This is a genomic window from Flagellimonas iocasae, assembly GCF_042682725.1.
Classification (GTDB): domain Bacteria; phylum Bacteroidota; class Bacteroidia; order Flavobacteriales; family Flavobacteriaceae; genus Flagellimonas; species Flagellimonas iocasae.
On record NZ_JBHUHU010000003.1, the window covers coordinates 519,044 to 634,386 of the forward strand.

A 115,343-nucleotide genomic window follows, 5' to 3' on the forward strand; every position below is an offset into this window, starting at 1 on the left:
CAAAACCACATTGAGTCCGTTGGATAATTGGGTACGCTGCAACTCCGGAAACTTTGAACTTTTCTGTGGCCCCAATTCGGGTAGCGTGCTTCTATCAACGGTTGACTCTTCAACGCTGTATTCTGGAAATGGATTACACACCAAAACGTGTTTTCCTTTGGAAAGCCATTTGGCGGCGGTTTTACGCAAATCCTCAGCAGTGGCCTCTTCCACATATTTCAAGGTTGTTTTGTAGTGTGATGCATCTCCGTGATAGGTTTGATTGGAAGCTAAAATATCTGAAACGCCTCCAAAGCCACCTATCCGTTCAAGACCCATAATAAAATTGGCAAAATAACTGGCTTTAACTCTTTTAAGTTCGTCTTCTGTGGGACCTTCTTTAATAAATCTCTCGATTTCCGCCTCGAGCTCCTTTTCCAATTTCGCAGGGTCTTCACCTGGTTTAACATTCAAATAGGTTATAAATCGACTTGCAATTTCGCTTGATGCCTGAAAAGAGACCGCCGCACTGGCAGATTGATCTTGATATATGAATTTTTGATACAGTCGCGAATTTTTTCCACTGGTCAATATAGCGGAAATCAAATCAAAGTGAACGTCTTCCCTTTCTCCATAAGGAGGTGTGTTCCAAGCAAAAAGAACCCTGGTCTCAGGAACACGATCTTGATATTCTTGACGAGAGTCATACATTTTATTGGGAATGTTGACCTCTTGGCGTTCCACGGTTGGTCCCGAAGGAATATCCCCAAAATATTTAATGACTTTCTGATGGACTTCTTCCGCATCAATATCACCGGCAACCGCAACAACAGCATTAGCTGCACCATAATACGACTTGAACCACTCTTGAACATCTTCCAACGAAGCGGCGTTCAAGTCTTCCATCTCCCCAATTACCGTCCACGAGTAGGGATGCCCCTTTGGGTACATGGCTTTGGTTAAATAGTCCCATTGCATACCATAAGGTTGGTTTTCGCCTTGTCGTTTTTCATTTTGTACTACTCCGCGTTGTTCGTCCAATCTTTCCTGGTCAATTGCACCTAACAGATGTCCCATTCGGTCAGATTCCAAAAAAAGCACCTGATCCAAGGCTGAAACCGGGACATTTTGGAAGTAGTTGGTCCTATCCGTATTGGTGGTGCCATTAAGGTCTGTTGCTCCAATGCTTTCCAATGCCTGGAAATAATCGGTGTTGTAGTTTTCACTACCATTGAACATCAAATGCTCAAAGAGATGGGCAAAACCACTTTTCCCTGGTTTCTCATTTTTAGATCCCACGTGGTACCACACATTCACCGCAGCAATCGGTGCTTTATGGTCTTCATGGACCAAAAGGGTAAGACCATTTTTTAGCGTGAATTTTTTGTAAGCGATGTTAATATCATCTGCTTTAAACTGAAAGCCCTGTCCGTAGATCAAAGGGTTGCACAAAAGCCCTAGAACAAGGGCAACGAGTAATTTTCTCATTTGATTGTATTTTTTGATTGATAAAATTGATTCCCACAATATAGGAAATTGTTTGCAATCTAAACTGTTTTAAACAGTTAGGGTTGGAATGATACACATACAATTTTGAATACATATGGCAAATTGGTTCTTGTCAGAATAGGTTTACAGTTAGTCAAATTTTGATTATTGGGCTGTCTCATATAGTGCCAGTACCACAATTTCTTGCTTAATTTGTATACATGCAGCGTCCTGAATTGCACCTACATATCATAACCACTGCCGGCAATCTATTCTACACGCACGGATATAATTCCACGGGTATCAACGAGATTATTGAAAAGTGTAACATTGCCAAGGCTACGCTCTACAGTCATTTTAAATCCAAAGAGGATATTTGTGTCGCCTATCTGGAACAGCGCCATGCTGCGTTTATGGACTCCCTTAAAGGCTACGTAAACCGACGAAAGGGTGGGAAAAATCAATTGCTGGCCATATTTGACCTTCTTCAGGACATGTATCGTGAGGAAAATTTTCAAGGATGTTGGGGGCAAAAAACTCTCGGGGAAATTTCTCCAAAGCAGAAAATGATTCTCGAGGTGATTCAAAAACAAAAGAAAGACCTGTTGTTGTATTTGGGTGAGGTTGTGGGAGAAAACATCCCCAATATTTCCAGAGCTGAGACAGAGAAAATCTCTGGTGGACTTTATCTCTTGTATGAAAGTGCCATTACGGAAAGTCATCTCTTCAAAAACGATTGGCCCATCTATATGGCCAAAAACATAGCGCCTTCTCTTTTTGGTGATGCGGAATTATTATAAAAAAGCCCCTCCAAAATTGAAGGGGCCTTACTTATAATCTAGTTTGGTTTAGGCTTCCACCGCTTCCAAAGGCTGTGCCACAGGAAAATCAATAGGAATCTCAGTTGCGTTGTTTATATAGTTTGAAATGGTTTTATCTCCAACCAAAACAATGGTGTCGATTAAATTTTCCTTGGTCCATCCGGCCGCAAAGAAATTATTCAACACTTGTGCATCTGTTGCGCCTCTATTGTCAGTAATGTTTTTGGCCAAACGCGCCAAAGCATCCAATTTTGGGTCAAAAGAGGCTTTACCTGCCCTTAGTTCCAAAATTTGCTCATCATTAAAACCGTTCATTTTACCAATGGCAGTGTGCGCTGATAAACAATACAAACAGTTATTGGCTTGGCTTACTGCCAAATTCACTACCTCTTTTTCCTTGGCTTTCAAGGAGGTTTTGGCATTGGCAAAGTTTAAATAGTTGCCCAGGGCATTTTCTGAGTGTGCAAAGGTGGCGTAAAGATTGGGGACAAAGCCCAACGCTTTTTCCAAGTTGTTAAAAATAGCCTGATTGGCTGAACTAACTTCTTCTTTTTTGGGTACATTGATTGTGCTCATGATTCTAAAATTTAATATGATTTATATGGATTAATAATTCTGTACGTAAGGTTTCTCTGCATCACAATAAAAATCGTGATGGTACTCTTGCTCACAGTGCTCTGGTACAACTACCGTTTGGACCGTGGCCTTTTGTGGTGTTCTAAAAATCTCAATGAGATTGAAAATGGATTTTTCCGTGGATTTCATCTTGTTGCTGTTTTAAATTACAGGGCAAAGATGCTGCGGAAAAGAGGGCAGGTGTTAGGAAGGATTTCCCGATGGCTTGATGAATTTTCCCCTAGGCCATTACCAAAAGGTTTTCTCGGTATTCGGATGGGGTCATCTGTGTCATTTTCTTGAAGAATCTGCTAAAATGGGCGGGGTCGTTAAAGCCCAATTCATACGCAATTTCCTGATTTTGTTTATCCGTATAATTGATAAGCCGCTTTGCTTCCAACGCAATTCGTTCCAGAATGATTTGCTGTGGGGATTTTTGGTTGTAAATAGAAAAGAGATTGGAAAGTGTTTTAGGTGATTTGTACAACATTTCGGCATAATCACTCACTTTTCTTTTGGTCTTGTAATGTAGGTCCACCAAAAAATTAAACCTTCGGATGGTATCAATCTGGTCATTCCCAAGGGTTTTCACAATAAGTTGTTCCTTGGCCAACCGCGTACTCATGATGATTAATCGTTTCAGGAGCATCTGTAGCATATCGCCCTGAATATTGTCTGGGGTTGAAAACTCTTCAATGAACATATCATGCAACAAATCGAACTTGTTCAATTGATTTTCTGGGATGGTAATAATGGGGATGTCCTGAGTCCCAAAAAATAAAATACCATTGCAGGAAACCTCACTGTCATGGTCGAAAACGCAGTAGAATTCACGATTAAAAAGAATGGCAGATAATGGTAATTCTGTCTGGGAATAGGAAACGTGCTGCAGAAATGTAACGGTTACAATCTGGTCCGGTGCAAGTTCCAAATCCATACCATCAATCTGAATGGTGAGGGGGCAACTATTCCGGTTCCATAAAAATTTAATGGTCTTTGCCGTAATGGAAAATCGTTCCTGATCTTTTTTGATGTCTTCGGTAAAGCCTAAAATAGCCCCTAATCTGGAGTCTTTGTATTCGTATTTCATGGGTTGATTGTTCCGTTACAGAACCTTTAGTCCCACTTTTTTGTTCATACTTACAGCCCTTAAACCACTCATTACCAGATAAAATATTAAACAAGAGTGTTAATGTCTTGTCCACTTTTCGCTGATTTTATAGTATTGGGTATGAAAGCACGTTTTTACGAAGAAGCCGTAAGGCAGTTTTACGGCAATATGAAGTTGGGAAGCTCACCTATTTCCTCGATGGACTTTTACGCCTCTTTCTTTGATAGCATCTGCCGAAATATGCAGGATGTCCAAAATTTAAGCTCACTTTCCAAAGAAGGGAAATGGAAAACTGTTTTCCCTTTTCAGCAGGAAATCATAGATAAAAACCATACTGTGGTGGTAACCGATGCGGATGTAAACATCGTTTATGCCTCACAGAACATGTACTTCATGAATGGGTACAAACCGGATGAAATCATTGGTAAAAAGCCCAAAATATTTCAAGGTAAAGATACCTGCCATGAAACCACAAAGGTCATTTCAAAGGCCATCAGAAACAGAACACCTTTTGAAGTTGTACTGGTGAACTACAAAAAAAATGGAGCCCCTTATCAATGTGAAATCAAAGGAGCCCCTATTTGGGATAAAGACGGAAAGTTGGTGAACTTTATCGCCTTTGAAAAAGAAGTTGCCTAATTCCTTTTCCTAAAAGTTACAGGATTCTATCTCGGTCACCCGAAGGGTGTTTACCATACCTTTATCTTTTATGGGCATGGCCGCAAGACTGATGAGCATATCACCAACGCCCAAGTAGCCTTTCTTGCAAGCTATCTGGTTTACATCTTCAATGGTTTGGTCCGTAGACACGAACTTATCATAGTAAAAAGCTTTTACGCCCCAAAGAAGGTTCAGTTGGGTAAGAATTCTTTTGTTTGATGTAAACACCAAAATGTGTGCACTGGGCCTCCAGGCAGATATCTGAAATGCCGTATATCCACTATTCGTCAACGTAGAAATAGCCTTTGCCTGAATATCATTCGCCATGGATGCGGCATGGTAACAAATGGATTTGGTAATGTATCGTTTGGTCCGGATATGCGGTGGTGTCTGTGGAACCTTGATCAAACTGGAGCCTTCAACACTGGTTAAAATGCTCGTCATTTTTTCAATAACCTGGACAGGATAATTCCCCACGGAAGTCTCCCCAGAAAGCATCACCGCATCAGCGCCGTCCATAACGGAGTTGGCCACGTCATTCACCTCGGCACGTGTGGGCGTAAGGCTGGTGATCATGGTTTCCATCATCTGGGTGGCGATGATTACAGGAATCCTAGCCTTTTTGGCACGAAGTACCAATTTCTTCTGAATCAAAGGTACTTCATGGGCAGGGACCTCAACACCCAAATCTCCACGGGCCACCATCAATCCATCACAGTAGGCCACAATTTTATCGATATTATCGACCGCCTCCGGTTTCTCAATTTTGGCCACGATCGGAATTTTATGGTCGGTATGCTTCGCAATCAATTCCTGAAGATCAATCAAATCCTGGCTGTGACGCACAAACGAAAGGGCAATCCAGTCCACCTTGTGTTCAATGGCGTAGATGGCATCCTTAATGTCCTTTTTGGTCAATGCCGGCAATGAAATAGCAGTGTTGGGCAGGTTTACCCCTTTTTTCGATTTTAATGGTCCACCTTGAATTACAGTTGCCGTTACCTCATCTTTTCCATTGGTGGATTTCACCTCAAAGATGAGTTTTCCATCATCTAACAAAATGCGTTCCCCTGGTTTAACATCGATAGGGAAATTTTTGTAGTTCATGTAAACCCTTTGGGCGGTGCCTTCGAAAGGTTCGCCGGTGGCAAAAGTGATTTCATCCCCAGGGGACACAACGGCTTCCCCTCCCATTACACCCACTCTAAGTTTGGGTCCTTGCAAATCCGCAAGTATTGATGTATTTACCTCCAATTCTTCATTTAACTCCCGTATCATGTTGATACGTTCTGTAACATCATCATAAGAGGCATGTGAAAAGTTTATCCGAAAAACATCCACTCCTGCCTCGATCATGTCTCTGAGTACTTCCTTCTTACTGGTGGCAGGGCCCAACGTTGCTACAATTTTGGTCTTCTTTCTTGTTGGCATTGTTAAAAGATTAAATTTCTTTTTGATTTTAAGGTTTCTGTGTTAATGGAATATGCGGTTATGACCTTGGATATCCTATTAATGGATTTCAGCTTTTGTGCGAATGTTGATTCTTCAGCGGCATCGACTTTTAAAAAATAGTCCACTTCTTTCCGTTCCTTGATCAAATGATTGGTTCGTACGGAAACATTGTTCTCAAATAATCCACCCGAAGGTATAACTTCCTCAACAACACATTTGTTGGATACCAATGTCCAGTAGATGTCGTTCATCTCATCGTCCCAATCAAACACAGAAAATGATAGATTTTCATCAAGGTGAAGGTCTTTTGCCATCCTCTTCAAATGCAATCCGCATTGGGAGTTTATGGCATAGGTCATGGCATAATCCTCCAAATCACTGTGTATGGCGATGAGCTTAAAACTGTCATCATAAAAGTCTGCCGATATCTTATGTGTCGTCAACATGCCCTTAACACGAACTGTAAATATACTCTTAATCCTATTGATTGCCTAGTTGAAACAAGACAATACACTTATAAACTCAACGAAAACGTTTGAGTTTACTTTTTTTTAAAGTTACTGGTTTTCAATTTTGTTCTGGAGCGCAAAATAGGCTCTTTTGGATGCCTTCTCTTCTGCCTTCTTTTTGGAAGTGGCCCTAGCTTTTGCCATGATCCGATCACCAATGGTGAGCTTAACGGCGAAGTGTTTTAGCTCGTCATTTCCAGTGTCCTCATACACATGGTAATTGAACGACTTCTTTTGCTTTTGGCACCATTCAATCACTAAACTCTTGTAACTGATTACCTTACCCTCCAACTGTTCTATGTCAACATAGGGCTCAATGACTCGATCATTGATGAACTTTTCGCAATATTGATAGCCTCTATCCAAATAAATAGCACCGACCAAAGCCTCAAAAACGTTTCCGTGGATATTTTCACCAAAGTGGGTTTTGGGAATCCTACTTTCTACAAAACGCAAAAGCCCTAAGTCCTTTCCCAGTTCATTAAGGTGTTTTCGGCTCACTACTTTTGAGCGCATTTTGGTAAGATAGCCCTCATCTCCTTCGGGAACTTCGTTGTACAAATGCTTTGAAATAATGGTTCCCAGCATAGAATCTCCCAAGAATTCCAAACGCTCGTAATTCATGGGGTTTCCTTCGGAATCCTTCTTGTTCACGGAACGATGCAGAAAGGCTCTTTTATAAATCTCGATGTCCTTGGGTTTAAAACCAAGGATATTCTTAATCCCTAAAAAAAAATCCCCATCCGTTTTCGGATGGGAATTGAATATTTTAGAGGTGAGCTTCATGTCTACAAAACTACTCTATTTTTTTGAACAAAACACAGGCATTGTGTCCGCCAAATCCAAAGGTATTGCTCATGGCAACCTTGACATCTCTTTCCTGGGCCTTGTTTAAGGTCAAGTTGAGTGATGGGTCAATTTGCTCATCCACAACACTGTGATTTATGGTTGGAGGCACTATATTGTGTTCCATGGCCAATATGGAGGCAATGGCCTCAATGGCTCCAGCAGCTCCCAACAAATGTCCGGTCATGGACTTTGTGGAATTGATGTTGATATTGGGCGCATGGTCACCAAACACTTTGGAAATGGCCTTTAACTCGGCTACATCTCCCAATGGAGTGGAAGTTCCATGTGTATTGATGGCGTCCACATCTTCTGGTTTTAACCCGGCGTTTTGCAAACAGTTCTCCATCACTTTAACCACACCAATCCCTTCGGGATGTGGAGCTGTCATGTGGTAGGCATCACTGGACAATCCGCCACCCAATACTTCTGCGTAGATTTTTGCACCTCTTGCCTTGGCATGCTCATATTCTTCCAAAATGAGGGCGCCACCACCCTCTCCAAGTACAAACCCATCTCGAGTTGCATCGAAGGGTCTTGAAGCGGTTTCTGGACTCTCGTTTCGAGTGGAAAGTGCGTGCATGGCATTGAATCCGCCCATACCAGCAATGGTAACTGCGGCCTCACTTCCTCCGGTAACAATTACATCACAATGACCCAATCTTATATAGTTGAGTGCATCGATCATGGCATTGGCCGAGGAGGCACAAGCAGAAACCGTGGTATAGTTGGGACCCATAAATCCATGTTTGATGGAAATGTTCCCTGGTGCGATATCCGCAATCATTTTTGGTATGAAGAAAGGATTGAAACGTGGTGTTCCATCACCCTCGGCATATCCGATTACTTCATTCTGAAAAGTTTCCAGACCACCGATACCGGCACCCCATACCACACCTACGCGAAATTTGTCCACAACGTTCAGGTCAATCCCTGAATCAGCAATGGCTTCATCTGACGATACAAGTGCATATTGGGCGAACCTATCGAGTTTTCTGGCCTCTTTTCTGTCGAAGAAATCCTCTGGATTATACCCTTTAAGTTCACAGGCAAATTTTGTCTTGAACTTCTCCGTATCAAAATATGTTATGGGCGCAGAACCGCTCTTTCCGGTCCGTAGTCCTTCCCAATAAGCTTCCAAATTGTTACCTATGGGGGTCAATGCTCCCATTCCGGTAACCACTACTCGCTTTAACTGCATTGAACTATTTTTTACCCTTTTGAACCTAAATTATAAAAAAAATTATCCATGTGCCGATCATCACATGGATAATTTATAATCTTTAGTAATATATCATATAATTACTTCGCTTCTTCGATGTAGCTAATGGCCTGGCCAACAGTTGCAATGTTTTCTGCCTGATCATCAGGGATTTGGATGTCAAATTCTTTCTCAAACTCCATGATAAGCTCAACAGTGTCCAAGGAATCCGCCCCTAAGTCGTTGGTAAAGCTAGCCTCAGCTACAACTTCATTCTCATCTACACCTAGTTTATCAACGATGATAGCCTTTACTCTTGATGCAATGTCTGACATAATTATAGTGGTTTTAAAAATTTAATTGTTGGCAAAAATAAAAAACTTTGGATTAAATACACTATTTGTCGATAAAATGTACTCCAAATTAAACATCTTAAGATTCAGTATCTTACTTTAGCCGCCTGAAGTTAGTCCAAAATCATATCAATTCCTAACAGATGAAACAAATTGTCATCTTGGCATCGGGAAGCGGGTCAAATGCCGAAAATATTATCACATATTTTAGACAAAACCCACTGGTAAAGGTCTCCGCCGTGTTTACCAATAAAATTTCCGCCAAGGTTTTGGAACGCTGCGATCGCTTGGAGGTCCCTTCATTTTACTTTAATAAAGTTTCCTTTACCAATTCTGATGCGGTTGTTGATGTATTGAAAGGTCTTCAACCCGATTTAATTGTACTGGCTGGTTTTCTATGGAAAATTCCTTCCAATATTATAGAGGCATTCCCAAATAAAATTATCAATATCCATCCTGCACTCCTTCCCAAATATGGAGGAAAGGGGATGTACGGGGCAAAAGTGCATCAGGCTGTAAAGGAAAATGAGGAGACTGAAACCGGTATCACCATACATTACGTCAATGAGCATTATGATGAAGGCGCCATTATTTTTCAGGCCAAAACACCGGTGGAACCCTCAGATGATGCAGATGCGATTGCTGAAAAAGTGCATCAATTGGAATATGAGCATTTCCCTAAAGTGATAGAGAAACTCCTTTTATAATGGCGAAAAAGCAGAAGTTTTATGTGGTCTGGAAAGGTAAGCATCCCGGTATTTTTGAGACGTGGGACGACTGCAAGGCTCAAATAGAAGGATTCAAAGGAGCACAATACAAGTCGTTTGTCACTTTTGATGAAGCCAAAAAAGCATACAACAGCAACTATCTGGAATATAAGGGCAAATCCAAAGGAAAATCTGAATTATCCCCTGAAGAACTTTTAAAAATTGGCGACCCCAACTACAATTCCATTGCAGTGGATGCAGCTTCAAGCGGCAACCCCGGAAAAATGGAGTACCGCGGTGTGGACACCAAAACCAAAAAAGTGCTGTTCCATCAAGGGCCATTTCAACAGGGAACGAGCAATGTTGGTGAATTTTTGGCGTTGGTACACGGTTTGGCCTTTTTAAAAAAACAAAACAGTGACCGCATCCTGTATTCTGACTCTCGAATTGCCATTGGTTGGGTGCGCAAAGGAAAATGTGGCACCAAGCTGAATAAAGGCGCCAAAAACGCTGTGCTTTTTGAACTCATAGAACGCGCGGAAGACTGGTTGAAAAAAAACCGCTACACCACCCCCATCGTAAAATGGGAGACCAAGGCATGGGGTGAAATCCCCGCTGATTTTGGACGAAAATAGGTGTCACCAGTTTCAATTTTCCCAATTTTTCATAATTGAACCATGCATTGTGTAGAATGGAATTGCTAAACCGTATATTTGCACCAAAATTCATTGAATGGGCAAATTGCTAATCGTCGGAAGTGTGGCTTTTGATGCCATTGAAACTCCGTTTGGCAAGACTGATAAAATTTTGGGAGGTGCCGCACCTTTCATAGGATTGGCTGCATCGCAATTCAGAACAAAATCTGCCATAGTCTCTGTTGTGGGGGACGATTTTCCGCAAGCGTATTTGGATTTGTTGACCGACCGAAACATAGATATTTCCGGAATTGAAGTCGTAAAAGGCGGAAAAACCTTCTTTTGGCAAGGCAAATACCACAACGACCTCAACTCGCGAGATACATTGGTTACCGAACTGAATACCCTTGGCGATTTTACCCCTGTTGTTCCCTCTGATTTTAAAAATGCCGATGTGGTGATGTTGGGAAATCTACATCCCAATACCCAGATGAGTGTAATTAATCAGATGGAAGAACGACCAAAGCTTATCGTTCTGGACACCATGAATTTTTGGATGAACAACACTTGGGATGAGTTGATGGATGTCATCAAAAAAATAGATGTCATCACCATAAATGATGAAGAGGCTCGGCAAATGACCGAAGAATATTCTTTGGTAAAAGCTGCTGCCAAGATTCAAGAAATGGGCCCTAAATATGTGGTCATCAAAAAAGGGGAGCACGGCGCCCTGTTGTTCCATAAGGAGAACATTTTCTTTGCACCTGCCCTTCCTTTGGAAGAAGTTTTTGACCCTACAGGTGCAGGCGATACTTTTGCCGGTGGATTTTCGGGCTATTTGGCAGAAACCGGAAATATTTCCTTTGAGAACATGAAGAATGCCATAATACATGGATCTAATTTGGCCTCGTTCTGTGTGGAACGATTTGGCACTGAACGCATGCAAACCCTTAAAAAACATGAGGTGGAAGCCCGCCTGATGCAGTTTAGGGATTTAACGCAGTTCAATATTGAGTTAACATAAATACGTGCCCTGAATTTTCGGGGCTTTTTTTATTATTGGTTTGTTATGAGTGATGCGATTAAGCACGAATGCGGAATATCACTGATCCGTTTGCTTAAACCTCTGGAGTATTACAAAGAAAAGTACGGTACAGCTTTTTACGGAGTAAATAAAATGTACCTAATGATGGAGAAGCAGCACAACCGAGGACAAGATGGAGCCGGTTTTGCTAGCATTAAACTGGACATGCATCCTGGTGAGCGCTACATGAGCCGGGTACGATCCGCACAGCAACAGCCCATCCAGGATATTTTTGCACAGATCAATGCCCGAATCAATTCGGCAATGTCTGAACATCCAGAATATGAGCAGGATGTGGAGATGCAAAAAAAACATATTCCCTACATCGGAGAATTATTGATGGGACATGTGCGCTACGGTACTTTTGGTAAAAACAGTATTGAAAGTGTACACCCTTTCCTTAGACAGAACAACTGGATGCACCGAAACCTTATAGTTGCCGGAAACTTCAACATGACCAATGTTGATGAGCTTTTTGGAAATTTGGTGGAATTGGGGCAGCACCCTAAGGAATTGGCAGATACCGTGACCGTGATGGAAAAAATTGGTCACTTTTTGGATGATGCCGTAGCCAAACTTTACAAGCAGATCAAAAAAGAAGGGTATAACAAAAGAGCGGCCTCTCCCTTGATCGCAGAACGATTGAATGTGGCCAAAATCCTTAAGAAAGCTTCCAAAAACTGGGATGGAGGCTATACTATAGGTGGTCTTTTGGGGCATGGTGATGCTTTTGTGATTCGAGATCCCGCAGGTATACGACCCGCCTATTACTATCATGATGATGAAATTGCCGTAGTTGCTTCGGAACGGCCTGCCATTCAGACCGTGTTCAATGTACAGTATGAGGATGTTAAAGAATTAGATCCGGGACATGCCGTAATCATTAAGAAGAATGGAAGCTTTTCAGTAAAACAGATTCAGGAACCCACCGAGCGAAAAGCGTGTTCTTTTGAGCGCATCTATTTCTCCAGGGGGAGCGATAAAGAAATTTATCAAGAGCGAAAGATGTTAGGGAAGTTGGTATTTCCTGATATCTTGAAGTCCATCAATAATGATATGGAAAATACGGTGTTCTCCTATATTCCCAATACGGCGGAAACGTCCTTCTTTGGGATGGTAAAAGAAGCGCAGAACTACCTCAACAAACGAAAAGGAGAACAAATTTTAGAATTGGGTCCTAGTATCACTCAGGAACAACTGCAAAAAATCTTGGGAGTACGACCCAGAATTGAAAAGGTGGCCATCAAAGATGCGAAGCTTAGAACCTTCATCACACAAGATAGCAGTCGGGATGATTTGGTTACCCACGTCTATGACATCTCTTATGGTTCTGTGAAGCCAAATGATAATTTGGTCATCATAGATGACAGTATCGTTCGCGGTACCACCCTTAAAAGAAGTATCCTTAAGATTTTGGACCGGTTGTCTCCAAAGAAAATCGTGGTGGTTTCATCAGCCCCTCAAATCCGTTATCCGGATTGCTATGGAATTGATATGGCCAAACTGGAGGACTTCGTGGCCTTTAAAGCCGCAAAAGCATTACACGAAGATGCTGGGACCACAGACAAGATAAAGGAGATTTACGAAAAGTGTCTTACGCAGCTAAATTCCAAGGATAAGGATGTCATCAACTACGTAAAGGAATTTTATGCTCCCTTTACGGCACAACAGATATCCAAAAAGATTGCTGAGATATTAAGTCCGGAAGGGATAAAAGCCGAAGTTGACATCATTTATCAGAGTATTGAGAGTTTGCACGAGGCGTGTCCCAAAAATTTGGGCGATTGGTATTTCACAGGAAACTATCCCACACCTGGAGGAAACCGCGTTGTGAACAGAGCGTTCATCAACTTTTACGAGGGCAAAAACGAACGGGCATACTAAGCCACTATTTGCATATGATGAAATGTGTGCATTTCATCGATGAAACGAGTAGATTAACGGCTTTTTATGCGATGGGCAAATGTCAATCCTACTTTAGTATTGCCATAGCATAAGTAGGTTAAGTTCATGGTAAGATTTGGGGCAAAAAAGGTGGAAGCTATTCCACCTTTTTTATTTTCTACACCTCCCAAAATTAAATAATATTCCCGCTACTTTCTTGACATTTATCAATAAACATGCCCTTTTGAACACTTTAACCAAATAAAGCGAGTTTCATCTAAAAGCTTGTTGGGCAAATGACCCCTTGCCGTACATTTGGAGGACCATAGCATAAGTAGGTTAAGTTCATGGTAAGATTTGGGGAAAGAAGGCGGAGAATACTCCGCCTTCTTTATATTTGACTACCAACGATTTATCCATTTTATCGACGAACTGCACGTTTTCTTTTTCATTGAAAAATCAAAAATTTATCTAAAAGCCTTTGTTATTTCTCACAATACCAGTATTTTAGTCTCGCCATAGCATAAGTAGGTTAAGTTTATGGTAAGATTTGGGACGAAAAGGGCGGGGGCTTCCTCGCCCTTTTCTATTGTAAAAAATCCAGCGCACAAAAAAAGCCGAACACTAAGTGTCCGGCCTTCATATCTTTAGAATCTTATTCCTTATTTGTTGGCTTCGTACGCCTCGGCAACTTTCGCCCAATTAATTACATTAAAGAAGGCAGATATATACTCAGGTCTTTTGTTCTGATAATTTAAATAGTATGCATGTTCCCAAACATCCAAACCTAAAATAGGATATCCTTCACATCCTACACCGGGCATAATGGGATTATCTTGGTTTGGTGTGGAGCAGATTTCCAATTTGCCTCCTTTGTGAACGCACAACCAAGCCCATCCTGATCCAAATCTTGAACCTGCAGCTGCGGAAAACTTTTCTTTAAATCCTTCAAAAGAACCAAAAGACGACTCAATGGCTGCTGCTAAAATGCCAGTTGGGGCACCTCCTCCATTGGGAGACATTACTTCCCAGAACAAGCAGTGGTTATAGAAACCACCTCCATTGTTTCGGACAGCCATATTGGACATATCCAAATTGGAAAGAATGTCCTCAATTTCTTTGCCCTCCAAATCGGTTCCTGCGATAGCATCGTTCAATTTAGTAGTGTAGCCATTGTGGTGCTTGGTATGGTGGATTTCCATGGTCCTTGCATCTATATGTGGTTCCAATGCATCGTATGCATACGGTAATTTTGGTAATTCAAATGCCATAATTTTGTGTTTTTATGTTATTACTTGATTCATGTAAAAATACGGGTTTTAACAAACAAATTCACCTAAAACCATGTTAAGTTCAGATCGATAATTCTTATTTTGCAATAAACATTTTCTTGGGAGACTCTAGTTTCAAAATATATGGTGCATCGGCTGGTTCGGGCAAAACGTATGCTCTGGCCAAGGAATACCTAAAATTATTATTGTCCAATGATTCCCCGGTGTCTTTCCGGCAAATTTTGGCCATTACCTTTACCAATAAGGCGGTGGATGAGATGAAGACGCGAATCTTGGAGAATCTTTATGCCTTCGGAAAATCTCCCATAGCTCCAAAGCAACTTCCATTGTTCCAAGAGCTTTGCCAAGAGCTCTCTTTGACCGAAGATCAGTTGCGACAGAAGTCCAAGTTGGTCCTCAAACGGATATTGCACAATTACTCGTTTTTTGAAGTTTCCACCATAGATAAGTTCAACCATAAGCTCATAAAGACCTTCGCGCGCGACCTGCGTCTTTCCCAAAATTTTGAGGTGGAACTGGACACCGACCTACTTCTGGAAGAATCCGTGGGGAGACTCTTGGAACGCGCTGGAACGGATGAAGAACTAACGGAAGTGCTCATCGACTTCTCCCTTGAAAAAATTGATGATGACAAAAGCTGGAACATTGCTACGGATCTTTTAAATATTGGAAAATTAATTTTTCAAGAAAATCACGCTATCCATTTAGATTCACTGCGAGAAAAGTCGATGCGTGATTTTCAAGAAATCAAAAAACAGTTAATTACAAAGAGAAAGACGATTGAAGAAAAAGTAAAACAATTGGCTCAAAATGTTCTTCAAGAAATACAGCAACAAGGATTTGAGTTAACTGATTTTCCAAGTGGAACTCTTCCAAACCATTTCATAAAAATATCGGAAGGTTTTTTTGACGCTAAAAAATTGTACAATAATAAGCTTGAGGAAAATCTAAGGGAGAATAAAAAGATTCTTTACGCTAAGGATAAAAGAGACTCATCCATTTTATCTTCTAGCATTTTAGAACAATACTTGAGAATAAAGCAGAACCTTTGGCAATTGGCCTATCTTGGTAACATCTACGGCAACATCGTTCCGTTGACGGTGCTGAACGAAATCGCCAAAGAAATCCGAAATATTGAGCAGGATAAGGACATTGTTCCCATTTCGGCATTGAACGCCATCCTCTCCAAAGAAATCAAAAATCAGCCCGTACCTTTTATTTATGAGCGCATGGGTGAAAAATACCGTCATTATTTTATTGATGAGTTCCAGGACACCTCGCAAATGCAGTGGGAAAATCTGGTGCCGCTCATTGGCAATGCCCTTGAAAGTGAGGATGAACGCCATCAAAAAGGGTCCCTTTTTTTGGTGGGGGATGTAAAACAGGCCATTTATCGCTGGCGAGGGGGGCGAGCTGAGCAGTTTTTGAACCTCATCAATGGAAAATCGCATCCATTTGTGGTGGAGCCTGCGGTACATTCGCTGGATACCAACTGGAGGAGTTCTGACCATATTGTGGAGTTCAACAATTCATTTTTTACGGCCACGGCACCCGTTCTTCAAAATGAAGCCTATCGCAATCTCTTTTTGCACGATTCGCACCAAAAAACCAATAACAAACCCGGAGGGTACATCCAACTTTCATTTTTAGACAATAAAGTTGAGGACAAAAACGAAGTATATTGTCGGCAGGTTTTGGAAACCATCTATGAAATCAGTTTAAAAAAACATCCCTATTCAGACATTTGCATTCTGGTGCGGGACAATAAAAATGGAATGCTTTTGGCGGATTTTCTGGCGCAACACAAGATCCCAATTATTTCTTCGGATGCGTTGCTGCTGGACAATAATGACAAAATCACATTTCTAATTGCACTGTTGAAGCTGTTTGAAAATGCCAACGACCGAGAGGCCGCGTATCAAATTTTACTGTTTTTGGCCAAGGAAGAAACGGACAAGCATAGCTTTATTGCCAAAAATATTCATGCAATTGAAGCCTTTCTTACCCAAGAATATGGATTCCAGATGCATCACTTAAAAGGGCAATCGGTCTTTACAATTTTGGAAAATGCCATTGTGCAGTTTGAGCTGGCTACTGATTCCACAGCATATCTCACTTTTTTAATGGACGAGGTTTTGCTGGTTGAGAAAAGACAAGGTTCCAGCATATTTTCTTTTTTGAATTATTGGGAGCAGAAAAAATCATCTCTTTCCATTGCCGCTCCGGATAATGTGAACGCCGTTCGAATCATGACCATTCACAAAGCAAAAGGATTGGAGTTCCCATTTGTGATTTTTCCATTTGCCAATGCGCTATTGGATGATAAGCGGAAGAAAAAGAAATCGTGGGTGCCCGCTACCGATGCTGAAAAAGAGCTGGGCTTGGATGAGTTTCTCATCAACACCAATAAAGACATGTTGGAATACAATGATGAAACGGCCCAAATTTATTTGGATGAAGAGCAAAAGTCCGTCTTGGATGCCATGAATGTGCTCTACGTGGCCCTGACGCGACCCATTCAAGGGCTTTTTGTGATTACCGAAACCGGAAAAGAGGCAATCTCCATGGAAGGTGCTACTTCGTATTCTGATTTATTTCAAGCCTATCTACAACAACAGAACATTCCCAAAAACGGACGAGAGGTGTATACATTTGGCTCTTTTCCAGAAGCTCAAGATGATCCCGAAAAAATGGCTGAAAAGGATGCCCATATCGACTATATCACCCGGCCCAAAAATGATGTTGGATTCACCATTGCCACCACCTCTGGACGCTTGTGGGATGATGAGCGAAAAGAAGCCATTGAACTCGGAAATCTGATTCATTTTGCCCTCAGTAAAATCAACTACACTGATGAAGTTGAACAAGTAGTGGAAAATCTTCAATTGGAGGGACATTTTGAAAAGGATGCTTCAGAAGAAGTCAAACTAAAATTGATGGACGTAGTTACTCATTCCGATTTAAAACCTTATTTTTCAAAAGAGTACAAAGTCATCAACGAGCGGGAAATCTTAACAACAAATGGGGTTTCCCTTCGTCCAGACCGTATTGCCATCAAAGGTAATGAAGCCATAATAATCGACTATAAAACCGGAAAACCCTCACCATCGCACAAGGAGCAAATCACCCAATATGCAGATGTGCTAAAAGCGATGGGTTTTACCATCAAAAATGTCATTATTGTCTATATTGACCACATTATAAAACCCGTTTTCGTCTAAACAAAAAACTATGTACGGAAAAATAAAAGAACACTTGGCCCAAGAACTGGAGGAAATCAAGGAAGCAGGCCTTTTTAAGAAAGAACGCATCATTACCTCTCCGCAGGGAGCGGTCATAAAAATAGATACAGGTGAGGAGGTCATCAACTTCTGTGCGAACAACTATTTAGGCCTTTCCTCCCACCCAGATGTGATCCAGGCCGCAAAAGATGCCATGGACACCCATGGCTTTGGAATGTCTTCGGTACGCTTCATTTGTGGAACACAGGATATTCATAAAGAATTGGAACGGAAAATCGCCCATTTTTATGGCACCGAGGACACCATATTATATGCAGCTGCTTTTGATGCCAACGGCGGGGTCTTTGAACCACTGCTCACCGCAGAGGATGCCATCATCTCCGATTCCCTCAATCACGCCTCCATTATTGATGGGGTCCGTCTCTGCAAAGCAAAGCGATATCGCTATGAAAATAGCAATATGGCCGACTTGGAAGAGCAGTTGAAACAGAGCATAAAGGACGGTGCCCGATTCAAAATTATTGTTACCGACGGGGTGTTTTCAATGGATGGTCTTGTGGCACCTTTGGATAAAATTTGCGATTTGGCAGATCAATATGATGCCATGGTGATGATTGATGAATGTCATGCCGCAGGCTTTATTGGAGAAACAGGTCGCGGCACCTTGGAAGAAAAAGGGGTCATGGACCGTATCGATATCATTACCGGAACCTTGGGTAAAGCCCTAGGTGGTGCCATGGGAGGTTACACTACTGGAAAAAAGGAAATTATTGAAATCCTCAGACAGCGGTCTCGTCCATATCTTTTTTCAAATTCCTTGGCGCCGGCCATTGTTGGGGCATCCATAAAGGTTTTTGAGATGCTGGATAAGGACACATCCCTACGGGATAAACTTCAAAACAACACCGAATACTTCAAAAAAGGGATGAAAGCAGCTGGATTCGACATTATTGATGGAGATTCCGCCATTGTTCCCGTGATGTTGTATGACGCCAAACTCTCGCAAAAAATGGCCGATATGTTGCTCGAGGAAGGAATTTACGTCATCGGATTCTTCTATCCTGTCGTCCCGAAAGGGAAAGCGCGGATTCGTGTCCAACTATCTGCTGCTCACGAGAAAGAACATCTAGATCATGCAATAAATGCATTTATTAAGGTAGGAAAGTCGTTGAAAATCGTCTAAAATCGTTGAAATGCAGCAATTCTTAAGGCAAATGAGTCAAAAAAAAAGAATGTTTGATTTTGTTAATAAGTCTTAACAACTTACATTTGCTGCTGATAAACACTTAAACTTAAAATTTTGAGCATGAAACATCTTAGCAAATTATTGGTTGTTGCCCTTGTATTTGTAGGGATCAACAGCATACAAGCGCAAGACGAGAATAATCCATGGCAGATTAGTTTTGGGGTGAATGCAATTGATGCATATCCAACCAATGACGAGAATAATCCATTTTCAAGTACTACTCTTTTCGATGAGTACTTTAATGTATCTGACCACTGGAATATTTTGCCTTCCGTTTCTTATGTGGGCGTTTCCAAATATATTGGTGACGGATTCTCTATCGGTGCACGTGGTTCCTTGAACAGAATTGAGAAAATTGGTGATATGTCTGTAGACGACCTTTCTCACTATGCTGTTGACGGTACCATTAAGTACAACTTCCTAAAAAACACAACAATCGACCCATTTGCTGAGATTGGTGGTGGTTATACTTGGGTTGATGAAATTGGAGCCGGTACAGTTAACGGAGGTATTGGTATCAATATCTGGTTCTCTGAGAACATCGGTCTTACATTGCAAACTCAGTACAAGCACGCTTTCGAGGACTACTTGGTTAAGCATTTCCAACACCTAGCTGGTCTTAGCATCAAATTTGGTGGTACTGACACTGACGGTGATGGTATCTATGACAAAGACGATGCTTGTCCAGAAGTTGCTGGTTTGGAAGCTTTCAACGGTTGTCCTGATTCCGACGGTGACGGTATCGAAGATTCTAAAGATGCTTGTCCTAACGAAGCTGGTCCAAAAGAAATGAACGGATGTCCTGATTCTGACGGTGACGGTGTTGCCGATAAAGATGACGCTTGTCCTAGCACTCCTGGTCTTCCTGCTCTAGCTGGTTGTCCTGATGCTGACGGTGACGGTGTTGCTGACAAAGATGATGATTGTCCTAACGAAGCTGGTCCTGCTGCCAACAACGGATGCCCATGGCCTGATACTGACGGTGACGGTGTTCTTGACAAAGATGATCAATGTCCAGATGTTGCCGGTACTGTTGCTAACAACGGTTGTCCTGAAGTAACTGAAGAAGTTCAAAAACAATTGAACGACTACGCTAGAACTATCTTGTTCGATACTGGTAAATCTTCTATCAAAGCTGAGTCTACTTCAGTAATGGTTGATATCATCCAAATCTTGAACGAGTATCCTAACGCTAAGTTTACTGTTGAAGGTCACACTGACAGCGTAGGTAGCGAGTCATTGAACCAAAAACTATCTGAGGAAAGAGCTAACTCTGTTAGAAACTTCCTAGTAGACAAAGGTATCGCTGCTGATAGATTGACAGCTATTGGTTATGGTGAGGCTAAGCCAATCGCCACTAACAACACAAGAGCTGGTAGAGCACAAAACAGACGAGTTGAAATCAACTTGGTAAAATAATAGAAAACATAAAGTTTTCCTTAAAAAGGCTCCGCAACTGCGGGGCCTTTTTTATTTTTAGTGCATGCATCAAAACTTTCTGGAACATGTACTGAGTGACCTTCAAAATAAAGGCACGGATTTCTCCGAGTGTACCTTTGTTCTGCCCAGTAAGCGTTCCGGAACTTTTCTGAAAAAACATCTGGCAAACAAGCTTACAAAGAATATCTTCAGTCCAGAAGTACAATCCATTCAAGACTTTATTGCAGATATCTCTGGAATGGAACAAGATTCCAATCTTGATTTACTGTTGATCCTGTATGAAGTCTATAAAAAAGCTAGTATAGAGGAGCCCGATGATTTTCCTTCTTTTTTGAAATGGGGACAAACACTATTGCAGGATTTCAATGAAATGGATGGTTATTTGATTCCGGCACATGACCTGCTTAATTACCTCTCCGCCATCAAAGAAATCAACCACTGGTCCGTTAACAAGGAGAAAACCGAAATGGTCCAGAATTATCTTCAGCTTTGGAATAAACTGGAGACAATCTATAATGCATTCAGTTCCATTTTAAGGGAGCAAAAGAGAGGGTACCAGGGGCTAATGTCCAAGGTTGCTGTTTCAAATTTGGAGGAATACACAAAGAAAAGTTCAGAGAAGCCCATCATTTTTGTTGGGTTCAACGCGTTAACAACCGCCGAATCAAAAATCATTCAACATTTTTTGGAGCAGGGCTTCGGACAGGCGTATTGGGATATTGATTCGTACTTTCTGGATGATCCTATCCACGATGCAGGGCTTTTTATCAGAAACTATCAGCGGAACTGGCCCTACTATAGGAACAACAAATCCTTGGATCCTCAGAATAACTTTTTAACCCCAAAGAAGATATCCATCACCGGCATTCCCAAAAGCATATCCCAAACCAAATATGTTGGACAACTTTTAAAGGAATTGAATTCAAATTCAACCATTGATTTTTCCAAGACAGCAGTGGTAATGGCAGATGAATCATTGCTAACCCCAATGCTTCAAGCGGTGCCTCCGTCCATTAATGCGGTGAACATCACCATGGGACTACCCTTGGACAAAACGGTTCTATACTCCTTTTTTATGTCGCTCTTGGAGCTCAACTCCAACTTTTCGGAACGAGGTTGGTTTTACAAATATGTACTGGAATTGATATCAAATCCGTACACACTTACGCTTTCAAGCTCAAGTACTATTGATTTTGTCCCGATTTTATCAAAGGACATCAAAGAGCAAAATTTAATTTATGTAACCAATACTAGCTTGGAGCAATATTCTGAATCAACTGGTGCCCTTCAACTTATTTTTCCGGAAGACCGCATTTCAGTTTCGAATTGGATTGGCAACTGCCTCCAACTCATTGAACGTTTCAAAATCATCTATCAACAAGAGAAAAATGCTTTGGAACTGGAACAGGTATATCGCTTTTACACCTTGTTCAACCAATTCAAACAATATTTGGCCAATGTGGATTTCATCAGTGAACTGAAGTCCATCAAAAATCTATTCAGGCAATTGGCCAGTATGGAAAGTTTGGATTTTATAGGGGAACCGCTCACAGGACTTCAAATTATGGGAATGTTGGAAAGCAGGAACTTGGATTTTGAAACGGTCATCATTACATCGGTCAATGAAGGCATTCTACCCTCTGGAAAATTGAACAATTCCTTTATCCCTTTTGATGTGAAACGAGACTATGGCCTACCCACTTATAAAGAAAAGGATGCCATTTACATCTATCATTTTTATAGACTGATACAACGCGCCAAAAATGTGTACATCATCTATAACACGGAACCGGATGTTTTGGAGGGTGGTGAAAAAAGTAGGCTAATCTCCCAATTACTCACGGATGAAAATATTGCCGGTTACATAAGCCATACGATTGCCGCTCCGCAGGCCAATATTAGTCCTTCCCCTCTTTTGGAAATAAGTAAGGGGCCCACTTTGATGGATGATATTATTGCCTTCGCCAACAATGGTTTCTCGCCTACCTCACTCACCAACTACGTTAGAAACCCCATTGACTTCTATACCAGAAATATCCTTAAAATCAATGATTTGGATGAGGTTGAGGAAAATATAGCCGCGAACACCTTCGGTACCATTGTTCATGATAGCTTGGAGGAACTTTATACACCGCTTCTTGGAACTGTACTTTCCAAAGAAAGTGTTTTGGGCCTAAAATCAAAAATAGCAGCAATCGTACGGGGACATTTTCAAAAGAATCTGTCGGGAGTTGACATTTCCAAAGGGAAGTTTCTTTTGGTTTATAATGTTATTGTGAAGTATTTGAAGAATTTTCTGGACATTGAAATCAAAGAACTCCAAAATCATACGGTAAAATTGTTGGCGTTGGAAGAGAAATATGAAGTGCAGTTGAACATCCCTGAGCTGGATTTCCCAGTGAAGCTCAAAGGAACCCTGGATCGTGTGGATGAAGTTGATGGCATTACACGAATCATAGATTACAAAACAGGAAAGGTGGAGCCCAAAAATGTAAAGCTCACCGATTGGGAAGCACTCATCACAGATTATGACAAAAGCAAGGCATTCCAACTATTGTGCTATGCCCTGCTATATTCCAAAAAGTACAACACCAACCCATTGACGGCTGGAATTTATTCCTTTAAAAATTTAGGGCAGGGATTATTTTCATTCTCCCAAGATAAGAACAACACCCTAATTGATGATGAAGTACTATCCACCTTTGAGGACTACCTAAAGCAACTCATCTTGGAAATCTGCAACCCTGCTTTGCCCCTTATTGAAAAACCAGTCTGATTATTTCAAATCAGGTCGCGTAGGCCGAACCTCTATCTTGCTGGGCAATGTTCTTGGGTGCATCATTAATAAATCCACCACCATTTGACCAATGTCTTCGGGCTGAATTTTCCATGCGTCTTTTTCCGAAGGTTCGTGGTCATTAAAATGGCTCGCCACAGAACCTGGCATAATAGTCGTTGTCTTTATATTGTACTTCCTCAAATCCAGCATAGCGGCCTGCGTGAATCCAACCACCCCGAATTTGGTAGCGTTGTATGCCGCACCTCCTGCAAAAAAATTGGTGCCGGCCAAACTGGCCAAGGTCATATAGTAACCCTCAGATTTTTTCAAGGCTTCCACTGAGGCCTTTAAAGTGTGGAACACTCCATTTAAATTGGTGTCTATCATTTGGTGCCAGGTTTCTTCGCTCATTTCATCAACGGGCACAAAATTTCCAACTCCGGCATTGGCCATGACCACATCAAGCTGTCCCCATTTATTTAGAATTGCTTCTACTGCATGCTCTTCATCCTTTAATTTGGCCACATCGGAAACCAATCCCAGCACATTTTCATTATCCTTCAAACCCTTTACTGCTTCATCCACACTGTTTTGACTTCTGCCGCTTATGGCTACTTTCATGCCTTTGCTCAAAAGACTCTCGGCAATGCCATATCCAATTCCTTTTGTTCCTCCCGTGATGTATGCTACTTTTCCTTCTAAGTTCATGTTGATTTGTTTTATCCCCTAAAGTTCAAAAAGGAAATGACCAAAAACAAAAAAACCATCCTAAAAGGATGGTAAATTTTTGGAGGAGAAGATGGAAAAGTGATACCACCGTTGTGTCCTATAAAAATTGCTACATTTATGACAGCCCAACTGGGATATTCGGGGAATTTCCATAACTCGTTGTGCTTCGTTACGACCAATCACTGACCAATGCTAAAATTCTTCCGACAATTACGACAACGTCTACTCCGAGAAAATAAATTCACCAAATACATTATGTATGCCATAGGCGAAATAATTCTTGTAGTGATTGGTATTTTAATCGCCCTACAAGTAAACAATTGGAATGAGAGCCGTAAACTGGACAAACTGGAGCATAGTTATTACGAAAGTCTTTATCAAGACCTTGTCCAAGACTCCCTTGAAATCAATTTTAAAAAGAAAAATGCCCACAGAAATATCAAGCAGCTCAACAATGTCCTTCGCTTTATCAACAGTGACTACGACATTTCAAAAACAGCAATAGACTCGGTGGAGTGGCCCGTAAATCACTACTACAAGGATTCGTTGGCCTTGGTTCATTCAGTTTCCCAAGCCGGTTTCATGCAATTTGTGGATATTCTAAAAAACACCATAGAAGACCTGCGTTCCACTGGAAGCATTAAAATATTGAAAAACAAAAAGTTAAAAGAACGCTTGATGCAATACTATAATAGGGACAAGACGAGGGAAAGTTGGAACCTGTCTCTGCTTGACACCCGTGTGGAAATGGAAAAAAGCGTGAACAAAGTTTTGACCGCAGAGCAACGAACCTTATATGCCAATGATGAATTTCAAGTCCTGGAATTGCATGACGGTGATTTTCAGAAATTTACCGATAACCTGAAAGCTGTCCCGGAGTTTAAGGAAAATCTCATTGGCATGTTGTACTTGCAGCACCGGATACTACATCAATCCAATAATCTTATGAAATATGTTAACGACCTTCTTGCACAGCTGCGGGAAGAAATTAATGAATAGGAAGACAAAAAAAGCACCTCAGTGAGGTGCTTTGGTCTTTGTGGAGAATACCGGATTCGAACCGGTGGCCTCTTGCCTGCCAGCAAGAGGATTACCATATCAATCCAATACAAATAAATACATAATAAATTGTTTTTCAGTATTTTAAATAATTTCGTATTCATTTAATTTCAAATAAAATCACCCATTTGCGTGCAAATTGCGTGCAAATTTTTTTTACCTTTGATTAGGATGAATACCAATATAAAACTTTCTTTAGATACGCGTAGGAAGAAAAAAGATGACTCCTATCCTATTATTTTACGGTTAACCCATTTTCGAAAAACAACTTCCATAAGCTTAGGGCAATCAATAAAAAAGGAATTTTGGGATAATAAAAACGAGAAAGTTAAAAGAGCATTCAAAGGAACTTCATCAGTTAGTAAACTCAATAATCAACTCTTAAAAGAAAAGACCAGAGCGGTCGACATAATTAATGACCTGAACGAAAAGGACGAGCTTAACTTTTTATCCATTTTGCAGCTGAAGAAGAAGATTGTAAAAACCGCATCATTGGATTCATTTTTTAAGTTTAGCGAGGATATTGTCGATGAGTTAAAAGCAGCTGAACGTTATGGTAATGCAAACACATACTACGCGGTAATTAAGGTATTGGAGAAATTCGCTGATGGAAATGATATCAAATTCAACGAAATCAATTATGATTTTCTCAAAAGATTTGAGAACTGGCACTTTTCCAAAGGTAATTCTGTTAACAGTCTATCGACGTATATGAGAACAATCAAAGCGGTCTTTAACAAGGCCATTAAGTCTGATGTTGTTTCTAGAGATGCTTATCCTTTTACACATTATAAGATTAAAACTACTCCTACAGAAAAAAGAGCGCTTGACATTAAAAGCATCAAATCAATTATGCTTTTAAAACTGGAAGAAACGGATAGTCTGTTTCACTATAGAAATTACTTCCTTGCCTCTTACATGCTTTATGGTATTTCCTTTATGGACTTGGCTTTTTTAAGGGTTCAAAATATCATTGACAACCGAATTAAATTCCAAAGAAAAAAAACGTCAAAGCCTTATGATATTAACATCACGCCTCAGTTAAAGGAAATCCTCTCGTTTTATCTTAAGGATAAAGAGAGGTCTGAATTTATATTTCCAATCATTAAAAGAGCCACATTTGAACTTCAATATAAAGACGTCTTATGGGCACGGAAGAGATATAATAAAGGGCTTAAAGAAATTGCAAAAAAATGCAAGATAGAGCAGCGGTTGACCTCATATGTATCTCGTCATAGTTTTGCAACCCAAGCTATGCTGCAGGACGTTCCCTTACAAGCTATTTCTTCCATGCTTGGCCATAATCGACTATCAACTACTCAAATATATCTGAAGTCCCTGCCGAATAATATACTAGACAATTATAATCAGAAATTGGTTAAACTGTAACCTTAACCCTTCCTAGTCCCAAATCCTTACTCACAACTTCAGCGCATGGATCCTGGCCTATTTTTGCAGTGTTTGGGAAGATAAGCGTAAAGCAAAAATAGGATAGGGCGCTGTCCTACTTTTGGCCATTATCCTCCAGCCATTTTTGATATAGTTCCTTTGCCTCTGGGCTTTCTTCAAAGAATGTCCTGTAGTGTTCAATTGCATCATCTTGACCTTCTACATATGCAACCTGTTCTTTCTTGGATATCCTTGACACCTTGTAGATTGAAAAACCAAGGACCAAAAGGACCGTGACCAACAACCCCCAAGTAAGTTTTATGGCCCAACTGGGCAAGAGAACGGACCGCTCTACTTTATGAAGAATCCTTTCCATCAGTCTTTGTTGTTCCTTAATGTCGTTTTTTTGTTTGTTGCCATACTCTTTTAGAAGAGCATTTAATTCGCTGGTATCTGGCCTTAATGGAAGGTTTTTGAAATCCTCATGAACCTTTTCCAATCGGCCGATACTCTTTTCAAATCCGTTGATCTCCTCAGTCAACAGTTCCGCTATCTCGTCCAGTTTTGCCATATTGTTTTGTTTAGATTCCTATTCCAGTGTCCCTGACCACTTTGATGGCCAGTTTGATGGTCTTTTTTATGATGGTCTGGGTCAAACTTTTTGGGACATTCACTGTCCTCCCCAAAAGCTGCATGCTCTTGTCCTTGGCAATCCGCTGTGCCATGTTCCTTTCAAAGTTCATTTGACGGGCGATCCTGCCCATGGACATGGACCGGTGCACCTCGCTTCCCTTTAGGTTCGTTCCCTTATGCTCAAAACGGAAGCCCTGCAACTGGTTCTGCCTGTTGATGCTCGGGATGACTTTTACATTGTTCTGCTCCATCGATTTGATATACTGGTCAAAATCCCTTGGCCGTTCCTTGGCCATGACCTTTTCATGGATCTTCTGTATTTCCGATCGGACATATTGCATCCGGTACAGTTTTTCCTGCTGAACTTCCCTTACCGTGGTCAGGTCCATTTGTTTGGCCACCCTTTCCGCCACTTGTTGGCTCCGCTTGCCGATGAAGCTGTCGTTATAGGCCTTCCCCTGAAAGTTTATCCGGTTGGCATACAGGTGGACGTGCACGTGCTCTTTGTCCCTATGGACAAAGGCAATGGCCTGGTGCTGCTTGAGGTTCATTTCCTTGAGGAACCGTTCGGTCATTTCCTTGAGTCGTTCGCTTTCCAGTTTCCTGCCGTCCTCGATGGTGGGGCTCAGCACAAAGCTGAGCGTGTTCTTCCGGCAGAGTTCATTCTGTTCTTGGATGACCTTGAACTCCTCGGTGATCTCCCTCGGGGTCTCCCCGGCCAGATATTGGCTGTGGATAATCTCCGATCCCTTCTCCTGGTTCATCCCGTAGCTCATGGAGGCCGATGTGTGCGATATGGATTTGCCCATGCCTATCATTTCTTGAAATTTAAAAAGTGTTGTCGTATCTCTTTGGCCAACTGGGCCGTTTCCTCGGCCAATCTAGGGTTACGCTTGCGGAACATGTTGGTGATCAGCTTGAAGTTCCGTTGGTATTTGACCAATAGCTTATAGGCCTCTATCTGTTCGTCCGTCATCCTTTCAACTATCCTATCATCGAATGCGGCACGGCGGCAGTACTCACTGATGGAAAGACCGCTCTTCCGGGCCTTGATCCTCAGCAGTTTCTTCTCGTAGACCGAGCACCGGAACTGTACGAACTCTTTCTTCATTTTCACATCATCTTTTGCGACCTACGGGAGCAAAAGCAAGATTTGTCATGACAATGACACATCTTGAATTCGTTTCCGAACTTCATCCTTCGCGCTTTTTACCTTCCATTCGTTTATATCTTTAAAACCTTCATAGAGGAAGGATATATCCCTACTGTTCGGGCACTTTTCCAGTAACAGTTCCGTCATCCCCAATCCCGTTTTGTCCCTATCAAGAAACAGTTTTACATTTTCATAATCCTCTATTTCTTTTATCATCCGTTTTACAAAGGCAGTTGTGTTCAATACCAGAAGGTCATGGCTGTTTACGATATCCGCCATCAGCTCAATTAGGGTGAGCATATCGAACATGCCTTCTGTAATCGCCAATTTCTTTGATTTGTTCCCCATCATCGAAACATCCTTTGGCGAGGTGGAGCCTTTCCAATAGCTGTTCCGCAGTTCCCAGCCTCCAGACCTGTTTTGGAGTCCGATGCCAAAGTATGTCCGTCCTCCTATTCGATAATGGATTTCCTTGCAAAGTATTCTTGCGGTTTTGATCGAGATACTTCTGGAGCTTAGATAGTTTTGCAGGGCCCTGTGCTCGATTTCCTTTTCCTCGATGATTTCAATCGGGTTGACTCTATGTTCCGCTTTGGTTGGATTCGGCCGCCGGTGAAAAGAAAAATGGTCCATGTTCCCGGACAATCGTTCCAATGCCTCCTTTACGGAACAGTTCTCCATTTTCATGACCAGGTCTATGGTACTTCCCCCCTCAAAGGTTCCGAAGTCTATCCAATAGTTCTGTTTCAATGATACCTTGAAAGAGGCTTGGGTCTCGATCCGGAACGGGCTGAGGAACCAAGCTTCTTTTTCCGTTTTCTGGACTGGAAAGTGCCCCAACTTGGCCAGCGTGGAAACGATGTCAATGTTGCGGGCTTTTTCGCAGTCCATTCTTTTTTCTTTCATGGTTCTGTTTTTAATCGATTTTTGATGATTTGATGACAAACCTCTGGGAGGCCCTTTAAATACTGGTAGTTTCCCCGTCATCATTTTGTCATCGTTTCATCGTTTTTGTTTTTTTTCTTCATAGTACCTGTCATCATTTTTTATTTTGATGACAGAATGATGACAAAGTGATGACAGCCTAAACCCTTATAAATACTGGGCTTATATCAATCTGTCATCAAATCATCAAAATTTTGGACCAAAAAATTCTTTTTTATGGTAAAGTACCTCCCTTTTGCGTCCTCGGTGTTGATCTCACCGTTGTTCCAGATGGTGATCTTTTGGTACTTGTTGGAATTGGGCTGGTTGTCCAGTTTCCAATCATTTTTCAGCAACCGCCTCAATTGGGTCAGGTCGGTCTTGACCCTTGTGCGGTTGAGCATGTGCAGGGCATCGATGGGACAAAGGTCCACGGAGTCCATCTCGAACTTTTCCATGGCACTGAGCAGTAGACTGGCCAGTTCCTTCTCCACCCTGTTCCGGTTATTGTTTACCAGTTTCTTCAGCGCTGGTGTATGCACCTGTTTTGGAGTGAACCACATTCGTGTTCTTTGCTTGGTACTGTATTCCCTTTTTGAAAGGAAATCCAAAAAAGCGGGCACCTCCCGGGCCAGTTGGTCCAAGAAATCGGTGTCCTCCCTTTTAAGGGATGGGATCTTCCTCACCCAGAACCGTGTCTCATGGGCATCGATCTTGATAAAACTGTCCTCGTTGTTGCTGCAGAGAATAAATTTTCCGAAGAATTCCACTTCCCGTTTGTCCTTGCCCTTGGCCTCAAGCTTGTTCCGGTTGGTGGTGCTCAGGTACTTGATTCGCTCGGTGAGTTCCTCCTTGTTGAACAGTACCTCGTCGACGCATATCAGCAACTTGTTGGCCCAGTCCGCATTGAACTGGCTTGCAAAGCTGTCGTTGGTCAGATAGGTCAGGTTGTTGCCAAAGATTTCCTTGAGCCATTTGAGAAAGGTGCTTTTCCCGGTGTTTCTTTCGGTGGATACCAGACAGAGGATGGGGAGCACCTGCACCGGTCTTTGGTACAGGAGTTTCAGATAGTCCAGTCCCAGCTCCAGTTGATTTCCGAAGATATGCTTCAAAAAGCCCCGTGTCCTTATTATACATCCCTCTTTCGGTTCATGCGTCAAAGGGGAATAGGTATTGTAGAAACCATGGTGTTCCTTTTTAAAATTCACATGGCAAGGAATACAGGCGAACCCGTCATATTTGGGCACCTTGCCCAGATAGTCCTTGCCATGGTCCTGCTTGATGATATGCTCGTTCCACGGAACCAGCTGCTCGTTGAAATGTCCCGAAATGGTAGGATACTTTACAATTTTATAGAAAGACGTGCCCACCCTTATATAAGGTACTATTTTCATATTTTGAAATTTTTGAAATCTTAGGGTTTCTATGAAATTATCGTGAGTCCACAAATAATTTAAAGAGGAATTCGACTAGGGAATCGAATCCCCGATCGTTTTGCTTTCCGGTAAAGGCTTCTGTTGGTTCTGCAGCAGCCAACGCACTATCTTTTTCCTTTCGAAGAAAATCAGTTTTCCATTGGGCTTGGAGTGCGGGATATGCCCCGCAGCGGTAAGCTTGTACAGATAGCTTCTTGATATGCCGGTATAGTCACAGGTCTCATCGAAGGTCAGCACTTCTTTATTGGCGATCAATAGCCTTTCCAAACGGTCGAGCCGTTCCAGTATTAAAAAATTGTCCATTTTATTTCTTTTTAAAGATTAGAAATGAACAAAAGCGCTTTTGTTTTCTTTTGAAGAATTCTTTGGATAAAGATAAAAATAAGGAGGAGGGAAAGTAAGATTGACCGATTGATTTTATTCACAAATAATTGATATACAGTTTTTTATGTTAAAATAGTTCAAATATAATGGTATTGATAAACCCTTAGTTTTATTTGGTTTCATTTGATACCAAATGGAACTGTTCTTATTTTGGGCAAATAGGTGGTTTAATGGAAGAAAGCAGAGTTATCAACAATTAAGACTAGGGGAGTTAGAAAATAGGCACTTTAAAAAAGCATGTTTTAATCTTTGGATTGTCTTAATGAAGTCTGATACTTTGATACTACTTTAAGAAAGTCTAGCGCTTTTTTGAAAAATACTGTCTTGAAAATCGTTCCTTTTAAAAAACTACGCTCAAAGCCATTCTTTGCAACCCAATTGCACTATAATTCTTTTACCTTTGCAAGGTGAAATTTTTTGCGATTATATTATCCATCTACTTTCTGGCACTCAATTTCGTGCCTTGTAGCGATGCCAGCAGTGTTGATGAAGGCACACAGGTCGTTTCTGTAATGGATTTCGATGGCGAACACGGACAAGACTGTGAACTGTGTTCCCCATTCTGCCAGTGCCAATGCTGTCATTCACATACCATCGATTTCCGTTTGGCTATTTTTGAACCCATCGAGCCTATCGTTTCGCTAGAAAATTTTATCCACTTCGATAGTTTGGGCAAGGATATTTCACTTTCCCTTTTACAGCCACCTCGGGCATAATCCAGTTTTCATAGGATAGCTATATCCTGTTTTGACGTGTCCATCTATTGGATTCGTCAACATTGTGCATTGCTTTTTATTCAATGTGCTCAACAAGAATTTCAACTGAATTAACATCCTTATCTATGATTAACAAAATCATTGATTTTTCAATCAATAACAAATTTATAATCGGTCTGTTTACATTGACTCTTATAGGTGTCGGTATCTGGTCAATGGCAACGGTAAATCTTGGGTCTGTGCCAGATATTACCAATAATCAAGTGCAAGTCATCACACAATCGCCCAATTTGGGAACGGAAGATATTGAACAGTTCGTAACCTATCCCGTAGAACTATCTATGGGTAATTTACCAGGCGTTACAGAAATAAGATCTATCTCACGCTTTGGCCTTTCCGTAGTTACTATCGTTTTTGAAGACGATATGGGAACCTATCTTCCTCGACAGCTGGTACAGGAAAAACTAAACGAACTGGGCGAATCTATCCCTGAAAAATTTGGAAGTCCATCTATGGGTCCCATCTCTACTGGTTTAGGTCAGATCTATGAATACACTATAAAGCCAGAGGAGGGTTTTGAAAACAAGTATTCGCCTATGGAACTGCGCACCGTGCAAGATTGGGTTATCAAACGACAACTCACATTACTGGAAGGCGTGGTAGAGGTCAACTCTTATGGAGGCAGTATTAAACAGTATGAGGTCGCTGTCAACCCAGATAAGTTGAATAGTTTGGGTATTAGTATTTCACAAGTGTATGAGGCTCTCGCTCGGAACAATGTGAATACAGGCGGTGCTTACATAGAAAAAAATAAAATGTCAAATTTCATAAGAGGTGAAGGTCTTATTCGCTCTTTGGAAGACATTAAAGATATTTCGATTATTAACGAGGGCAACATTCCCGTAACTATTGGAGATGTTGCAACACGCGTCCATTTTGGGAATCAGGTACGTTATGGTGCTTTTACGCAAGACGGTAAGGAAGCCGTGGGAGGAATAATAATGATGCTAAAAGGTTCAAACCCTAATGCGGTTATTCAAAATGTTAAGAATCGTATGGCAGAAATTGAAAAATCCCTGCCAGAAGGTCTCACTATCGCCCCTATCATTGATCGTAGTGAGCTAATTGCCAGAACGACCGATACCGTTAAAACCAATTTACTGGAAGGTGCCCTAATCGTGATATTTGCCCTTGTTTTATTGTTGGGTAGTTTAAGAGGTGGCATCATAACGGCCACGACCATACCGTTGTCCTTGCTTTTTGCCTTTATCTTAATGAAGCAATTTAATGTATGGGCAAACTTAATGAGCTTGGGAGCTATAGACTTTGGGATTATTATAGATGGTGCCGTGATTATTATAGAAGGAACGGTGTATGAGATCCAAAAACGGATTAGGTCTGGAAAGCTAAAATTCAATCAAGGCGTAATGGATAAAGTAGCCTATGATGCCGGAACCACGATGATGGGTTCTGCTTTTTTCGGGCAGATCATTATACTTATAGTTTTTACACCTATACTTTTCCTTACAGGTGTAGAGGGTAAAATGTTCAAACCGATGGCATACACCTTTGGTTTTGCTATGATAGGTGCAATTATTCTGTGTCTTACGTATGTCCCAATGATGTCTGCGCTTTTTATGAAACCAGTTCAAAACACCAAAAGCTGGTTTGGCAAATTTGAGCGTTGGCTTGAAAAGATAAGTGATAAAATTATTGGTGCTATACATAATGCTTATAAGCCATTATTAAAAGGCGCACTACGGCTTAAGCTTATCGTGTTATCATCTGCTGCTGTTCTGCTTATTATTGCTGGATTTATATTTTCTAATATGGGTGGAGAATTTGTGCCGCAGCTCGATGAAGGAGATATAGCAATGCAGGCGTTTATAAGACCAGGAAGCTCGCTCACAGAATCCATTGAAGTTTCAAAGAAAATAGAAACTATCCTATTAGAAAATTTTCCTGAAATTAAAACGGTAACAGCACGTATGGGTGTGGCAGATATACCTACAGATCCTATGCCTATGGATATTGCAGATATGTATATCATCCTTAATAAGGATATGGACGAGTGGACAACTGCTTCTACTAAAGAAGGTTTGATTGAAGCCATAAGGGATAAACTGGATGATGAACTCGTCGGGGTTAATTTATCATTTACCCAACCGGTCGAATTAAGATTTAATGAGCTTTTAGAAGGCGTAAGAGAGGATATTGCAGTAAAGCTATATGGCGAAGATTTAGAGGTGTTATCAGACAAGGTTCAGGAAATGGCAGCTATTATAAAGACCGTTCCTGGCGCGGGCGATGTGAGTGCAGAACGTACAGCTGGACTACCACAAATGACCGTAAAGTTCAGACGAGATAAAATGGCGCAATATGGACTGGATATTCAAAAAGTAAATGATTACATAAGTACTGCTTTTGCAGGTGGTACCGCTGGCGTCATTTTTGAAGGCGAGAAACGATTTGATCTGGTGGTACGATTTGATGAAAGCCATAGAAAAAGTATTGATGACCTGCGCACGATGTACATCGATCTTAAGGATGGAAGCCAGGTACCCATTATTGAAATAGCAGAGATTGAATACGTGCCTGGACCTATGCAAATCTCACGTGACAATACGTATAGAAGAACCTATGTAGGTGTAAATGCACGAGGCAGAGATGTGGAGTCTGTTGTAAAAGATATACAACAAAAGTTAGATGAAGAACTGGACTTGCCATCAGGATATTATATTACCTATGGTGGAGAGTTTGAAAACCTACAAAGCGCTAAGGATCGTTTAACAATTGTTGTGCCCATCGCCCTGTTCTTGATATTTGTACTGTTATACTTTGCCTTAAAATCCTTTTCACAATCGCTAATGATTTACATCGCGATTCCCTTGGCGGCCATTGGTGGTGTGTTTGCTTTATGGCTTCGAGATATGCCATTTAGTATTTCGGCAGGTGTAGGATTTATTGTGCTATTTGGTGTCGCAGTTCTTAACGGGCTGGTACTTATTAACCGATTTAATTCTTTAAAGGAAGAAGGTGTTACAAGCATAAAGGATAGAATATTTCAAGGGACTAAAGAACGTATTCGCCCCATTATGCTCACGGCTACCACAGATATTTTTGGGTTTTTACCTATGGCATTTTCCACATCAGCCGGTGCAGAGGTGCAACAACCGCTCGCTACGGTAGTTATTGGTGGGATGCTTACGGCCACCCTACTCACGTTGATAGTACTTCCTGTACTCTATATCTTTATAGAAAAGCGACGTGAGCGCAAAGACCAGAACAAGATTGGTTCGTTTAATCCGCAAGCATTGACCACGATTTTAATACTTGGTTTTATGTTAGGTGGTACCGCTTTGGCGAAAGCGCAACAAACACAAGCACCTGTGCCAGACCTCATTGTTCAGGATAGCATTACACCCATTACCTTATCTCGGGCTGTAGAAATTGCCAAAGAGAATTATCCAGCACTCAAGACGAGCCAACTCGAAATAGAAAGACAGAGCGCACTCACGGGCAATGCCTATGACTTCGGTAATACTAAAGTATTTACAGGTGGCGAAGAAGTGGCAGATGGTCAGGGCATTTATACCTTGATAGGTATCGGGCAACAAAATATTGATCTATTGGGAATAGGTGCCAAAAAACGCTTGCAACAACAACGCATCCAGTTAGCCGAAACAGCTTTTGACCTATCTGAAATCCAGATAGAACTGGAAGTCAAAAAAGCCTGGTCAGAAGCTTTTCAGGCAAAGAAGAAATTTGTTCTTTATCGAGAACTGGACAGCATTTATGGTCAATTTGCACAATCTGTAGAACTCAATTTTGAAGTCGAAGCCATTTCGAGACTGGAATATGCTGCTGCGCGCAATCAAGCGTTACAGATAACCAACAGGTTTCAGCAGGCAGAAACAGATTATTTAATCGCATTACAAAAACTCAATCTTTGGTTGACACCAGATACGATGTACACCGTAGCTGATGAATTTGAAGCTACCGAAATTTCGGTGTTAGAGACTGATGATACATTGGATGAACATCCCGAGTTATCGCTTTCGCGAAAGCGTATAGACGAAGCACAAGCAAGCTATGATGCAGCAAGGGCAAGCTTACTGCCCCAGTTTAATCTGCAAGGTGGCCTGCAACGTGTAAATGGCGATAGTGGTTTCTACACCTATCAGGCAGGGATTTCCATACCGCTGTTTTCTGGCCCAGACCGCAGCCGCGCAAAAGCTGCTAAACTGGATGCACAGATTGCAGAAACCAATGCCGCATTCAAACAACGCGAGCTGCAATCCCAATATACACAAGCACAGCAAAATTATACACGATGGCGAGATACTTGGTTTTTCTATAAAACCGAAGCTCTGCCACTTGCCATAGACCAGCGCAAAGGCGCATTGCTCGCCTACAAAGAAGGTGCGCTTGATTATGCAGCATTCACGCAAATTATACGTGATGCCATACAGACCGAAATGGATGCGCTGGACGCACTCGATAATTATTTAGAAGCCTTGTTTAAACTACAATATTTCCAAAACTAAAAAAAGATGAAAAAATTAAAATATATACCGATTACCACAATGCTTATGGCATTGACATTATTCAGCTGTGGCGAGTCAAAAACTGAAGATGGCCACGATGAAGCCACCCATTCTGAAACAGAAGAAAATCACTCTGAAGGGGAAGATGAAGAAGATAATATGGAAGGCGAAACTAAGGAAGTAATGCTCACGGCACAGCAGTTTGAAGCCTTACAGATGGAAATTGACACGCTCTCACAACGTTATATGAGCGGTTATGTAGAAGCAAATGGCACGCTGGAAGTACCACCCCAAAACGAAGCATCCATTACCGCCATAACAGGAGCAAATGTGGCATCCATAGAAGTAATAGAAGGTGATGAAGTGAAAAAAAATCAAGCGGTTGCCTATCTCTCACATCCCAGCATCATACAGATACAGAGCGATTACTTAAATGCACACAGCAACAGTCGGTTTTTAAAACAAGAATACGAACGTCAAAAAAGGCTTTATGAAGCTGGTGTGGCATCTGGTATGAATTTCCAAAAGGCAACGGCAGACTATCAGTCATCTACCGCAATGGTAAACGGGCTGGAAGCACAATTGCGACAGTACAACATCAATGTGAATGGCGTGCGCAATGGCACTATCTACCAGCGTGTTGCATTGCGCAGTCCCATTGCAGGGGTTGTAGAAAAAGTTTTTATAAAAACTGGACAATATGTGGAGCCACAGACCAACCTAATGGAAATAGTAGATACAGACCACGTACACGCAGATTTAATGGTTTTCGAAAAAGATGTTGATAGGGTAAAGAAAGGTCAACAAGTACGATTTAGCGTTCAATCAAGACCAGGAACGGAACTCGTTGCCGAAATTTATTCAGTAGGAAAAACCTTCGAGCAAGATCCTAAAGCGGTGCACGTACACGCAGAAATTGAGAACAAAGGTGGTGGTCTTATCTCAGGAATGTACATTAAAGGTAGGATTGAAGTTGATAACGATGAAACCGCTGAAACCGCATTACCAGAAAGTGCCATTATTACAGAAGGTGGTAGGGATTATGTGTTTAAAGCGCAAAGGGAAGGCAACACTTGGAGTTTTATACCAGTAGAAGTCACTACGGGCGAGAAGGATGGTGACTGGATAGCCATACGTTTTTTTGAAACCCCAGACCCAAATACTCATTTTGCCTTTAATAATGCCTATTACCTTATGGGAGAGATGAAAAAAGGGGAACTTGGTGACGATGATTAAAATGGAATGAAAGAAAAAAGAAAGAAAAACTTAAAAGTAGCAAGAACCTTACAGATTTGGAACGTCATCTACGATGTTATTGAAGTTGCGGTCTCGCTTATTGCTGGATTTACAGCAAATAGTTCGGCTCTGATAGGTTGGGGATTGGACAGCACGATTGAAGTGGTTAGTGCGGGAACATTAGGCTGGCGACTACACGGCGAGATTAAAGGTATCGATGAAGAAAAAGTAAAACGAAGACAAAAAATCACGTTAAACGTAATTGCAGTTTCCTTTACGCTCATCTGTATTTTCATTTCCTACGATTCCATTACAAAGCTTATAAATAAAGAAACCGCAAACTGGAGCACGATGGGACTGATTATATTATTGGTTTCCCTGGTTGTAAATCCTATCCTGATCTATTTCAAAAGAAAGTATGGAAAGAAATTAGACAGTCCAGCCTTGCTGGCTGATGCTAAAGACACCTTTATTTGCTTATACCAAACCGTGGTCGTACTTATAGGATTGCTATTGGTCAACTGGTTAGGCTGGTGGTGGGCAGATCCTGTGGCGGCATTACTTATCGTTCCGTACGCTGCAAAAGAAGGCTATGAAGCCTACAATAAAGCTAAAAATATCAATTATAACACCGCACAAAATGACTGAAATTGAAAAAACATTAAATGACCATAACGTGCGTCCCACCGCAATGCGCATCTTGATTTATAAGTATATGGCCGATAGGGATGCCGCCATCGCCCTGACTGATATTGAGAATGCTTTCGCAAAAGCGGATAGAACCACATTGTACCGAACCCTAAAAACGTTTGAAGAAAAAAACGTGGTGCATCACATAGATGACGGAACTGGAATCTCTAAATACGCACTTTGTGAAGAAGGCTGTAATTGTGAAATAGAACAGGATTTGCATTTACATTTTCATTGCACTAACTGTGACGAAACAGTTTGTTTAACGGAACTAAAAATCCCGCATATCAATTTGCCAGATGGATATTTGGCAGAGGATGTTAATCTCGTGGTTACGGGAATATGCGAAAAATGCAGCAGTAATTTACTTTAATAAACAAACGAACAAATTAGATTGATTTTGAAAAAAAGCACTTTTATAATAACTAAAATGGACTGCCCTTCAGAAGAGCAGATGATTCGGATGAAGTTAGAGTCTTATGCTCAAGTAAAACACTTGGATTTTGATATTCCAAACAGAAAATTGGAAGTATATCACGTGGACGACGTCAAGGCGATAAAAACGTCTATAGCCAGCTTAAAACTTGGGGATTCCTTAGAAGGAACCACAGAAGCCGAACCACCCGTAATGGAAGACCAATCCAAACAAAAAAGAATCCTATGGTGGGTCTTGGGCATCAACTTTGGCTTTTTCGTTATCGAAATGACCACCGGTTGGATTTCTTCTTCGATGGGTCTTGTGGCAGACTCATTAGATATGCTGGCAGATTCCATCGTATATGCATTAAGCCTATTTGCGGTAGGCGGTGCCATTTCAAGAAAAAAGAAGGTTGCGAAATACAGCGGATACTTTCAGATGGCATTGGCAACACTTGGGTTTGCAGAGGTCTTGAGAAGGTTTTTTAGCAATACCGAAACACCCTTGTTTCAATGGATGATTATCGTTTCAATTTTCGCATTGGCAGGTAATTTGATATCGCTCTGGCTCATCAACAAGGCAAAGAGTCAAGAGGCTCATATGCAGGCAAGTGCCATTTTTACATCCAATGATATTATTGTTAATGGTGGTGTTATAGTAGCTGGGGTGCTGGTTTATTTTCTGAATAGTAAATGGCCCGATTTAGTGATTGGCGGCATCGTTTTCACTTTTGTAATGCGCGGTGCATTGAGAATATTGAAATTATCGAAGTAGTTTTTAAAATGATATCAAACTTGATTAGAACATATGAAAAAGAAAAAAATAAACTTACGTGACTTAGAACCAAAAAAACAACAAGGCGAGCACAGTCACGACGATGGCCATAACCATAGCAGCCCTGAAGAAATTTCAAATTTCAGAACCTATCTACCGGCTATTTTCAGCTTCGTAATGTTGATAGCCGGAATTGCTATTGATTACTTTGATGCGTTTCCTTTCTTCAAAGGATGGATTCGCGTAGTATGGTACACGGTAGCCTATATCCCTGTGGGATTCCCTGTAATAAAGGAAGGCTGGGAAAGTATTAAAAAGGGGGATTTCTTTACTGAATTCTTCTTAATGTCCATTGCAACCCTCGGTGCTTTTGCCATAGGCGAATACCCTGAAGGTGTAGCCGTTATGCTATTTTATGCCGTGGGCGAACTCTTCCAAAATGCGGCCGTTAACCGTGCTAAGGGAAATATAAAAGCCTTACTCGATGTAAGACCCAATGAGGCTTTGGTTTATCGTGATGATGATTTTGTTTCAGTAAATCCCGAGACTGTTGAGATTGGCGAAAAGATACAGGTGCGTGTAGGCGAAAAAGTTCCGCTTGATGGCATTCTGCTTTCTGAAAAGGGTTCTTTTAATACTGCTGCCTTGACAGGCGAAAGCAAACCTGATACTATTGCTAAAGGTGATACTGTTTTTGCAGGAAGCATAAATCTTGATGGCGTAATCGAGATTGAAACCACAAAAGAATTTAAAGACAGTTCCATTGCACGAATTTTGGATATGGTGCAGAATGCAACCGCCAGAAAATCAAAGACCGAATTGTTCATTAGAAAATTTGCACGGATTTATACACCAATCGTGGTATTCCTCGCTATCGGACTTACTTTTCTGCCTTACTTTTTTATAGATGATTATGTATTTAGGGATTGGCTCTATCGAGCATTGATATTCCTCGTAATTTCCTGCCCTTGTGCGCTGGTCATTTCCATTCCTCTGGGCTATTTTGGCGGATTGGGTGCGGCATCGCGAAACGGTATTCTATTCAAGGGTGCATCCTTTTTGGATGCAATGACCCAAGTAAACACGGTCGTAATGGACAAAACAGGAACCGTTACCAAAGGCGTTTTTAAAATCAAGGAAATCAATTCCATCACATTTGAGGAAGCCGAATTTATGAAATACCTGATGGCGATGGAAGAACAATCTACTCATCCCATCGCAAAAGCAATTCTCGAATACAAAGCGGACGGGTCAGATTATGAAGCGACAGATGTATCGGAAGTTGCCGGAAAGGGATTGAAAGGAAAGGTCAACGGGAAAACGGTATTGGTAGGTAACAAAGCCTTGATGACCTCAAACAGCATAGAAGTCCCTTCGGAAACAGATGGTATTGTAGAATCAATCGTTATGGTGTCCATAGATGGAACATTTGCAGGTTATGTTACCATTGCAGATGAATTAAAGGATGATGCGCACCAAGCCATTAAACAAATTAGGGATGCAGGAATTTCCAAAATTATAATGCTATCGGGTGACAAAGACTCAATTACACAACAGGTTGCAAAAGAGTTGAAAATCGATTGGGCAAAAGGCGGACTGTTGCCTGAAGATAAACTCAATGAGGTTGAAGAGCTCAAAAAGCAACCCGAAACCAAAGTAGCATTTATTGGCGATGGTATTAACGATGCACCCGTTTTGGCAGCAAGTGGTGTAGGTATTGCAATGGGTGGTTTGGGTAGCGACGTTGCTATAGAAACAGCCGATGTTATCATACAGACCGACCAACCCAGTAAGATTGCAAGAGCGATTAAAATTGGTCGTTCAACGCGACGAATTGTCTGGCAAAATATTGCGCTTGCATTTGGTGTCAAGGTCATAGTCCTCATTCTCGGTGCAGGTGGATTAGCGACAATGTGGGAAGCTGTTTTTGCTGATGTGGGTGTGGCGTTTTTGGCTATATTGAATGCGATACGATTGCAGAAGATGGAATGGAATTAGTACATTCATGAAAATTCATTATTTCATGTATGGCTAAAAACGAACCCATCAAGCAACAATACATACCACGGTCTTACCTGAAAAATTTTGGTGTTGAAGGTAATAACGGCAACTATTTTGTTGATGCTTACAGATTGGAAGATGATTTGCTTCTTGAACAGATTAGTACAAAAAGTATTTGCTTTCAGAAAAATCTTTATACGATTCCGAATGCCGAGATTGATAGGAAATACGATTTGGAATATCATTATGCCGAACACGTCGATTCTGAATTCCCTAAGATTTATAAACTACTTGTCGATGAAAATGTGAAGATATTGACCTCTGAGCAAAAAAGGCAAGTACTATACGTCTGCCTATCCCTTTATTTTAGAACCCCGAGGTTTCTTAATCATCAGAACGCATTTACCGACCAAATTTTAGATAGAATGTTATTGTACGCCGACGAAAACGGCGATGTGAAATTTACATTTGAAGAAGAAAAGCACGAATTCAATATTAAGGATATTGGTAAAGTTAGACACGAATTTAAAGAGCGTAACAGGATTAAATTCTTGGTTCAACATTTGGAAAAATGGAAAGAATTTGTGGATTTCAAATATGATTGTACTATAAATGTCCACCGAATCAATGATGAGGATGCACCATTAATTACTTGCGATAATCCGGTATCAATACGCGGCGTAAAATCAACTCGATTTGAAGGCCTTTTTAATCCTGACTCAGTAATAACTTTGCCTTTAGATACCAAATACTACTTAGAAATCTTTCCAAACAGTATTGCTGATGGTCAAACCAGAATTAATAGGATGGTTCACGATAGGGACTATGTTTTTACTACAAATGGAATCGTTCAGATTAATGCTGAGAAATTGATAATTGGAAAACCGGGTACGATAGAACGACATTTTGAAATTCAATCGAGTTACGAGGATTCTGAAAATGGGGAACAATTTGTTGAAAAGGCAAAGTACAAGTTAGAGCAACTTCAGAAATTTACCGAACTTTTTGAAAAAAAGGGATTAACTTCAAAAGAAACCGTTGGTCAACTGAGAAAAATGCTAAGTCATGAATATTTCAAAGATGAAGACCAACTTATTCAAATGAAAAGGCTACTTATTGCTGCCGGACATTGGAATCAGAATCCGAAATAGAAATATCATAGTCCCCTATTTTTTTCACTGGTGCTACAAAAACTCGGTAGGCATTCGTCTATAAAAACTAAAACAAAGAACCAATCCAACTTCCTAAATAATATGTCTACAGTTTTAGTATATAAGTATTTGCTTAAATAATGATATATTTGTAGACGCGTTAAGTTAAAATTGATGAGCTTGGAAATAACCTGTACCCGGAATGAAGCCGACCATAAACAAATATCACGGTGCAAGAGGACAATAGAAAATTCTTCCGATAGTTTTAAGGCCATGAGCAAAATTTTGGCCCTTGCCGGAAGTGAGGTACGACTGAAAATCCTATTTCTTTTGAACATAGAAAATGAATTGTGTCCTTGCGATATTGCTGACATTCTTGAAATGAGTGTCCCCGCGGTATCCCAACATATCCGTAAAATGAAGGATGCAGGAATTATCACATCGAGACGTGAAGGTCAAACATTATATTATTCGTTGGTAAAGAGTGAGGATAATGTTTTAAATGGAATTTTCAGTTCAATTTCGATAAGAAAGAAAACAGCTTAGAAAGTTTAAATTATGGCATCGAATAATACTTCAAACACCGCGGCCTATACCAGTATTTTTACCGCAGTTGCAGCATCAATATGCTGTATTACCCCTGTCTTGGCACTGATTGCTGGAACAAGCGGCATTGCATCTACCTTTTCCTGGGTCGAGCCGTTTAGACCCTATTTTATCGGCTTGACCATTATTGTTTTGGTATTTGCATGGTATCAGAAATTACGGCCAAAAACAAAGGAAGAAATAGATTGTGCCTGTGACGATGATGCGAAACCTACATTTTGGCAATCCAAACAATTTTTGTTCATCGTAACCGTATTTTCGGGATTGATGCTGGCCTTCCCGTACTATTCCAACTTATTTTATGCACAGCCCACAAAGGACATCGTCTATGTCTCTCAATCCAATATCGAAAAGCACACGTTTTATGTTGAGGGAATGACTTGTGTGGGTTGTGAGGCACACGTAGAAAGTGAAGTCAATAAGTTGGATGGAATTATTTCGGTAAAAACCAGCTACGAAAATGCCAACACCATAGTGGAATTTGACAAGACCAAAACCGATTTGCCCGCAATCAAAAAAGCCATAAACAGTACAGCTTATAAAGTAGTCAAATAATGAGACCTCAGTTAATATCAACAATTACTTGCCCAAATTGCGGGCTTGAAAAAGAAGAGGAAATGCCAACAACGGCCTGTCAATTCTTTTATGAATGTGACAATTGCAAAAAAGTCCTTAAGCCAAAAGAAGGGGATTGTTGTGTCTTTTGTTCCTACGGTACTGTCGCTTGTCCACCTATTCAGAATAACGAAGATTGTTGCTGATTGATTGCCTACACAGTTCTCTAGTAAAAGAAAACTTTTTCGGTGCATTTAAAAACAGTTCATTTTAACGGCCCTTTTTTTGAACTTCTTTTCTATTTCAAAAATTCTGTTGTCATTCGGTCACATTTGTGGTCTCTTTTATTTGTTTCGTTAATTGACCTTTTATGGGACTTAGATTCATAAATCTAATACTGAAGCTAACGCATGTAATAAATGTGATACTTTTTCAAAAAATTATGCTATAAAGGATTAAAAAGCATAGAAATAGCCCAATTTGAATCAAATAATACCGAGCTTAATTTAAAACCAGTTTTGCGTGCAAATTGCGTGCAAATGAAAAAAGCTCCAAAAGTTAAAAACTCTTGAAGCCTTACTGTTACTGTGGAGAATACCGGATTCGAACCGGTGACCTCTTGCCTGCCAGGCAAGCGCTCTAGCCAACTGAGCTAATCCCCCGTAAGAGAGCGCAAAGGAACTACTTTTTTCTGAAACTATCAAAAATTGGGCCCTGCTTAATCTTTTTTAACGCTCAACACCAGCAACGGTATGGGCACAAAAAACTCTGATTTTAGAATTGTGTTTTTCTCCCATAATTTCTTGAAGAACCCTCGCTTTCTTCTAAAAACACACAACATATCCGGATGCTCTTTTTGGAAATGCTCAATTACTCCCAAGTATGTCGTTGCATTTTCGGTAATGGTCAATTGCTTGCTTAAATCCATGAGAGCTGTGTTCACTTTAAGATCGTCTTCAGAATATCCCGGTCTTTTCACCAAAAGCAAACTGACCTCCGACCTAAACTTGTTCTTAATGGTCACTAATGGACTTAGAATACTGTTTCTCTTTAAAATTCCCGAGCCAAAAGCGGTCAATATCTTTTTTACAGGCTTAAACTCAGTTCCCTTGGGAACAATCAAAGTTGGGATGTTGGTTTGCTTTATGATTCGCCCCGAAGTATTTCCCAAATAAAGCTCTTCCTGAATATCGTTACTTCTTGGAGCAATAATGATCAGGTCTATTCCCAACTCTTTGTTGATGTCCTTTAATCCATCCACAATATCGCCATTGTACGTAGCCATCTTAATATCGATACCCTTCGTGTCCACCTGTTCAATCACTTCTTTTAAATGCTCCTTACTGCTTTTCGCAACTTTCTGTTCCACATTGGCCAAACTCCCAACAGCCGTAGTGACCGAGAACACATCCATCACAAAAATTTTGGCGCCAAAATTTGTTGCAAAATCGATGGCGTATTGCAATGTGCTTGAAGAATTTGGTGAAGTTCCAATGGGTACAAGTATATTATTCATGTATTTGGTGATTGAGATTAAAACCTAAATTTACAACTTAATTGAAATGAATCCATGATCCGGCACGCAAAGATATCCGAAATAAAGGATATCCTGAACATCACCAAGGCCTGTGCAACAAAAATGCAGGAAAACGGTATTTTTCAGTGGAATGACCACTACCCCTCCGAAGCTGCCTTTATGCGTGATGTGGAACGGGGTGAACTTTACGTCATCGAAGAAAAGGGAACTATTATAGGTACCGTCGTCATTTCAACCAATATGGATGAAGAATATGTGCCTATCGAATGGTTGACACCGAATGGCAACAGCACGTATATCCATCGCCTTTCTGTGCACCCCGATTACCAAGGCAAAGGATTGGCCCAGCAATTGATGGATTTTGCGGAAAACTATTCCAAGAAACATGGATTTGTATCGGTTCGGCTGGATACCTTTTCCCAAAACCACAGAAATCAACGATTTTACGAACAGCGAGGCTATCAAAAATTGGGTGACATTTTCTTCCCCAAACAAAGTGAACATCCCTTTCATTGTTATGAATTAGTGCTGTAACTTGCGGCCGATTTGAGCACACACGTCAACTTTAAAAGCATCAACCAACTGGCCATTCCCGCTACCATTTCGGGGATTGCGGAGCCGTTGCTTTCCATTACTGACACGGCCATTGTAGGTAATATTCCAGTAGATGGATTGGAGTCTTTGGCTGCTGTCGGAATTGTAGGGTCTTTTTTGTCCATGCTCATTTGGGTGTTGGGGCAGACCCGAAGTGCCATCTCCGCCATTATTTCACAATATTTGGGTGCTGGAAAGTTGGATGAAGTCAAAAACCTGCCTGCTCAGGCTATTTTTCTCAATATTCTTTTGAGCATCATTATCTTGGTCTCCACCGTATTTATTGTAGATGATATTTTTCGACTCTTTCGGGCCTCCGGAAAAATATTGGACTATTGCGTTTCCTATTATTCCATTCGGGTTTGGGGCTTTCCGTTAACGCTGTTCACGTTTGCCATTTTTGGCATTTTCCGGGGTTTACAGAATACGTTTTATCCCATGGTCATTGCCATGTTGGGCGCTGGATTGAACATCCTACTCGATTTTATCTTTGTTTATGGGATTGATGGGTATCTCCCTGCCATGTATCTGGAAGGAGCTGCATGGGCCAGCCTAATCTCGCAAGGCATTATGGCGATTTTGGCTCTGATACTACTGTTGAAAAAGACCGAAATCAGCATGAAACTCAGCCTTCCGTTCAATACCGAAATCAAACGGTTGGTGTTCATGAGCCTGAATTTGTTTGTGAGAACCGCAGCTCTAAATGCAGCCTTAATGCTGGCCGTTCGGGAAGCCACTATCTTGGGCGACCGTTTTATTGGTGCACACACCATTGCGGTGAACTTATGGCTCTTCGCCGCCTTTTTTATTGATGGCTATGCAGCAGCTGGCAACAGTATGGGAGGTAAACTTTTGGGAGCCTCCGACTATAATGGCCTTTGGAAACTGGCCAAGACCATTTTTAAATATGGAATGGTAGTTAGTTTGTTCCTGATGCTCTCAGGATTCGTCTTCTATAGACCCATCGGGCGGCTATTTTCGAATGAAGAAATCGTGCTACAGACCTTTTACAGTATTTTCTATATTGTAATCATCGGGCTTCCCATGAACACCATTGCCTTTATTTTTGATGGACTTTTTAAAGGTCTGGGTGAAATGAAATATTTACGGAATGTGCTGCTTTCTGCCACATTTTTGGGCTTTATTCCCGTTCTCTACTTTGGAAAATTCATGGGCTGGGGCTTCTATGCCATTTGGATAGCTTTTGTGGTTTGGATGATGATTCGTGGATTTGCCCTGATTTGGAAATTTAGACAAAAGTTCAGGCCCTTGGTACAAAACACTTAATTTAGCATTGAAAAACAACAAGTTCAAGTTCAAGTTCAAGAACCAAGAACTCATAACTCATAACTCATAACTCATAACTGAAATTAATGCCCACGGATAGACCCAACGGAAGTTTATATACCAAAATCGACAACGGAGTTGCCACGGTGGAATTCGGTCATCCGGCTAGTAATTCCTTTGTGTCAGAATTGTTGACGCGATTGGCCAACGAATTTGCCAAACTTTCGGATAATGATTCGGTTTCCTTGATTGTTTTAAAATCCGAAGGCGACCGAGCCTTCTGCGCCGGAGCTTCGTTTGATGAATTGGTGGCTATTTCAAATTTGGAAGAAGGCAAGGCCTTTTTCAGCGGATTCGCTAACGTTATCAATGCCATGCGTAAATGCAAGAAGCCAATTATCGGTCGCGTTCAAGGGAAAACTGTAGGCGGTGGGGTCGGATTGGCTGCTGCTTGCGATTATGTCTACGCCACGGTGGATGCCGCGATAAAATTATCCGAGATTTCCATCGGAATAGGCCCTTTTGTCATTGCGCCTGCTGTGGAACGAAAAATAGGAAAAGCCGCCTTGGCAGAACTCTCCTTAGCCCCAACCGAGTGGAAAAATGCCTATTGGGCCCAAGAAAAAGGATTGTTTGCAAAGGTGTATGATTCCATAGCAGAAATGGATAAGGAATTGGAGTTCCATGTACAGCGTTTGGCTTCATACAATCCCAATGCTTTATCTGAAATGAAACGTGTGCTTTGGGAAGGAACGGAGCATTGGGACCAATTGTTGGCCGAGCGCGCAGAAGCTTCTGGCAAGTTGGCCCTTTCCCCAGAAACCAAAGCTGCCTTGGAAAAATTTAAAAAATAAAGTTGATATCATGAGAAATATTGTGTTCCCCGCATTAGTTGTTATTCTGGTGGTGGTTTATGTCTTCAACAGAGTCCGCAACAACAGGAAGTTCAAGAGGTAATATTTTATATATAATATATACAATATAATATTGCATATATTTGTTAATATAGAATTTGCAAATCATACCTCTAATGGAACATGTAAAAAAGCTCATTGAAGTTGATAAGTCGCTTGTAGTGAAACTTAAAGTGCTTTCTGCATTTGAAAACCTGAGCGTTAAGGCCTTGATGGAAAAAGCTATTGTCGAATACGTCAAAAAGAAAGAACTGGAACGCTTCGAAAGCCTTTCAGAGGAAGAAAAAGAAGACCTTGGGCTTCTACTTTTGATGCAACAAGCAGATACCAAAGAATTTGCCAACGAGGATGATATTTTTAAAATCCTTGATCAATGAAGATCAAATATCATAAATCACTTGAAAAAGATTTAAGAAAGATTAATGATAAAAAGATAAAGCAAAAGTTAAAGCTCATCATTCTAGAAATGAAAGAGGCCAAGGTTTTGGATGAACTTACTTCCGTCAAGAAATTAGCAGGACATCCCAATGCATTCAGGATGCGAATAGGTTCTTACCGCCTAGGCTTTTATTATGAAAACAATACCTTGATATTGTCACGTTTTGTAAAGCGAAATGATATCTATAAACTTTTCCCATAGGCCCATTGGACAATATCTCACTTCCCAAAGACAAAAAGGTTTACTTCGCCAGTGATAATCACTTAGGGGCTCCTTCCCGAAAGGACAGTCTGCCCCGAGAAAAAAAGTTTGTGGCTTGGCTGGACAGCATCAAATACGATGCTCATGCCATTTTTCTCATGGGCGACCTTTTTGATTTTTGGTTTGAATACAAAACTGTCGTCCCCAAAGGTTTTACCCGAACCTTGGGCAAATTGGCCGAGCTTTCGGACATGGGCATACAAATCACGTATTTTGTGGGCAATCACGACCTTTGGATGAACGGGTATTTTGAAGAAGAGCTGAATATCCCCGTATACCATAAGCCGCAGCAGTTTTTAATTAACGATACATCCTTTTTTATTGGACATGGTGATGGATTGGGCCCACACGACAAGGGCTTTAAACGCATGAAAAAAGTGTTTACAAATCCTGTTGCACAATGGTTCTTTAAATGGTTACATCCAGATTGGGGAGTGCGATTGGGACAGCATCTTTCCGTGAACAATCGAATTATTTCCGGTGAGGCCGATGCAACATTTTTAGGTGAGGACAAGGAGTGGCTCATTCTCTATGCCAAGCGAAAATTGGAACAGCAGTATTACGACCATTTCATTTTTGGTCATCGACATCTTCCGATGGAAATCAAACTGAATGAAAAATCAACCTACACCAACCTAGGAGATTGGATTTCATATTTTACCTATGCGGTTTTTGATGGTGAAAAATTGACATTGAAAAAGCTGGAGGATTAATCCTTTTCGTGTTCGTCAATATCTTTCTGAAGGTCTAATTTTCGAAACGTGGGTGAAGCAATGGCCGTTGCCCCCGCAGTGAGCAAGGTCATGCATCCACCGAACACCACAGCGGTTACCGTTCCCATAAGTTTTGCGGTCAAGCCACTTTCAAACGCGCCCAACTCATTGGAAGAACCTACGAACATCGAATTTACGGAAGCCACCCGTCCTCTCATGTTGTCTGGTGTCTTTAACTGCAGAATCGTTTGGCGAATAATCATGGAAACACCATCCACTGCTCCGCTTAAGAACAAGGCTATCACGGACAGCCAGAACAGTTCAGAAAGTCCAAACACGATGATGCATGCCCCGAAGGCAAAGACCGCTATCAACAATTTCTTACCTGCATTTTTATGCAAAGGAAACTTGGTGGAACCCAACATGGTAATGGATGCACCTACGGCTGGTGCTGCCCGTAAAATTCCAAATCCTTCTGACCCCACATGCAAAATATCTTGTGCGTACACTGGTAAAAGTGCTACTGCACCCCCAAAAAGTACCGCAATCATATCCAAGGTTAGGGCTCCAAAAATGGCTTTATTTCCAAAAACAAATCTAAGGCCATCCCGCAAGCTCTGAAAAACCGGTTCCCCAATTTTTGGATTCAAAATGGGTTTTTTAGGGATTTGCAACAGAAAAAGAAGGGCCATCAAAGAAAAACCAAAAATGACACACATACTCCAATGAACGCCAATCCAACTGATGGAAAATCCGGCCAAAGCCGGACCCAAAACCGAGGCCAATTGCCATGTGGAACTGCTCCATGTGGCCGCATTGGGATAAATTTTCTTGGGAACGATCAACGCTATCAATGAAAAAATGGTAGGCCCCAAAAATGAGCGTACCAATCCTCCCATAAAAACCAAGGCGTAAATGGAATACAATATAGTCCTAAAGTTCCATGTGTCTTGAAGGCCCGGCCAGCTCAATAAAAACAGCCCCAGACTAATCACCGAAAACCCAGCGATACAGGTGACCAATAGGTTTCTTTTCTCACGTTGATCCACAATGTGGCCCGCAAACAAAGCCATTCCAACCGCAGGAATCACTTCCATTAATCCAATAATTCCCAAAGACAATGGATCTTTGGTCAAGGAATACACCTGCCATTCAATGACGATGAATTGCATGGACCATGCAAACACCATGGCAAAACGTACCAGCAAAAAAATGTTGAACTCCCTATAACGGAGTGCAGCGTATGGATCCATAAATGTCTAGCGAATGTCTCTAAGTTTCAGTTGAAGGCTCACCGTTCCGTTCCATTCATTTTCATCAAGCGAAAATACGGCATCAAACGGTTTTTTATTCGCAACCAGACCCAATTTATTTCCCAAATTAAAACCTATGGCCCCAATGGGTGTGGAGCCCTTTTGTGAGATGGATGCCTTCAAATGTTTTTCCTCTTCACCCACCCCTCTGGCATAGCCGGTGTCCTGGATTCCTTCGGCCATAAAAACAGGGGTCATATTGCCTGGTCCAAAAGGCGCAAATTGTTTCAGGATTCGCATTAATTTTGGGGTGATTTGATTCAGTTCCAATGGGGCATCAATGGAAATTTCGGGTTGCAACAAATGTGGGTCGATGGTTTCCGAGACCACTTTTTCAAATTGTTGTTTGAAGGTTTCGTACTGTTCCTCCAAAAGGGTAAGCCCAGCTGCGTACATGTGCCCGCCAAACTGCTCAATACAATCGGAGCAACCTTCCAAGGCGTTGTAAATATCGAACCCCTTCACAGATCGCGCAGAAGCGGATAATTTATCCCCACTTTTGGTAAAGACCAACGTAGGCCGGTAATAGGTTTCGGTAAGACGCGAGGCGACAATCCCAATAACTCCTTTGTGCCAATTTTCATTGTACACCACCGAAGTGAATCGATTTTCTTCATCGTTTTCTTGAATCTGTAACAACGCAGCTTCAGTAGTTTCTTGATCCAAGTTTCTTCGCTCCGCATTGAACGACTCTATTTCTTGGGCAAACTGCTGCGCCATATTAAAATCAGTTTCCGTCAATAAGGCCACCGCATGCTGCCCGTGTTTCATCCGACCTGCAGCATTGATTCGGGGTGCGATGATAAAAACCACATCAGTGATGGTGAGTGTTCTCTTTTTGACTTGATCAATCAAAGCTTGAATCCCAATTCTTGGGCTGGTATTGATCACCTGAAGTCCAAAATGAGCCAGCACTCGATTTTCCCCCGTGATGGGTACAATGTCCGCCGCAATGGCCGTCGCCACCAAATCTAAATACAGAATAAGGTCTTCCGCTGTTTTACCTTTTCGGGAGGCCAGTGCTTGAATCAATTTGAACCCCACCCCACAACCACAGAGTTCTTTGTAAGGATATGTGCAATCCTCTTGTTTTGGATCCAGAATAGCCACTGCATCGGGAAGATTCTCCCCAGGTCTGTGGTGGTCACAAATGATAAAGTCGATCCCCTTTTCTGTCGCGTATACCACTTTTTCAATGGCTTTGATTCCACAGTCCAAGGCAATAATCAACGAGATGTCGTTATCCGCGGCATAATCTATACCTTGAAAAGAGACACCGTACCCTTCTTCATATCTATCGGGAATATAGGTGGCCACATTGGGATAGCTTTCTTGTAAATAGGAAGCCATAAGGGCCACCGATGTTGTTCCATCCACATCATAATCCCCGTACACCAAAATATTTTCCTGATTTTCAATGGCGGATTCTATTCGTTCCACTGCTTTTTGCATATCCTTCATTGAAAAAGGGTCGTGCAAGTGCTCCAATTCTGGCCGGAAAAAAAGTTTGGCCTCGTCATAATTATGAATGCCTCGTTGCAAAAGTAAATGAGCCACCAATGCATCAACATTCAATTCCCTTGATAGTCGATTGATGTCTTCTTGTGTAGGTTTGGGTTTTAGGGTCCAACGCATAATTTGTAAAGTTCAAGTACAAAATTCAAGCTCAAGATAAAATTTGGAATTACTTCTTGTTTTTGACTATTGTGGCTGTGATTTTAATCAATTGTTCAACTTCATCCAATAAACCAATGCGCTTTTCTCTATTGCCATAGTCTATTCTGTTCAAAATCTTGAGGTTTACTCTTGACTCTTTCAGTTCCCTTAATGATATGGTAGCCCTGTGCACATAATCTTTATCCGTATTTGTGCCTTGAGCCTCACCAAAATTCAAGGCTGCTCCACCTGCAGAGCGAAGCAATTGATTTCCGTAATATTGACCCGTAAAATCGTTGGATAAATCTTGGCAAAAAGAAGCAATGCTGGCTGCCAAATCAACAAACCTTTCCTCTAAATCAAACTTTTTCTGTGTCATAAACCATTTTGATATGATTTTGAGGTTGACCCAATAAATATAAATGATTTACCTGACTTTGAGTTTGAATTTTGTACTTGACCTTTTTCCTTTGGGCAAACCTGTACTTGCGCTTGAACTTGAGTTTTGCGCTTTACCCCTATTTATGATGATACAGAATCTTGATCTCCAACTTAGCAAACTGCCTGAACATTTCCATAACACCACAATATTTTTCTACGGATAAATCCACCGCTTTTTGCAATTTATCTTCCTTAAGATTGGAGCCGGTAAAGTGGTATTCCACGGTTACCGAATCATAATATTTGGGGTGTTCCTCGGTAAGATTGGCAATGGTTTCTATTTTGAAATCATCTACCTCCAATTTCATTTTCTGTATCAATGAAGCAACATCCAGCCCGGAGCAGCCCGCCAATGCGGAAAGCATCAAGGCTTTAGGTCGCAATCCTGCTCCGGAGCCACCGCTTTCGGGCCCTGCATCAATTCTTACGGTATGTCCTGATGGATTGGTGCTTTCAAAGGCCATTTCGCCCAACCATTTGGTGGTAATGTGATTTGTCATACAATCAAATTTTTGTTTCTTGTAGAACATCAAAAATACGATTTAAAATCGCACTTATGGCCTTAGTAACTCCTCTTGACCCCAATCACGATCCCGAAACCAAACAATTGGCCGAGTTTTTCAATGAGACCCTAGGGTTTTGCCCAAATTCTGTATTGACCATGCAACATCGACCTGCTATTTCCAAGGCATTTATCAACCTTAACAAAGCGGTCATGGCCAATGAAGGAAGGGTGACCTCGGCCTTAAAACGGATGATTGCCTGGGTAAGTAGCAATGCAACAGGATGTCGCTATTGCCAAGCCCATGCCATTAGGGCCGCGGAACGTTACGGTGCGGAGCAGGAACAATTGGACAATATTTGGGAATACCGAACCCATCCTGCTTTTTCCGAAGCGGAGCGCGCTGCACTCGATTTTTCTCTGGCTGCTTCACAGGTGCCCAATGCGGTGAATGCCGAAATCAAGGAGCGACTGTATCAACATTGGAATGAAGGTGAAATTGTGGAAATGCTGGGGGTGATTTCCCTGTTCGGTTACCTCAACCGATGGAATGATTCCATGGGTACCTCCATTGAAACCGGTGCTGTGGAAAGTGCCGAACAGTATTTGGGAAAACACGGCTGGGAAAAAGGAAAGCATGATGGGTCTAGATACTAGACTTTGGACTCAAGACAAACCGAAACCTTTTTTTGCAATTCTGGCAACACCTCTTCTTCAAACCAAGGATTTTGACTCAGCCAAAACCGGTTTCTGGGTGAGGGGTGCGGCAACACCATATAATTTGGCAAGTAGTTTTTGAAGTTCTTCACGGTTTCGGTGAGATTCTTTTTCATGGCATCCCCCAAATAATAACGCTGTGCATATTGACCGATAAGAATGGTCAATTTTAGGTTTGGTATATTTTGAAAAAGCGGCTTATGCCATAAGGGTGCGCATTCCGGTCTGGGGGGTAAATCACCTGATTTTCCTTTTCCCGGATAACAAAATCCCATGGGAATCAAGGCAAATAAACGTTCGTCGTAAAATTGTTCTTCTGAAACACCCAACCATTTCCGTAGTTGTTTTCCGCTGGGGTCATCCCAAGGAATTCCCGTTTGATGCACTTTGGTCCCCGGAGCTTGCCCAATAATGGCAATTTTGGATTCGGGATGAGCGGCCACAATGGGTCTTGGTCCCAAGGGGAGATGCTCTGTACAATGCGAACAGTTTCTTATTTGGTTGAGCAGCTGGTCCATACAAGAAATGGGTCGGGAAATTGTTGGGTAGCTAACGGCTATTTCTTACCGCCCACCACAATCACAAATTCTCCCTTTGGTGGATGGTTGGTAAAATGTTCCAGTACTTCGGATAGTGTTCCCCGTACCGTTTCCTCGTAGAGTTTGGTGAGTTCACGAGATACGGAAACCGGTCTGTCCGCTCCAAAGTATTCCACAAATTGGGTCAAGGTCTTCAAAAGCTTATGGGGAGATTCATAAAAAACCAAGGTTCTGGGTTCTTCAGCCAATTGTTCCAATCGGGTTTGACGACCTTTTTTTATGGGTAGGAATCCTTCAAACACAAAACGGTCATTTGGTAGGCCACTGTTCACCAAAGCGGGAACAAAAGCGGTGGCTCCGGGAAGACATTCCACTTCAATTCCGTTTTCAACGCAAGCGCGTGTCAATAAAAACCCAGGGTCTGAAATGGCAGGGGTTCCCGCATCCGAAATAAGGGCGATGGTACTTTCACCCTTCAACTTATTTACCAATCCATCCACTTGTTTGTGCTCATTGTGCATGTGATGGCTCTGAAGTGGTGTATTGATTTCAAAATGTTTGAGCAATTTTCCACTGGTACGAGTGTCTTCGGCCAAAACCAAATCCACTTCCTTCAAGATTTTTATGGCCCGAAGCGTGATATCCTCAAGGTTTCCAATTGGGGTCGGAACCAAATATAGTTTTCCCATGGACCTAAGTTACGCCTTCCTTCTAAAAAGTGATTGGAATGTTGTTGAATTAAGCGAACCGACGCTCAATTAATGCCATCAAACGAGTTTCATATTCCTCTTTGCCTTCCCAATTGTCGTACTCCGGTTTCACCATATTGGTGATAAAGGCAATGGAGCGCTCCTCGGTTTCAATAGTGTTCAATTGCGATAACACGCGGGTGTAATCCTCCATGCTGCCATCGAAAAGATGCTTTACAAAGGCAAGTTTGTCATTGAGCCCAATTTGAAGGTCTTTGACAAACGTATCGTTCAAGGACTTTGGTTTGACTTTCTGTTCCGGTTTCTCAATTGTTTCAGCTACACCAATATTTTCCTTATCATTCTTCATAAGGTCGGGCTTGGCCACAAACTCAGCAAAAACCTGTTCCAGAGCCATTTCAGCGGGCATTTCGGAGACCATGTCCTTTATGGTTTCCATGCCGGGAGTCATAATATCTTCTTCGTGCGGATTGCTTTCGGGAACAGAAATATTTCCGCTCAAAACAGCATTGGCCACTTTTTCAAAACGAGAAGCGATTACGTTTTTGGAAACATCCACCTCAACATCGGTCAATTTCTCATCAATGAACTTGAGAACCGCCAACTTTTCATAAATTTTTCGCGCCTTATCGTACAACTCCGCCAAATCTTGATCTTCACGAGTTGTGATGATCTCGGTGGAGAGTTTTATCAGTTCTTCCCTTAGTTTCCGTATCATAGCTAATCTTCTTTACTATAAAAATATAATCATTTTGTGCTTACCCTTGCGAACAAAAGGTTAAATTTTGGCTCAAATGCCGTAGGTGCATTTTTTTAGTAGCTTTGTGTTTCGTTTTCTAAACAACGAAAACCCACTCAATTTCTTTCAAAAATACGGTATGTTTCTCGAAAACACGGTCAACCCTAAAGAGCAGTTTGGATGGATAGAGGTCATCTGCGGCTCCATGTTTTCCGGAAAGACCGAAGAGCTTATCCGAAGGCTGAAACGGGCCCAATTTGCCAAGCAAAAGGTAGAGATATTCAAACCTATTGTAGATACCCGGTACCACGAAGACATGGTGGTCTCACACGATGCCAATGAAATTCGTTCCACACCTGTACCTGCCGCGGCAAACATTCGTCTTTTAGCGGATGATTGTGATGTGGTTGGAATTGATGAGGCCCAATTCTTTGATGATGAAATAGTTACGGTTTGCAATGATTTGGCCAACCGGGGCGTTCGTGTGGTGGTCGCCGGACTGGATATGGATTTTAAGGGCAACCCTTTCGGTCCCATGCCCGCCCTTATGGCTACCGCGGAATACGTAACCAAGGTCCACGCCGTTTGCACCCGAACCGGAAATTTAGCCAATTATAGTTTTAGAAAATCCAGTAACGACAAGCTTGTCCTTTTAGGTGAAACCGAAGAATACGAACCTTTGAGCAGAGCCGCTTTTTATAAGGCCATGCTGCGGGAAAAGGTGAGACAAATGGATGTGGATGCCGAAGAAGTGAATGCTAAAAAGAAAAAAGCCAATGAGTAAGATTGGGGAAACCACGCTGCAATTGGACCTGACCGCACTTGAACACAATTTCAGGTACTTACGAGCCAAAATAGCCCCGACCACCAAATTTTTGGCCGTGGTAAAGGCTTTTGCCTACGGCAGCGATATGGTGGCCATTGCCCAAAAGATGGAACAGTTGGGCGCAGACTACTTGGCGGTCGCTTATGCCAAAGAGGGGTCCCTTTTGCGGGATGCAGGGATTAAAACCCCTATTTTGGTATTGCACCCATTACCTGCCAATTTTGATGAAATTATAGACCGTTGTTTGGAACCCAGCCTATACTCCAAGAAGATTCTAACTGAGTTTTTAGATGTTGCCAAAGCTAAAAATCAGAAGGGGTATCCCGTTCACATTAAGTTTAACACAGGACTGAACCGTTTGGGTTTTAATGAGACTGATATTGATTTTGTAGCTGAGCAATTAACGGACAAAAAGGAAATAAAAGTGACTTCACTATTTTCCCATTTGGCTGCTTCCGAAGATATGGACGAGAAACCCTTCAGCCTAAACCAAATCAATACCTTCAAAAAAATCAGTCAAAAGCTCATCCAAAAATTGGGCTATGCCCCCATGCGGCACATGCTGAATACATCGGGAATCATCAACTATCCCGAAGCACAGTTTGAAATGGTACGCAGTGGCATCGGACTGTATGGTTATGGAAATGATGCCGGAGTTGATTCACAACTAAAACCCATAGCCTCGTTAAAAACCATCATTTCGCAAATCCATCATATTGAAGCCCATGAAACGGTGGGGTATAACAGAGCGTTCACATCAGAAAGTTCAAGGAAAACAGCAACTCTGCCCTTGGGTCATGCGGATGGCATTGGCCGACAATATGGCAATGGAAAGGCCAGTGTACTCATCCATGGTAAACAAGCACCCATCATTGGGAATGTGTGTATGGATATGATCATGGTGGATGTCACGGGTATTGATTGCAAAGAAGGGGACGAAGCCATTGTGTTCGGTCAAAATAAATCCGCAGAAGATTTTGCCGCTGGGGCCAAAACCATCTCCTATGAAATCCTAACGGCCATCTCGCAGCGGGTGAAAAGAGAGATCATAGCGAGTTGAATTTTTCTATTTTTCTTCCAGCGAATCGGTTTTTTACTTATTTTGTTACGTATTAACCAAAACCTTAACTATACATGGGATTTGTAAAAGAATTTAAGGACTTTGCCATGAAAGGAAACCTGGTGGATATCGCCGTAGGTTTCGTCATGGGTGCCGCTTTCAACAAAGTGGTTTCCTCATTTACCGGAGGAATTGTCTCTCCGTTGATTGGACTGTTGTTCAAATCGGATTTCAACGATTTGAAATATGTCATAACTGAAGGAACCGTGAACGATGCCGGAGAAACTGTTGGGGAAATAGCCGTGCTCTACGGGGCATTCCTGACCAACGTCATCGACTTCCTCATTGTGGCCTTTGTAATGTTCATGATCGTGAAAGGTGTGAACAAAATGAAGAAAAAAGAAGAACCTGCTCCAGAACCACCAAAAGGTCCTACTCAGGAAGAGCTTTTGGCCGAAATTCGGGATTTGTTGAAGAAATAAAATCGTAGGTGCTGACTGAATTTCAGCATCCCGCTACACCACAATAACCCTTTAAAAACCATCAATGTGTTTCGCTAACATATTGATGGTTGTTTTATTTATAACATTTTGTTATTTTTTGATGATTGATTGCGTAAATGCTTGTTTAAGTCGCAGACTGGCGTACCTTTGTCCCAAGAAATTTTAAAACGATGAAAGTAGCAGTTGTTGGTGCCACCGGAATGGTAGGCGAGGTCATGTTGAATGTATTGGAAGAACGCAACTTCCCCATTACCGAATTGTTGTTGGTTGCCTCGGAGCGTTCTGTGGGCAAAAAACTTACCTATAAAAACGTAGCATATACCGTAATTGGTTTGGAAGATGCCGTTACGGCACAGCCTGATATTGCCATCTTCTCCGCAGGAGGTGACACTTCTTTGGAGTGGGCTCCGAAATTTGCTGAAGTAGGAACTACTGTCATCGACAACTCCTCCGCTTGGCGTATGGACCCGACCAAAAAATTGGTGGTTCCCGAAATCAATGCCAGTGAATTGACTGTTGAGGACAAAATCATAGCCAACCCCAACTGCTCCACCATTCAATTGGTGATGGCGTTGAATCCATTGCACAAAAAATATAAAATGAGACGGGTAATCGTTTCTACTTATCAATCTGTTTCTGGAACTGGAGTAAAAGCGGTTCAACAAATGGAGAACGAGGCTGCCGGAGTGGAAGGTGAAATGGCTTATCCGTATCCCATCAACCGAAATGCATTGCCGCATTGCGATGTGTTTTTGGAAAATGGCTACACCAAAGAAGAAATGAAACTGGCTCGCGAGCCCCAAAAAATACTGGATGACCGCACATTTTCAGTGACAGCCACAGCAGTGCGTATCCCAACTGCTGGCGGACACTCAGAATCCGTAAATGTGGAATTCCATAACGATTTTGATTTGGCAGAGGTTCGAAAACTGCTCAGCGAGACGCCAGGTGTGGTGGTTCAGGACAATCCCGAGACCAACAGCTACCCTATGCCCATTTATGCCAATGGCAAGGATGAGGTATTTGTGGGTCGTATCCGAAGGGATGAGACCAACCCCAACACCTTAAATATGTGGATTGTGGCCGACAACCTTCGGAAAGGGGCTGCGACTAACGCTGTACAGATTGCGGAGTATTTGGTGGAGCATAACTTAGTGAAAAACTATTCCATCAGCCAATAGTTGAATCTTTTTTAATAGCAAGGCCCATCACAAGGAATGGCATTGTTATAATTTTCTTCTGTTATGGTATAGGTATATTGGTTCGTATTTATTTCATAATCTCCTTCGTCCATTATAGAATTGTCGAAAGGCTCCAAAAATGTATGTCCTTCAACCCTTTCGTTATTAAAAATAACAGCAACTGAATCCGCCTTGAATACATCGTTTGGAGTATTAGAGCCAAAAGCATCCGTTTCAATACTTCGTTTTAAAATTAACCCTGTGCCTTGAATGCTAACGGAAAACACATATTCTCTCTGTTCACCGAACACCCATTGAAAGAAGCGAAGCTCTACGTCATATTTTGTTTCATTTACAATACTATATGAAGTGTGATAAGTTCCCATATCTGGACATCCGAAAAGAAAAAGGGCAAGAAAAACAAACCATATATTTTTCATAAATCTTCAATTACATGACCCATCACAAGGCGTGGCATTGGTATAATTTTCTTCCGTTATGGTATAGGTAAACTGGACGCCATTTCTTTCATAATCTCCCAAATTCATTATGGAACCTGATATAGGTTCAATGAAAATATGTCCCTCAACCCTTTCCCCGTTGAAAACAACGGCTACAGAATCTGCTTCATAGACATCCGTTGGCCCATTAGTGTCAGGGGGATAAGTTTTAAGGGTTCGCTCCAAAACCAAACCTTCTCCTTCAATGACTACTTTAAAGACAAAACTTCTTTCTGAAGTTGCTGTGCTTGCTTTGTAAAAACGGAGTTCAACAGTGTGGTCGGTATCGTTTAATATCCTATAATTTCTAGTTGTTGTGCTTGAGTCGGTACAGCTTATCATAATAATAAATTGTACAGTAATAAAACCTACTTTCAAAAACCTTGACATAATTCTAATATTAAGACACTAATTCCAATTTGTAAAAAGCTCCTCTACCTTGTTCTGTTGTCGCCCAAGGTGCTGTATGTTGTTGCTAAACTCACCCCAAGATTTAGCTCCTTTCATCTTACTTTCTAACTGGGACATTGTAAAGCCATATACCTCATCGTTAGGTAAATTGTTATCGTTTTTGCCAAAATCTATTCTTTGATTGAAATTATCCACCATATCCCAAACTGCCGAGGTATAAAATCTTTCATCACCTCCTGCATTGATTGGTTCGGTTTGGTAGTTCCCTGAATTCTTGTCCTTTGGATTAGTCAATCTATATTCATAATCAGATGGCCCCAATCTTCTATAACGCATTCTTGTTAAATAGACTTCTACCCCTGTAGCCCATGTTTCCAGCGTCCTTCGGGCATCTCTATTCTGGGTACTGGGATTATTAAAATTACCTCCTAAAAAAGGTTCTACCCACGCATCTGCAACTAAGGCATCATAACTGTTCCTGTCAAACCGCCAATGGGCGGCATGGGCCAATTCATGTATGGTTTTTCCATAAACCACCTCGGAAGATCTTCCGTACGCTGAAATCCGTATGGTGGACGTCAACGCTCTTCCTAAAGCAGCACCAATGGGACCACCTTTGAAAAACCCAAGCACCGCTCCCGCAGTTCCCTGTTCTGGAGAGTGAAAACTTGTTCCGCTTTTTTCCTTGGCGGTAATCTTCATTTGTTTTTTCCAAAACCCATTCGTCGGTGGGCGGGTCAACCCACCAATATTATGGTAATAAAAATGCATGGCCGCTTGGAAGATTTGGCCCCTGTACTTCATTCTACCCCCTGTAATCTTAAGGTTCCACGGTTGGTTATACAATTGTGGGCCCCTATCCTCGGCTTGGGTAAGCCCAGAATTGTCCCGTATGCTAAACTCAAAACGGTCCCACTTGATCACATAGCGCACTTTGGCCCTCACTTCCTTATGTTTAAAATTACCTTGGGCATCGGCAATGGCACGATCCAAGGTCCAGGTGTCCCGTATGAGAATATTGGCGCCGTCAATGGGCACATAACTCCCCTGCCGGCTCTTGGTCACATTTTTGCAGTTTCGCCTTTCAATTCTTCTGGGGCAGTTGCTATAATCTCCGTTATAGCAGGGGCTATAGTCATACGTATAGGAGGTGGTGCATTCCGTAACTGTGTAGGTTGATGTACCCATATTGTCATCATAAATTTGCACCTTGCCACTGGGCCTCCATTTTCTTCTGAGGTTAATGCCCAGAAAACAAGTTTCACAGCCATTCTTTTCTTTGTTTAAGGGTGGTTCTGGTAGTAAATCTTCATTGTCCGTATCGGTATACGCCTGTTCAATCACGTGGTTCATGAAATCTACCTTGTCATCAACAAAGCCGCGTAAGGTCTCTTTATTGGGGGCCGTGACATTGTTGTAGGCTTCATCCTCCTCAGGAATGTACATTTCTTGAAGTACGGTATGCGGTATATGCTTCGGAAATTTCTCATCAATGGGAATACTCGCATAAAATGCTAACCGCTCCCCTTCCTTCATAGGGTTTTGTTGATGGAAATGTTCCCCGTTTTCATATTCAAAAGGATAATCCACAAAAACAATTTTTGGATGCTGTTGTAATATATGCTCCTGTTCATCGGTTTCTGGGCTAAACTTGATGTACAGGTAGTTCGGTTTGATATCTTCTGCATTGCGATTGACGCTTTTATCCTGTTCATATGCCTTTCCCGTCTTAAAGGTTCCCGTACGTACACTGTCCAAAATCCGCTGATAGGCATTTCGGAACGTTTGTATTTCATACGGATTCTGCAATTTTTTTAGACTGATTTTAGTTTTCTTCCTCTCTATAGATTCAACAGGAAGGTCTGTTTCTACAAACTCTGCCTCACAGCTTTGCAACATGTGGAAAATGGCCAGTAAAACAATAAACGGTGATTTGGAAAATAGGTTTTTCATGTTCATGGATTTGGGTGTTCTTCGGTTTTGTGTTTGAACAGACCATACAAGGTTGAAGGCACAATGAAATCCATGGCCGCAATGTCTGTAAGATTTTATGGGTTAATTCGATTTTAGGGCTAAAACTGGGGTTGGCTCAGGCTGAATTGACAGAAGTGTATTCTAGATTGATGGATGGGTGTTTTCAATTGACGAAACAATGCTGAACGTCAGGACTTCCCCTTTTTTGTAATCCCTTTTTTTGCTGAAGGCGTTAAAAAAAGTTAACTCCACGAGGTCTCATGTAGGTAAAACCAATATTCCTCGTACTTTTATCCGAATCAATCGGATAAAAATGAGAACCGCATGCCTGTTGACTGCTGTTGTCTTGTTCACTGCATGTCAAACCACTCCAAAAAGAGAAGCTATTACCGTGAATTACCCCACCACTAAAAAAGTTGACACTGTTGATACATATTTTGGAACAGAAGTTCCCGACCCGTACCGTTGGCTTGAAGATGACCGAAGTGCTGAAACCGAAGCGTGGGTCAAACAGCAGAATGCATCCACTTTTGGGTATTTGGATAAAATCCCATTTCGGGAAGATTTAAAAAATCGCCTTGAAAAATTGTGGAACTACGAAAAACTAAGCTCTCCGTTCAAGGAAGGGGATTACACCTATTTTTATAAGAACGACGGATTGCAGAATCAATCTGTGGTATACAGGAAGAAGGGAGATGGCGAAGCAGAAGTATTCTTGGACCCCAACACGTTTTCAGAGGATGGCACAACATCGTTAATGGGCCTCAACTTTACCAAAGACGGTTCCAAAGTTGGGTATCTGATTTCCGAAGGAGGTAGCGATTGGCGAAAGGCCATTGTGATGGATGCCGAAACTCGGGAAATTGTTGAAGATACATTGGTCGATATCAAATTCAGTGGGATTTCTTGGAAAGGTAATGATGGCTTTTTCTATTCCAGCTATGACAAACCGGAAGGAAGCGAACTGTCGGCCAAAACGGACCAGCATAAATTATACTACCATAAATTGGGTACGCCACAATCTGAGGACAGGGTCATTTTTGGAGGCGTTCCCGAAGAAAAGCACCGCTATGTGTGGGGCTCTGTTTCGGAAGATGAAAAATACCTCTTCATCACAGCATCCATCTCCACTTCGGGCAATAAATTGTTCATGATGGATTTAACGCAAGACAATCCAGAATTGGTTACTATTTTGGATGATACGGATTCGGATACCAATGTCATTGACACCGAGGGTTCCAAACTATTTTTGGTCACTGACCGAAATGCCCCTAACAAAAAAGTAGTGGTGGTCGATACCTCCAACCCAACCCCAGAAAACTGGAAAGACCTCATTCCTGAAACTGAAAATGTGCTCACCGTAGGAACGGGGGGTGGTTATTTCTTTGCCGAATATATGGTGGATGCCATTTCCAAAGTGCTGCAATATGATTATGAAGGGAATTTGGTCCGCGAAGTAACACTGCCCGGCGTTGGAAACGCAGGTGGTTTCGGCGGAAAAAAAGAAGAAAAGGAGTTTTACTTCTCCTTCACCAATTACAACACTCCCAGTTCGTTGTATAAATATGATGTGGAAATGGGCGACTATAAACAGTACTGGAAGCCCCAAATCGATTTTAATCCAGAGGATTACGAATCCAAACAAGTGTTCTACACCTCAAAAGATGGTACCAAGGTTCCCATGATCATCACCTACAAAAAAGGGTTGGAACTCAATGGGAAAAACCCAACCATTTTATATGGTTATGGCGGTTTCAACATCAGTTTGACACCATCCTTCAGTATTGTCAATGCGGTTTGGATGGAACAAGGCGGCGTGTATGCCGTTCCCAATCTTAGAGGTGGTGGTGAATATGGGAAAAAATGGCATTTGGCCGGGACGAAGCTTCAAAAGCAGAATGTTTTTGATGATTTTATTGCAGCAGCCGAATATCTGATTGCAAACAAGTACACCTCCAAGCAATATTTGGCGGTCCGTGGTGGTTCCAACGGCGGACTTTTGGTTGGCGCCACTATGACCCAACGTCCCGATTTAATGCAAGTGGCACTTCCTGCCGTTGGCGTTATGGATATGCTCCGTTACCATACCTTTACAGCTGGAGCGGGTTGGGCCTACGACTACGGAACTGCTGAGGACGATGCAGAGATGTTCAATTATTTAAGAGGCTATTCTCCGGTCCACAATGTAAAAGAGGGTACGGAGTACCCCGCAACCTTGGTGACCACAGGCGACCATGATGACCGTGTGGTTCCTGCTCACAGTTTCAAGTTTGCTGCGGAACTTCAGGAAAAGCAGGCAGGTCCCAACCCAACACTTATCCGAATAGAGACCAATGCAGGTCACGGTGCAGGGACTCCTGTGAGTAAGACCATCGAGCAATATGCCGATATTTTTGGGTTTACGTTTTATAATATGGGTTATCAGGAATTACCTAACCAAGCGGTGTTAAAAGAATTTAAGGATTAATCAAAAACTGTCCCAAAAAGTTGAATTTTGTCAACCTGAACTTACCTACCGGCGAACAGTTAACATAACAGATTTACTACAGATTCTATGCAATTCTGAAGCATGCTATATTCAGAAATAATAGATCAATAACATTTATACGATCATTTTATATGCTCAAAGTTCATATTCCTTCATTTCAGTATAAATCCCGTCCCATTTTGGAGGATATTTCCTTTGAAGTGGCCTCCGGCGAACATGTGGCCCTCATGGGTGAGAGTGGTTCGGGAAAAAGCACTCTCTTGAAAATCATTTATGGGATTTTGCATGTGGAAGATGGTTCCATTTTTTGGGGCGAAAAACAGGCGTTGGGGCCCAATTTCAATTTGGTCCCGGGTGAATCCTACATGAAATACCTTTCCCAAGATTTTGATTTGATGCCCTTTACCACCGTTGAAGAAAATATTGGTCAACATTTATCGGTTTTTGAACGGGAGACCCATCAAGAACGGATTACGGAACTTTTGGCACTTATTGAGTTGGAAGCCTTTGCCAAAACCAAGGTAAAAAACCTCAGCGGTGGACAACAACAGCGTGTTGCTTTGGCTCGGGTATTGGCCCAAGAGCCCGAAGTGCTTTTGTTGGATGAACCTTTTGGCCATATCGACAATTTTAAGCGAGGCTCCCTCCGAAAAAATCTGTTTCTCCATCTCAAAGAAAAGGGAATCACGGTGCTCACTGCGAGTCATGATCCCAGTGATGTGCTTCCGTATGCACAGCGGACACTGATTTTGCAAAAAGGTCAAATCATTGCGAATCAAAAGACCAAAAAGCTGTACAACAATCCACCGAACCATTATACCGCCAGCCTGTTTGGCGAAGTGAGCAAAGTTCCCATTAAATTGTTGAAATCCTATTCCCAACTTGACAGGTCGGTGCTGGTGTATCCCCATGAATTTAAAGTGGCGAAAAAATCTGGGATGAAGGTGGAGTTGACGAATTCCTTTTTTAAGGGAAGCCATTATCTCAATCTAGGAAAGGCCGAAGATGGGACGTTATTGTACTTCAACACTCGAAAAAAGCGAAAGTTGGGCGATACCATTTTCCTTAATGTATCTTTGAAGACCATCAATAGGCGTCTCCAAGGTGAAAAAGCAACAAGTTCATAGCGAATTACAATTCAAGGCCGTTCGAAGCAGTGGTGCCGGAGGGCAGAACGTGAACAAGGTTTCTTCCAAAGTGGAGCTGTATTTTGATGTGCCTGCTTCAGAAGGGCTGTCCGATATAGAAAAAGAACGCCTCCTCCAAAAACTAAAGACTCGGCTTACTAATAATGGCGTCCTCATTTTGCAATGTGATGAGGCCCGAAGTCAGCACAAAAACAAGGACTTGGTCATCAAGCGTTTTTTTGAAGTGTTGAGAAAGGCCCTCACAATTCCCAAAAAACGAAAGCCCACAAAGCCCACTAAATCGTCCATTGAAAAACGACTGAAGTCTAAAAAGAAATCCGCTGAAAAAAAGGCCAATCGCAAACCGCCGGATGTGGGTTAGTATCAAACCACCTCCAAAACCGAATGGGTGGCTCCATTAAAAACAAAACTTTCACCGGCCTCTTTCCCCACCAACAATTGCGCAATGGGTGATTCCATGGAAATGCAGTAAAAAGGTTTTCCTTCCAACGTAAACGTTCCACAGGAAACGCTGATAAAATAGTTGGCCAAACTAGTGCTAACCGTACTTCCCAATCCAATGGTAGTAGATCTCTTTGAAATGTCTATTTTTTTGAGAATCCCTTTCACCCGATCTAATTCTTGGTGCTGTTGGGCTAGCTTTTCCTGCTCTAACTGCACCATGGCCCTGCCCGTCTCATGCTTGTCCCCTGTGGAGTTTTTGGTTTCGGAATCCAGTGATTCCTGAAGTGCGTCACTGGCTTGCTTTAAGCGTTCGGACTTTGCGTTCACTTGGTCCCAGCAAAACTGTAGAAGTTCCTGTTTCTTGCCCATTTTAGTTGTAATACATCAGGCAAATGTAAGTCGAAAAACGGTTTCTTGGTTAGGTACGGAGTGAACTTGTATGCCTCCACCGTGCAATTGCATCACCCGCTTGGAAAGACTGAGACCAATTCCGGTTCCTTCGCTTTTGGTGGTGAAGAATGGCACAAAAATTTCATCCATCATTTCTGGGGGAATTCCTGGTCCATTATCCCGAATATCGATATATTTTTTGCCATTGTTTTCAATTCCCGCTATCATTATAACTCTTCCTTTTTCTACCGCACTGACGGCTTGTAGTGCATTTTTACCCAAATTGATGAGTACTTGGGAAATCAATTTTTCATCCACAAAAAGTGCCAAATCTTCGGGATGGAATTCCACTGAAAACTTGGTTTGCCCATCATGCAATCGGGCGGACATTAAAACCTCTATTTTACCCAAAAGTTCCTTGGCGCTTACAATGGTCTTGTTCGGCTCGGGCACATGAAGCAAACTTCGGTAAGATTGTACAAAGTCCATGAGGTCGCCTCCTTGCTCCTTAATGACCTCCAGTCCTTTCAATGTATTTTTGATTTGACTTTCTTCCAACTCTTCCAGAGGAACAATTTTTCCATTGTTCCGATAATATTTAATGATGGAATCTGAAATGGAGGCAATTGGGGTAATCGTGTTCATGATTTCATGCGTCAACACGCGAATTAGTCGCACCCAGGATTCTGTCTCTTTTTCATCCAGTTCTTTATGGATATCCTGCACCACCACCAATAAAAGTGATTTCCCATCCAACATCAGGGGAGTGGATTTTATGGACAATTGGGTCTGCTCGCGCTCGTTTGAAAGTTGAAAAAGCTTGCGCTCAAAAGGCTCAAATGACTCGAAAATCTTATAGAGATTTCCATCCACCTGATTGAGTTGTTTGATGTGATTCAACGGACTGTGGTCCAACAATTTTTCCAAGGTGGGATTTGAAAAGAGTATATGTCCTTTTTCATTGTAGGTCATGATACCAATACTGGCTTGTTTCAAAATCTCCTGATAATATTGCTCCCTAATCTGCAATTGTAGATGCACTTCTTGGATAAGACCATTCACCCGATTTAGGCTTTGGTTGAGCTCTTTAAAGGATTTTATGGAGACCCGTTCTGGAAAACGAAGGGTAAAATCCTCATTTCGGATAGCATCAAAAAAGTAGGCAATCTTTCTGTTGGTGCTATTGATGAACACAACGAGTGAATAGACTTGGGCCACCAAGGCAATCAATGAAAAAAAGAGACTCAAATACCATTGGTAGGCCACCGAAAAACCCAATAACATGGCTGTCAGCGTAATCAAAAGTACCCTGATGAGAAGCTGAATATAGAAATGTCGACTTGCCATTATTCGTTCTTTTTCTTCAACTTATTGTAGAGTGTCTGTCGAGAAATTCCCAGCTGGTCAGCGGCGGCACTGTAATTTCCATCGTGTTGGTCCAAGGCGCGGGAAATCATTTGCTGCTCCATTTCATTCAGGGTCTTGGGCTCATCACCAAAAGACTGCATGGGTTTGGCATGGAGTAAAAAATCGGTAGGTTTTAGTACGTTCCCATCCGAAAGAATCACCGCCCGTTCCATAGTATGTTGCAATTCCCGAATATTTCCAGGCCACGCATATTCCATCAATTTTTCCTGGGCCACATTATTGATGCGCAACCCTGGCTTGTCATATTTGTGGGCAAACCGTTTCAGAAAGAAATCCGCCAAGACCAAAATATCATCATCACGCTCACGTAACGGAGGTACTTCAATATGAATTGTATTGATGCGATAGAGCAAATCCTCACGGAAGAGGCCGTCCACCACCATTTGTTCCAGATTACAATTGGTGGCACAAATCAATCGGATATCAACATTGACAGATTTATTAGATCCCACGCGCACCACCGACCTATTTTGAATGGAAGAAAGCAATTTGGCCTGCATTTGGAGCGAAAGGTTTCCAATTTCATCCAAGAACAAAGTGCCTTGATGAGCCGCTTCAAACTTACCGGCACGATCTTCTTTGGCGTCGGTGAACGAGCCCTTTACATGACCAAACAACTCACTTTCAAATAAATTCTCGGCAATGGAACCCATATCCACATTAATAAACACCTCATTTTTTCGGGAAGATAAACGGTGCAGCTCCCGGGCAATAAGTTCTTTTCCAGTTCCATTTTCGCCAGTGATCAAGACGTTTACATCGGTCTTGGCCACCTTGGCCACCAAATTCAAAACTGAGGTCAAGGCTTTTGATTGCCCAATGATGAAGTTCTTGTCCTCGTTGATGACCTGCTTGAGATTGCTCTCCTTTTCTTTAAGGTTATGGATTTCCAGCTTGGATTTTCGGAGCTCATAAGCCGAACGCACCGTGGTCATTAACCGCTCATTATTCCAAGGTTTTAAAACAAAGTCCGTAGCGCCTTGCTTTAAAGCAGTTACCGCTAAATCCACCGCGCCGTAGGCGGTCATCATAATTACAGAGGTGTGGGGCGATTTCTTTTTGATTTCATTCAACCAAAACAAACCCTCGTTACCTGTATTCACTCCAGCGGAAAAATTCATATCCAACAACACAATATCTATATCCTGCATATTGGGGAAAGAGGAAATCTGATTGGGATTGAACAGGCTCTGAACACTTTTGTATTCAAACTGTAACAGAATTTCCAGAGCGCTCAGCACGCTTTTATTATCGTCTATGACTAAAATTTTGGCATCTATCATGACTTTTGGCTCAAAAAGGAAGCTAAATCTACAAATTGGATGTATACAACTTGACAAAGTGTAAAATAGTTGGACATTTTTTGTACAAAATTTTTACACCCATTCATCGAATTCAATTAGAAGTAGTTATTATTTTTCTGATTATCAATATATTATGTTTTTGGCATAAGAATAGCCATTGTTTTGGCACAGGAATATACTATGAACCTTAAATTATACATTACAAGCTCGCTGTTCTTCATGTCAACCTTGGTGTTTTCCCAAGAGGCTTGGACCTTGGATGAATGTGTGGCTTACGCCATAGAACACAACCTTCAGGTAAAGAACACGGCCTACAATAAAGATTCCAGCAAGGAAAGTTATCACCAATCAGTTCGGGACCTCTTACCTTCGGTAAATGGGTATACGGATTATCGCATACGATATGGTAGATCGGCCGACCCTAATACCAACGATTATGTGAACACTGAGTTCTTTAGCAACAATTATGCATTGAATGCCAATCTGGATATCTTCCGGGGCTTTCAAAAAATGAATTCCATAAAAGCGTCAAAATTCATTTATAAGGCAACCCAAGAGGACATTCTTCAGGAAAAGTTTCAATTGGCCTTTCGGGTGATGAGTGCCTTTTACGATATCAAATTCTACGAAGGACTTGTAGCCAATTCTTTGGAACAGCAAGAAATATCGCAAGGCAATTATGATTTGGTGAGTAAGCAGGTGGAATTGGGCATCATGGCCGGTGCCGATTTATACGAGGCCGAATCCATTTTGTTGGGCGACAAGCTTTTGGTGACACAAAACCAAAATCTACTCAACAATGCCAAACTCATACTCCTCCAAGAAATGAATCTGATTGGCGTGGACGACATTGTTCTTCAAGAAAGTTTGGAGGTACTTCCTGAAGAACCTACCGAAGGTGTTTCGGTAGATTCACTTTATAAGACCGCCAGAGGTTTTGTGCCTTTGGTAAAGTCACAAGAATATCGTGTGAGCGCAGCCAAAAAGCAAATGCAGGCCACTCGGGGTGGGTTATTTCCTTCCTTGTCTTTGGTGGCAGGGTACGGAACCAGTTATTTTGAAACCAATGTCGACGAAAATGGAAATATTATTCCTTTCCGTACCCAGTTCAAGGACAACACTTCAAAATTTGTTGGAGCCGAGCTGAGCATTCCCATCAGCAATGGATGGGCCAACCACTCAAGGGTAAAGCAACAGAAGATTGCCTATCTCCAAGCCAAAAATAACTTGGAAATCCAAGAGCAGGAACTGTTTCAATTGATACAGCAATTGGTGCAGACCCATAACGCATTGCTTGTTGAATTGGATCAGAGCAATAAAAGAGTGGAGGCCCAAGAGCTTGCATTTACCATCGCCCAAAAACGATATGAAAAAGGGCTGATCAATGCCTTGGACCTTTTTCAAGCAAAGAATTTGTTTGGCGTGGCGCAAAACGAAAATTTACAGGTAGGCCTACGATTGCGAGTGAACAAGAGTACCATTGATTTCTATAGCGGCCTGCCCATTTTTAATATCAACTAAAAAATACCATGGATATACAATTAGAAAAAAAGAAAGGACTAAAAGCAAAACATTACGGCTACATCGCATTAGGTGTGTTGCTGCTATTCTTGGGATGGAAATTGTTTTTCGGTAGTTCGGTATCCACATTTAGAACGGAAAAAGAACGACTTTCAATTTCAGAGGTAAGTGCTGGAAAGTTCGATGATTATATTACCATAAACGGAAATGTGGCCCCCATCGCTACTATTTACATGGATGCGTATGAAGGTGGGCGTGTTTCTGAAAAATTGATTGAGGAAGGTTCCATGGTCAAAAAAGGTGACATCATTCTGAAACTTGAGAACATGGCGCTCTACGAGCAAATTTTGGCCAGCGAAAGTAACTTGGCCTTAAAACAGAACGACCTCCGTTCCACAAAACTCACATTTGATTCCAGACAGGTTGAAGGCAAAAGAAATCTGGCCACAGCCGAATACGATTTGGAGCGATTAAAACGAAACTATGAGCAGAACCAAGAACTGTTCAAAGATGAATTGATCTCCAAAGAAACCTATCTTCTTTCCAAAGAGAATTACGAGTTGGCCAAAAAACAGTACGACATCGTAAAACTGCAGACCGAGCAGGACGATGAATTACGAAAAACCTCATTGACCGGTTTGGATGCTGATTTAGATCGTATGCAAAAGACCCTATCCATGGTGTATGAACGTTTGGACCACCTAAATGTAAGGGCTCCTGCCGATGGGCAATTGGGTTTTTTGGATGCTGAAATTGGTCAGAGCATATCTCAAGGCGAGCGCATTGGGCAAATTAATGTGCTAACCGATTTTAAAATTGAGGCCGAAATAGATGAGCACTACATTGACCGTGTAAAACGTGACCTTTCTGCCATCTTGGAACGAAACGAGAAAGAGTACACCCTTCGGTTGCGAAAAGTATACCCCGAAGTTAGAAACGGACGCTTTAAGGTGGATCTTGTCTTTACCGATGACAAACCGGAGACCATCCGTGCAGGACAGAGTTATAGCATTCGCTTACAATTGGGTGAATCCAGCGATGCCTTGTTGTTGCCCAAAGGAGGCTTTTTCCAAAGCACTGGAGGTCAATGGGTATTTGTTGTGGACCCCAGCGGCACAGAAGCCCTCAAAAGGAACGTCCGTCTAGGAAAGCAGAACTCGAGATACTATGAGGTGCTAGAAGGGCTTCAACCTGGTGAACAAGTGATTACAAGCAACTATGACAGTTTTGGGACCGCTGAACGAATTGTGTTAAAATAGCCCAGAAACGTAACAGTACAGGAATACATTAAGTCTATATAATAACAGCTAAAACAACCATAAAAATGATACAGATTCAGAATCTAAAGAAAAGCTTCCGAACCGAAGAGGTGGAAACCCTTGCCCTCAATGGCGTAAACCTTAAGGTGGCCGAGGGTGAGTTTGTTGCCATCATGGGACCATCCGGATGCGGAAAATCCACACTGCTCAACATTATTGGCATGTTGGACAACCCCACCGAGGGGAGTTATCAATTTGCAGGACACAAAGTGGAAGGTCTAAAAGAAAGCCAACGCACCCAACTTAGAAAAGGGAATCTGGGTTTCGTTTTCCAAAGCTTTAACCTCATCGACGAGCTTACCGTATTTGAGAATGTTGAATTGCCCCTGATCTATCTAAAAATGAATAAATCAGAACGCAGGGAAAAAGTGCAGGCGGTATTGGAGCGTATGAAAATTGCGCATCGTGAGAAGCATTTTCCACAGCAGCTTTCAGGAGGGCAGCAACAAAGGGTGGCAATTGCGCGTGCCGTAGTAACCAATCCAAAGTTGATTTTGGCGGATGAGCCAACAGGTAACCTGGATTCCAAAAACGGGATTGAGGTGATGAACCTGTTGACCGAGCTGAACCAAGAGGGAACCACCATTGTAATGGTAACACACTCCGACCGAGATTCCCACTACGCACACAGGGTCATCAACCTTTTCGATGGTCAAATTGTGACCGAAAGCCAAAACAAACCAATGGGAGCCATGGTCTAGGAGTTTATTCATCAATCGCAATCAAAAAACAATCATCATCATGTTCAAAAACTATATCAGAATCGCTTGGCGAAACCTTGTTAAAAGAAAGGTGTTCACTGCTATTAATATTCTGGGGCTGGCCATTGGTTTTGGCAGCAGTATATTGATCTATTTGTTTTTGACATATCACAATTCCTTTGACAACTTCCATGAAAACGGTGATCGCATTTACAGAGTGGTCACCGAGGAACGACGGGATTACATTGACTATGAGGCCAGCGTTCCTCCTGCTTTTGCGAAGGTGTTTCGTGAAGACTACAATTACGCCGAAAAGGTGGCCAAAGTGGTCTCTTGGGAAAATTACCAGCTCAACGTTGGTGAAGGAACAAATACCAAATCCTTTAAGGAAGATGTGGTTTTTGTGGAGCCGGATTTGTTTGACATCATGACATTTCCATTGGCCGATGCTATAGGAACACGCTCCCTAGAGGATCCCAATACGGCCTACATCAGTGAGAACATGGCCCAGAAAATGTACGGTGCAGAAAATCCCATTGGAAAAACCTTCCTGTACGATAACAAGGAAACCATTGAGGTCATTGGCATTCTTAAAAATGCTCCGAAGACTTCCGTGATTCCGGAAGAGATTTTTATCTCCTTTGGTACCTTGAAAAAGTTCAATGACTTCACCGCTGATGAAACTTGGGGTGGTATTTCTTCCAATTTGCAATGTTTTGCATTGTTTCATCCAAATCAAAATATTTCCCAGATTGAAGATGTTCTTACAGAACTTCCCAAAAAACATCGCCCAGAAAGCAAAAACAAGCACGTATATAAGCTTCAGCCGCTGTCCGAAGTTCATTTCAATCCAAAATACGGGGGAATCAACCCCGCCGTATTGTGGATTTTTGGCGTCATCGGCCTTTTTCTGATTGCGGTAGCCTGTATCAACTTCATCAATATCTCAACGGCCCAAGCATTTTATCGGTCCAAAGAAATTGGCATCCGAAAAGTGCTCGGGAGTTTTAAACAGCATTTATTTTGGCAGTTTTTGTCAGAGACCTTCGTCATCAGCCTATTTGCCATTGGGCTTGGGGTACTTTTAGCGGTGCTGTTCCTCCCATCCTTCAACAACCTTTTTGAACTGAATTTGTCCATGAACAGCTTGTTGAATTACCAATTTTTCACCTTCCTAGTTGTGGTGCTGGCGGCAGTCTCCTTTTTATCGGGAAGCTATCCTGGCATATTGATGTCACGGATTGTCCCAGTTTTGGCCCTGAAAGGAAAACTAAAACATAACGATACGGGAGGCAGCACAACCCGAAAGGTACTCGTTGTAGCCCAATTTGCCATTTCCATAACCTTGATTGCTGCGACCTTGATCATATCAAACCAAATTGATTATGCCGTAAACTCGGATTTAGGTTTTGATAAGGAATCCATTGTAATGGTGGGCATTCCTAAAAACCTGGAGAAAGTTCAGCTTAACAGCTTAAAAGAGCAGATTTCCAATATTCCAGGTGTTACCAAAGTATCCGCCTGTTTAACAAGTCCTGGAGGCTCGGTAAATAACTGGGGTACCAGCATTAAATATCATAATCGCCCCGAGTTTGAAGAATTCAGCATTCAAGCGAAACTGGCCGATACCAATTATCTGAACACCTTTGACCTTTCACTCGTTGCCGGAAGAAACTTTTTTGAGAACAATTCCGATTCCATTGCAGAGATGGTTGTAAATGAAATGCTGGCCAAAAAATTGGGTGTTTCCACCCCCGAAGAACTGTTGGGAAAACAGATAACCGCCAATGGAGGTTACATAAAAGCCACCATTGTAGGTGTGGTCAAGGATTTTCACGACAATGACTTTACCGAAGAAATCAGTCCAATATTTATTGCCGATCAAACCCGGTGGTTCGATGAAATCGCAATAAAAACGAATGGCCAAAATACGAAGCACACTTTAGAGCAAATTGGAAAACGATGGTCCAGTGCCTTTCAAGGATACATTTATGAACCTCGTTTTTTAGATGAAAGAGTTGCTGAACAATACGAAACTGAGCAGCGGTACCTCTCATTATCCAAAGTTTTTTCTGCTTTGGCCATTTTAATTGGCTGCCTGGGACTTTATGGACTCATCTTGTTCTTTGTGGGTCAACGCACCAAAGAAATTGGGATTCGAAAAGTATTGGGAAGCAATGTCGCCAGCATTCTGACCCTGTTTACGGTAGATTTCTTCAGCCTGATACTGATTGCTGGGCTGGTTGCCACGCCCGTAGCCTGGTATTTTATGGAGCAATGGCTTCAAGGATACACCTATAGAACGCAAATACACTGGTGGTTTTTTGCTCTTGCCATCGTCGCCATTATGATCATTACACTTATCACTATTAGCTATCAAACTTTAAAAGTTGCGGTGGCCAATCCAGTGAAAAGCCTTAGAACGGAATAAAAGAAAAGTAAGAACCCATGTTTAGGAACAACATAAAAATTGCTTGGAGAAATCTTAAAAAACAACCCTTTTTTACTTTTCTCAACACCTTTGGACTCGCAGTGGGCATGGCAGGAGCCCTGCTGATTTGCCTGTACATTTATGATGAACTGAGTTACGACAAGATGTTCACTGATGCTGACCGTATCCATAGGGTCAATGTTGATATAAAATTCGGTGGGGAGGCTCGGAATTTTGCCGTTACTCCGGCTCCAATGGCAGAAACCATAAAAAACGACTTTGATGAGGTGGAACTGGTCACTCGGTTTAGGGCCCGCGGTAGCATGCTCATCCGAAAAACGGATGCCCGAGCCAACGTAAAGGAAGAAGAATCAACTTTTGTAGACCCTTCCTTCTTCGCCATGTTTGATATTCCACTACTCACTGGCGACTCAAAAACCGCACTGACCCAGCCAAACACCTTGGTTTTGACAGAAACTGCCGCGAAAAAACATTTTGGTGTTGAAAATGCAGTGGGACAAACCGTTGTGCTGAACAATACCGAAAACTACACCGTTGCAGGGGTAATTCCAGATTTTCCCCACAACTCATTCCTAAGGGATTATACCATCTTTCTTTCAATGACCGGGAATGGAGATGCAGAAATAGTCAATTGGGGAAGCAACAACTATCAGACCTATATAAAACTCATCCCAACGGCCAAAGCCGAAGATATGCAGGCCCAACTTCGCGGGTTTTTGGGAAAATATATGATTCCGGGTGTACAGCAGTTTCTGCCAGGCATTACCGAGGAACAATTGATTGCCGCGGGCAATTATGTTGTGTACAGCACTATGCCCATGACGGATATTCATTTGCATTCGCATCGGGTCGCTGAATTGAGCTCCAACAACGATATCCAAAGCATTTACATTCTTTCCTTCATTGCACTTTTCCTCATTGTCTTGGCAAGCGTCAACTTTATGAACCTTTCCACGGCCTATTCGCTAAAACGAGCCAAAGAAGTTGGGGTAAGAAAAGCTTTGGGTTCCAAGAAAGGAGAACTCATCCGGCAGTTTATGATGGAGTCCGGGGTGGTATCGTTAATATCCCTGATTTTTGCCCTAATCATTGCCAGTGCTGCACTCCCCTTCTTCAATGATTTATCTAACAAGGATATTGCCATTCCGTATTTCAGTTGGGGATTTTGGTTGATTGCATTGCTCTCCACCATAACCTTGGCTTTGCTTTCGGGAAGTTACCCCGCTTTTTTCATGTCGCGGTTCATGCCGATAAAAGTTCTCAAAGGATCTGGTGAGACCAGCGTAGGCGGTGGTAAAATTAGAAATGGACTGGTCGTCTTTCAATTTATTATTTCTGTCTTCCTAATTGTGAGCACCATTGTGGTCTACCAACAGCTCGATTATATCAACAACAAGGATTTGGGGTACTCCAAAGATCAGATTCTTCTCATTGATGACGTGTACACGGCAGGCACTAGAATGGAAACGTTCAAGCAAGAAGTAAAACAACTGGCCTTTGTTGAAAATGCCAGCCTTAGTAGTTTTTTTCCAACCCCTTCTGATCGTAGTGATAGCACTTTTGCCCCTGAAGATGGTGCCACTGAACAGGAAAATGCAGTAAGCATGCAACGGTGGGGCGTGGATCAAGATTATATTCCCACCATGGATTTTGAGCTATTGGCGGGACGGAATTTTGACCCGCAATTTGGTGCAGATTCCACAAGTATTATTGTAAATGAAACTGCCGTTTCGCTTATGGGCCTTTCCCCTGAAGAAGCCCTCGGCAAACGCTACACTCCAGATATGGCCTTGGAGAATGCGGAGTTCTTTACCATCATTGGGGTGGTGAAGAATTTTCATTTTGATTCATTGCGGGAGAATATTGAGGCCTTGAGCCTTCATTTAGATGGAGGCGCTCGTTCCATGGCCGTTAAAATCAAGGCTGGAAATTTTTCAAATGCCATCGCTAGCATTGAACGCATATGGAACACTATTGTTCCTGGGGAACCCTTCAACTATACATTTATGGAGGATTCCTTCAACGAAACATATCAGGCTGAACAACGTTTAGGTCGAATTTTCATCATTTTCACCGTGCTTTCCATTTTGATTGCCTGTTTGGGGCTATTTGGTTTGGCCATTTTTAATGCCGAAAAGAAAACCAAGGAAATTGGAATCAGAAAAGTACTCGGTGCCGGAGTTACCCAAATTACCTATGCCCTAACCTTGGACTTTCTAAAGCTTGTAGGTATTGCCATATTGGTTTCATTGCCCTTGGGTTGGTATGCCATGGAACGATGGTTGGAAGATTTTACCTATCGCATTGAAATTGGATGGAGTGTTTTTGTACTGGCATCCTTGTTGGCTATTGTCATTTCGGTCCTTTCCGTAAGTTACCAAAGTATAAAGGCTGCTGTGGTCAACCCGATTAAAAGCCTTAAAACCGAATAACCAAACCATTAAATGCTCAAAACATGTTCAAAAACAACATTAAAATCGCTTGGAGGAGTCTAAAAAAGCAGCCCTTTTTTACCTTCCTCAACACCTTCGGCCTAGCCATTGGAATTGCTGCGGGAATATTGATCGCTTTGTTCATTTACGATGAGTTGAGCTACGATAAAATGTTTACCGATGCCGATCGCATCTACAGAATCGACAGTGACATCAAATTTGGAGGAGCTGAAATGAGGTCTGCCGAGGCGGCGGCTCCCATGGCGGCTGCCATGCAAACCGATTTTCCTCAAGTGGAATCCACTGTGCGTTTTCGAGATCGGGGAAGCCTCCTATTGAGGCGAACAGGGACTGAGGCCAATACCAAAGAGCTTCGGGTAACCTTTGCAGATTCTACCCTCTTCGATTTTTTTGGAATCGACCTATTGGTCGGGGATAAAAAAACGGCTTTAAAAGAGCCGAACACTATGGTACTGACCAAAACTGCGGCCGAAAAACACTTCGGTGTACAAAACGCATTGGGTCAAAGTATGCTGTTGAACAATACCGACACATACACTGTAACAGGGGTAATTGACGACCTTCCCAAGAATTCCTTTTTAAGGGAACATTCTGTTTTTATGGCGATGTCCGGCTATGCGCCTTCGCACGAAATGAATTGGGGTAGTAGTAATTACTATACGTTCATTAAACTTATCCCATCTGCCCATATTGAAGAATTGAAGGAGCCTCTGAATGGAATGGTCGACAAATACTTGTTCCCATGGGCGCAGCAATACTTCCCGGGGATGACGAAGGAGTCTTTCATTGCTTCGGGAAATTATGTAAACTTCTTCGCCAAACCCCTTACGGATATTCACTTATACTCGCATCGTGATTCTGAGATGAGCGCCAACAGCAGCATTCAAAATGTGTATATCCTATCCTTTATTGGGTTGTTTTTGATTGTTTTGGCGAGCGTCAACTTTATGAACCTCTCCACCGCACAATCCCTAAAAAGGGCAAAAGAGGTTGGGGTGAGAAAAACACTTGGCTCCAAAAAGCTGGATTTGATCCGTCAATTTTTGATTGAATCAGGATTGATTTCATTCATATCATTATTGGTGGCTTTACTGATCACTATTTTGGTGCTTCCACTTTTCAATGACCTTGCTGGGAAATCCATTTCTATTCCGTATTCCAGCCCATTTTTCTGGGGAATATTGGCGTTGGCAACGCTCTTGCTTGGGCTATTTTCGGGTAGTTATCCTGCTTTCTTTTTGTCCCGGTTCGTACCTGTGAAAACGCTAAAAGGTGACACCCAAGGTGACGCAGGAGGAGGTAGCATCCGAAATGCCTTGGTGGTATTCCAATTCGCTATCTCTGTGTTCTTGATTGTGGGCACCATCGTTGTTTATCAACAATTACAATTCATTCAAAACAAAGACCTCGGGTTTACCAAAGATCAAATTGTACTGGTGGATGATGTTTTTGCGGTTGGAGACCAAACTCAGGCCCTCAAAGATGAAATCATGAGTTTAAGCCAAGTGGAAAGTACCACATTGAGCTATTTCTTCCCTACCCCTTCATCGCGTTCCAATAGTTCATTTTTTCCGGAAGGGTCCAGAAACCAAGAAGATGCATTGCAAATGCAAACTTGGTATGTGGATAAGGATTATATCCCCACCATGAACATGGAATTGATTGCGGGACGAAACTTCAACAGTGATTTTGCCACAGACACCACTGCGGTAATCGTAAATGAAGCCACTCTAAAAGTACTTGGAGTTGGACCAGAGGAAGCTTTGGGCATGCGGGTCTCACAAGATGTGGAAATGGAGAACCCTGTGTTCAATACCATTATTGGTGTGGTCAAGAACTTTCATTACGAGTCTCTGCGCGAAAACATTGGGTCTTTAGGCCTCTTTTTTAGCGGAACCTCTGGCATGTTGGCCGTAAAAATGAATGCTGGTGACTTTTCTTCAACACTGGCCAGTATAGAGGGCATTTGGAACAAGTTTGCACCTGGCCAACCTTTCAGTTATCGGTTTATGGATGATTCCTTCAATACCACTTACGAGGCAGAGCAACGATTGGGGAAAATATTCATGGTGTTCTCCATCCTCTCCATTCTCATTGCCTGTTTGGGACTCTTTGGGCTTGCCGCTTTCAACGCGCAAAAACGTACCAAGGAAATTGGGGTTAGAAAAGTCCTTGGGGCAACTGTGGGGCAAATCACTTACAGACTTACCACTGACTTCTTGAAAATGGTGGGCATCGCTATTCTCATTTCCATCCCGGTGGGGTGGTATGCCATGAACAAATGGCTTGAAGACTTTTCATACCGTATTGAAATAGGATGGTGGGTCTTTGGGCTTGCCGCTCTTTTAGCGGTTGGGGTCGCCATTTTAACGGTAGGCTACCAAAGCATAAAGGCTGCCGTTGTAAATCCAGTGAAAAGTCTTAGGACAGAATAAAAACAAATCATCATCAAAAACGAGAATCATGATAAAGAACTATATACGAATTGCTTGGCGAAACATCAAAAAAGACAAGCTCTTTACCACCATTAAGATTGGTGGTTTTGCCATTGGTGTAGCCGCTTGTCTGTTGATAGCCCTTTTTATTGGAAATGAATTGAGCTATGACCAGCAATACAAAAATAAAGACCGAATCTACCGTGTCGTGATGCAAGGTGTAATGGATGGCGAGGTGTTGAAGAGTGTTCATTTTCAGCGTCTTTTTGCAGAAACCTTGGAAGCCAAATATCCAGAGATTGAGAAAGCGGGCAAAGTGAATACCAGTGAGCTTTTTGGTGCTGGGAGAAGGGCGCTTCGACCTAAAGGAACCATCCAAAATAATTTTGAAGAGGGTTTCATCTATGCCGACCAACCCGTTTTTGAGATTTTGGAATACGAATTGGAGGAAGGTAACCCCAACCAAGTCTTGGTCAACCCCGGAAGCATTGTAATGACAGCATCAAAAGCCAAAAAATATTTTCCTAATGGCAATGCTGTGGGCCAGACCATTTTTCTGGATGACGATGCCACTAAACCTTACACGGTAACGGGGGTCATTAAAGAACATCCTTCGGAGAAATCCCACCTCGATTTTGATTTCCTTTTGGCCATTGAAGATACCAACACCAGTTGGACCACGACTAATTACTTCACCTATTTGCTGGTGGATGAAAATACCAATATTCCAAATTTGGAAAAGAAAATGCGGGCCATCTTGGAGGAATATTTTATCCCTGCCAGTATAGAACGAGGTATGGGAGAAAAGTTTAGGGAAGTCTTCAAGACTTTGGAGTATAAACTTCAGCCTGTGACTGATATCCACTTAAAGTCTGATCTAAAAATGGGGGATCGCTTAAAGTATGGCGATATTCGATTTATTTGGTTGTTTGCCGCTATTGCTGTTTTTGTGCTTGTATTGGCCGCCATCAATTTCATCAATCTGTCCACAGCAAAATCTGCCAACAGAGCAAAAGAGGTAGGTCTTCGAAAAACGGTAGGTGCCTTTCGGAGCAATTTGGTCAATCAGTTTTTAACGGAATCCATTATATTCAGCATCATCTCCTTTATCATCGGAGTGGTTTTGGCTTGGGCCTTGTTACCCTCCTTTAATGTCATTGCCGCCAAGAGCATTTCCATGCCTTGGAGAGTTTGGTGGTTTGCACCTTTATTGCTGTTTGCTTCCTTGGTCATTGGAGCCATTGCAGGTCTTTACCCTGCTTTCTATCTATCCGCTTTTAAGCCTGCCAATGTTTTAAAGGGTTCGCTGAGCACGGGAAGCAAGAGCGGAAGATTACGTAGTGGCTTGGTTGTTTTTCAATTTGTTACCTCCATTGTTCTTATCATTGGCACCTTGATTATCTACAAACAAATGAACTTCATTTTAGATAAAAAATTGGGCTTTAACAAAGAGCAGGTGGTGCTCATCAAAGGAACCAATCTCTTAAAAAGCAATTCCCAAACGTTTAAAGATGGACTTCTTGGTTTGTCTGAGGTGAAGGAAGTTTCCATAAGTGATTACCTCCCTGTGGATGGCACAAAACGAAATGGAAATACATTTGGTAAAGTTGACAGTGATGATCAGAATGGTATGGTTCCGGCTCAAATTTGGAGGGTCGATTTTGACTATATCAAAACCCTTGGACTTCAAGTTAAGGAGGGTAGAGGATTTTCAAAAGACTTTTCGACCGACTCCTCTGCCATTGTGATCAATGCCACCATGGCCAAAGAATTGGGGTTTGAAGATCCCATAGGAAAGCGTATCAACAACGGTCAAGACTGGACAATCATCGGAGTGCTCGAAGATTTTCATTTTAAAAACCTGAAGGAGGACATCGCCGCCCTTTCATTGGTCATAGGAAACAGCCCTGGCACGGTGGCCGTCAAATTAAATAGTGGCCAAACCAACAGTGCCATCAGCGACATTGAAACCGTGTGGCAGGAGTTTGTGCCCAATCAAGCATTTGAATACACCTTTTTGGACCAAGAATTCGCAATGATGCATGATGATGTGCAACGGATGGGTAAAATATTCAACAGTTTTGCGCTCTTTGCGATCATTGTGGCCTGCTTGGGTCTCTTCGCCCTATCCGCATTCTTGGGTGAACAACGAAAAAAGGAAATCAGTATACGGCAAGTGCTGGGGGCCCCTTTTAAAAGCATTTACCAGCTGTTGACCATGGACTTTATGAAATTGATTTTGCTGTCGATTCTAATTGCTGTGCCCATTGGTTGGTATATGATGGATCGCTGGCTCGAGGACTTTGCCTACCGCATCGATATTTCATGGTCCACCTTTGTACTAGCAGGGGTATTGGCATTGTCCATTGCCTTTTTAACGGTCAGTTACCAGGCGATACGCGCAGGACTGGCAAGCCCGATAAAAAGTTTGCGGGCAGAATAAATCAAACAAAAAACAAACCATCATGATCAAGAATTATTTTAAAATCGCATGGAGGAACCTTACCAAGCATAAGGCCTACACCATCATCAATGTAGGGGGGCTGGCCCTTGGTATGGCAGTGGCCTTAATCATTGGGCTGTGGATTCAAGATGAGTTATCTCATAACAATTACTTCTCCAACAAAGAGAAAATTGCTCAAATATTCCAATCACAAACTTTTAACGGGGAAACAGGCACTGGTCCTGCAATTCCGCGTCCTTTGGAAAAAGCATTTCGAGATGGTTATATGGACAATTTTAAACATTTGGTGATGTCTTCGTGGAGCAATTCCCAATATTTAAAGTATAAGGACATCAGCATTTCTAGAGAGGGCAACTTTATGCAGCGTGGAGCTCCAGAAATGTTGGATCTTAACATCCTTAAAGGTGAAAAAGATGGGCTTCGGGAAGTGAGTTCCATAATGCTTTCCACTTCAACAGCACAAGCCTTGTTTGGCAATGAAGATCCCATAGGAAAATCCGTTAAGATCAATGGTCAATATGATATGATGGTGACCGCAGTATACGAGGACATTCCGTACAACACCTCCTTCAGGGATATGGCCTTTTTAATGCCTTGGGAAAAATACATCACCATACAGGAGTGGGTAACAAATGCAGAAGACCAGTGGGGCAACAATTCCTTTCAAATGTTTGTTCAAATTGCGGACAATACCACCATGGAAAGTGTTACCTCAGCCATAAAAGATGTAAAAAAGAACTTGAACGAGGACACGGTTGAATTCAATCCACAACTTTTTCTCTTACCCATGAACGATTGGTATTTGCGTAACCGTTTTGAAAATGGAAAACAAGTTGGTGGGCGGATTAAGTATGTATGGTTGTTTGGTATCATCGGCATTTTTGTATTGCTTTTGGCATGCATCAATTTTATGAACCTGAGTACCGCACGATCAGAAAAACGGGCCAAAGAGGTTGGGATTCGAAAATCCATCGGGTCGCAAAGAGGACAGTTGATCAATCAATTTTTGGGAGAATCCTTTTTGGTGGTCCTTTTTGCTTTTGTCATTGCCCTTTTAATTGTGATACTGTCATTAGGCGGTTTTAACGAGCTCGCTCGAAAGGAAATTGCATTTCCATGGACACAGCCTGCATTTTGGTTGGTATCCATCTTATTCATTTTACTGACGGCAGTTTTGGCTGGGAGTTATCCCGCGCTCTACCTTTCCTCTTTCAAACCAGTTGATGTCTTGAAAGGCACTTTTCAAGCCGGTAAACATTCCGGTTTGGCCCGAAAAGCGTTGGTAGTGCTACAATTTACCGTTTCGGTTGCATTCATCATAGGGACAGTCATTGTCATGCAGCAAATCAATCACGCCAAAAACCGTCCCGTTGGATATGATAAAGAAGGTTTGGTACAGCTTCCGACCATGAGTCCTGAGTTTTATGGGAAATATGAATTGATGCGCAACGAGTTCCTGAATTCAGGAGCGGTGGTGGAAATGTCCTCCTCCAGCAGCCCTACAACCAATATTTGGTCCAACCGGAGTGGCTGGACCTGGGAAGGTAAGCCCGATGGATTTCAAGAAGATCTGGCGTGGACAGATGTATCCCCGGAATATGCTAAATCCCTTGGACTGAAAATAGTCGCAGGAAGGGATTTTTCCAGGGAATTTGCTTCAGATTCAACCGCCATATTACTTAATGAATCCGCCGTTAAATACTTGGGTGTTGAAAATCCAGTAGGTATGATTTTTAGGGATTCCGATGAGGAAAATCCTGGCGAACCCCTCACCGTGATCGGTGTGGTGGAAGATATGATTGCCCAGTCTCCCTATGAACCCGTAAAACAGGGTATATATGCCTTTGACCGATACGATAATGCTTCGTATTACAACCTTCGGTTGAATCCAAAACAAAGTGCCAGTCAAAATTTGGCCATTATAGAACGGGTTTTCAAAGCACATTTCCCCGATGTACCCTTTCATTATGATTTTGTGGATTCGGAATACGGTGAAAAATTTGCGGCGGAAGAACGCGTTGGCCAATTGTCAGGAATCTTTACAGCCTTGGCCATTATAATAAGCTGTTTGGGTCTTTTTGGCCTAACCTCTTTTGTGGCGGAACAACGCACCAAAGAAATTGGGGTTCGAAAAGTGCTCGGCGCAACCGTGTTCAATGTATGGAACATGCTCTCCAAAGACTTTTTAAAGCTCGTGATTATCTCTTGCTTTATTGCAGTGCCCATTGCCTATTATGTGATGAACGGTTGGTTGCAGGAATATCCCTATCGGGTAATTCTAAAATGGTGGATTTTTGCCTTGGCCATGATTGGGGCCTTGTTGATTACTGTGGTCACGGTTAGTTTTCAGGCAATTAAGGCTGCAAGGAGGAATCCTGTTAAAAGTTTACGAACAGAATAATTTAAATATGCTACTACAACTCAACAACATTTTTAAATGGGTCAACTCAGGAGGCCAACGTGTATTTCTTTTGAAGGACATCAATCTTGAAGTACAGGAAGGCGAATTCATATCGATTATGGGGCCCTCTGGTTCTGGAAAATCAACCTTGCTCAATGTTATTGGCATGTTGGATACATTTGACGAGGGCGAGTATCAATTTTTGGATGAGCCTGTACACTCGCTAAAGGAAAAAAACCGAGCCAATTTGTACAAGGAATACATCGGTTTTGTGTTCCAATCCTATCATTTATTGGATGAGCTTACCGTAAAGGAAAATCTAGAGATGCCCTTGCTCTATAAAAAACTGAAAGGCGCTGAACGCAAAGCCATGGTCGCCGACATGTTAGACCGATTCAACATTGTGGGTAAAAAAGACCTTTTCCCAGCCCAATTGAGCGGTGGACAACAACAATTGGTAGGTGTTGCCCGCGCCTTGATTTCCAATCCCAAGCTCATTTTAGCTGATGAGCCTACCGGAAATTTGAACTCCAAACAAGGGGAAGAAATTATGGAACTGTTCAAAGAGTTGAATGACGAAGGGGTAACCATCATCCAAGTCACACATTCCGAAAAGAACGCGGAATACGGTTCTAGAATCATCAATTTATTGGATGGGCGGATGATTTAATCAAGCCAAGAGTTCAAGTTCAAACTCAAGCATCAATGCTTTTGGGCTTGGTCCTGAACTTGGATTTGAACTTATTCAGCTAAATCTGCGAGTTCCTTTCCCACCAAACTTCCCAAGGCAACTCCCATTCCACCAAGTCGGACACCACAATGGATGGAATTGGAAATTGTTTTGACAATGGGTGATTTTTGGGTGCCAACTCCCATGATGCCGCTCCATCTTCGGTCAATTTCTATCTTTTGATTAGGCAAAATCACCTCTTTAAGCAGTTTTTCCAGCGAATTTTGGATGATATCAGTCTCCCCAAATTCCATGGTTTCCTCGGTTTTTATGTCCAAGTTCCTGCCACCCCCAAATAGAATGCGGTCATCAATATTTCGGAAATAATAGAACCCTTCATTAAAATGAAAGGTGCCTTTTATATTCAAATTTTTGATGGGTTGGGTTATCAGCACCTGTGCTCTGGCAGGTTTCACCGTTTCGGATTTCAGTAGTTTTGAAGCAAATCCGTTGGTGGCAACAAAGACATGCTTTGAATCAAATCCAAAGCCTTCCGCTACGACATGGGCTTTATCTCCAACTTCCTGAATATCTTGGACTTCCACCCCATTTAAAATGGGAATTTGAGCCTCATAACATTTTTGCAGCAACGCTTTCATCATCTTGCCCGTGTCCAGCTGTCCTTCAAATTGATGAGTGATGTAATGCTCTTGAATCTTCCCAAATCCAAATAGGTTTTTCGTTTTCACGAAAGGGGCATCTCCAAAAACGGGACGTAACAATTCGTTCAGATTATCCATCCTATCCAAGCAAGTTTCAAATAAATCTGGAGCATCCTCTAGAAAAAGTTCATGCCCTCCATGTTTCTCAAAACCGATTGCTTTATCACCCAAAAGTTTACGCAACAATTGGATTCCGGCATACCTTTTTTGTACGAGTTGAACCACCTGTTCTTCTGAATGGGAGTTAAGGTCGGAAACAAGTTCAGAAATACTCCCAAAGCAAGCAAATCCAGCGTTTTTGGTGCTGGCTCCCTGCGGAAGACTTCCTTTTTCCAGTACCAAAATCTTGCTTTTAGGATACTTTTCCTTAAGCTGAAGTGCACAATTGAGTCCTACCAAACCACTTCCGATTACGGTGAAGTCCACTCGGGACAGCCAGGTTTTATATTCCCAATAGCTTAACTCCATAGCATAAAAAACCCCGATTTTCATCGGGGTCTGTTTTAATCTTGATATTTAGGATCCATTTTAAACCCTTCCATGAATTTGGTGGTATAATTCCCTGCCAAATAATCGGGGTGATCCATTAATTGTCTGTGGAACGGAATCGTGGTTTTTACACCTTCAATCACAAACTCATCCAATGCCCTTCTCATTTTGTTGATGGCCTCTTCCCGTGTTTGGGCAGTGGTAATCAACTTGGCGATCATGGAGTCATAGTTTGGTGGAATCATATATCCACTATACACGTGTGTGTCCAAACGAACTCCGTGGCCTCCTGGCGTATGCAACGTTGTAATCTTTCCTGGTGATGGTCTAAAATCGTTATACGGGTCTTCCGCATTGATTCGGCATTCAATGGAATGCAACTTCGGATAGTAATTCTTTCCGGAAATTGGGACGCCGCCAGCAACCAAAATCTGCTCACGAATCAAATCATAATCCACAACCTGTTCGGTAATGGGGTGCTCTACCTGAATACGGGTATTCATTTCCATGAAGTAGAAGTTTCGGTGTTTATCTACCAAAAACTCTACAGTTCCTGCACCTTCATATTTAATGAATTCCGCAGCCTTTACCGCCGCTTTACCCATTTCTTCCCGAAGAGAATCCGTCATAAACGGTGATGGAGTCTCCTCAGTCAATTTTTGGTGTCTACGCTGTACGGAGCAGTCTCTTTCAGATAGGTGGCAAGCCTTTCCGTATTGGTCTCCAACTACTTGGATTTCAATATGTCTGGGCTCTTCAATGAGTTTTTCCATGTACATTCCACCATTCCCAAAAGCAGCTGTGGCCTCTTTGACCGCACTTTCAAAATTCTTTTCTATTTCCTCCTCGGACCAAATGGCACGCATTCCTTTTCCACCACCTCCAGCGGTAGCCTTGATCATAACGGGATAGCCCATTTTCTTGGCTTCTTTCTTGGCGTGGTCAACATCTTTCAACAAACCATCCGAACCGGGAACGGTAGGGACGCCCGCTTTTTTCATGGTTTCTTTGGCCGTAGCCTTATCTCCCATTTTTTCAATCTGCTCGCCAGATGCACCAATGAACTTGATGTCGTGTTCAGCACAAATTTTGGAGAACTTGGCATTCTCGGAAAGAAATCCATATCCGGGGTGAATACCATCCGCATTGGTAATTTCCGCTGCGGCTATAATGTTGGGTATCTTTAAATAGGATTCGTGACTTGGTGCTGGTCCAATACACACAGCCTCGTCTGCAAACCTTACGTGAAGACTTTCCTCATCCGCCTTGGAGTAGACTGCCACGGTCTTGATGCCCATTTCCTTGCAGGTACGAATAATGCGAAGCGCAATTTCACCCCTATTTGCAATTAATATCTTTTTAAACATAGAATACAATTTTAAATTTTGGGTTCTAAATTTTAAATGGTTTTAAATAACTAATAATTAGTCACTTAAAATTTAGCATTTAAAATTATCTATGATGGGTCTACCAAAAACAAAGGTTGGTCAAATTCAACTGGAGAAGAATCCTCAACCAAAACCTTTACAATTTTACCAGAAACTTCAGATTCAATGTCATTGAAAAGTTTCATCGCCTCTATCACACAAAGAACATCGCCTTGGCTCACATTAGATCCCACCTCAACAAATGCTGGCTTGTCCGGAGAAGGCTTTCTGTAGAAAGTTCCAATGATAGGTGATTTTATGGTAATGTACTTGGATTCTTCAGATTTTGGTGCTGACTCCGTCTTGGTCGCTGCTGGTTCTTGTGCGGCAGGTGTGTGTGCTACCTGCGGAACAGACTGTGTCTGAGGTACAGGTATTTGCTGCACAATTGTTGTTTCTGGGGAACCTGAACTGCTACCGACCGTTCGGATCGTGATCTTGAGGTCTTCCATCTCCAACTTCACCTCGCTGGCGCCGGATTTGGCGACAAACTTGATCAAACTTTGAATTTCCTTAATGTCCATGGAATATAATTTAGTTAGTAGTGTGCTATTTTGAATTATAGGCCCATTTTAAATAGATGGAACCCCATGTAAATCCTCCGCCAAAGGCGGCAAAAATTAAATTATCCCCTTTCTTGAGTTGTTTTTCATAATCAAACAACAACAAGGGCAGGGTAGCGGAAGTTGTATTTCCGTAGCGTTCAATGTTCATCATCACTTTTTCTGGCGCCACTCCCATTCGGTTTGCGGTGGCATCAATGATGCGTTTATTGGCTTGATGTGGTACCAACCACTGCACATCTTCATGCGTAAGGTTGTTCCGCTCCATAATCAGCGCGGAAACATCAGCCATGTTGGAAACGGCAAATTTGAAAACAGATTTGCCATCTTGATATACATAATGTTGTTTGTTCTTTATGGTTTCTTCTGATGCTGGTAAGATAGAACCTCCGGCTTCAATCTTTAAAAACTGTCTTCCCACCCCATCAGATCGTAAGTATTCATCCTGTAGTCCGAGACCTTCTTCATTGGGTTCAAAAAGCGCAGCCCCGGCCCCATCACCAAAAATAATGCAGGTGGTACGATCGGTATAATCCAATATGGATGACATTTTATCGGCACCTATCACCAACACTTTCTTATATCTTCCTGATTCTATATAACTAGCCGCAGTTGACATTCCGTACAAGAAGCTGGAACATGCCGCTTGGAGATCATAGGCAAATGCGTTGACAGCTCCAATTTCCGATGCCACGTAAGCCGCGGTTGATGCAACCGGTAAGTCTGGTGTGGCCGTGGCCACCAACACAAAATCGATTTCAGATGGATCTACTCCGCTTTTTTGAATTAGATCTTCGGCAGCCTTAATGGCCATGTATGATGTTCCGGCGTTTTCCTTTTTCAAGATCCTTCGTTCCTTGATTCCGGTCCTGGTAGTAATCCACTCATCATTGGTGTCTACCATGGTTTCCAGTACTTTGTTGGACAGAACGAAATCTGGAACGTATCCTCCTACAGCTGTGATTGCCGCTGTTGTTTTTTTCATTTTTAGCGTCTCTTTTTTTGTCAAAAACCTTGAAATTTGACCCAAAAGCGGTGAAAATTAGTCATTTTATATGACTTTTTCGTCAAAACGGGTTCGTTTTTAAATTAGAAGATGGGCCCATAAAAAAACTCCCGTTGCAGAATAACGGGAGTTGGTTTATTATGAGAAGGTTGCGGTTAGGCCGCAGTTTCTTCTTCAGTCTTGTCTATTAAAACTTGGCCCCTGTAGTACAATTTGCCTTCGTGCCAGTGTGCTCTGTGGTACAAGTGCATTTCACCGGTTGCAGAATCCTTGGCAATGGTAGGGGCCACAGCTTTGTAGTGGGTTCTTCTTTTGTCCCTTCTGGTCTTTGATGTTTTTCTTTTAGGATGTGCCATTATAAACCTATTTGTCCGTTAGTAACTTTTTTAAATCATCCCATCTGGGATCTGTTTTTTCTGATTCTCCTTTTTCTTCTTTTGGCTGCAATTCTTCCAGCTTGTCCAAGATTTCGGATTTTAACGTTCCGTCCAATACACCGGGGTGCACTCTTTTTTGAGGAACCGCCAGCACCAACATTTCATAAATATACTGTGCAATGTTGATTTGGTATTCTCCGTGGGGAATGATCAGGATTTCATCATCCTCATCATTGTATTCTTCCCCAAACTTGATTACCAAGTGCAAATCTGAACTAATGGGTTGATCATACGGTTCCCCAGTAAGATCACAGTCCACATTTACCGTTCCCTTCGCCTCGATTCCCAGTTCCATCATAGTGCTCATTTTGTCCAATATGGCAGTTACTAGAATGTCAGCTCCGTTAAATTCTTGGTATTCAAAAGATTCAAAGAACGCGTTATCAATCTTGTACACAAATTCATGTTTTCCCAACTTCAGTCCTGAAAAAGGGATAAAAAACTCCTTCAGCTTCATCGTTTCTACACTTAGGGTTTGTGTACCAGCCTGTAAAGGCGGGTGCAAAGATACTACTTATTTGCAAAACTGCAATTCCAAAGCTAACAAATATCATTCCCAAGTACAAGTTTTTAACTGGCTCGCTTGGTTTTTTGTTTTTGCAATGGGTTTTTATTCAATTCTATATACTCTGAACGGTTTCGAAAGACATTAATTGCCATAAAAACCGCTTCTTTAAAGGAGCTTTCATCGGCCTTTCCTTTTCCCGCAATTTCATAGGCGGTGCCGTGGTCTGGAGAGGTGCGAACCCGATCCAATCCAGCGGTGTAATTCACTCCTTTTCCAAAGGAAAGTGTTTTAAACGGAATGAGACCTTGATCGTGATAAGCTGCCAAAACCGCATCAAACTGGTTATGTGTGTTGGACCCAAAGAAACTGTCAGCAGAATAAGGCCCATACACCAACGTTCCTTTATTGAACATCTCCTGAATCACCGGTTTCATAATCTTATCATCTTCCTCACCAATGGTTCCATTATCGCCGCTATGCGGATTGATGCCCAACAGCGCAATTTTGGGCCTGCGAATGCCAAAATCCATTTGGAGTGACTTTTCCATGGTGGCCACCTTATGGCGAATCAGTTTTGGGGTAATGGCTTGTGCCACATCTTTGACGGCGATGTGATCGGTCAACAGTCCCACCCGAAGGGTGTCGGCCACCATAAACATCAAGCTTTCGCCTTTGAGTTCTTGTGCCAAAAAATCGGTATGGCCCGGAAATTTAAAATCATCGGCCTGTACATTATTCTTATTGATAGGCGCCGTGACCAACACGTCTATTTTTCCTTCCTTCAAGGCGGTGACTGCAGCTCTCAGTGATTTTATGGCATATTTACCTCCTTCTTCCGTAGCTTTTCCATATTCAATAGTGGGAACTTCCTTCCAAACATTTACAATATTGACCTTTCCTTCAAGGGCTTGTGAAGCATCTCGTATTCCATTAAAAGTAATATCGATTCCCAAATCGGATTTTTGCTGCGATATGGTTTTGTTCGAGGCAAAAATGATTGGGGTACAGAAATCCAACATTCTGGCATCCTCAAATGTTTTGAGCGCTACTTCGCACCCTATGCCGTTAAGGTCCCCAATGGAAATCCCAAGCTTTAATTTTTGCGTTTCTTTCATAGAATCAATACTGATATAGCTACTTTTGCACTACAAAGCTAGTCAATTAAAAAGATTCATGTTCACAGGTATTATAGAGACTTTGGGGAAAGTTGAAAAGCTCGAAAAAGAAGGCGGAAATCTACACATTAGTGTTTCTTCCGGCATCACCCAAGAATTGAAAATAGACCAGAGTGTGTCCCATAATGGGGTATGCCTTACTGTGGTATCCATTGAGGGTAACACTTACACCGTGACCGCCATTGAAGAAACCTTGAACAAAACCAATTTGGACACTTTGACGGTTGGGGATAACGTGAATTTGGAGCGCGCCATGCTTTTGGGTGCTCGTTTGGATGGCCATATTGTTCAGGGCCATGTGGACCAGACCGCGGTTTGTTCTTCCATTGAAGAAAAAGACGGGAGTTGGTTTTTTACGCTTCAGTATGATTCCAAACTGAACAACATTACCATTGAAAAGGGATCCATAACCGTGGATGGGGTGAGCCTAACCGTTGTCGATTCTAAAAAAGATAGTTTTAGCGTGGCCATTATACCTTATACATATGAACACACCCGATTCCATACCTATAAAGTAAACACCGTTGTAAATCTTGAATTTGATGTGGTGGGCAAATATGTGGCCCGATTGATGGAACTGCGAAACTGATATCACGGTTGTTTCGACCCAAGATATCTTTTTGGGCTATTTTTGTAACTGACCAATCCCGTTGAATGGACCTCTCATCCCTTTCCCAAATTTCAGTTGCTTCATGGACGCTGGCTGCCACGGCTGCCTTTCTTATGGGAGTATCCAAGGCAGGATTAAAGGGAATGTCCATTTTTAATGTTACGCTCATGGCCTTGGCCTTTGGCTCACGCGCTTCAACGGGTTTGATTGTACCCTTGTTGATTGTTGGGGACATCTTTGCCGTAATTTATTATAATAGGCATACCCAGTGGAAATATATCTTACGGTTTCTCCCGTGGATGATTCTGGGCATCTTCATTGGCGTACTCATTGGAAAGGACCTTCCAGAACGAGAGTTTAAATGGGGAATGGTGATTGTAATTTTTATCAGTTTGGGCTTACTGTATTGGTGGGACCGGAGAAAAACGGAACATGTGCCTACACACTGGATGTTTGCTGGATCTATGGGTGTCATGGCCGGAATTTGCACCATGATCGGAAATTTGGCTGGGGCCTTCACCAATATTTTCTTTTTGGGAATGCGATTGCCCAAGAACGAGTTTGTAGGCACCGCGGCTTGGTTGTTTTTCATCACCAACACCTTCAAGCTTCCGTTTCACGTCTTTGTTTGGAAAACGGTAACTATGGAAAGCCTCTACATTAACCTTGCGCTGCTTCCGGCTATTTTGGTTGGGCTTTTTCTAGGGGTGGTCATCGTTAAGAAAATCAACGAAAAAAATTACAAGCGCTTTATTTTGGTGGTGACGGCCATTGGGGCGATTGCGATTCTCTTTAGGTAATGATTTCCTTCAAAAGAAAACCCACCAGTAGCTGATGGGTTCTAATATGACTTGTATGTATTCCTCTATCTTATTCTGATGCTCCTTCGTAAATCGCATTAAAAATCAATTTATAGGTGCCCCTGGGCTGAGCTCGAAACTGCGGCCTGAAAGCATACAGGATTACCGAGCCTTTTCCGTATTTTACTTTCACCATCGCTGGCTTTTTGGCAATATACTTGTTTTCGCCCATGGCCCAACCGCTCATCAAAAGGTTTTTCTCCGCATAGGTGGCAATGACCTCAACTTCGGGTTTAGGCGCATCTTTAATATCTTCTTTACCACCTTCGCCTTCCTTACTTTGCTTGTCAATAATAAAAGCCCTACTCTTGTTAAAGGACACAGAAACCGTGTCTTTCATACCAAACGCCAATGGGTTGGTAGTGTCTATTCCAGTTTTGATCAAAGAACCTGGAATAAAAAAGTCTTTACTGTCCACCCCTTCAACGGCATCTTTCAACGGAAGTCCAAACTGCTCAATAACAAAATCACTGGCGGCATCAAAGGCGAGCAATGTCCCTCCATTCTTTACATAGTTACTCAGTGCGAGGGAACCGTCCAGCCCGATACCTCCAGTAAATTTTTCCGGCATTTCCAATGGGGTATGACCGTGTAAAATGGATTTTGCTTCTTGTGATGGAAGAATGATGGCATCGTACTTGGACAAATCCACCGTTTTAATATCTGCGTCGTGAAGGGTGTCGGTATCAAAAGTATACTCATCCATCACAAAACGGGTCCAACCTTCATCCATGTTGGCCACCCAAGATTTGTACAGTCCCACTTTAGGCGAATGAAGTGGTTTCAATTGAACCTCTGGTTTGGCCATCAACCCTGTAAATTCCAATCCATATTCGTTGGCAAGGGATTCCATCAAAGCTTTATCCCCGGTAACCACAAAAGACCCAGCTGGAAAGGAAACTTTTCCTGCTTTGAACTCCGTCATGGCCTTGAAAGCGGTTCCTCCAGCTTTTAGAATTTTATTGGTTGCAGCAACTGAAGCATTGGAGTTTACGCTCAGCGCATACCCATAAGAACCGTTTCGGTTGAGGCTGCCTTCATAATAATCAACCAATCCTGCCACCTTTTCGGTTGAAGCATCAAAGGGCTCCGCAATTTTTGCAACCTCCACTCCCATTTGAAGCGGCAACGTCCATCCGGCCAAATCATATGGGGTATCCGGAGGTCCGCCAGGGTATTGGAAACGGGTGGGATAGTTCTGCTTTTCCATCAAATCCAACAAATAGGGCCTGAACGCCTGACCACCATAGATGACATAGGACCCTTTTTCATATTTGGTATCCCCTATGGTAAAATCCTTGGTTGCCTTTTCGATTTCAATACCACCTCTTAATAACACGTTTACTAGATTCACTGCTTCGAAAGAGTCCCATTGCTCCTTGCCAATCACATAGGCAAAAGGGCCTTCAGTCTTGGCTTTTTCAATGGCCGAAGCTCCCATTTTGTAAATGTTGTAGAGGTAGTTGCTTTTTCGGTCCGTGGCCAAATCCAATACGGCCCAAGTTGCTGTGAGCATATAATCTACCGCATCCCTAAAATGGGATTCGCCTCCTTTCCAAGGGTCGGGGTACATGATGTCGGTTCCATCTGTTGGTGTTCCCCCAGCCACCGTTTTTGGCAACTTTTCAGGGTCGTAGAACCGTGGTGTTGGAGAAGTGTGTCCTGTTTCGGTTAGGATGCCTATCATATTATGATAGTAGGGAACGGTCCTTCCCCCTCCGTTCCAGAACATGGTATAGAAATTATCTGCTATGGCCCCGGGCATGTTTTCCAAAGAAAAACGTTTTGACATGGCTGAACCCACCTCACTTACCCCCGCAGTTACCGCAGGATGAATCTTTGGATTTACCGGGTCAGCATACGGCGGAATGGAAATTTTGGTCCAAGAAGGTGACGATTGGTGATGGTTGTACACAATCTGTGGATACCACTCGTTGTACAAGATTCTGGTTACATTATAGGTCTCTGGCATGGTGTTCATGAACCAGTCGCGATTATTGTCGTGCCCCATATAATAATGGTAAAGAATTGGAGGTCTTGATGTTTCATAGGGTGTATCGCGATTTTTTCGATACCAGTCCACCACAATGTCCAATCCATCAGGGTTCATCACGGGCATCAAAAGGGTTATAACGTTTTCCCGAACTTTCTGCATTTCTGCAGTTTCCGATGTGGCCAGCGTATAGGCCAATTCCGAAGTCATTTGTCCGTGCGCCAGCTCAGTAGAGTGCATTCCGCCATCGAGCCAAACAATGGCCTTTCCCTCTAAAGAGAGCTTTGCCGCTTCATCATCACTGATTTGAACCCGGGCCAATTTGGTACTGATATCTTTCCATTTATCCAACTGCGCCAAATTTTCCTCTGTTGAAATAAAGAGCAAGTACATTTTGCGTCCAAGGACGGTTTCGCCAATTTCAATTTTTTTGATACGGTTGGAAGCGTTGTCCAACTTGGTGAGGTAATCTTCTATTTGGGCATAATCTGCCAGTTGGTAGTCATCTCCTACCCTAAAGCCATAGACATCTTTGGGGGATGGCACATTTTGCGCTAATAATGACGTGACGCATGCCAAAGCCATTCCTAATGAAAACAGCAAGGTTTTGAGGTTTACAATTTTAAAAATCATTGGTTGAATTAGTTAGAATTTCGTTGGAAATTACGGAATCCTGAGGAGTAAAGTAAATCTGAGCGCAGTGAATTGGAATTCGAAACAGATTTTTAGGATTACTACTGATTCAATCCTACTATTTTATCAATTATAAGGCAGTTTCGGAAGGATGCTGCCAAGGACCGCGGTATTGCCGTTTTAATAATGCTGTGGCCTCCACGTCATCCACAATGATTCTTTGTTGAGGATTGTAAATCAAGGGCCGTTCCAAATCCATCGCAAGATTGGCCATGATGCAACTTGCGGTGGAAATATGACCTTGCTCCACATCAGCAACAGGCAGTGTATCGTTTTCAATGGAAGCCAACAAATCCAACATATGGGCTCGCGTTGCTGGCGCTGTATGCAGTTCAATATCCTTTTCATTTAAATCTTCGGGATATTGTTCACGTTCAAACACTACATCCATTTTAATGGTTTTACCACCGTCATTTGGAATAAATTCGTATTTGTATACGCTCCCTTTTAAGGTTCCTTTATCACCATAAATAAAAAACGCCCAAGGGTATTCCGGGTCTGGAGGGGTGCCCCAACTGCGGTGTTGCCAGGTGCAATTCAATTCATCAAATTCAAATATGGCGGTTTGGGTATCCGAAATATTGGCAATGGAATCCTTTTGCACGTAAATTCCCCCCGTTGAGCTCACTTTTTTGGGCCATCCCAGCCCCAACATCCAACGCACCGTATCCAACATGTGGACGCACATGTCGCCGACAATACCATTTCCATATTCCATAAACGCACGCCAGTTGCGATGTGGCAGACCAATAAAAGGTCGCATTGGGGAAGGACCCGACCAAAGGTCGTAATCGAAATAATCCGGCACTTGCTGAATTGGCGGGTTTGCATTCCATCGCATGTGGTAGTAACAGCAAATATCAACATGGGAAATTTTACCCAATAATCCCGCTTCGATGATGTTTTTCTTACCCTCAACCAAATGTGGTGTGCTTCTGCGCTGTGTTCCTATTTGGACCTTCTTTCCCAATTTTCGAGCAGTGGCCAAAATGGCCTCGCCCTCCAAAACATCAAGACTGATGGGCTTTTGCAAGTACAAATGTGCTCCGGATTCCATGGCTTCAATGGCCTGAAGCGCATGCCAATGGTCTGGAGATCCAATAAGGACAATGTCCAAATCCTTTTCGGCCAGCATTTTGCGGTAGTCCTTATATAAACGAGGTTTTTTGCCGGATTTCTGCCGTTCGGAAACCAGTTTTGCAGCTTCTTCCAAATAGTTTTGGTCCACGTCGCAAAGCGAAACCACTTCTACATTGGCCACTTGAATCAGTTTGAACAAATCACTTTTGCCATACCAACCACAACCAATAAGACCAACATTTATTTTCCGTGGGGAATACATCAAATCCAAGCCGTAGGCGCCAAAAGATGATAACGCCAAAGCCGCAGTGGACCCTTTTAAAAAGTTTCTTCGGTTGATGTAGAATGTCTTGGGCTCGTTGTTCGGCATGGTCGATTTTTGACATTTAATTTAAGATTAATCTTTGAAATGCCGATTCTAATCAACTCAACATTATTTTCAGAAATAAAGAAACCCTTCCAAATCAATGATTTGAAAGGGTTTTATGTGGTCCCACTTGGGCTTATTTCGGCTGAACTCAGCATAAACTTCTCTCCCTCGGTTTGTTTCACAAAAAAAGTCCCAGCTTTCGCTAAGACTTTTTGACCACTTCGTGGTCCCACCTGGGCTCGAACCAGGGACCACCTGATTATGAGCAGCTTTTTTTAGTTGTCATAAATTTTCATTTGGTTTCTTATTTATTGATTTTCAATGTTTTATGAATTTTTTCTTTTCATTTAGAAGCATCAATATTACCTTTAAAAGACCATTTGTTGTACCTATGTTGTACCCAAAACACTACTAAAAATGATTAATGTACGAACGGTTTTAAGAAAAAAACAGCTGTCCGATGGAAGTTATCCGGTGTGCCTTCGTGTGACCAAAGATAGGCGATCTAAATACTTCAAGACCATTTACAATGCATTTCCAAAAGAATGGGATGAACGTACTGGCTCCTTCAATAAGAATCACAACAATTTTATTCAGGACAACCGATTGTTATTAAAGTTTAGGGACAGAGCATTAAAAGTGATTGCAGAGTTGGAAATGGAGAAAGACGATTTCTCTTTGAGGGAATTTGAACATAATTTCAGGTTGGCATTCAATCCGGTCAGAAGAAACGTTTTTGACTTTTGGGATGAAATAGTTGAGGAATTGAAGTTGGCTGGCAGAATGGGAAATGCTCGCTTTCACAACGATACCAGTAAATCCGTCCAGAGATATTTAAAATTTGACAAAGACCTTTCCTTTACTGACATTACCCCGGCCTTTCTAGAAAAGTATGAGGCCTATCTGCGTTCGCGAGGTGGGACAGATGGAGGTATTGGTGTGAGAATGAGATCTATAAGGGCATTATTTAACCAAGCCATTAGAAGGAACATTGTAAAGGAATCCCTATATCCCTTTCGGACATACAAAGTATCTAGATTGAAAGGAAGAGGGGTCAAAAAGGCGCTTACCTTTGAAGAGGTAAAGCAAATTATCAATGTTGACATTTCTGAAAATCCAGAGCTTTTGAATAGCAAAAACTATTTTGTTTTTAGCTTCTACACTCGAGGAATGAACTTTGCTGATATGATGAAGCTGAAATGGAAGGACATCAAAGGGGGGAACATTTATTATACGCGCTCTAAAACCAAGGGAAACTTTACCATTAAAATTCTGCCTCCGGTTCAGAAAATCTTGGATCATTATCGTAAAAATTCATTGGGCACGAAATATGTCTTTCCCATTTTGCTTCATGACCAACTTACACCAAATCAAATAGAGAACCGTAAAACCAAAGTGCTAAAAAGTTATAATATAGACTTGAGAGCCATCGCCGAATTAGCCGAAATCGAAAAGTCGGTAACAAGTTATGTGGCTCGTCACAGTTTTGCCAATTGCCTTAAGCAAAAAGGAGTTGCAACAGATGTAATCAGCGAGTCATTGGGGCATCAGAATATGGCTATAACACAAGCCTATTTGAAAGAACTGGATACCTCAGTGGTTGACAAAGCCATAGAAGTATTACTCTAAATCTGATTTTCCTAGAATTGGGTCTTCAAATTCGGTTAAAGGGTCTAACCAATCCGCCTTTTGGTTCGCCCATTTCAGATAAACTTGATTTTCTTCATTTATAACAGATTTATCTGGTTTTACTTTTTTCTTATAGGCACTCAGGTAGTCTCTTATTTGTTTTGCCTTATACCAGTTCTCTGAATCTGAGATAAGTTGGCCCAATTTGGATTTTTCCTCTGCTATTTTCTTCAGATTTTCTTTCTCTTTTATCAGTTCTTGTTCCCTCCTTCTTTTTTGCTCTGATTGTTGCGCCCGTAAATCATGCCAATACTTGCAATCTTTTTCAACCCAAGCTACTATTTGTGGAAGGTATTCTTCTAAACGGATAGTTTTTCTATCTATCCAATTTTTTTGTCTGAAGGAAGGTCCGACCTGAAATTCTAGCTTATCGCTTTTTTCCCATGATTCCCTACTCCAGCCAGACTTATCTTTCTCCCTTATTCTATGGTACTTCTGGCGAAGATTTATTTCTGTTTTTTGACCGAACATCTGTATATGGCAGCGGCTATACTCAAAGATGATTTTTCCATTCATAGCCTCTATTGCCAAAATCAGTGTATTCATAAATCTAAATGCCCTAGATCTCATTTTGAGATCCGTATGGATGGGTAATATTTCATGCTCTTGAGATAACTCCCAAAATCCGACATCTTTGCTCTCATCTAATTGCTCCAATAGTTTTTTGCTCTTCCTTATTGTTGGATGATATTGTACAATCCTCTTGGGTACTTTAAAGTTTAAGTTGCTTTGCTGCTCCAGTTCATATGCTCTTTTATGGTAATCCGTTCTAAATTTTATGGAATCTGAGGCCAAGTTTATTTTGATATTTCTGCTTTCCATTTTAGGCAAAGGTGTTTTGATTATTTCTTTATTGAACCTAACCTTTGTCCAATGACCCCGGCTAGGTAATGGGATATTATATTCTTGACAAACATCTTTCAATTGCTCTTGCGTTACCTCAAGCTGCTCAGACAAATCATTCAAAGATTGCTCCCATACCAAACCATATAATTCTACTCTTGTAAAAGATTTTTCTTTCATTTTAATAAAGATTTCTTAGTTAAAATTCGAGTTTATCACCAAAAAATGGTGATTATCTCGAAAAAATACTAAAGCTGGATTTATCCGAATTAGTAAAAATCTGTCAGTGAAGAGAAGTAAACTCATTTATTTGGGACGAGTTGATCAACAACATTGATAAATCAGCTTCTGCTAAAATGAAAGTGTTGACATAATTAATATCCAAAAAGGAAGCTGTGGGCTTAAGGAAAAACTTCTATTTGATTATACTTCCAAAATATTTTGCCCTAGAAAACTGCCCATTGGTCAATACATTAAAAAAGTTAATTAAACTTCTTGGCCGTGAATTTTTATTTGGGAGATTTTCCTGCGGCAAAATTGCATGGAGCATCACATCAACAATTTCAACAAGAATATGTTGCAACCACCAAACCCGCTTTATTATCAATATCAAACAGATATCATAAGTAAATCATCGGGGCGCCAAAACATAGGCCTATATAAAAGAATTGGATTCGTTTGTTATTGACAATGCCATCGAAATTCTGTTATAAAAGAAGTCAAAACAAACACAATGATTCTAGTCAACTAATATAATGAATGAGGGTAACTTTTAGTATACTCCTTTAATACAATACATAATTAATATTTCAGGATAACAACTTTAAATCTGATTTCAAAACGTCCTTATCAACCAAATAAAGATTTCTCAAATTCTGGATATGTCTTTTATGGGTGCATTTTCTAAGTTTTCGGCCTGAACCGCAGTAACATAGTTGATGTTCTCTAAATCGGCTATTGGCAATGGTATTAGCAATTGTTCTTTCAATAATTGCCCTGTCTTCAATTTTAAGTATGTCTCTATACCCATGAAGAATACCGGACTCATCATGTGGGTATTCATCTCCAAAATAGCAATTATGAATCTCGTAAAAAGAATTGTTTTCAAAATAAGGTACTACTACTAAATCCAGGAACATCAACAAAGATTTAACTTTGGTTTTTAAAAGGATTTGGGATTGAGCCCTGGTGGTAAAACAGCAACTACCGGTTATGGGATAAATATGCCTGTCTAATTTAATGGGGATTCTTCCTCCGGTCTCTTTGACCGAAGGAAAGAATTTTGGACATGGCTTTAGATCTATTTCTATTTCATAGCTGTCCTTGTCCGGCAAATGCAAAGTACCATAAATCATGTTTGAAGTGGATGCATAACTTAAGTCTTCATACACCAAAAGAGCCTCTTCAATTTCATTTTGTGGAACCATAAGGTTTTGGTTTAATTATCGCCGAACCCAGTGATTTGCTCAGAGCATTTGATCTTTCATTTTCATCCTGATCTTCTCCAAAAGGAAAGCGAATTCCAAACTGGTTATTCCGGAGAATCTCTGAAGCTTTTCTATAATTTTTTTCATCAGAGACTTTAATGCAATCATCCTTTAGGCTTTTTAAAGTGCTTAGAAAGTTAGATTTTTTGGTCTCACTATAATTGTCAAAGAGATTTTCATCTGATGGGGTTGTTGGTCTGAAACAATTAAATCCCCCTTTCTTATTTAGTGCTATATCGACAGCCTTTACAGTTTCTCTAAAGGCTTCATCTAAATTATCAGCATCTACATAATGATTTGTGGCCAAAATAGTCAATACAAATCCACTTGGTAATTTCAGTGTTGAGTTATTGTTTTCTCTATAATTTTTCCAAGCCTTTAAACAACGAACAATAGCCTCTAATCTAGGTTTTGCTTCCTTTTCTTGATTGAACCATAAGTAAAAAGCTTTAGGGTCACTTTCTATCCAATCTTTTGATTTATGGGCCAATTCTATTTTATCACCTTCTTTGAAGTAAATAGGTAGGTCAATATGATGCCCATCCGAAAAAATGACTCTTACACATGTTGTTTTCTTTTTTGAATCTTTACTGGTGTGATTTTCTGTGGCTTTAAACACCCAATCATGCCAAGTATTTATACTTTGTTTCTTGTCATCTTCATCTTTTTTGATAAAATACACTCCATCGTCCAAATCATATTTTCTAAGGATGTTTTCATCTCCATCATATTCTACAATTGGATTTATAATAGTATTCATTTCAAAAGAACCTTGACTATGGAATTTAGGTTGAATTTCATTTTCCTTATTTTCCTTAAACCATTTCTTGATTTTTTTTCGTAAATCTTTCCTGCTCTTTTGTAGAGAGTCTTTTCTTGTGGTGTTTAACTTAATTTCCTTGTCAAACTTGTTAAATTCTTTGTTTAATACAGCCATTTTTATAGTTTTTAATAATCGTGATTTTTGTTGCGACTAACCCATTTTAAATCCTTAAACTCTCCTTTGGTTTGAAAGGGGGACCTGTTTGTGAAATATCTTCCTGACAATCTTTTGCTCTTACCTTCTTTGATGAATTTTACAATCTCGGTTCCATAATGGGGAGGAAAACCTTGCTCCGTACTTCCCTCATTCAGATAGTTGTAAATCAAATTATAATGCTGACCATCTTGTGTTTTTTCCACATACATTCCCTTATTAATTGAGGGAGACGACAATGATCCATCGGGTTTTTTTGTGAAAGAAGAAATATTTATATGGCTTCCTGATTGTGAAACTATTTTAATGTGATCTAGTTCTCCCGTTTGCACTTCACCATTCTGGTCATGGTACTGATATACAAGTTTACCTTCATATCTGCCTGAAAAGTTATCCACCCAAAACAACCATCTAAATGGCACATATTGCCATAGGTGTTTAGTGATGACCGTAATCAAGATTGTTAGAAAACCAAAGATTGATATAGACCAGCCAAAGGAATGATTGGCTAAGTATATGAGCAGAAAGCCAAGTATAATTAATACAATAAAAAATTTGGGGTGATAATATTTCAGATAGTCTTTTTCCATATCTGTATTCAGTTATAAAATTGATATTACAAATATGGTTTAGAGCTATGCAATGTATTTGCATAGCATCAATTTTGAAGTATAGTATTCTAGAAAACGTTCAAAAATTTTGCAAGTATTTTTCTCACCAAAAACTTGCAGTCATTAGCCCTGTCTTTATCTATGGTTCCTGTGTGAGCAGATTTGTTTCTGAAATCCTTTTGGAGCCTATCAAGATCATCCAGTATTGAAGGTTCATATATATCTTCTGAGAATTGTTCCTTTGTATACCTATCAAAATCAATCAAAAAGGCACTTTTATCAATGTTATGCTTTTGATTTAATTCCCTTAAAGCGAATTTCATGTTACCCAGTGTGAAGGTTTTGCTTTGTTTAACAACAAGTTTGGCCAAAAGTCCATATCTATTACTCGCTAAATCTTGGGAATACGTTTCTTCAACATTAGGATCTCTTTCATGTACGTATTCAATAAAAGGAGCAAATACTTTTGTCAATAGTTCATTCTCTACTGATCGAGAACATTGTAAAACAAATGGGCTAAAATCTTGAGAATTATGGCGTATCAAGGTGTCAAAAATATATTCTCCTGATAATAGATAACTAAAACTCCTTTTATGCAGTTTTTTTGAATCCTTTAGCCAATTACGTATTCTTGAATCATAAACTCTTGTGTCATTTGGTGTAATTCCATCTAGGACCGAATAAATCTTTGATTGTATTTCTGTATCATCAATAAACTCTTCTTCCGAATCTTTAAGTGAAGTTTTTATAGTTTCTACTATTTTATTCAAATTGACGGTAACAAGTTCCTTTACCAAAACCTGTACCATATCTTGAAAAGAACTTGCACCTTCAAGCAATTCTGGAGAAATATTAAAAACATTTGATAACGCTTTGGAACTTTCGATAAGTGTTTCTCCAAGTATTTCTGCCTCTACTTCAATCTCAGGAAGAAATGGAGCCGTTGGAAAAGATTCATAATCATCCAGTATGTTTTGGACCTCTGATGAGTTAAAAACAACAGCCCAATACCATTTTCCAAATTTCCCATTTTGATTAACTGCTTCTATCCAAAGATTCAAAAAGTCTCTTTTGACCCTGTTTTGATGAGAATCTTGTCCTTTAACTTCAAGAATCAACTTATCCCCATTAACCATTTGGATAATGTAATCGGGCAAGAAGTTCTTGATTATTCCCCTGTAGTTGTATTTAATGAAAAAACCAAGGTGATCATTTTTGATAAAAGACTTTACTTTTTCATGTCTGTCAATAATCTTGGCATTATTCGCCTCCCAAGTACTATCAAAAACAGTATAGTTGATATGGGTTTTGTCCATCCAAAGATTGGGTTTTGCACTATACCAAGTTGGCATGTCTGAAGTACTTCTAATAGGTTTTTCTTTATCAAAAACAAGAGTACGAGCTTCATCATTTTGGTCCCTAATAGCGTTCCAAAAATGATGAATGATTTTACCCATGTTCATCAGTAATAAAATATTTCTTCTGACAAGGTCTTGCGAAAACAAACTATTCTTGATGATAATTTTATCTGAGTTCAAAAATTCTTTAGTTAGAGAAATCAGTTGTGCTAGAAAATCATGCTGATCACCTTTCCAATTCGGTTTTTCAGTAACAAATATTCTTGTAGCTACCTTAAAAATTATGGTCTGCAATCGATAATTATCCTCAAATTTTTTTATGTCAACTTCAGTTAATGCGGCCGGAGTAATATTGCCCTGCATAACACCTCCCATTTCAGCCTCCGTGATAACTTCTTCAGGATTGAGTTCTAAATCGTCCAATTCATCATAATCAATTGATAAGGAAGACTCATAAAGAGTATCTATTCTTAAAATGTTTGGGAAACTGATTTCAAATTCTTGTTTCTCTGGTATTGGCTCTATTTGAACTTTGGGCTTCGGGGGTTTAGGGATGCCAGAACCTCCTTCATGTGGAATAAATTCAAACGGCACCCCAAAAATATTCACGTATTCAGGTTCAAGCATCCCTTCCTCATCAAAATCGTAGCTTACCCTTCTCAGACCACGACCTATAACCTGCTCACATAGCAATTGGCTGCTAAATGCTCTCAATCCCATAATGTGGGTAACGTTGTTAGCGTCCCAGCCTTCAGTTAACATACTAACACTAATCACATTTTGAATCTGTTCCCCCGGCTTTCCTTTCTTGCCAACCGTATCGACCATCTCCCTTAATGATTCTGCCTGCTCTTTTAGAGAACCGGTTAATGTTTCATCTTCATTATTTATTCTTCCAATAATTTTGGAATCTATTTGGAGTGTTTTGTCAACTTCACATAATTCCTTGACCTCACATGATTTGGAATCAAAATGATATTTTATCCTATCACTGGTAAACGTAGTATTAGCTATGGTTATCATTACAGGAGGTATATCAATACCTTCGGTTTGTTGCCAATCTCTCTTTGTCCTTAACCAATCGGTTCCCAAAAGTTCATATGCCATTTTCACCAAATCTGGCAGTGGGGTTTCTTTGGGTATTTGTTTTTGATTTAGGTCTTCACTTACCTCTTTGTCCTTATAAATGTGATATAACCTTGATTTATAATCGGGTCCAACATTGCTATCATCACGAATAACAACTCTTGGTGTTTTCACCAATCCAGATTCTATTGCATCATTCAATCCAAAATCACTTATAATCCAGGTAAATAATGCATCCTTTTCTGCTTTCTTCCCACCCGGAGAAAATGGTGTGGCCGTAAAATCATGGCATCTGAGAATACCATTTTTCTTGTGCAACCTGTCCAATCCTTGAACCCAAACGGTGTTGTCAATTTCCTCCTTTTTCTTACTTTTCTCTTTGCTTTCTGCCGGTGTTCTCCAAGCATGGTGGGCCTCATCATTTATAACCAAAATGTTTGAGGTATTAGCCATATCATCTAGAACTTGTTTAGCATAAACTGTGTCACTTATTTCAAGTGTTTTCCGCTTATCAACGCTCCTTATTTGGCCCTTTTCCTTTTTTTGATCCAGTTTTTCTTGGGTGTCCCATGCTAACATATGCCAATTGACAATTTTAAGATTTCCTTGCCTTAAATTGTCCATTAAAGTAGATGGTACAATATTAAATTGATCGTAGTAATTATTCTCGTGAGAAGGTTGCAAAACGGCTAGTCTGCTTTTAACGGTTAGTCCAGGAGCAACAATTAGAATGTTTTTAGAAAAGCGTTGGTCAAGTTTATAGCTTACTTTATTTAGCACATTATAAGCAATTAACATAGCCATAACTGTAGTTTTACCAGAGCCGGTAGCCATTTTGCTGCACCATCTAATAAAATCTCCTCCATCTTGTCTTATTTCAATACCTGTTTTATAATTGTCTGGAGCTTCATTTAAAAAAATGATTGTTTTGATTGCTTCGAGCTGACAAAAAAAGAAAGGAAACTGTCTGAACTCTTTGTCAGTAGTTTCCCAATGTTCCAAGAGCTCATTGGTAACACCCGTTAATCCTTTTCTGCCTTCTAACTCCCATTTTGCCATTCGTTGCCGAATGTCGTTTACCCAAGGAAGTTCAATTAATTCTCCTCCTGCAATAGTATATCCAGCAGGTCGTCTGCCCTCTTCTTGATAAAACTCTTGGGTCATGACATTTCTGTTCCAATGAACATACGGCTCCTTATATGGGGAGCAAAGTATGAGCTTATCTATGTTTCTCATACGTGTAATATTTTTAGGCTTTCAATTCCCCTGTCGTCAATAAGTTTAACGGCAATTTGCTTACCAGGACTAAATGGGAGAGATTTTGTGCCTCTAAACTCTCCAATCTTTTCTTGGTCAATCTCGGCTTTTAGGTTTTTTGCAAGTTTTGTCCAACCATCTATTGCTCCTGCCATAGGAAAGAACACCTGCTTTGGAAATAAACTTCTTCCATCATAATCAGGGTCAAGTAGCCACATAGCAATGTTTTTCTTTCCACCTGAATCAACCTCTCCCGTTTTTGGGTTATAATAATCAAACCCGAAGACTTCAACCTGTACTTTTCCGTTTTCTAATTTCTTAAGTTGAATATCAGGAGAGCCTATAAGCCAAAAACTTTGATTTGTATTTTTGTTTTTCTTCAAATCCTCGGTTTGAAGATCCATGTTCATTTGCGCCTTCAACAGTTTAAACCCAACTAATTTTTCAGGTGTCTCATCAATATCTTTAGCAGCTTCTTCGTCAAATTGAAAAGAGCAGAACAAGAGTACATCAGGTTTTATAAGTCTAGCTTCGTTTATTGCTAGCTCAACCAATCGTTGTTCTAAAGGAGCATGTTCAGGACCAAATACAACCAATACTTTCTGTGGAGGATTATTTTCCTCTGCTTTTGTCTCTCCCTCAACTTGAATATATTTAGTGCCAGATAGTGTTTCTAGTCTTGAAAATTCTATAGCTCTACCTCCCTTCGCTCTTACTCCAGTTCTTAACAATTCATCCTTCCATTGATCTTGCCGAAGTGTTTCTCCTTGTCTAGATATTGAGGCATCCACAATTTCTGCATCTGGAGTGTTTCCCTCTAGGTCTCGTACTATCGGGGCCGGAATACTTTCTACTGTAAAAGGACCTGTAATTCGAGATTTCTTGGTGTCTATTATTGGTTGGTCAAACAAAGCTTCTTCTGCAGATGGTTCGTTGTTAGCTATGCTTTTAAGTGTAATATGAGGAACTGTCTTGTACTTGAACCCTCCTCCAATTCCTAAATCTGGAAACAAGAGTTCATAAAAATTATAATTAGCTGTTATTAGACGCTGCTTAGCTATAGTAATAGCTACTCGACTGGTATCACAAGTTATCCATCTTCTTCCATAATTTTCACTGGCATAAGCAGTAGTTCCACTTCCGGCAGTAATATCTAATATCAAATCACCTGGGTCACTTGTCATCAGAATACATTTTTCCAAAACCTTGGGAGAAGTTTGGACAACGAACTTCTTATCGTCTAAAAAACTTCCTGTTCCGGTGTCCAGCCACACATTTGTTATTTTTTTGTATGGGAAGTCGTCAATAAATCTTATGTATTGTATACTGTTCTTTGCAACATGAATTCTATTTTTTTTTGCTAAGTTTTCAAGTCCTTTAACTGTAGTTTTCCAATGATGATTTGATCCTGGGTGATAATTTTTGCCTTCAAACAGAAAATCTTGTGGGCTATTTGTTTTACCCTGCGACTTTATGTTACCTGCCTTATAAATTTTAGTTCCTGAAGGTAGTTTTTCTGGATTCTGCTTTTCTTCTTTGGTAAGTCCACGATTTTTTCCATCAGGAAATTGTGCCCAGTTGTACCCTTTAATTCCAACCTCTAATTCTTGGTCTTCAAACAATTGATTGAATTTAAATTTTTCTTGATCCTTTACATACCATAATATTTGATCACCTACCCTGCTTAATCCCTTTGTAGCAAAGCCGCTAGTAGTTTGAAAATATATACTAGACACAAAACCTTCGGAGCCAAAGACTTCATCAAGAAGCATCCTTACTCTATGAATATTTTGGTCTGAAATTTGGACGAAAATACTTCCTGTTTCACTTAAAAGTTCCTTTGCTAATAAAATACGATCTCTTAGGTGAGTTAAATATGAATGAATCCCAAGCTCCCAAGTATCTCTGAAGGCCTTAATTGTTTCAGGCTCCTGAGTCAAATCTTCATCTCTTCCATCCTTAACATCCCTTTTGTTTGTAAAAGGTTGGAAGTTGCTGCCATATTTAATTCCATAAGGTGGGTCAAAATAGACCATTTGTACCTTGCCGGCCATTCCTTCCTTTTCAAGAAGACTATTCATGACCAATAGACTATCTCCAGAAATCAAACGGTTGGTCCATCCTTCTTTGTGCTTATAGAACTCGACCGCTTCACGCAACGGTTTTTCGTTCTGTTCAAATAAAGACAACTGTTCATCATCCTCTGTCGGCTTTTTTACAGAATCAATGATACTCTTTGGGTCAATGCGTTCATGGACATGTAGGGATACAGTTGGCACTTCAAATGAAATACGTTCTGTTTTGCCCGCCCAGTGCAATTGTGGGTCTAGATGTGGGTCATAAGCATATTTCTTTATATTCTGGCCGTATTCCGAATCAGTATTCTCATTAACAAGCCCCACAGGAGGATTGTTCAACCTTTCTTTGTCTTTATGCTCATAAGAGGATATTGACTTCGATGCTTTTCTTTTTTTGGCCATAGTGTTTAATGTCTTATGCAGAATAATAATGAAAGTAATCTTTTTCTCATAACGACTTGATTTTCAAATTATCTTTAGCACAATGATATTTCATTGATGTGCAAACAAATTGCACAGCTATTTTGTATAATACTCTTTTAGTTTTTGGGTGTGCTCTTTCATTTTTTCTATTACCACAGTTGGTTCTAATACCTCTACATCTTTACCAAAGGATAACAATGTTTGATACAATTCTCTGTTAGGGATTACTTCAATCCAGATGACATTCCCTTCTGAATTACTTGAATCCAGTTTTTGTGAAGCCCCATGAATAGGTTTTGTGAGCACATATTTGATTCTTTTTCTATCAAATCTCAGTTTTATTTTTATTGGCAGGTCCCCCTCGCTTTTTGAAACACCTATCATTTCATCAAAATAATCCCCCCAGTCAATTATGTTCTCATTGATATTTTTGTCGGTTTCTGAAAAGTTTTGAATTCTATCTAAGGCAAGGTTTGTAATCCCAGTATAGTTGTCATCCTCCTGTAAACCGAATAAAAACCATCTGTCATTGTATTGTTTAAGGTGATAGGGGTGTATAATTCTTATATAGCTATCAGCATTTTGGAAAGGCTGATATGCAATTCTAAGTACTTTTTTTCTCAGTAATTGGTTGTAAAGTTTTCCAACCAGGGATTGCCCGATATAGTCCCTATTGCTTTGATAACTAATAAGTCCATTGTAATCTTCATGTACCAAATTAAATGCTGTTTCAATTCTAGGAAATAATGCATCAAGCCAGTCAAAATCTGCCCTATTTCTATATCTCGATAAAATTGCAAGGGTTTCCTCCAATTGTTCTTGATCAGGTTTACTTAATAGTTGATTTCCTAATGCGTAGTCTGTGTGCACATATCTAAATGCTGTTTTTTTTCCATCAAACAATTTTGGAACAAAAACCGGACATTTATCAATATCAGAAATATTACTGAGATTATTTTCAATAAGTTCCCTGATGTAATCAATATCATTTTGAATTGTTCTTCGCGATATAGTAAAGCCCATTTTTTCATGTAGAACTTCGCCTAATTTTTCAAGTGTAAACAAACCAGTCCGACTTGAAAAACATTCATCCAGTACGGTTATTCTTTTCTGAAAATTCTTGTTTTTAGGCATATTTGGTTTGATTGGTCTGACGTTAAAGGACACTCTTTTTTAAGTCATAATAATGTTATAATTTTTGGAATGCCTTTGATTGAATTACATTTTGTAATAAACTATAAGATGCTGCGGCTGCATTGCGCGCTGAGGGATGGTAGAAATCGATGATTTTAGCATTATTATATTTACCAATGGAGACATTATAACCACTATTTTGCCATTTTACATTATTAAAAAGTAAATTCCTCATTTTTTTCCAGGACAAGCCCATAATAATAATGTTGGGCTGTATAATTTCTATTTGTCTTAACAATAGGTCTTTATTAAGTAATAAATGTTCTTCCATTTCTGAGTAATTGGAGCGTCCTTTTCCTCCAACTTTTTTAACATTCATAAATGCAATACTAAAGATGGCATTATTGTAGTCATCTTTATCAATCCATATTTTCTCATATTCTGGAAAGTCATTTAGAATTCCATAACTCCATTCTGCTAAACGATGCGAAAAGGTATATTTTAGGCCTTCTTTCCACCATTCCCTAAAATCACCAGCTTCCTGATTCGGATTATTCGGTTCTTTAGTTAAGAAAAGAACTTTTGTCTTTGCCTTTGAATATAAATCTTCATTGTTAATGCCATCCATGATAAACTTCCCTCGATATTCGGGTATTTTTAATTGCCATTCATCAAAAAGGTTATTTAACTGTTCTGTTTTGCTCATCTAATCCACATTTTCAAAAAATTTGATAGCATATTTACAGTAGTCGATAATTAAGTCCTTGTCCGTTTCAAACTCCTTGCGGTTGCCTAACCAGTTTCGACATTTTTCAGTAATCTCTTTACCTTCTTTCAACTCTCTATGCGATATGCATTTAATATGTTTTGGAGACAATAAAACGAAAAGTGCATTCTCAAAAGGATAATCTCCATATTTTTCTATATCCTTTAATGCTAAGCATCCATTTTTTCTGAACTTTACCTCTATGAAATGGGCTTCGTCATTTTTGAACACCACCAAGTCTGGCATTTGCCTTATATTCTTGGCTACATCACCACGAACACCCTTTAGCAAATCCGTAATTCCAGGAATAGAGTTTTCCATCCCATATTTAAACACTTGAAAGCCCAATGAAATAAAAAGTTGTTCAACTATTGTTTCTGCAATTCTGCCTTTAATGACTCCAGAAACCCATGGATTTCCATTTTGCTTTTTGTAACAATCAGTACAAAGGCCATTTTTAAATTTTGTATAAGCATTACATTCTGTACACTTTGGCATAGGTTTCGTTGAAATCAAGGGGGAGTTAAACTAATGTGTTACCAAAATAACCATTCCTATGCTCATTTAAAAATGACAATTGTTAATTGAAGTTCTCCTGTAAAAAGTTGGGTTTTTTATTGAATACCCTCTTTATGTATAGTTGGGAGGTCTTAGTAAATCATATAAATGTTAAGACGTTATATGTTTCCGCCGCTGCCTTGATAATTAGCAACAAATCTGAAAAGTCGGGGCTATCTTCCGGAATCATATTGGTTTGCATAGTATTATAATCAGCCTCCCATAAACCTAAAAGTTGTTCCGGTGGAATAGGGTTTAGGGTGGGTGGGTAATGTGTGTTATAATCCACCCCCTTCATACTATTAAACCGTTCCCGATGCCGAATAATCGACATGATAAGCTCTTGATTATATGCTTTGCCAATATGCTCACTTTTATAAATTTTTGCCACATCGTAAAGATGTCTACTTAACCGTTCCACACGTATTTTTTCTTCGGGTCGCTGAAACTCTTCATGAAGCAAAAACAATTTTTCCAAAAAAGTGCGTTCTGGGTTGACACATGGAATAGTAATTGGTGTATCCGCAAATGACTGGTTTGAAAATTCTTCACCTACAAAAGATGCTATTTCACAATTTGTAAACGGGTCTTTTAATGAGCGACCTCCCAGTTCTACTTTTACCCGTGGCAACACATATTCTGAATGGTCCGTTACCGCGGGATAATAGATTAAAATGGAAACAGGGTCTTGATCATCACCCTCTAAATTTTCAAAATCAAATTTTACTTTGTCATACCCGTTATCCTGAAATCCTATTTGTAACATTTCATAGAAATCAGTAGTCACAAATTCAAAGGATTTCTTCCTTAATTTTTTTACTTGTGATTTGTTTATAAGTCCTCCTTCAAATCCTAAAAACTCTCGATTCAAAGCCAAATCTATATCCTCTGAAAATCGATTTATAATGTTCCAGGCCTTACTCAGCGAGGTTCCACCCTTGAACAAAAGGTGTTGTGCCATTTCAAGTTGAAAAATGATGTCAAGAGTTTGTACCACCCACCAGTCTTTTTCCACTGCATAAATGGGCAGACCCTTTTTTTGTGAGATTGCTGTAAAAACCTCTCTTTTTTGTCCTTCCCTTAGTGAATAAAAATCCTTTGCTGCCATTATAAAGCTTGTGCCATGATTTCTGCAATCCATTGTGGGGCCAAAGAAATATCATGTTTTAAATCTTTGATATCCTCATTTTGTAAAACTGCTTTTATTTTTTTTAGCTCCTCATCAGTTGCATTGTCCTTTCCAATTTCCTTGAGTGCTTGAACAACTAGCTTACTAATTTCGCCTTTTAAAGCGAGGTTCTTCGGCGTTGTTTTTTTGAACTGGATAGTGCGGTTTCCTACGGTTATTTTTCGGGGCGACCCATCTGTCAAGTAAACCAATTTTAAAGGCACTTGTGTGGATAGTCCCAAAACATTCTGTGCATATACTCCGGTCGGCAGTATTCTTGCCCTATCGCGCTTAGCTATTGCTTCGGCCACTTGTTCTGTGGAAGGTAAAACTTCTTGGTTTAACAACTTGCTGAATTTTGGCTTAGCATATATGCCTCGTGCCAATGTTTTAAGAACACCTTTTTTAACCATACGGTGTAAGGCTACCGCAATCGCTCCAGAACTTCCAAGTGATTGAAAGTCTTCCGTGAAAATGATTGAACCGGGATTTAACCCTTTTATTTTTTGTTCTATCTTGTCATCTGTACTTGTCATGAGGCAAAGATAGTTGTTTTGTAATCTATTTTAAATTATTTGTAATTAATTTATGCTATAAAGATTACAAACGAATGATTGAACAGAATATTACTTGGATACCTTAAAAGGGTTAAGCAGCTGTTTTGTGGTAAAAAACAAGGTTATTAGTAACTATTGCCAGTAACCTTCTATTTGCACTAAAGTCAAACATAGTATTGAGTTACCGTGAATCTTTAGTTTAACAATCGACCTTAATTGAAAACTCCACCTGTTCGGAGATTCAAAATGTCTCTTTCCTCAAAAGTTGGTTCACCTCATCCAAGAACTCCCCTTCATCAAAAGGTAAAAGTTGTGTGACCAATTCCAAAGTCTTCCGTATATCCTCCCCGGGCTGTTTTACATGTGGTGGAGAATATGAGTCTCCTTGGGTCGCCAAGATGCATACATTGATTAATGCCTCTATGGTATCAAAAAGGTCCAAGTATCCATCCAACAAAACAAAGGACGGTCTGAACTTACCTTTTTGTAGATTGGTAGGCTCCAGTACCTCCAACTTGTATCTTGCGGATTTCATCAGTTTCTTCAATTCCTTTTTGCTCTTTTCATAGCTGTCCCTTTATTTCTTGTTTTCTTTAATCAATTTTCTTCCTTGGCTTTCTTCTCTTCCCTGTAAAATAAGTTCAAATGGTCCATCAATGCCTCCTCACCCACTGGCATCAAACGGTTGGCAATGGTCATAGCCTGATGAATGAATTCCTCTTCGTTCCTGTCCATTACATCATCAGAGCCAAGCTCTGGATTTATGGCCCGCATGGAAAGGTATATCAATGCACGAACGGTCAACAAGAGATCGGCATGACCGTCAAGATAAAAGAACGTTGGTTGGAACTTGTCCTTGAACCATGGATGGGGAACCAGTGTCGGGGTATGGTCGTTGCCGTGGAATCTCAAATCCTTAATGAGCTTTTCTTCGTTCGGGTTCATGGATTTATTTTTTGTTTTCCAGTTTCGATAGTTTTTCGTCCAGTTTGTCCATGAAATACATTTGGCTATCTGGAAGAATGCTCAATACCAGTTCCAATACTTGGGTAACGCTATCTTCTTTTGATGCATTTTTGTTATCAGGGGACAACATCATTCCCTCTCCATCAAGGGCGAAAACGCAGACTTCCAAAAGACTTATGATCTGCATCAAAAGATGGTTATTGTCCCTGACCTCAAAGGACACATAGTTACCCTTAGGGTCTATGGATTTTTTGTTTCCCAACAGTCCTGAAA

General features: G+C 41.2%; 103 protein-coding genes and 1 tRNA gene (2 of these 104 running past the window's edge). 49 read left to right on the forward strand and 55 right to left on the reverse strand.

The genetic code is table 11. The features are described from left to right. Positions 1–1,467: the 5' portion of a M16 family metallopeptidase gene (locus ACFSJE_RS09605; RefSeq protein WP_379830774.1), read on the reverse strand. 1,314 nt of this gene lie to the left of the window's left edge; the window shows 1,467 of its 2,781 coding nt (coding positions 1–1,467); its start codon is at positions 1,465–1,467; its stop codon lies beyond the left edge, outside the window. Between the two features lie 221 nt (positions 1,468–1,688). Between ACFSJE_RS09605 and ACFSJE_RS09610 the strand changes: the two genes are divergently transcribed. Continuing rightward, a complete protein-coding gene (locus tag ACFSJE_RS09610) occupies positions 1,689–2,267 on the forward strand; it encodes a TetR/AcrR family transcriptional regulator (protein WP_379830775.1) in 579 nt (192 codons plus the stop codon). Between the two features lie 48 nt (positions 2,268–2,315). Here the strand turns inward: ACFSJE_RS09610 and ACFSJE_RS09615 are convergent, their stop codons facing one another. The 3 genes from ACFSJE_RS09615 to ACFSJE_RS09625 all read right to left on the reverse strand — a co-directional run bounded on the left by ACFSJE_RS09615 (position 2,316) and on the right by ACFSJE_RS09625 (position 3,993). Next, positions 2,316–2,864: a carboxymuconolactone decarboxylase family protein gene (locus ACFSJE_RS09615; protein ID WP_379830776.1), complete on the reverse strand. Its 549-nt coding sequence runs from the start codon at positions 2,862–2,864 to the stop codon at positions 2,316–2,318. Between the two features lie 30 nt (positions 2,865–2,894). Beyond that, positions 2,895–3,053 carry a hypothetical protein gene (locus ACFSJE_RS09620; RefSeq protein WP_379830777.1) on the reverse strand — a complete coding sequence of 53 codons (159 nt, stop codon included), beginning with the start codon at positions 3,051–3,053 and terminating at the stop codon, positions 2,895–2,897. Between the two features lie 91 nt (positions 3,054–3,144). Next, positions 3,145–3,993 carry a helix-turn-helix domain-containing protein gene (locus ACFSJE_RS09625; protein ID WP_379830778.1) on the reverse strand — a complete coding sequence of 283 codons (849 nt, stop codon included), beginning with the start codon at positions 3,991–3,993 and terminating at the stop codon, positions 3,145–3,147. Between the two features lie 141 nt (positions 3,994–4,134). On the opposite strand from ACFSJE_RS09625, the gene ACFSJE_RS09630 reads away from it, so the two are divergent. Next, positions 4,135–4,653 (forward strand): PAS domain-containing protein, encoded by a 519-nt coding sequence (locus ACFSJE_RS09630; protein WP_379830779.1) that lies wholly within the window; start codon positions 4,135–4,137, stop codon positions 4,651–4,653. Positions 4,654–4,662: 9 nt separating this feature from the next. Here ACFSJE_RS09630 and pyk read toward each other — a convergent pair whose 3' ends face one another. The 5 genes from pyk to ACFSJE_RS09655 form a co-directional block, all read right to left on the reverse strand. Then, positions 4,663–6,105: a pyruvate kinase gene (gene pyk, locus ACFSJE_RS09635; RefSeq protein ID WP_379830780.1), complete on the reverse strand. Its 1,443-nt coding sequence runs from the start codon at positions 6,103–6,105 to the stop codon at positions 4,663–4,665. A 2-nt stretch (positions 6,106–6,107) separates the two neighbouring features. Further along, positions 6,108–6,572: an IPExxxVDY family protein gene (locus ACFSJE_RS09640; RefSeq protein WP_379830781.1), complete on the reverse strand. Its 465-nt coding sequence runs from the start codon at positions 6,570–6,572 to the stop codon at positions 6,108–6,110. A 111-nt stretch (positions 6,573–6,683) separates the two neighbouring features. Continuing rightward, entirely contained in the window at positions 6,684–7,421 is a 738-nt protein-coding gene (gene rnc, locus ACFSJE_RS09645; RefSeq protein ID WP_379830782.1) for a ribonuclease III, read from the reverse strand. 10 nt (positions 7,422–7,431) lie between these two features. Beyond that, positions 7,432–8,682, reverse strand: coding sequence for a beta-ketoacyl-ACP synthase II (fabF, locus tag ACFSJE_RS09650; RefSeq protein ID WP_379830783.1), 1,251 nt, complete (start codon positions 8,680–8,682; stop codon positions 7,432–7,434). 101 nt (positions 8,683–8,783) lie between these two features. Further along, positions 8,784–9,017, reverse strand: coding sequence for an acyl carrier protein (locus ACFSJE_RS09655; protein ID WP_009778413.1), 234 nt, complete (start codon positions 9,015–9,017; stop codon positions 8,784–8,786). A 161-nt stretch (positions 9,018–9,178) separates the two neighbouring features. Here ACFSJE_RS09655 and purN point away from each other — a divergent pair, with 161 nt between their 5' ends. The 4 genes from purN to ACFSJE_RS09675 all read left to right on the forward strand — a co-directional run bounded on the left by purN (position 9,179) and on the right by ACFSJE_RS09675 (position 13,345). Then, on the forward strand, positions 9,179–9,742 hold the full coding sequence (gene purN, locus ACFSJE_RS09660) for a phosphoribosylglycinamide formyltransferase (protein WP_379830784.1): 564 nt from the start codon (positions 9,179–9,181) through the stop codon (positions 9,740–9,742). After that, complete coding sequence (locus tag ACFSJE_RS09665) at positions 9,742–10,377, forward strand: ribonuclease H1 domain-containing protein (protein ID WP_379830785.1); 636 nt, start codon at positions 9,742–9,744, stop codon at positions 10,375–10,377. Before purN ends, ACFSJE_RS09665 begins: the two co-directional genes overlap by 1 nt. Before the next feature lie 97 nt (positions 10,378–10,474). Then, positions 10,475–11,401 carry a PfkB family carbohydrate kinase gene (locus tag ACFSJE_RS09670; RefSeq protein ID WP_379830786.1) on the forward strand — a complete coding sequence of 309 codons (927 nt, stop codon included), beginning with the start codon at positions 10,475–10,477 and terminating at the stop codon, positions 11,399–11,401. A 45-nt stretch (positions 11,402–11,446) separates the two neighbouring features. Beyond that, positions 11,447–13,345 (forward strand): amidophosphoribosyltransferase, encoded by a 1,899-nt coding sequence (locus ACFSJE_RS09675; RefSeq protein ID WP_379830787.1) that lies wholly within the window; start codon positions 11,447–11,449, stop codon positions 13,343–13,345. Positions 13,346–14,007: 662 nt separating this feature from the next. On the opposite strand, the gene ACFSJE_RS09680 is transcribed toward ACFSJE_RS09675, so the two are convergent. After that, the gene (locus ACFSJE_RS09680; protein ID WP_379830788.1) at positions 14,008–14,616 is read right to left on the reverse strand and encodes a superoxide dismutase; all 609 of its coding nucleotides are present in this window, start codon (positions 14,614–14,616) and stop codon (positions 14,008–14,010) included. A 119-nt stretch (positions 14,617–14,735) separates the two neighbouring features. Here ACFSJE_RS09680 and ACFSJE_RS09685 point away from each other — a divergent pair, with 119 nt between their 5' ends. From ACFSJE_RS09685 to ACFSJE_RS09700, 4 genes are all read left to right on the forward strand, one after another. Next, positions 14,736–17,858, forward strand: a complete 3,123-nt coding sequence (locus ACFSJE_RS09685) for a UvrD-helicase domain-containing protein (RefSeq protein WP_379830789.1) — start codon at positions 14,736–14,738, stop codon at positions 17,856–17,858. 10 nt (positions 17,859–17,868) lie between these two features. Beyond that, positions 17,869–19,062, forward strand: a complete 1,194-nt coding sequence (gene kbl, locus ACFSJE_RS09690) for a glycine C-acetyltransferase (RefSeq protein ID WP_379830790.1) — start codon at positions 17,869–17,871, stop codon at positions 19,060–19,062. A gap of 123 nt (positions 19,063–19,185) precedes the next feature. Then, positions 19,186–20,544: an OmpA family protein gene (locus ACFSJE_RS09695; protein WP_379830791.1), complete on the forward strand. Its 1,359-nt coding sequence runs from the start codon at positions 19,186–19,188 to the stop codon at positions 20,542–20,544. Positions 20,545–20,608: 64 nt separating this feature from the next. After that, on the forward strand, positions 20,609–23,341 hold the full coding sequence (locus tag ACFSJE_RS09700; protein ID WP_379830792.1) for a PD-(D/E)XK nuclease family protein: 2,733 nt from the start codon (positions 20,609–20,611) through the stop codon (positions 23,339–23,341). Here the strand turns inward: ACFSJE_RS09700 and ACFSJE_RS09705 are convergent, their stop codons facing one another. After that, a complete protein-coding gene (locus ACFSJE_RS09705) occupies positions 23,342–24,052 on the reverse strand; it encodes an SDR family oxidoreductase (RefSeq protein ID WP_379830793.1) in 711 nt (236 codons plus the stop codon). It abuts the gene before it with no gap. Positions 24,053–24,262: 210 nt separating this feature from the next. Between ACFSJE_RS09705 and ACFSJE_RS09710 the strand changes: the two genes are divergently transcribed. Together ACFSJE_RS09710 and ACFSJE_RS09715 are read left to right on the forward strand one after the other, a co-directional pair. Further along, complete coding sequence (locus tag ACFSJE_RS09710) at positions 24,263–25,072, forward strand: DUF6090 family protein (RefSeq protein ID WP_379830794.1); 810 nt, start codon at positions 24,263–24,265, stop codon at positions 25,070–25,072. Between the two features lie 231 nt (positions 25,073–25,303). Next, the gene (locus ACFSJE_RS09715) at positions 25,304–26,521 is read left to right on the forward strand and encodes a site-specific integrase (protein ID WP_090292201.1); all 1,218 of its coding nucleotides are present in this window, start codon (positions 25,304–25,306) and stop codon (positions 26,519–26,521) included. A 115-nt stretch (positions 26,522–26,636) separates the two neighbouring features. Here the strand turns inward: ACFSJE_RS09715 and ACFSJE_RS09720 are convergent, their stop codons facing one another. From ACFSJE_RS09720 to ACFSJE_RS09745, 6 genes are all read right to left on the reverse strand, one after another. After that, the gene (locus ACFSJE_RS09720; RefSeq protein ID WP_116216542.1) at positions 26,637–27,092 is read right to left on the reverse strand and encodes a DUF6730 family protein; all 456 of its coding nucleotides are present in this window, start codon (positions 27,090–27,092) and stop codon (positions 26,637–26,639) included. 10 nt (positions 27,093–27,102) lie between these two features. Then, positions 27,103–27,963 (reverse strand): relaxase/mobilization nuclease domain-containing protein, encoded by an 861-nt coding sequence (locus ACFSJE_RS09725; RefSeq protein WP_235856357.1) that lies wholly within the window; start codon positions 27,961–27,963, stop codon positions 27,103–27,105. A gap of 5 nt (positions 27,964–27,968) precedes the next feature. Then, positions 27,969–28,265 carry a mobilization protein MbpA gene (gene mbpA, locus ACFSJE_RS09730; protein WP_116216544.1) on the reverse strand — a complete coding sequence of 99 codons (297 nt, stop codon included), beginning with the start codon at positions 28,263–28,265 and terminating at the stop codon, positions 27,969–27,971. A gap of 45 nt (positions 28,266–28,310) precedes the next feature. Next, entirely contained in the window at positions 28,311–29,213 is a 903-nt protein-coding gene (locus ACFSJE_RS09735) for a toprim domain-containing protein (RefSeq protein ID WP_379830795.1), read from the reverse strand. A 206-nt stretch (positions 29,214–29,419) separates the two neighbouring features. Beyond that, on the reverse strand, positions 29,420–30,625 hold the full coding sequence (locus ACFSJE_RS09740) for a primase-helicase family protein (RefSeq protein ID WP_116216546.1): 1,206 nt from the start codon (positions 30,623–30,625) through the stop codon (positions 29,420–29,422). Positions 30,626–30,700: 75 nt separating this feature from the next. Next, positions 30,701–30,970, reverse strand: coding sequence for a helix-turn-helix domain-containing protein (locus ACFSJE_RS09745; RefSeq protein WP_090292211.1), 270 nt, complete (start codon positions 30,968–30,970; stop codon positions 30,701–30,703). Between the two features lie 539 nt (positions 30,971–31,509). On the opposite strand from ACFSJE_RS09745, the gene ACFSJE_RS09750 reads away from it, so the two are divergent. The 11 genes from ACFSJE_RS09750 (at position 31,510) to ACFSJE_RS09800 (ending at position 43,951) form a co-directional block, all read left to right on the forward strand. Continuing rightward, entirely contained in the window at positions 31,510–31,767 is a 258-nt protein-coding gene (locus tag ACFSJE_RS09750) for a DUF6660 family protein (protein ID WP_313777864.1), read from the forward strand. 125 nt (positions 31,768–31,892) lie between these two features. Then, entirely contained in the window at positions 31,893–36,314 is a 4,422-nt protein-coding gene (locus tag ACFSJE_RS09755) for a CusA/CzcA family heavy metal efflux RND transporter (RefSeq protein WP_116216547.1), read from the forward strand. A gap of 45 nt (positions 36,315–36,359) precedes the next feature. Further along, on the forward strand, positions 36,360–37,550 hold the full coding sequence (locus tag ACFSJE_RS09760; RefSeq protein ID WP_318310863.1) for an efflux RND transporter periplasmic adaptor subunit: 1,191 nt from the start codon (positions 36,360–36,362) through the stop codon (positions 37,548–37,550). 6 nt (positions 37,551–37,556) lie between these two features. After that, a complete protein-coding gene (locus ACFSJE_RS09765) occupies positions 37,557–38,198 on the forward strand; it encodes a cation diffusion facilitator family transporter (RefSeq protein WP_116216549.1) in 642 nt (213 codons plus the stop codon). Continuing rightward, entirely contained in the window at positions 38,191–38,613 is a 423-nt protein-coding gene (locus ACFSJE_RS09770; protein ID WP_116216550.1) for a Fur family transcriptional regulator, read from the forward strand. The genes ACFSJE_RS09765 and ACFSJE_RS09770 overlap by 8 nt, the downstream gene beginning before the upstream one ends. Before the next feature lie 27 nt (positions 38,614–38,640). Further along, positions 38,641–39,432, forward strand: a complete 792-nt coding sequence (locus tag ACFSJE_RS09775; protein WP_181898143.1) for a cation efflux transmembrane domain-containing protein — start codon at positions 38,641–38,643, stop codon at positions 39,430–39,432. A gap of 33 nt (positions 39,433–39,465) precedes the next feature. Beyond that, entirely contained in the window at positions 39,466–41,430 is a 1,965-nt protein-coding gene (locus ACFSJE_RS09780) for a heavy metal translocating P-type ATPase (RefSeq protein WP_116216551.1), read from the forward strand. A 29-nt stretch (positions 41,431–41,459) separates the two neighbouring features. Then, positions 41,460–42,584, forward strand: a complete 1,125-nt coding sequence (locus tag ACFSJE_RS09785) for a DUF4238 domain-containing protein (RefSeq protein ID WP_116216552.1) — start codon at positions 41,460–41,462, stop codon at positions 42,582–42,584. Positions 42,585–42,758: 174 nt separating this feature from the next. Further along, positions 42,759–43,130, forward strand: coding sequence for an ArsR/SmtB family transcription factor (locus ACFSJE_RS09790; protein WP_116216553.1), 372 nt, complete (start codon positions 42,759–42,761; stop codon positions 43,128–43,130). A 12-nt stretch (positions 43,131–43,142) separates the two neighbouring features. After that, positions 43,143–43,745, forward strand: coding sequence for a mercuric transport protein MerTP (gene merTP, locus ACFSJE_RS09795; protein WP_099546398.1), 603 nt, complete (start codon positions 43,143–43,145; stop codon positions 43,743–43,745). Beyond that, on the forward strand, positions 43,745–43,951 hold the full coding sequence (locus ACFSJE_RS09800) for a GDCCVxC domain-containing (seleno)protein (RefSeq protein WP_099546397.1): 207 nt from the start codon (positions 43,745–43,747) through the stop codon (positions 43,949–43,951). Before merTP ends, ACFSJE_RS09800 begins: the two co-directional genes overlap by 1 nt. A 382-nt stretch (positions 43,952–44,333) precedes the next feature. Here the strand turns inward: ACFSJE_RS09800 and ACFSJE_RS09805 are convergent. Together ACFSJE_RS09805 and ACFSJE_RS09810 are read right to left on the reverse strand one after the other, a co-directional pair. Further along, a tRNA-Ala gene (locus tag ACFSJE_RS09805) sits at positions 44,334–44,407 on the reverse strand. A gap of 56 nt (positions 44,408–44,463) precedes the next feature. Next, on the reverse strand, positions 44,464–45,261 hold the full coding sequence (locus ACFSJE_RS09810) for a universal stress protein (RefSeq protein WP_379830796.1): 798 nt from the start codon (positions 45,259–45,261) through the stop codon (positions 44,464–44,466). Positions 45,262–45,315: 54 nt separating this feature from the next. On the opposite strand from ACFSJE_RS09810, the gene ACFSJE_RS09815 reads away from it, so the two are divergent. The 6 genes from ACFSJE_RS09815 (at position 45,316) to ACFSJE_RS09840 (ending at position 49,490) form a co-directional block, all read left to right on the forward strand. After that, the gene (locus ACFSJE_RS09815; protein ID WP_379830797.1) at positions 45,316–45,816 is read left to right on the forward strand and encodes a GNAT family N-acetyltransferase; all 501 of its coding nucleotides are present in this window, start codon (positions 45,316–45,318) and stop codon (positions 45,814–45,816) included. Positions 45,817–45,828: 12 nt separating this feature from the next. Further along, positions 45,829–47,163, forward strand: a complete 1,335-nt coding sequence (locus ACFSJE_RS09820) for an MATE family efflux transporter (protein ID WP_379830798.1) — start codon at positions 45,829–45,831, stop codon at positions 47,161–47,163. A gap of 86 nt (positions 47,164–47,249) precedes the next feature. Continuing rightward, the gene (locus ACFSJE_RS09825) at positions 47,250–48,017 is read left to right on the forward strand and encodes an enoyl-CoA hydratase/isomerase family protein (protein ID WP_379830799.1); all 768 of its coding nucleotides are present in this window, start codon (positions 47,250–47,252) and stop codon (positions 48,015–48,017) included. 176 nt (positions 48,018–48,193) lie between these two features. Further along, positions 48,194–48,454: a hypothetical protein gene (locus ACFSJE_RS09830; protein WP_379830800.1), complete on the forward strand. Its 261-nt coding sequence runs from the start codon at positions 48,194–48,196 to the stop codon at positions 48,452–48,454. Beyond that, complete coding sequence (locus tag ACFSJE_RS09835) at positions 48,451–48,717, forward strand: type II toxin-antitoxin system RelE family toxin (protein ID WP_379830801.1); 267 nt, start codon at positions 48,451–48,453, stop codon at positions 48,715–48,717. Before ACFSJE_RS09830 ends, ACFSJE_RS09835 begins: the two co-directional genes overlap by 4 nt. A 14-nt stretch (positions 48,718–48,731) precedes the next feature. Beyond that, positions 48,732–49,490 (forward strand): UDP-2,3-diacylglucosamine diphosphatase, encoded by a 759-nt coding sequence (locus tag ACFSJE_RS09840; RefSeq protein ID WP_379831552.1) that lies wholly within the window; start codon positions 48,732–48,734, stop codon positions 49,488–49,490. Here the strand turns inward: ACFSJE_RS09840 and ACFSJE_RS09845 are convergent. The 4 genes from ACFSJE_RS09845 to ACFSJE_RS09860 form a co-directional block, all read right to left on the reverse strand. Then, complete coding sequence (locus ACFSJE_RS09845; RefSeq protein ID WP_379830802.1) at positions 49,487–50,743, reverse strand: MFS transporter; 1,257 nt, start codon at positions 50,741–50,743, stop codon at positions 49,487–49,489. The two genes, ACFSJE_RS09840 and ACFSJE_RS09845, sit on opposite strands and share 4 nt — an antisense overlap. Before the next feature lie 6 nt (positions 50,744–50,749). After that, positions 50,750–52,438: a single-stranded-DNA-specific exonuclease RecJ gene (recJ, locus tag ACFSJE_RS09850; protein ID WP_379830803.1), complete on the reverse strand. Its 1,689-nt coding sequence runs from the start codon at positions 52,436–52,438 to the stop codon at positions 50,750–50,752. Positions 52,439–52,487: 49 nt separating this feature from the next. Beyond that, positions 52,488–52,838, reverse strand: a complete 351-nt coding sequence (locus ACFSJE_RS09855; RefSeq protein WP_379830804.1) for a four helix bundle protein — start codon at positions 52,836–52,838, stop codon at positions 52,488–52,490. A gap of 139 nt (positions 52,839–52,977) precedes the next feature. Then, entirely contained in the window at positions 52,978–53,400 is a 423-nt protein-coding gene (locus ACFSJE_RS09860; protein ID WP_379830805.1) for an OsmC family protein, read from the reverse strand. A gap of 56 nt (positions 53,401–53,456) precedes the next feature. On the opposite strand from ACFSJE_RS09860, the gene ACFSJE_RS09865 reads away from it, so the two are divergent. Next, positions 53,457–54,059, forward strand: a complete 603-nt coding sequence (locus ACFSJE_RS09865; RefSeq protein ID WP_379830806.1) for a carboxymuconolactone decarboxylase family protein — start codon at positions 53,457–53,459, stop codon at positions 54,057–54,059. Here the strand turns inward: ACFSJE_RS09865 and ACFSJE_RS09870 are convergent. From ACFSJE_RS09870 to ACFSJE_RS09880, 3 genes are read right to left on the reverse strand one after another with little or no spacing between them, the layout of a single operon-like run. After that, on the reverse strand, positions 54,056–54,637 hold the full coding sequence (locus tag ACFSJE_RS09870) for a uracil-DNA glycosylase family protein (RefSeq protein WP_379830807.1): 582 nt from the start codon (positions 54,635–54,637) through the stop codon (positions 54,056–54,058). The genes ACFSJE_RS09865 and ACFSJE_RS09870 overlap by 4 nt on opposite strands. A gap of 38 nt (positions 54,638–54,675) precedes the next feature. Beyond that, complete coding sequence (gene rsmI, locus ACFSJE_RS09875) at positions 54,676–55,347, reverse strand: 16S rRNA (cytidine(1402)-2'-O)-methyltransferase (RefSeq protein ID WP_379830808.1); 672 nt, start codon at positions 55,345–55,347, stop codon at positions 54,676–54,678. Between the two features lie 49 nt (positions 55,348–55,396). After that, on the reverse strand, positions 55,397–56,086 hold the full coding sequence (locus ACFSJE_RS09880) for a hypothetical protein (RefSeq protein ID WP_379830809.1): 690 nt from the start codon (positions 56,084–56,086) through the stop codon (positions 55,397–55,399). A 160-nt stretch (positions 56,087–56,246) separates the two neighbouring features. On the opposite strand from ACFSJE_RS09880, the gene ACFSJE_RS09885 reads away from it, so the two are divergent. The 4 genes from ACFSJE_RS09885 (at position 56,247) to ACFSJE_RS09900 (ending at position 59,677) form a co-directional block, all read left to right on the forward strand. After that, positions 56,247–56,891 carry a thymidine kinase gene (locus ACFSJE_RS09885; RefSeq protein ID WP_379830810.1) on the forward strand — a complete coding sequence of 215 codons (645 nt, stop codon included), beginning with the start codon at positions 56,247–56,249 and terminating at the stop codon, positions 56,889–56,891. Further along, positions 56,884–57,993 carry an alanine racemase gene (gene alr, locus ACFSJE_RS09890; protein ID WP_379830811.1) on the forward strand — a complete coding sequence of 370 codons (1,110 nt, stop codon included), beginning with the start codon at positions 56,884–56,886 and terminating at the stop codon, positions 57,991–57,993. The genes ACFSJE_RS09885 and alr overlap by 8 nt, the downstream gene beginning before the upstream one ends. A 74-nt stretch (positions 57,994–58,067) precedes the next feature. Then, positions 58,068–58,475 (forward strand): large-conductance mechanosensitive channel protein MscL, encoded by a 408-nt coding sequence (gene mscL, locus ACFSJE_RS09895; RefSeq protein WP_379830812.1) that lies wholly within the window; start codon positions 58,068–58,070, stop codon positions 58,473–58,475. Positions 58,476–58,666: 191 nt separating this feature from the next. Continuing rightward, positions 58,667–59,677, forward strand: coding sequence for an aspartate-semialdehyde dehydrogenase (locus tag ACFSJE_RS09900; RefSeq protein ID WP_379830813.1), 1,011 nt, complete (start codon positions 58,667–58,669; stop codon positions 59,675–59,677). Between the two features lie 11 nt (positions 59,678–59,688). Here ACFSJE_RS09900 and ACFSJE_RS09905 read toward each other — a convergent pair whose 3' ends face one another. The 3 genes from ACFSJE_RS09905 to ACFSJE_RS09915 all read right to left on the reverse strand — a co-directional run bounded on the left by ACFSJE_RS09905 (position 59,689) and on the right by ACFSJE_RS09915 (position 62,541). Next, on the reverse strand, positions 59,689–60,117 hold the full coding sequence (locus ACFSJE_RS09905) for a hypothetical protein (RefSeq protein ID WP_379830814.1): 429 nt from the start codon (positions 60,115–60,117) through the stop codon (positions 59,689–59,691). Between the two features lie 6 nt (positions 60,118–60,123). Continuing rightward, positions 60,124–60,519, reverse strand: a complete 396-nt coding sequence (locus tag ACFSJE_RS09910) for a hypothetical protein (RefSeq protein ID WP_379830815.1) — start codon at positions 60,517–60,519, stop codon at positions 60,124–60,126. A gap of 66 nt (positions 60,520–60,585) precedes the next feature. Continuing rightward, entirely contained in the window at positions 60,586–62,541 is a 1,956-nt protein-coding gene (locus ACFSJE_RS09915; protein WP_379830816.1) for a hypothetical protein, read from the reverse strand. A 334-nt stretch (positions 62,542–62,875) separates the two neighbouring features. On the opposite strand from ACFSJE_RS09915, the gene ACFSJE_RS09920 reads away from it, so the two are divergent. From ACFSJE_RS09920 to arfB, 3 genes are all read left to right on the forward strand, one after another. Beyond that, complete coding sequence (locus tag ACFSJE_RS09920; protein ID WP_379830817.1) at positions 62,876–65,029, forward strand: prolyl oligopeptidase family serine peptidase; 2,154 nt, start codon at positions 62,876–62,878, stop codon at positions 65,027–65,029. Positions 65,030–65,181: 152 nt separating this feature from the next. Next, entirely contained in the window at positions 65,182–66,177 is a 996-nt protein-coding gene (locus ACFSJE_RS09925) for a sulfate/molybdate ABC transporter ATP-binding protein (protein ID WP_379830818.1), read from the forward strand. Further along, on the forward strand, positions 66,155–66,559 hold the full coding sequence (arfB, locus tag ACFSJE_RS09930) for an alternative ribosome rescue aminoacyl-tRNA hydrolase ArfB (protein ID WP_379830819.1): 405 nt from the start codon (positions 66,155–66,157) through the stop codon (positions 66,557–66,559). The genes ACFSJE_RS09925 and arfB overlap by 23 nt, the downstream gene beginning before the upstream one ends. 2 nt (positions 66,560–66,561) lie before the next feature. Here arfB and ACFSJE_RS09935 read toward each other — a convergent pair whose 3' ends face one another. From ACFSJE_RS09935 to ACFSJE_RS09945, 3 genes are read right to left on the reverse strand one after another with little or no spacing between them, the layout of a single operon-like run. Beyond that, positions 66,562–67,011, reverse strand: coding sequence for a 3-oxoacyl-ACP synthase (locus ACFSJE_RS09935; RefSeq protein WP_379830820.1), 450 nt, complete (start codon positions 67,009–67,011; stop codon positions 66,562–66,564). A gap of 15 nt (positions 67,012–67,026) precedes the next feature. Beyond that, the gene (locus ACFSJE_RS09940; RefSeq protein ID WP_379830821.1) at positions 67,027–68,379 is read right to left on the reverse strand and encodes a sensor histidine kinase; all 1,353 of its coding nucleotides are present in this window, start codon (positions 68,377–68,379) and stop codon (positions 67,027–67,029) included. Beyond that, a complete protein-coding gene (locus ACFSJE_RS09945; protein ID WP_379830822.1) occupies positions 68,379–69,743 on the reverse strand; it encodes a sigma-54-dependent transcriptional regulator in 1,365 nt (454 codons plus the stop codon). Before ACFSJE_RS09945 ends, ACFSJE_RS09940 begins: the two co-directional genes overlap by 1 nt. Before the next feature lie 201 nt (positions 69,744–69,944). Here ACFSJE_RS09945 and ACFSJE_RS09950 point away from each other — a divergent pair, with 201 nt between their 5' ends. The 9 genes from ACFSJE_RS09950 (at position 69,945) to ACFSJE_RS09990 (ending at position 86,180) form a co-directional block, all read left to right on the forward strand. Continuing rightward, positions 69,945–71,285, forward strand: a complete 1,341-nt coding sequence (locus tag ACFSJE_RS09950) for a TolC family protein (protein WP_379830823.1) — start codon at positions 69,945–69,947, stop codon at positions 71,283–71,285. 8 nt (positions 71,286–71,293) lie between these two features. Continuing rightward, a complete protein-coding gene (locus ACFSJE_RS09955) occupies positions 71,294–72,544 on the forward strand; it encodes an efflux RND transporter periplasmic adaptor subunit (RefSeq protein ID WP_379830824.1) in 1,251 nt (416 codons plus the stop codon). Between the two features lie 65 nt (positions 72,545–72,609). After that, positions 72,610–73,305 carry an ABC transporter ATP-binding protein gene (locus ACFSJE_RS09960; RefSeq protein WP_379830825.1) on the forward strand — a complete coding sequence of 232 codons (696 nt, stop codon included), beginning with the start codon at positions 72,610–72,612 and terminating at the stop codon, positions 73,303–73,305. A 40-nt stretch (positions 73,306–73,345) separates the two neighbouring features. Next, positions 73,346–75,736, forward strand: a complete 2,391-nt coding sequence (locus ACFSJE_RS09965) for an ABC transporter permease (RefSeq protein WP_379830826.1) — start codon at positions 73,346–73,348, stop codon at positions 75,734–75,736. Between the two features lie 17 nt (positions 75,737–75,753). Then, positions 75,754–78,189 carry an ABC transporter permease gene (locus ACFSJE_RS09970; protein ID WP_379830827.1) on the forward strand — a complete coding sequence of 812 codons (2,436 nt, stop codon included), beginning with the start codon at positions 75,754–75,756 and terminating at the stop codon, positions 78,187–78,189. Between the two features lie 23 nt (positions 78,190–78,212). Further along, positions 78,213–80,645, forward strand: a complete 2,433-nt coding sequence (locus tag ACFSJE_RS09975; protein WP_379830828.1) for an ABC transporter permease — start codon at positions 78,213–78,215, stop codon at positions 80,643–80,645. A 28-nt stretch (positions 80,646–80,673) separates the two neighbouring features. Next, positions 80,674–83,088, forward strand: a complete 2,415-nt coding sequence (locus ACFSJE_RS09980) for an ABC transporter permease (protein ID WP_379830829.1) — start codon at positions 80,674–80,676, stop codon at positions 83,086–83,088. 22 nt (positions 83,089–83,110) lie between these two features. Then, a complete protein-coding gene (locus ACFSJE_RS09985; RefSeq protein WP_379830830.1) occupies positions 83,111–85,510 on the forward strand; it encodes an ABC transporter permease in 2,400 nt (799 codons plus the stop codon). 7 nt (positions 85,511–85,517) lie between these two features. After that, positions 85,518–86,180, forward strand: a complete 663-nt coding sequence (locus tag ACFSJE_RS09990; protein WP_379830831.1) for an ABC transporter ATP-binding protein — start codon at positions 85,518–85,520, stop codon at positions 86,178–86,180. A gap of 71 nt (positions 86,181–86,251) precedes the next feature. Here the strand turns inward: ACFSJE_RS09990 and ACFSJE_RS09995 are convergent, their stop codons facing one another. The 7 genes from ACFSJE_RS09995 to pdxA form a co-directional block, all read right to left on the reverse strand. Beyond that, on the reverse strand, positions 86,252–87,370 hold the full coding sequence (locus ACFSJE_RS09995; RefSeq protein ID WP_379831553.1) for an NAD(P)/FAD-dependent oxidoreductase: 1,119 nt from the start codon (positions 87,368–87,370) through the stop codon (positions 86,252–86,254). Between the two features lie 35 nt (positions 87,371–87,405). Then, entirely contained in the window at positions 87,406–88,758 is a 1,353-nt protein-coding gene (accC, locus tag ACFSJE_RS10000; protein WP_379830832.1) for an acetyl-CoA carboxylase biotin carboxylase subunit, read from the reverse strand. 89 nt (positions 88,759–88,847) lie between these two features. Beyond that, positions 88,848–89,342, reverse strand: a complete 495-nt coding sequence (accB, locus tag ACFSJE_RS10005; RefSeq protein ID WP_379830833.1) for an acetyl-CoA carboxylase biotin carboxyl carrier protein — start codon at positions 89,340–89,342, stop codon at positions 88,848–88,850. Between the two features lie 25 nt (positions 89,343–89,367). After that, positions 89,368–90,366 carry a beta-ketoacyl-ACP synthase III gene (locus ACFSJE_RS10010; protein ID WP_379830834.1) on the reverse strand — a complete coding sequence of 333 codons (999 nt, stop codon included), beginning with the start codon at positions 90,364–90,366 and terminating at the stop codon, positions 89,368–89,370. Between the two features lie 176 nt (positions 90,367–90,542). After that, the gene (rpmF, locus tag ACFSJE_RS10015; RefSeq protein ID WP_036380757.1) at positions 90,543–90,743 is read right to left on the reverse strand and encodes a 50S ribosomal protein L32; all 201 of its coding nucleotides are present in this window, start codon (positions 90,741–90,743) and stop codon (positions 90,543–90,545) included. 7 nt (positions 90,744–90,750) lie between these two features. Further along, on the reverse strand, positions 90,751–91,281 hold the full coding sequence (locus ACFSJE_RS10020; protein ID WP_379830835.1) for a YceD family protein: 531 nt from the start codon (positions 91,279–91,281) through the stop codon (positions 90,751–90,753). 113 nt (positions 91,282–91,394) lie between these two features. After that, a complete protein-coding gene (gene pdxA, locus ACFSJE_RS10025) occupies positions 91,395–92,447 on the reverse strand; it encodes a 4-hydroxythreonine-4-phosphate dehydrogenase PdxA (protein ID WP_379830836.1) in 1,053 nt (350 codons plus the stop codon). A 58-nt stretch (positions 92,448–92,505) separates the two neighbouring features. Between pdxA and ACFSJE_RS10030 the strand changes: the two genes are divergently transcribed. Both ACFSJE_RS10030 and ACFSJE_RS10035 read left to right on the forward strand, forming a co-directional pair. Next, complete coding sequence (locus ACFSJE_RS10030; RefSeq protein ID WP_379830837.1) at positions 92,506–93,096, forward strand: riboflavin synthase; 591 nt, start codon at positions 92,506–92,508, stop codon at positions 93,094–93,096. Between the two features lie 65 nt (positions 93,097–93,161). Next, entirely contained in the window at positions 93,162–93,917 is a 756-nt protein-coding gene (locus ACFSJE_RS10035) for a sulfite exporter TauE/SafE family protein (RefSeq protein ID WP_379830838.1), read from the forward strand. A gap of 70 nt (positions 93,918–93,987) precedes the next feature. On the opposite strand, the gene ACFSJE_RS10040 is transcribed toward ACFSJE_RS10035, so the two are convergent. Next, positions 93,988–96,603, reverse strand: coding sequence for a M14 family metallopeptidase (locus ACFSJE_RS10040; RefSeq protein ID WP_379830839.1), 2,616 nt, complete (start codon positions 96,601–96,603; stop codon positions 93,988–93,990). A gap of 130 nt (positions 96,604–96,733) precedes the next feature. Next, complete coding sequence (locus ACFSJE_RS10045; RefSeq protein ID WP_379830840.1) at positions 96,734–98,113, reverse strand: Gfo/Idh/MocA family oxidoreductase; 1,380 nt, start codon at positions 98,111–98,113, stop codon at positions 96,734–96,736. Positions 98,114–98,530: 417 nt separating this feature from the next. Between ACFSJE_RS10045 and ACFSJE_RS10050 the strand changes: the two genes are divergently transcribed. Next, a complete protein-coding gene (locus ACFSJE_RS10050; protein ID WP_379830841.1) occupies positions 98,531–99,742 on the forward strand; it encodes a phage integrase SAM-like domain-containing protein in 1,212 nt (403 codons plus the stop codon). Here the strand turns inward: ACFSJE_RS10050 and ACFSJE_RS10055 are convergent. From ACFSJE_RS10055 to ACFSJE_RS10120, 14 genes are all read right to left on the reverse strand, one after another. Next, entirely contained in the window at positions 99,734–100,825 is a 1,092-nt protein-coding gene (locus ACFSJE_RS10055; protein ID WP_379830842.1) for a hypothetical protein, read from the reverse strand. The genes ACFSJE_RS10050 and ACFSJE_RS10055 overlap by 9 nt on opposite strands. A gap of 629 nt (positions 100,826–101,454) precedes the next feature. Beyond that, on the reverse strand, positions 101,455–102,072 hold the full coding sequence (locus ACFSJE_RS10060; protein WP_379830843.1) for a hypothetical protein: 618 nt from the start codon (positions 102,070–102,072) through the stop codon (positions 101,455–101,457). Beyond that, the gene (locus tag ACFSJE_RS10065) at positions 102,056–103,069 is read right to left on the reverse strand and encodes a cyclic GMP-AMP synthase DncV-like nucleotidyltransferase (protein ID WP_379830844.1); all 1,014 of its coding nucleotides are present in this window, start codon (positions 103,067–103,069) and stop codon (positions 102,056–102,058) included. Before ACFSJE_RS10065 ends, ACFSJE_RS10060 begins: the two co-directional genes overlap by 17 nt. An 11-nt stretch (positions 103,070–103,080) precedes the next feature. Further along, on the reverse strand, positions 103,081–103,698 hold the full coding sequence (locus ACFSJE_RS10070; RefSeq protein WP_379830845.1) for a Cap15 family cyclic dinucleotide receptor domain-containing protein: 618 nt from the start codon (positions 103,696–103,698) through the stop codon (positions 103,081–103,083). Between the two features lie 89 nt (positions 103,699–103,787). Continuing rightward, positions 103,788–107,399: a BPTD_3080 family restriction endonuclease gene (locus ACFSJE_RS10075; protein WP_379830846.1), complete on the reverse strand. Its 3,612-nt coding sequence runs from the start codon at positions 107,397–107,399 to the stop codon at positions 103,788–103,790. After that, positions 107,396–109,900: a site-specific DNA-methyltransferase gene (locus ACFSJE_RS10080; protein ID WP_379830847.1), complete on the reverse strand. Its 2,505-nt coding sequence runs from the start codon at positions 109,898–109,900 to the stop codon at positions 107,396–107,398. Before ACFSJE_RS10080 ends, ACFSJE_RS10075 begins: the two co-directional genes overlap by 4 nt. A gap of 117 nt (positions 109,901–110,017) precedes the next feature. Beyond that, positions 110,018–111,055: a helix-turn-helix transcriptional regulator gene (locus ACFSJE_RS10085; protein WP_379830848.1), complete on the reverse strand. Its 1,038-nt coding sequence runs from the start codon at positions 111,053–111,055 to the stop codon at positions 110,018–110,020. A 55-nt stretch (positions 111,056–111,110) separates the two neighbouring features. Continuing rightward, positions 111,111–111,761 carry a hypothetical protein gene (locus tag ACFSJE_RS10090; protein WP_379830849.1) on the reverse strand — a complete coding sequence of 217 codons (651 nt, stop codon included), beginning with the start codon at positions 111,759–111,761 and terminating at the stop codon, positions 111,111–111,113. Next, positions 111,762–112,319 (reverse strand): hypothetical protein, encoded by a 558-nt coding sequence (locus ACFSJE_RS10095; protein ID WP_379830850.1) that lies wholly within the window; start codon positions 112,317–112,319, stop codon positions 111,762–111,764. It abuts the gene before it with no gap. Positions 112,320–112,479: 160 nt separating this feature from the next. Next, on the reverse strand, positions 112,480–113,487 hold the full coding sequence (locus ACFSJE_RS10100) for a nucleotidyl transferase AbiEii/AbiGii toxin family protein (RefSeq protein ID WP_379830851.1): 1,008 nt from the start codon (positions 113,485–113,487) through the stop codon (positions 112,480–112,482). Then, positions 113,487–114,083: a DUF6088 family protein gene (locus ACFSJE_RS10105; protein WP_379830852.1), complete on the reverse strand. Its 597-nt coding sequence runs from the start codon at positions 114,081–114,083 to the stop codon at positions 113,487–113,489. Before ACFSJE_RS10105 ends, ACFSJE_RS10100 begins: the two co-directional genes overlap by 1 nt. A 262-nt stretch (positions 114,084–114,345) precedes the next feature. Continuing rightward, entirely contained in the window at positions 114,346–114,639 is a 294-nt protein-coding gene (locus tag ACFSJE_RS10110; RefSeq protein WP_379830853.1) for a hypothetical protein, read from the reverse strand. A gap of 62 nt (positions 114,640–114,701) precedes the next feature. Next, the gene (locus tag ACFSJE_RS10115) at positions 114,702–115,049 is read right to left on the reverse strand and encodes a hypothetical protein (protein WP_379830854.1); all 348 of its coding nucleotides are present in this window, start codon (positions 115,047–115,049) and stop codon (positions 114,702–114,704) included. Positions 115,050–115,053: 4 nt separating this feature from the next. Continuing rightward, positions 115,054–115,343 carry the 3' portion of a hypothetical protein gene (locus tag ACFSJE_RS10120; RefSeq protein WP_272609718.1) on the reverse strand. 58 nt of this gene lie beyond the right edge of the window, so 290 of the gene's 348 nt are visible here — the last part of the coding sequence; its start codon lies off the right edge, out of view; its stop codon occupies positions 115,054–115,056.

Bases quoted from the DNA above. Each gene is read 5' to 3' on its own strand.
- accB (WP_379830833.1), bottom strand. From the start codon at position 89,342: ATGGACATTAAGGAAATTCAAAGTTTGATCAAGTTTGTCGCCAAATCC.
- ACFSJE_RS09900 (WP_379830813.1), top strand. From the start codon at position 58,667: ATGAAAGTAGCAGTTGTTGGTGCCACCGGAATGGTAGGCGAGGTCATG.
- ACFSJE_RS09950 (WP_379830823.1), top strand. From the start codon at position 69,945: ATGAACCTTAAATTATACATTACAAGCTCGCTGTTCTTCATGTCAACC.
- ACFSJE_RS09995 (WP_379831553.1), bottom strand. From the start codon at position 87,370: ATGGAGTTAAGCTATTGGGAATATAAAACCTGGCTGTCCCGAGTGGAC.
- purN (WP_379830784.1), top strand. From the start codon at position 9,179: ATGAAACAAATTGTCATCTTGGCATCGGGAAGCGGGTCAAATGCCGAA.
- fabF (WP_379830783.1), bottom strand. From the start codon at position 8,682: ATGCAGTTAAAGCGAGTAGTGGTTACCGGAATGGGAGCATTGACCCCC.
- merTP (WP_099546398.1), top strand. From the start codon at position 43,143: ATGGCATCGAATAATACTTCAAACACCGCGGCCTATACCAGTATTTTT.
- ACFSJE_RS10115 (WP_379830854.1), bottom strand. From the start codon at position 115,049: ATGAACCCGAACGAAGAAAAGCTCATTAAGGATTTGAGATTCCACGGC.
- ACFSJE_RS10020 (WP_379830835.1), bottom strand. From the start codon at position 91,281: ATGAAGCTGAAGGAGTTTTTTATCCCTTTTTCAGGACTGAAGTTGGGA.
- ACFSJE_RS09925 (WP_379830818.1), top strand. From the start codon at position 65,182: ATGCTCAAAGTTCATATTCCTTCATTTCAGTATAAATCCCGTCCCATT.
- ACFSJE_RS10100 (WP_379830851.1), bottom strand. From the start codon at position 113,487: ATGGCAGCAAAGGATTTTTATTCACTAAGGGAAGGACAAAAAAGAGAG.
- ACFSJE_RS10065 (WP_379830844.1), bottom strand. From the start codon at position 103,069: ATGGCTGTATTAAACAAAGAATTTAACAAGTTTGACAAGGAAATTAAG.
- ACFSJE_RS10105 (WP_379830852.1), bottom strand. From the start codon at position 114,083: ATGACAAGTACAGATGACAAGATAGAACAAAAAATAAAAGGGTTAAAT.
- ACFSJE_RS09680 (WP_379830788.1), bottom strand. From the start codon at position 14,616: ATGGCATTTGAATTACCAAAATTACCGTATGCATACGATGCATTGGAA.
- pdxA (WP_379830836.1), bottom strand. From the start codon at position 92,447: ATGAAAGAAACGCAAAAATTAAAGCTTGGGATTTCCATTGGGGACCTT.
- ACFSJE_RS09800 (WP_099546397.1), top strand. From the start codon at position 43,745: ATGAGACCTCAGTTAATATCAACAATTACTTGCCCAAATTGCGGGCTT.
- ACFSJE_RS09830 (WP_379830800.1), top strand. From the start codon at position 48,194: ATGGAACATGTAAAAAAGCTCATTGAAGTTGATAAGTCGCTTGTAGTG.
- ACFSJE_RS09745 (WP_090292211.1), bottom strand. From the start codon at position 30,970: ATGGACAATTTTTTAATACTGGAACGGCTCGACCGTTTGGAAAGGCTA.
- ACFSJE_RS10110 (WP_379830853.1), bottom strand. From the start codon at position 114,639: ATGAAATCCGCAAGATACAAGTTGGAGGTACTGGAGCCTACCAATCTA.
- ACFSJE_RS09970 (WP_379830827.1), top strand. From the start codon at position 75,754: ATGTTTAGGAACAACATAAAAATTGCTTGGAGAAATCTTAAAAAACAA.
- ACFSJE_RS09615 (WP_379830776.1), bottom strand. From the start codon at position 2,864: ATGAGCACAATCAATGTACCCAAAAAAGAAGAAGTTAGTTCAGCCAAT.
- ACFSJE_RS10055 (WP_379830842.1), bottom strand. From the start codon at position 100,825: ATGAAAGAAAAATCTTTTACAAGAGTAGAATTATATGGTTTGGTATGG.
- ACFSJE_RS09640 (WP_379830781.1), bottom strand. From the start codon at position 6,572: ATGTTGACGACACATAAGATATCGGCAGACTTTTATGATGACAGTTTT.
- ACFSJE_RS09620 (WP_379830777.1), bottom strand. From the start codon at position 3,053: ATGAAATCCACGGAAAAATCCATTTTCAATCTCATTGAGATTTTTAGA.
- ACFSJE_RS09885 (WP_379830810.1), top strand. From the start codon at position 56,247: ATGTTTCTCGAAAACACGGTCAACCCTAAAGAGCAGTTTGGATGGATA.
- ACFSJE_RS09865 (WP_379830806.1), top strand. From the start codon at position 53,457: ATGGCCTTAGTAACTCCTCTTGACCCCAATCACGATCCCGAAACCAAA.
- ACFSJE_RS09735 (WP_379830795.1), bottom strand. From the start codon at position 29,213: ATGAAAGAAAAAAGAATGGACTGCGAAAAAGCCCGCAACATTGACATC.
- ACFSJE_RS10070 (WP_379830845.1), bottom strand. From the start codon at position 103,698: ATGGAAAAAGACTATCTGAAATATTATCACCCCAAATTTTTTATTGTA.
- ACFSJE_RS10075 (WP_379830846.1), bottom strand. From the start codon at position 107,399: ATGAGAAACATAGATAAGCTCATACTTTGCTCCCCATATAAGGAGCCG.
- ACFSJE_RS10095 (WP_379830850.1), bottom strand. From the start codon at position 112,319: ATGCCAAAGTGTACAGAATGTAATGCTTATACAAAATTTAAAAATGGC.
- ACFSJE_RS09985 (WP_379830830.1), top strand. From the start codon at position 83,111: ATGATCAAGAATTATTTTAAAATCGCATGGAGGAACCTTACCAAGCAT.
- ACFSJE_RS09675 (WP_379830787.1), top strand. From the start codon at position 11,447: ATGAGTGATGCGATTAAGCACGAATGCGGAATATCACTGATCCGTTTG.
- ACFSJE_RS09765 (WP_116216549.1), top strand. From the start codon at position 37,557: ATGAAAGAAAAAAGAAAGAAAAACTTAAAAGTAGCAAGAACCTTACAG.
- mscL (WP_379830812.1), top strand. From the start codon at position 58,068: ATGGGATTTGTAAAAGAATTTAAGGACTTTGCCATGAAAGGAAACCTG.
- ACFSJE_RS09755 (WP_116216547.1), top strand. From the start codon at position 31,893: ATGATTAACAAAATCATTGATTTTTCAATCAATAACAAATTTATAATC.
- ACFSJE_RS10090 (WP_379830849.1), bottom strand. From the start codon at position 111,761: ATGAGCAAAACAGAACAGTTAAATAACCTTTTTGATGAATGGCAATTA.
- ACFSJE_RS09695 (WP_379830791.1), top strand. From the start codon at position 19,186: ATGAAACATCTTAGCAAATTATTGGTTGTTGCCCTTGTATTTGTAGGG.
- ACFSJE_RS09720 (WP_116216542.1), bottom strand. From the start codon at position 27,092: ATGGCAAAACTGGACGAGATAGCGGAACTGTTGACTGAGGAGATCAAC.
- ACFSJE_RS09700 (WP_379830792.1), top strand. From the start codon at position 20,609: ATGCATCAAAACTTTCTGGAACATGTACTGAGTGACCTTCAAAATAAA.
- ACFSJE_RS09935 (WP_379830820.1), bottom strand. From the start codon at position 67,011: ATGGGCAAGAAACAGGAACTTCTACAGTTTTGCTGGGACCAAGTGAAC.
- ACFSJE_RS09710 (WP_379830794.1), top strand. From the start codon at position 24,263: ATGCTAAAATTCTTCCGACAATTACGACAACGTCTACTCCGAGAAAAT.
- ACFSJE_RS09655 (WP_009778413.1), bottom strand. From the start codon at position 9,017: ATGTCAGACATTGCATCAAGAGTAAAGGCTATCATCGTTGATAAACTA.
- ACFSJE_RS10035 (WP_379830838.1), top strand. From the start codon at position 93,162: ATGGACCTCTCATCCCTTTCCCAAATTTCAGTTGCTTCATGGACGCTG.
- ACFSJE_RS09870 (WP_379830807.1), bottom strand. From the start codon at position 54,637: ATGGACCAGCTGCTCAACCAAATAAGAAACTGTTCGCATTGTACAGAG.
- ACFSJE_RS09630 (WP_379830779.1), top strand. From the start codon at position 4,135: ATGAAAGCACGTTTTTACGAAGAAGCCGTAAGGCAGTTTTACGGCAAT.
- ACFSJE_RS09835 (WP_379830801.1), top strand. From the start codon at position 48,451: ATGAAGATCAAATATCATAAATCACTTGAAAAAGATTTAAGAAAGATT.
- ACFSJE_RS09860 (WP_379830805.1), bottom strand. From the start codon at position 53,400: ATGACAAATCACATTACCACCAAATGGTTGGGCGAAATGGCCTTTGAA.
- ACFSJE_RS10050 (WP_379830841.1), top strand. From the start codon at position 98,531: ATGATTAATGTACGAACGGTTTTAAGAAAAAAACAGCTGTCCGATGGA.
- ACFSJE_RS10085 (WP_379830848.1), bottom strand. From the start codon at position 111,055: ATGCCTAAAAACAAGAATTTTCAGAAAAGAATAACCGTACTGGATGAA.
- ACFSJE_RS09905 (WP_379830814.1), bottom strand. From the start codon at position 60,117: ATGAAAAATATATGGTTTGTTTTTCTTGCCCTTTTTCTTTTCGGATGT.
- ACFSJE_RS09825 (WP_379830799.1), top strand. From the start codon at position 47,250: ATGCCCACGGATAGACCCAACGGAAGTTTATATACCAAAATCGACAAC.
- ACFSJE_RS09920 (WP_379830817.1), top strand. From the start codon at position 62,876: ATGAGAACCGCATGCCTGTTGACTGCTGTTGTCTTGTTCACTGCATGT.
- ACFSJE_RS09780 (WP_116216551.1), top strand. From the start codon at position 39,466: ATGAAAAAGAAAAAAATAAACTTACGTGACTTAGAACCAAAAAAACAA.
- ACFSJE_RS09670 (WP_379830786.1), top strand. From the start codon at position 10,475: ATGGGCAAATTGCTAATCGTCGGAAGTGTGGCTTTTGATGCCATTGAA.
- ACFSJE_RS09910 (WP_379830815.1), bottom strand. From the start codon at position 60,519: ATGATAAGCTGTACCGACTCAAGCACAACAACTAGAAATTATAGGATA.
- ACFSJE_RS09940 (WP_379830821.1), bottom strand. From the start codon at position 68,379: ATGGCAAGTCGACATTTCTATATTCAGCTTCTCATCAGGGTACTTTTG.
- rnc (WP_379830782.1), bottom strand. From the start codon at position 7,421: ATGAAGCTCACCTCTAAAATATTCAATTCCCATCCGAAAACGGATGGG.
- pyk (WP_379830780.1), bottom strand. From the start codon at position 6,105: ATGCCAACAAGAAAGAAGACCAAAATTGTAGCAACGTTGGGCCCTGCC.
- kbl (WP_379830790.1), top strand. From the start codon at position 17,869: ATGTACGGAAAAATAAAAGAACACTTGGCCCAAGAACTGGAGGAAATC.
- ACFSJE_RS10040 (WP_379830839.1), bottom strand. From the start codon at position 96,603: ATGATTTTTAAAATTGTAAACCTCAAAACCTTGCTGTTTTCATTAGGA.
- recJ (WP_379830803.1), bottom strand. From the start codon at position 52,438: ATGCGTTGGACCCTAAAACCCAAACCTACACAAGAAGACATCAATCGA.
- ACFSJE_RS09855 (WP_379830804.1), bottom strand. From the start codon at position 52,838: ATGACACAGAAAAAGTTTGATTTAGAGGAAAGGTTTGTTGATTTGGCA.
- ACFSJE_RS09725 (WP_235856357.1), bottom strand. From the start codon at position 27,963: ATGGGCAAATCCATATCGCACACATCGGCCTCCATGAGCTACGGGATG.
- ACFSJE_RS09880 (WP_379830809.1), bottom strand. From the start codon at position 56,086: ATGATACGGAAACTAAGGGAAGAACTGATAAAACTCTCCACCGAGATC.
- ACFSJE_RS09965 (WP_379830826.1), top strand. From the start codon at position 73,346: ATGTTCAAAAACTATATCAGAATCGCTTGGCGAAACCTTGTTAAAAGA.
- ACFSJE_RS09815 (WP_379830797.1), top strand. From the start codon at position 45,316: ATGATCCGGCACGCAAAGATATCCGAAATAAAGGATATCCTGAACATC.
- ACFSJE_RS09790 (WP_116216553.1), top strand. From the start codon at position 42,759: ATGAGCTTGGAAATAACCTGTACCCGGAATGAAGCCGACCATAAACAA.
- ACFSJE_RS09665 (WP_379830785.1), top strand. From the start codon at position 9,742: ATGGCGAAAAAGCAGAAGTTTTATGTGGTCTGGAAAGGTAAGCATCCC.
- accC (WP_379830832.1), bottom strand. From the start codon at position 88,758: ATGTTTAAAAAGATATTAATTGCAAATAGGGGTGAAATTGCGCTTCGC.
- rpmF (WP_036380757.1), bottom strand. From the start codon at position 90,743: ATGGCACATCCTAAAAGAAAAACATCAAAGACCAGAAGGGACAAAAGA.
- ACFSJE_RS10045 (WP_379830840.1), bottom strand. From the start codon at position 98,113: ATGCCGAACAACGAGCCCAAGACATTCTACATCAACCGAAGAAACTTT.
- mbpA (WP_116216544.1), bottom strand. From the start codon at position 28,265: ATGAAGAAAGAGTTCGTACAGTTCCGGTGCTCGGTCTACGAGAAGAAA.
- ACFSJE_RS10030 (WP_379830837.1), top strand. From the start codon at position 92,506: ATGTTCACAGGTATTATAGAGACTTTGGGGAAAGTTGAAAAGCTCGAA.
- ACFSJE_RS09980 (WP_379830829.1), top strand. From the start codon at position 80,674: ATGATAAAGAACTATATACGAATTGCTTGGCGAAACATCAAAAAAGAC.
- alr (WP_379830811.1), top strand. From the start codon at position 56,884: ATGAGTAAGATTGGGGAAACCACGCTGCAATTGGACCTGACCGCACTT.
- ACFSJE_RS09715 (WP_090292201.1), top strand. From the start codon at position 25,304: ATGAATACCAATATAAAACTTTCTTTAGATACGCGTAGGAAGAAAAAA.
- ACFSJE_RS09625 (WP_379830778.1), bottom strand. From the start codon at position 3,993: ATGAAATACGAATACAAAGACTCCAGATTAGGGGCTATTTTAGGCTTT.
- rsmI (WP_379830808.1), bottom strand. From the start codon at position 55,347: ATGGGAAAACTATATTTGGTTCCGACCCCAATTGGAAACCTTGAGGAT.
- ACFSJE_RS09915 (WP_379830816.1), bottom strand. From the start codon at position 62,541: ATGAAAAACCTATTTTCCAAATCACCGTTTATTGTTTTACTGGCCATT.
- ACFSJE_RS09945 (WP_379830822.1), bottom strand. From the start codon at position 69,743: ATGATAGATGCCAAAATTTTAGTCATAGACGATAATAAAAGCGTGCTG.
- ACFSJE_RS09610 (WP_379830775.1), top strand. From the start codon at position 1,689: ATGCAGCGTCCTGAATTGCACCTACATATCATAACCACTGCCGGCAAT.
- ACFSJE_RS10060 (WP_379830843.1), bottom strand. From the start codon at position 102,072: ATGGTTCCACAAAATGAAATTGAAGAGGCTCTTTTGGTGTATGAAGAC.
- ACFSJE_RS09960 (WP_379830825.1), top strand. From the start codon at position 72,610: ATGATACAGATTCAGAATCTAAAGAAAAGCTTCCGAACCGAAGAGGTG.
- ACFSJE_RS10080 (WP_379830847.1), bottom strand. From the start codon at position 109,900: ATGGCCAAAAAAAGAAAAGCATCGAAGTCAATATCCTCTTATGAGCAT.
- ACFSJE_RS09740 (WP_116216546.1), bottom strand. From the start codon at position 30,625: ATGAAAATAGTACCTTATATAAGGGTGGGCACGTCTTTCTATAAAATT.
- ACFSJE_RS09760 (WP_318310863.1), top strand. From the start codon at position 36,360: ATGGCATTGACATTATTCAGCTGTGGCGAGTCAAAAACTGAAGATGGC.
- ACFSJE_RS09845 (WP_379830802.1), bottom strand. From the start codon at position 50,743: ATGGATCCATACGCTGCACTCCGTTATAGGGAGTTCAACATTTTTTTG.
- ACFSJE_RS09705 (WP_379830793.1), bottom strand. From the start codon at position 24,052: ATGAACTTAGAAGGAAAAGTAGCATACATCACGGGAGGAACAAAAGGA.
- ACFSJE_RS09975 (WP_379830828.1), top strand. From the start codon at position 78,213: ATGTTCAAAAACAACATTAAAATCGCTTGGAGGAGTCTAAAAAAGCAG.
- ACFSJE_RS09990 (WP_379830831.1), top strand. From the start codon at position 85,518: ATGCTACTACAACTCAACAACATTTTTAAATGGGTCAACTCAGGAGGC.
- ACFSJE_RS09770 (WP_116216550.1), top strand. From the start codon at position 38,191: ATGACTGAAATTGAAAAAACATTAAATGACCATAACGTGCGTCCCACC.
- ACFSJE_RS10010 (WP_379830834.1), bottom strand. From the start codon at position 90,366: ATGAAAAAAACAACAGCGGCAATCACAGCTGTAGGAGGATACGTTCCA.
- ACFSJE_RS09955 (WP_379830824.1), top strand. From the start codon at position 71,294: ATGGATATACAATTAGAAAAAAAGAAAGGACTAAAAGCAAAACATTAC.
- ACFSJE_RS09810 (WP_379830796.1), bottom strand. From the start codon at position 45,261: ATGAATAATATACTTGTACCCATTGGAACTTCACCAAATTCTTCAAGC.
- ACFSJE_RS09785 (WP_116216552.1), top strand. From the start codon at position 41,460: ATGGCTAAAAACGAACCCATCAAGCAACAATACATACCACGGTCTTAC.